At 39.9% G+C, this 84,647-nt stretch carries 83 protein-coding genes, 1 tRNA gene and 2 other annotated features; of the genes, 9 read left to right on the top strand and 75 right to left on the bottom strand.

What is annotated here, in order from left to right; all coding sequences use genetic code 11:
* Positions 1 to 348 precede the first annotated feature (348 nt).
* From dtd to J2Y67_RS19540, 6 genes are all read right to left on the bottom strand, one after another.
* Complete coding sequence (gene dtd / locus J2Y67_RS19565) at positions 349 to 801, bottom strand: D-aminoacyl-tRNA deacylase (RefSeq protein WP_310176683.1); 453 nt, start codon at positions 799 to 801, stop codon at positions 349 to 351.
* A gap of 13 nt (positions 802 to 814) precedes the next feature.
* Positions 815 to 3,010 carry a RelA/SpoT family protein gene (locus J2Y67_RS19560; protein ID WP_310176681.1) on the bottom strand — a complete coding sequence of 732 codons (2,196 nt, stop codon included), beginning with the start codon at positions 3,008 to 3,010 and terminating at the stop codon, positions 815 to 817.
* Between the two features lie 221 nt (positions 3,011 to 3,231).
* Positions 3,232 to 3,744 carry an adenine phosphoribosyltransferase gene (locus J2Y67_RS19555; RefSeq protein WP_310176679.1) on the bottom strand — a complete coding sequence of 171 codons (513 nt, stop codon included), beginning with the start codon at positions 3,742 to 3,744 and terminating at the stop codon, positions 3,232 to 3,234.
* A gap of 4 nt (positions 3,745 to 3,748) precedes the next feature.
* Positions 3,749 to 6,097 carry a single-stranded-DNA-specific exonuclease RecJ gene (gene recJ, locus J2Y67_RS19550; protein ID WP_310176678.1) on the bottom strand — a complete coding sequence of 783 codons (2,349 nt, stop codon included), beginning with the start codon at positions 6,095 to 6,097 and terminating at the stop codon, positions 3,749 to 3,751.
* Positions 6,098 to 6,234: 137 nt separating this feature from the next.
* On the bottom strand, positions 6,235 to 8,499 hold the full coding sequence (gene secDF / locus J2Y67_RS19545) for a protein translocase subunit SecDF (protein ID WP_310176676.1): 2,265 nt from the start codon (positions 8,497 to 8,499) through the stop codon (positions 6,235 to 6,237).
* Between the two features lie 156 nt (positions 8,500 to 8,655).
* Positions 8,656 to 8,952 (bottom strand): post-transcriptional regulator, encoded by a 297-nt coding sequence (locus J2Y67_RS19540; protein ID WP_310176674.1) that lies wholly within the window; start codon positions 8,950 to 8,952, stop codon positions 8,656 to 8,658.
* Between the two features lie 138 nt (positions 8,953 to 9,090).
* On the opposite strand from J2Y67_RS19540, the gene spoVB reads away from it, so the two are divergent.
* Positions 9,091 to 10,644 carry a stage V sporulation protein B gene (gene spoVB, locus J2Y67_RS19535; protein WP_310176672.1) on the top strand — a complete coding sequence of 518 codons (1,554 nt, stop codon included), beginning with the start codon at positions 9,091 to 9,093 and terminating at the stop codon, positions 10,642 to 10,644.
* A 37-nt stretch (positions 10,645 to 10,681) separates the two neighbouring features.
* On the opposite strand, the gene J2Y67_RS19530 is transcribed toward spoVB, so the two are convergent.
* Positions 10,682 to 11,341, bottom strand: a complete 660-nt coding sequence (locus J2Y67_RS19530; protein ID WP_310176670.1) for a DUF421 domain-containing protein — start codon at positions 11,339 to 11,341, stop codon at positions 10,682 to 10,684.
* A gap of 237 nt (positions 11,342 to 11,578) precedes the next feature.
* On the opposite strand from J2Y67_RS19530, the gene J2Y67_RS19525 reads away from it, so the two are divergent.
* The gene (locus tag J2Y67_RS19525; protein WP_310176690.1) at positions 11,579 to 11,971 is read left to right on the top strand and encodes a TIGR04086 family membrane protein; all 393 of its coding nucleotides are present in this window, start codon (positions 11,579 to 11,581) and stop codon (positions 11,969 to 11,971) included.
* Between the two features lie 59 nt (positions 11,972 to 12,030).
* Here the strand turns inward: J2Y67_RS19525 and yajC are convergent, their stop codons facing one another.
* The 13 genes from yajC to nadB all read right to left on the bottom strand — a co-directional run bounded on the left by yajC (position 12,031) and on the right by nadB (position 24,458).
* On the bottom strand, positions 12,031 to 12,327 hold the full coding sequence (yajC, locus tag J2Y67_RS19520; RefSeq protein ID WP_310176668.1) for a preprotein translocase subunit YajC: 297 nt from the start codon (positions 12,325 to 12,327) through the stop codon (positions 12,031 to 12,033).
* Between the two features lie 30 nt (positions 12,328 to 12,357).
* Positions 12,358 to 13,497, bottom strand: coding sequence for a tRNA guanosine(34) transglycosylase Tgt (tgt, locus tag J2Y67_RS19515; RefSeq protein WP_310176667.1), 1,140 nt, complete (start codon positions 13,495 to 13,497; stop codon positions 12,358 to 12,360).
* Between the two features lie 27 nt (positions 13,498 to 13,524).
* The gene (gene queA, locus J2Y67_RS19510; protein ID WP_310176665.1) at positions 13,525 to 14,553 is read right to left on the bottom strand and encodes a tRNA preQ1(34) S-adenosylmethionine ribosyltransferase-isomerase QueA; all 1,029 of its coding nucleotides are present in this window, start codon (positions 14,551 to 14,553) and stop codon (positions 13,525 to 13,527) included.
* Positions 14,554 to 14,615: 62 nt separating this feature from the next.
* Positions 14,616 to 15,617, bottom strand: a complete 1,002-nt coding sequence (ruvB, locus tag J2Y67_RS19505) for a Holliday junction branch migration DNA helicase RuvB (protein WP_310176664.1) — start codon at positions 15,615 to 15,617, stop codon at positions 14,616 to 14,618.
* Positions 15,618 to 15,628: 11 nt separating this feature from the next.
* Positions 15,629 to 16,243, bottom strand: coding sequence for a Holliday junction branch migration protein RuvA (gene ruvA / locus J2Y67_RS19500; RefSeq protein WP_310176662.1), 615 nt, complete (start codon positions 16,241 to 16,243; stop codon positions 15,629 to 15,631).
* 118 nt (positions 16,244 to 16,361) lie between these two features.
* A complete protein-coding gene (locus J2Y67_RS19495; RefSeq protein ID WP_310176661.1) occupies positions 16,362 to 16,520 on the bottom strand; it encodes a hypothetical protein in 159 nt (52 codons plus the stop codon).
* Positions 16,520 to 17,059 (bottom strand): intercompartmental signaling factor BofC, encoded by a 540-nt coding sequence (locus J2Y67_RS19490; RefSeq protein WP_310176660.1) that lies wholly within the window; start codon positions 17,057 to 17,059, stop codon positions 16,520 to 16,522. The genes J2Y67_RS19495 and J2Y67_RS19490 overlap by 1 nt, the downstream gene beginning before the upstream one ends.
* A gap of 108 nt (positions 17,060 to 17,167) precedes the next feature.
* Entirely contained in the window at positions 17,168 to 17,860 is a 693-nt protein-coding gene (locus tag J2Y67_RS19485) for a YhcN/YlaJ family sporulation lipoprotein (RefSeq protein WP_310176657.1), read from the bottom strand.
* A 103-nt stretch (positions 17,861 to 17,963) separates the two neighbouring features.
* Positions 17,964 to 18,944, bottom strand: a complete 981-nt coding sequence (locus tag J2Y67_RS19480; RefSeq protein WP_310176688.1) for a phosphotransferase — start codon at positions 18,942 to 18,944, stop codon at positions 17,964 to 17,966.
* A complete protein-coding gene (gene safA, locus J2Y67_RS28185; protein WP_310176654.1) occupies positions 18,922 to 20,721 on the bottom strand; it encodes a SafA/ExsA family spore coat assembly protein in 1,800 nt (599 codons plus the stop codon). The genes J2Y67_RS19480 and safA overlap by 23 nt, the downstream gene beginning before the upstream one ends.
* 255 nt (positions 20,722 to 20,976) lie before the next feature.
* A complete protein-coding gene (nadA, locus tag J2Y67_RS19470) occupies positions 20,977 to 22,080 on the bottom strand; it encodes a quinolinate synthase NadA (protein ID WP_310176652.1) in 1,104 nt (367 codons plus the stop codon).
* A 13-nt stretch (positions 22,081 to 22,093) separates the two neighbouring features.
* Positions 22,094 to 22,930, bottom strand: a complete 837-nt coding sequence (nadC, locus tag J2Y67_RS19465) for a carboxylating nicotinate-nucleotide diphosphorylase (protein ID WP_310176650.1) — start codon at positions 22,928 to 22,930, stop codon at positions 22,094 to 22,096.
* Complete coding sequence (gene nadB, locus J2Y67_RS19460; RefSeq protein ID WP_310176649.1) at positions 22,899 to 24,458, bottom strand: L-aspartate oxidase; 1,560 nt, start codon at positions 24,456 to 24,458, stop codon at positions 22,899 to 22,901. Before nadB ends, nadC begins: the two co-directional genes overlap by 32 nt.
* A gap of 106 nt (positions 24,459 to 24,564) precedes the next feature.
* On the opposite strand from nadB, the gene J2Y67_RS19455 reads away from it, so the two are divergent.
* Together J2Y67_RS19455 and J2Y67_RS19450 are read left to right on the top strand one after the other, a co-directional pair.
* On the top strand, positions 24,565 to 25,719 hold the full coding sequence (locus tag J2Y67_RS19455; protein ID WP_310176647.1) for an IscS subfamily cysteine desulfurase: 1,155 nt from the start codon (positions 24,565 to 24,567) through the stop codon (positions 25,717 to 25,719).
* A gap of 155 nt (positions 25,720 to 25,874) precedes the next feature.
* The gene (locus J2Y67_RS19450; protein WP_310176644.1) at positions 25,875 to 26,414 is read left to right on the top strand and encodes a transcription repressor NadR; all 540 of its coding nucleotides are present in this window, start codon (positions 25,875 to 25,877) and stop codon (positions 26,412 to 26,414) included.
* A 60-nt stretch (positions 26,415 to 26,474) separates the two neighbouring features.
* On the opposite strand, the gene pheA is transcribed toward J2Y67_RS19450, so the two are convergent.
* The 30 genes from pheA to J2Y67_RS19300 form a co-directional block, all read right to left on the bottom strand.
* Positions 26,475 to 27,332, bottom strand: a complete 858-nt coding sequence (gene pheA, locus J2Y67_RS19445; protein ID WP_310176686.1) for a prephenate dehydratase — start codon at positions 27,330 to 27,332, stop codon at positions 26,475 to 26,477.
* Between the two features lie 78 nt (positions 27,333 to 27,410).
* Entirely contained in the window at positions 27,411 to 27,866 is a 456-nt protein-coding gene (locus J2Y67_RS19440; protein WP_310176642.1) for an ACT domain-containing protein, read from the bottom strand.
* A gap of 27 nt (positions 27,867 to 27,893) precedes the next feature.
* Positions 27,894 to 29,183, bottom strand: coding sequence for a GTPase ObgE (obgE, locus tag J2Y67_RS19435; RefSeq protein WP_310176641.1), 1,290 nt, complete (start codon positions 29,181 to 29,183; stop codon positions 27,894 to 27,896).
* 38 nt (positions 29,184 to 29,221) lie between these two features.
* Positions 29,222 to 29,788 carry a Spo0B C-terminal domain-containing protein gene (locus tag J2Y67_RS19430; RefSeq protein WP_310176639.1) on the bottom strand — a complete coding sequence of 189 codons (567 nt, stop codon included), beginning with the start codon at positions 29,786 to 29,788 and terminating at the stop codon, positions 29,222 to 29,224.
* Between the two features lie 232 nt (positions 29,789 to 30,020).
* Positions 30,021 to 30,311 (bottom strand): 50S ribosomal protein L27, encoded by a 291-nt coding sequence (gene rpmA, locus J2Y67_RS19425; protein ID WP_310176638.1) that lies wholly within the window; start codon positions 30,309 to 30,311, stop codon positions 30,021 to 30,023.
* A 12-nt stretch (positions 30,312 to 30,323) separates the two neighbouring features.
* Complete coding sequence (locus J2Y67_RS19420) at positions 30,324 to 30,653, bottom strand: ribosomal-processing cysteine protease Prp (protein WP_310176637.1); 330 nt, start codon at positions 30,651 to 30,653, stop codon at positions 30,324 to 30,326.
* A 15-nt stretch (positions 30,654 to 30,668) separates the two neighbouring features.
* Positions 30,669 to 30,977, bottom strand: coding sequence for a 50S ribosomal protein L21 (gene rplU / locus J2Y67_RS19415; RefSeq protein WP_310176636.1), 309 nt, complete (start codon positions 30,975 to 30,977; stop codon positions 30,669 to 30,671).
* 13 nt (positions 30,978 to 30,990) lie between these two features.
* Positions 30,991 to 31,073: a sequence feature (ribosomal protein L21 leader region), on the bottom strand.
* A gap of 47 nt (positions 31,074 to 31,120) precedes the next feature.
* Positions 31,121 to 32,575 carry an Rne/Rng family ribonuclease gene (locus J2Y67_RS19410; RefSeq protein WP_310176634.1) on the bottom strand — a complete coding sequence of 485 codons (1,455 nt, stop codon included), beginning with the start codon at positions 32,573 to 32,575 and terminating at the stop codon, positions 31,121 to 31,123.
* Positions 32,576 to 32,608: 33 nt separating this feature from the next.
* Positions 32,609 to 32,740, bottom strand: a complete 132-nt coding sequence (locus J2Y67_RS19405) for a hypothetical protein (protein WP_310176633.1) — start codon at positions 32,738 to 32,740, stop codon at positions 32,609 to 32,611.
* 90 nt (positions 32,741 to 32,830) lie between these two features.
* Positions 32,831 to 33,697, bottom strand: coding sequence for a M50 family metallopeptidase (locus tag J2Y67_RS19400; RefSeq protein ID WP_310176632.1), 867 nt, complete (start codon positions 33,695 to 33,697; stop codon positions 32,831 to 32,833).
* Positions 33,690 to 34,496, bottom strand: a complete 807-nt coding sequence (locus J2Y67_RS19395) for a M23 family metallopeptidase (RefSeq protein WP_310176630.1) — start codon at positions 34,494 to 34,496, stop codon at positions 33,690 to 33,692. Before J2Y67_RS19395 ends, J2Y67_RS19400 begins: the two co-directional genes overlap by 8 nt.
* A 190-nt stretch (positions 34,497 to 34,686) precedes the next feature.
* Complete coding sequence (gene minD, locus J2Y67_RS19390; RefSeq protein ID WP_310176629.1) at positions 34,687 to 35,490, bottom strand: septum site-determining protein MinD; 804 nt, start codon at positions 35,488 to 35,490, stop codon at positions 34,687 to 34,689.
* A 1-nt stretch (position 35,491) separates the two neighbouring features.
* Entirely contained in the window at positions 35,492 to 36,172 is a 681-nt protein-coding gene (minC, locus tag J2Y67_RS19385) for a septum site-determining protein MinC (protein ID WP_310176628.1), read from the bottom strand.
* A gap of 277 nt (positions 36,173 to 36,449) precedes the next feature.
* On the bottom strand, positions 36,450 to 36,968 hold the full coding sequence (gene mreD, locus J2Y67_RS19380; protein ID WP_310176627.1) for a rod shape-determining protein MreD: 519 nt from the start codon (positions 36,966 to 36,968) through the stop codon (positions 36,450 to 36,452).
* Positions 36,965 to 37,843, bottom strand: a complete 879-nt coding sequence (gene mreC / locus J2Y67_RS19375; protein ID WP_310176626.1) for a rod shape-determining protein MreC — start codon at positions 37,841 to 37,843, stop codon at positions 36,965 to 36,967. The genes mreD and mreC overlap by 4 nt, the downstream gene beginning before the upstream one ends.
* 20 nt (positions 37,844 to 37,863) lie before the next feature.
* Complete coding sequence (locus J2Y67_RS19370; RefSeq protein WP_310176625.1) at positions 37,864 to 38,886, bottom strand: rod shape-determining protein; 1,023 nt, start codon at positions 38,884 to 38,886, stop codon at positions 37,864 to 37,866.
* 161 nt (positions 38,887 to 39,047) lie between these two features.
* Positions 39,048 to 39,737: a RadC family protein gene (gene radC / locus J2Y67_RS19365; protein ID WP_310176624.1), complete on the bottom strand. Its 690-nt coding sequence runs from the start codon at positions 39,735 to 39,737 to the stop codon at positions 39,048 to 39,050.
* A 38-nt stretch (positions 39,738 to 39,775) separates the two neighbouring features.
* Complete coding sequence (locus J2Y67_RS19360) at positions 39,776 to 40,348, bottom strand: Maf family protein (RefSeq protein ID WP_310176622.1); 573 nt, start codon at positions 40,346 to 40,348, stop codon at positions 39,776 to 39,778.
* 220 nt (positions 40,349 to 40,568) lie between these two features.
* Entirely contained in the window at positions 40,569 to 41,645 is a 1,077-nt protein-coding gene (locus J2Y67_RS19355; RefSeq protein WP_310176621.1) for an SPOR domain-containing protein, read from the bottom strand.
* A 194-nt stretch (positions 41,646 to 41,839) separates the two neighbouring features.
* Complete coding sequence (locus J2Y67_RS19350; RefSeq protein WP_310176619.1) at positions 41,840 to 42,628, bottom strand: pilus assembly protein PilO; 789 nt, start codon at positions 42,626 to 42,628, stop codon at positions 41,840 to 41,842.
* A complete protein-coding gene (locus tag J2Y67_RS19345; RefSeq protein ID WP_310176616.1) occupies positions 42,625 to 43,275 on the bottom strand; it encodes a fimbrial assembly protein in 651 nt (216 codons plus the stop codon). Before J2Y67_RS19345 ends, J2Y67_RS19350 begins: the two co-directional genes overlap by 4 nt.
* Before the next feature lie 2 nt (positions 43,276 to 43,277).
* A complete protein-coding gene (gene pilM / locus J2Y67_RS19340; protein WP_310176614.1) occupies positions 43,278 to 44,270 on the bottom strand; it encodes a type IV pilus biogenesis protein PilM in 993 nt (330 codons plus the stop codon).
* A 12-nt stretch (positions 44,271 to 44,282) separates the two neighbouring features.
* Positions 44,283 to 45,020, bottom strand: coding sequence for a prepilin peptidase (locus tag J2Y67_RS19335; RefSeq protein ID WP_310176685.1), 738 nt, complete (start codon positions 45,018 to 45,020; stop codon positions 44,283 to 44,285).
* 22 nt (positions 45,021 to 45,042) lie between these two features.
* Positions 45,043 to 45,492: a type II secretion system protein gene (locus J2Y67_RS19330; protein ID WP_310176613.1), complete on the bottom strand. Its 450-nt coding sequence runs from the start codon at positions 45,490 to 45,492 to the stop codon at positions 45,043 to 45,045.
* 105 nt (positions 45,493 to 45,597) lie between these two features.
* A complete protein-coding gene (locus J2Y67_RS19325; protein WP_310176611.1) occupies positions 45,598 to 46,803 on the bottom strand; it encodes a type II secretion system F family protein in 1,206 nt (401 codons plus the stop codon).
* A 1-nt stretch (position 46,804) separates the two neighbouring features.
* A complete protein-coding gene (locus J2Y67_RS19320) occupies positions 46,805 to 47,845 on the bottom strand; it encodes a type IV pilus twitching motility protein PilT (RefSeq protein ID WP_310176610.1) in 1,041 nt (346 codons plus the stop codon).
* A gap of 11 nt (positions 47,846 to 47,856) precedes the next feature.
* The gene (locus J2Y67_RS19315) at positions 47,857 to 49,518 is read right to left on the bottom strand and encodes a GspE/PulE family protein (protein ID WP_310176608.1); all 1,662 of its coding nucleotides are present in this window, start codon (positions 49,516 to 49,518) and stop codon (positions 47,857 to 47,859) included.
* A gap of 21 nt (positions 49,519 to 49,539) precedes the next feature.
* Entirely contained in the window at positions 49,540 to 50,919 is a 1,380-nt protein-coding gene (locus J2Y67_RS19310; RefSeq protein WP_310176605.1) for a G5 domain-containing protein, read from the bottom strand.
* A gap of 18 nt (positions 50,920 to 50,937) precedes the next feature.
* Positions 50,938 to 51,732, bottom strand: a complete 795-nt coding sequence (locus J2Y67_RS19305) for a PRC-barrel domain-containing protein (protein WP_310176603.1) — start codon at positions 51,730 to 51,732, stop codon at positions 50,938 to 50,940.
* A 64-nt stretch (positions 51,733 to 51,796) separates the two neighbouring features.
* The gene (locus J2Y67_RS19300) at positions 51,797 to 52,996 is read right to left on the bottom strand and encodes a hypothetical protein (protein ID WP_310176602.1); all 1,200 of its coding nucleotides are present in this window, start codon (positions 52,994 to 52,996) and stop codon (positions 51,797 to 51,799) included.
* 251 nt (positions 52,997 to 53,247) lie between these two features.
* On the opposite strand from J2Y67_RS19300, the gene J2Y67_RS19295 reads away from it, so the two are divergent.
* Genes J2Y67_RS19295 through J2Y67_RS19285 form a run of 3 tightly spaced genes read left to right on the top strand, consistent with a single transcriptional unit; the run spans position 53,248 to position 55,325 of the window.
* Positions 53,248 to 53,676, top strand: coding sequence for a type IV pilus modification PilV family protein (locus tag J2Y67_RS19295; protein WP_310176601.1), 429 nt, complete (start codon positions 53,248 to 53,250; stop codon positions 53,674 to 53,676).
* A 17-nt stretch (positions 53,677 to 53,693) separates the two neighbouring features.
* Positions 53,694 to 54,131: a PulJ/GspJ family protein gene (locus tag J2Y67_RS19290; protein ID WP_310176600.1), complete on the top strand. Its 438-nt coding sequence runs from the start codon at positions 53,694 to 53,696 to the stop codon at positions 54,129 to 54,131.
* Positions 54,132 to 55,325 carry an autotransporter outer membrane beta-barrel domain-containing protein gene (locus tag J2Y67_RS19285; RefSeq protein WP_310176599.1) on the top strand — a complete coding sequence of 398 codons (1,194 nt, stop codon included), beginning with the start codon at positions 54,132 to 54,134 and terminating at the stop codon, positions 55,323 to 55,325.
* Positions 55,326 to 55,399: 74 nt separating this feature from the next.
* Here J2Y67_RS19285 and J2Y67_RS19280 read toward each other — a convergent pair whose 3' ends face one another.
* Both J2Y67_RS19280 and J2Y67_RS19275 read right to left on the bottom strand, forming a co-directional pair.
* Complete coding sequence (locus J2Y67_RS19280) at positions 55,400 to 56,710, bottom strand: bifunctional folylpolyglutamate synthase/dihydrofolate synthase (RefSeq protein ID WP_310176596.1); 1,311 nt, start codon at positions 56,708 to 56,710, stop codon at positions 55,400 to 55,402.
* Positions 56,711 to 56,770: 60 nt separating this feature from the next.
* Entirely contained in the window at positions 56,771 to 59,416 is a 2,646-nt protein-coding gene (locus tag J2Y67_RS19275; RefSeq protein WP_310176594.1) for a valine--tRNA ligase, read from the bottom strand.
* 62 nt (positions 59,417 to 59,478) lie between these two features.
* Positions 59,479 to 59,711, bottom strand: a binding site (T-box leader).
* Positions 59,712 to 59,900: 189 nt separating this feature from the next.
* On the opposite strand from J2Y67_RS19275, the gene J2Y67_RS19270 reads away from it, so the two are divergent.
* Positions 59,901 to 60,095 (top strand): hypothetical protein, encoded by a 195-nt coding sequence (locus J2Y67_RS19270; protein WP_310176592.1) that lies wholly within the window; start codon positions 59,901 to 59,903, stop codon positions 60,093 to 60,095.
* Between the two features lie 18 nt (positions 60,096 to 60,113).
* Here the strand turns inward: J2Y67_RS19270 and ysxE are convergent, their stop codons facing one another.
* The 8 genes from ysxE to hemA form a co-directional block, all read right to left on the bottom strand.
* Positions 60,114 to 61,163 carry a spore coat protein YsxE gene (ysxE, locus tag J2Y67_RS19265; protein WP_310176590.1) on the bottom strand — a complete coding sequence of 350 codons (1,050 nt, stop codon included), beginning with the start codon at positions 61,161 to 61,163 and terminating at the stop codon, positions 60,114 to 60,116.
* A 77-nt stretch (positions 61,164 to 61,240) separates the two neighbouring features.
* On the bottom strand, positions 61,241 to 62,281 hold the full coding sequence (gene spoVID, locus J2Y67_RS19260) for a stage VI sporulation protein D (protein ID WP_396954107.1): 1,041 nt from the start codon (positions 62,279 to 62,281) through the stop codon (positions 61,241 to 61,243).
* A gap of 356 nt (positions 62,282 to 62,637) precedes the next feature.
* Positions 62,638 to 63,927, bottom strand: a complete 1,290-nt coding sequence (gene hemL / locus J2Y67_RS19255) for a glutamate-1-semialdehyde 2,1-aminomutase (protein ID WP_310176586.1) — start codon at positions 63,925 to 63,927, stop codon at positions 62,638 to 62,640.
* Positions 63,928 to 63,949: 22 nt separating this feature from the next.
* Entirely contained in the window at positions 63,950 to 64,930 is a 981-nt protein-coding gene (gene hemB, locus J2Y67_RS19250) for a porphobilinogen synthase (protein WP_310176583.1), read from the bottom strand.
* Positions 64,931 to 65,707 (bottom strand): uroporphyrinogen-III synthase, encoded by a 777-nt coding sequence (locus J2Y67_RS19245; RefSeq protein WP_310176581.1) that lies wholly within the window; start codon positions 65,705 to 65,707, stop codon positions 64,931 to 64,933. It lies immediately after the preceding gene.
* Positions 65,701 to 66,639, bottom strand: coding sequence for a hydroxymethylbilane synthase (gene hemC, locus J2Y67_RS19240; protein ID WP_310176578.1), 939 nt, complete (start codon positions 66,637 to 66,639; stop codon positions 65,701 to 65,703). The genes J2Y67_RS19245 and hemC overlap by 7 nt, the downstream gene beginning before the upstream one ends.
* 15 nt (positions 66,640 to 66,654) lie before the next feature.
* Positions 66,655 to 67,488 carry a cytochrome c biogenesis protein CcsA gene (gene ccsA, locus J2Y67_RS19235; RefSeq protein ID WP_310176577.1) on the bottom strand — a complete coding sequence of 278 codons (834 nt, stop codon included), beginning with the start codon at positions 67,486 to 67,488 and terminating at the stop codon, positions 66,655 to 66,657.
* Between the two features lie 11 nt (positions 67,489 to 67,499).
* Positions 67,500 to 68,843: a glutamyl-tRNA reductase gene (gene hemA / locus J2Y67_RS19230; RefSeq protein ID WP_310176573.1), complete on the bottom strand. Its 1,344-nt coding sequence runs from the start codon at positions 68,841 to 68,843 to the stop codon at positions 67,500 to 67,502.
* A 215-nt stretch (positions 68,844 to 69,058) separates the two neighbouring features.
* On the opposite strand from hemA, the gene J2Y67_RS19225 reads away from it, so the two are divergent.
* Positions 69,059 to 69,547 carry a LiaI-LiaF-like domain-containing protein gene (locus J2Y67_RS19225; protein ID WP_310176571.1) on the top strand — a complete coding sequence of 163 codons (489 nt, stop codon included), beginning with the start codon at positions 69,059 to 69,061 and terminating at the stop codon, positions 69,545 to 69,547.
* Positions 69,548 to 69,701: 154 nt separating this feature from the next.
* Here the strand turns inward: J2Y67_RS19225 and yihA are convergent, their stop codons facing one another.
* The 15 genes from yihA to J2Y67_RS19150 all read right to left on the bottom strand — a co-directional run bounded on the left by yihA (position 69,702) and on the right by J2Y67_RS19150 (position 84,559).
* Positions 69,702 to 70,286 carry a ribosome biogenesis GTP-binding protein YihA/YsxC gene (yihA, locus tag J2Y67_RS19220; RefSeq protein ID WP_310176569.1) on the bottom strand — a complete coding sequence of 195 codons (585 nt, stop codon included), beginning with the start codon at positions 70,284 to 70,286 and terminating at the stop codon, positions 69,702 to 69,704.
* Positions 70,283 to 72,610, bottom strand: coding sequence for an endopeptidase La (lon, locus tag J2Y67_RS19215; protein WP_310176567.1), 2,328 nt, complete (start codon positions 72,608 to 72,610; stop codon positions 70,283 to 70,285). The genes yihA and lon overlap by 4 nt, the downstream gene beginning before the upstream one ends.
* Before the next feature lie 204 nt (positions 72,611 to 72,814).
* Positions 72,815 to 74,482, bottom strand: coding sequence for an ATP-dependent protease LonB (gene lonB / locus J2Y67_RS19210; protein ID WP_310176566.1), 1,668 nt, complete (start codon positions 74,480 to 74,482; stop codon positions 72,815 to 72,817).
* Between the two features lie 136 nt (positions 74,483 to 74,618).
* Positions 74,619 to 75,875 carry an ATP-dependent protease ATP-binding subunit ClpX gene (gene clpX / locus J2Y67_RS19205; protein ID WP_310176564.1) on the bottom strand — a complete coding sequence of 419 codons (1,257 nt, stop codon included), beginning with the start codon at positions 75,873 to 75,875 and terminating at the stop codon, positions 74,619 to 74,621.
* Positions 75,876 to 76,284: 409 nt separating this feature from the next.
* Complete coding sequence (gene tig / locus J2Y67_RS19200) at positions 76,285 to 77,562, bottom strand: trigger factor (RefSeq protein ID WP_310176562.1); 1,278 nt, start codon at positions 77,560 to 77,562, stop codon at positions 76,285 to 76,287.
* Between the two features lie 164 nt (positions 77,563 to 77,726).
* Positions 77,727 to 78,758, bottom strand: a complete 1,032-nt coding sequence (locus J2Y67_RS19195; RefSeq protein ID WP_310176560.1) for a tetratricopeptide repeat protein — start codon at positions 78,756 to 78,758, stop codon at positions 77,727 to 77,729.
* Positions 78,759 to 78,864: 106 nt separating this feature from the next.
* A tRNA-Arg gene (locus tag J2Y67_RS19190) sits at positions 78,865 to 78,941 on the bottom strand.
* A gap of 95 nt (positions 78,942 to 79,036) precedes the next feature.
* On the bottom strand, positions 79,037 to 79,567 hold the full coding sequence (locus J2Y67_RS19185) for a metallophosphoesterase (RefSeq protein ID WP_310176559.1): 531 nt from the start codon (positions 79,565 to 79,567) through the stop codon (positions 79,037 to 79,039).
* Positions 79,567 to 80,175, bottom strand: a complete 609-nt coding sequence (locus J2Y67_RS19180; protein WP_310176557.1) for an XTP/dITP diphosphatase — start codon at positions 80,173 to 80,175, stop codon at positions 79,567 to 79,569. Before J2Y67_RS19180 ends, J2Y67_RS19185 begins: the two co-directional genes overlap by 1 nt.
* Positions 80,172 to 80,927, bottom strand: a complete 756-nt coding sequence (gene rph / locus J2Y67_RS19175; RefSeq protein WP_310176555.1) for a ribonuclease PH — start codon at positions 80,925 to 80,927, stop codon at positions 80,172 to 80,174. The genes J2Y67_RS19180 and rph overlap by 4 nt, the downstream gene beginning before the upstream one ends.
* Before the next feature lie 171 nt (positions 80,928 to 81,098).
* Positions 81,099 to 82,157, bottom strand: coding sequence for a GerMN domain-containing protein (locus J2Y67_RS19170; RefSeq protein ID WP_310176553.1), 1,059 nt, complete (start codon positions 82,155 to 82,157; stop codon positions 81,099 to 81,101).
* Positions 82,158 to 82,293: 136 nt separating this feature from the next.
* Complete coding sequence (gene racE, locus J2Y67_RS19165) at positions 82,294 to 83,088, bottom strand: glutamate racemase (protein ID WP_310176551.1); 795 nt, start codon at positions 83,086 to 83,088, stop codon at positions 82,294 to 82,296.
* 17 nt (positions 83,089 to 83,105) lie between these two features.
* A complete protein-coding gene (locus J2Y67_RS19160) occupies positions 83,106 to 83,555 on the bottom strand; it encodes a MarR family winged helix-turn-helix transcriptional regulator (RefSeq protein ID WP_310176550.1) in 450 nt (149 codons plus the stop codon).
* A 187-nt stretch (positions 83,556 to 83,742) separates the two neighbouring features.
* Positions 83,743 to 83,967: a spore germination transcription factor GerE gene (gerE, locus tag J2Y67_RS19155; protein ID WP_026572264.1), complete on the bottom strand. Its 225-nt coding sequence runs from the start codon at positions 83,965 to 83,967 to the stop codon at positions 83,743 to 83,745.
* A gap of 130 nt (positions 83,968 to 84,097) precedes the next feature.
* Positions 84,098 to 84,559, bottom strand: coding sequence for an acyl-CoA thioesterase (locus tag J2Y67_RS19150; RefSeq protein WP_310176684.1), 462 nt, complete (start codon positions 84,557 to 84,559; stop codon positions 84,098 to 84,100).
* Positions 84,560 to 84,647 lie beyond the last annotated feature (88 nt).

Raw genomic sequence — 84,647 nt, 5'->3', positions numbered from 1 at the left:
TCAAACTGTCGCCTATAACCTCTATACGCGACAATATCTATTGGATTCTCTCTCACACTGTCGCCTATAACCTTCATAGGCGACAATATCTATTGATTTCTCATTCAAACTGTCGCCTATAACCTCTATACGCGACAATATCCATTGGATTCTCTTTCAAACTGTCGCCTATAACCTCTATACGCGACAATATCTATTGGATTCTCTTTCAAACTGTCGCCTATAACCTTCATACGCGACAATATCCATTGGATTCTCTTTCAAACTGTCGCCTATAACCTTCATAGGCGACAATATCTATTGATTTCTCATTCAAACCGTCGCCTATAATCTCTATACGGACAAAATCTATGCCTTTCGATCCTTGCTATCCACAATTAACGTGACAGGACCGTCGTTTGTCAGTTCTACCTGCATCATCGCCCCGAAGCGGCCTGTTTCAACGTGTACTCCTTTTTCCTGTAAGAAACGATTAAAGGTTTCGTAAAGCTGGGTGGCTTGTTCCGGGCGGGCTGCATTAATAAAGCTTGGTCTTCTGCCATTACGACAATCGCCATATAGGGTGAACTGTGAAACAGATAGTATTTCTCCGCCAACATCCAATAAGGATAAATTCATTTTTTCAGCATCATCCTCAAAAATACGCAGATTTGCAACTTTGTCGGCTAAATAAGCAGCATCTTCTTCCTTGTCGTCATGGGTAACCCCGACAAGTAATACAAGACCACTGTTGATTTGACCTGTAATCTCTCCATTAACCGTCACTTTTGCTTTTTTACTGCGTTGTACAACAACTCGCATATCTTTTACTCCTTTAATTCATCATTCTACGGACGGAATAAATATCAGGAATTTGTTTAATTCGCTCAACGACCTTATGCAGATGATTCACATTGTGAATCGCAATTGACATATTAATCATTGCCATTTTATTGCGGTCAGACCTGCCAGAAACAGCGGAAATATTGGTTTTTGTTTCGTTCACTGCCTGCAAAACTTCGTTTAAGAGACCGCGGCGGTCATAGCCGCTGATTTCAATATCGACATTATATTCTTTCCGGTCATTCAAGGAGGATTCCCATTCGACAGGAATCAACCTTGATTGAGCATCGGTCGAGTCAATGTTCGTACAGTCAGAGCGGTGAACGGAAACCCCGCGCCCTTTTGTGATAAATCCGACAATTTCATCGCCAGGAACAGGATTACAGCATCTTGATAAGCGAATTAACAGATTATCAATCCCTTGAACTCGGACACCGGACTCGCGCTTTTTAGAAGAAGGAAAGGATTTCAAATCGGAAATGGCATTTGCGATGCTCGCCGATTGCTCTTGATCGCGTTTCTTCCGCCATTTTTCTGTTAAACGGTTGGCTACCTGAAGGGCAGTTACCCCATTATAGCCAACAGCTGCATACATATCATCTTCATTCATGAAATTAAACTTTTCGGCAACCTTTTTAAGATTCTCAGGAGTTAAGATTTCCTTGGCATCAAACTCCATTGCCCGAATTTCTTTTTCTACAAGCTCTTTTCCTTTGTCGACATTCTCATCACGGCGCTGCTTCTTAAAAAATGCTCGAATTTTATTTTTTGCCTGTGAGGTTTGTGCCAGCTTTAACCAATCCTGGCTTGGTCCATAGGAATGCTTGGATGTTAAAATTTCGACAATATCGCCTGTCTTAAGGGTATAGTCGAGAGTGACCATTTTGCCGTTTACTTTTGCACCAATCGTTTTATTACCGATCTCTGAGTGGATTCGATAGGCAAAATCAATCGGTACGGAACCGGATGGAAGCTCAATCACATCACCTTTTGGCGTAAACACGAAAACCATGTCAGAGAATAAATCAATTTTTAACGACTCCATAAATTCTTCCGCATTCGCAGTGTCATTTTGAAATTCGAGAATTTCTCTGAACCAGGTTAATTTTTGTTCAAAGGAGGCACTGTCATTTAATGTTTTGCCTTCTTTATATGCCCAGTGGGCCGCAATTCCGAATTCGGCAATTCTGTGCATTTCCGATGTTCGAATTTGCACCTCGAGCGGGTCCCCTTTTGGTCCAATGACCGTTGTGTGGAGGGACTGATACATATTAGGCTTAGGCATAGCAATATAGTCCTTGAAACGGCCAGGCATTGGCTTCCAGCACGTATGAATGATTCCTAATACGGCATAACAGTCTTTAATGCTGTTCACCACAATCCTCACGGCGAGCAAATCATAAATTTCACTAAACTGTTTATTTTGCAGCACCATTTTTCGATAGATACTGTAAATGTGCTTGGGACGCCCTGAAAGTTCTGCCTTAATGGATACTTCATCCAACCGGCCTTTGACTTCATCAATGACATCTTCTAGATATTGCTCGCGTTCCGCACGCTTCTTTTTCATAAGGTTTACAATACGGTAATACTGCTGCGGATTTAAATATCTTAATGCGGTATCCTCAAGCTCCCATTTAATCTTAGAAATTCCAAGTCGATGGGCCAGAGGGGCAAAAATTTCTAATGTTTCATTTGAAATCCGACGCTGTTTTTCAGCAGGAAGATGTTTTAGCGTCCTCATATTATGCAAACGGTCAGCAAGCTTGATTAATATAACCCGGATATCCTGAGCCATCGCCACAAACATTTTTCGATGATTCTCTGCCTGCTGCTCTTCGTGCGATTTATATTTAATTTTCCCCAGCTTTGTTACACCATCGACAAGCATGGCCACTTCGTCATTGAATTCCTGCTCCAAATCTTTTAACGTTACAGGAGTATCTTCAACAACATCGTGGAGAAAACCAGCAGCAACCGTTGCAGGGTCCATCTCAAGGTCAGCTAAGATGCCAGCCACCTGTATGGGATGAATAATATATGGTTCGCCAGATTTTCGATATTGATCACGATGAGCATGTTTGGCATATTCGTATGCCCTTTTGACTAAGTCAACATTCTCATCATTTAAATATGCCCTTGTTTTGTCGATGACTTGTTCGGCGGTTAACACTTGATCGTTCGCCATAAAATCACCTTTTTTTTCTTCTCATTTATTATAAAAATATCATTCATAAACTTGTTCATAAATAAGAATGATTGTTACTATTATCGAAAAAAAACACGAAGATGTAAAGAGATTGTCGTAATTTTTCCGTAAAAGTCGAAACATTTTGGTAATCGGGCGCCAAATTCCTATTTGAATTTATAAGAAGAAGGCACTCATTTGATGAGTGCCCTCTATTCTAATTAATACTCAAGTAATGTTAAAACATCGTATCCATCAAGCTTTTTACGGCCATCCAAATAAGTTAATTCGACTAAAAAGGCAATTCCTGCTACGACACCGCCAAGCTGCTCGACTAATTGAATGGTTGCATCAATCGTTCCGCCTGTTGCAAGTAAATCATCCGTAATCAGGACGCGCTGTCCTGGTTTAATGGCATCTTTATGAATGGTTAGAACATCTTTTCCATATTCCAATCCATAGCTTACCTTAACGGTTTCCCTTGGGAGTTTTCCTTCCTTACGAACGGGCGCAAAGCCTATTCCAAGCGAATAAGCCACCGGGCAGCCGATAATAAACCCGCGCGCTTCCGGTCCAACAATCAAATCGATATCTCTTTCTTTGGCATAAGCTACAATTTGGTCGGTAGCATATTTATACGCTTCGCCATTATTCATTAAAGGTGTGATATCCTTAAATTTAATTCCTGGTTTTGGGTAATCTTGGACAATGCTAATAAATTGTTTTAAGTCCATTCTTCTATTCCTCCTCCGTTTCAACCAACTCATGAATGACCTGGTCGAACCAGTCCTTCAATTGTTGAAAAGACGAAAATAATAAATCCTTTTCAAGTAAAAGTTGTGCCTGTTTAGTTTGATAGGTAATTGAGTCAGTTAATTCACGCTTTTGCGCTTGTTGATTCAATGTGATAAATCCATTTTTGATTGTTACAAATTCCAAATCGGAAAATACCTTTGCCATGAATGTGACCGTTTCCCGCGACCAACCGCGGTGTTTTGCAATTTCATCACCATAGCGTTTCAAATCGATTGGTCCTTTCTTTAAAAGGAAGGCATAAAACCATTTAAAGTGGTCCCTCGTTGGAATAGTGCTTAAAAAATCGCTGGATTCCTTATAAAGATAGGCATAAATCCTTGCAGGCTGTTTACCTCTAAATAAATCAAAGAGGATTTCTCTTGAGGTCGGGAAATCAACTAAAACCGTATTCGTTTCAGAAAGATTTAAACTCCTAGCTGCTTCGGAATTATCAATAATAACAACATCGTCAATGAGTACAGAATCTATTTTCTCATAGAGTTCCTTTTTAAACAAAATAAACTTTCTATTTTCCTTCGGTACGGAACCGGCAAGATGACTTAAGCGCTTTCCACCGCGATGATCAAATAATTGCCATGAAGTGACAGAGATATCTTGGATGAAAATTTGTGGTTTTCGTATATTGTTCCACTCATTGATGGATAATTCTCCAATTAATGAAATTTTGGAAGAGGGAGAAATATGATCCACTAAAGTTCCTAACCCGAATCCAACCCCATCAAGATCCGCCCCATTTTCATTTACCAGAACCTTCAAATGATTCTGATCACTGCCGATTTTCCTCATCGTCGATATTTGTACTTCACTAATTAACACCTTTGGCTTCGGATTGTCCATTCCAAACGGTGATAATAAATTCAGTTCATCTAAAGCCGGTAAGTTTATGTCCTCCAACCTGACTTCGTGATCAAGATACGTAACGGGAATAAAGTCCTCATCAGACAGCTGCTCTACAGCCAATGAATTAAGCCTAGCACGAAGCTGTTCCACATCCTCAAAGGATAGTGTCATCCCTGCTGCCATCGGATGTCCGCCGAAATGAGGCAGAATATCACGGCAGGTCGATAGATTTTTAAATAAATCAAACCCGGAAATGCTCCGTGCAGAGCCTTTTGCCAGCCCCTTTTCCTTGTCAAAACTCAAAACAATCGTCGGACGGTAATATTTTTCGACCAGTCTGGAAGCCACAATCCCAATAACTCCTGCATTCCAGCCTTCCTTGCCAATGACAAGAACATGGTTTGAATCGATAGGATAATTCTTTTCTACCTCTTCAATGGCTTCAGCTGTGATCGTATTGACAATGGTCTGTCTTGATTTATTTAATGAATCCATTTCCTCTGCCAAGCTTTTAGCTTCTTCAGGATCCTGTGTAAGGAGAAGCTCTACAGCCAAATCAGCATTTTCTAAGCGTCCAACAGCGTTAATTCTGGGAGCAAGAGTAAATCCAATGGTTTCTTCGTTTATTGACTTAGTGTCAACTCCAGCTAATTTAAAAATAGCTTTTAATCCCATATTATTTGTCACTTTAAGGTTTTCTAAACCTTTTTTGGCAATAAGACGGTTTTCATCCTTAAGGGATACTAGGTCTGCAATCGTTCCAATCACAGCAATTTCAAATAAATGTTCAGGAAGCCGTCCATAAAGAGCGTGTGCTAGTTTAAAAGCAACTCCAACACCAGCGAGCTCACGGAAAGGGTAAATGCTATCCGGGAGCTTTGGATGGATTATGGCAAGTGCCTCTGGCAGTACAGGCCCCGGTTCATGGTGATCGGTAATAATGAGGTCAAGTTCCAATTCTTTTGCTATATTTGCTTCATGTATGGCTGAAATTCCCGTATCAACCGTTATAATTAATTTAATTCCATTTTCAGCTGCATGTCGGAAGGCATTTTCATTCGGACCATAGCCTTCGGTAAAACGATTTGGAATGTAAAATTGAACATTGGCCCCTAAATCACGAAGGGTGATCATTAATACTGTAGTACTGCTAACACCATCCGCATCATAATCCCCAAAAATTAGAATCGGTTCTTGTTTTTCAATAGCTTCATTTATTCTTTTTACAGCAAGGTCCATGCCTTTTAAAAGGTAAGGGTCATGAAACTGTTCCTTGCCAAATAAAAAAAACCGGGCAGAATCGACGGTATCTAATCCGCGGTTAACAAGCAGTGATGCTACAAGAGGTGTAATTTTTAATTCAGCTGCGATTTCTTTTGTTTTCGCTTGGTCGGACTTTCGAACAATCCATCTCGTTTTTGACTTTAACATGCTAAAACGTCACCTCTCAGACTTTAATATTATACAGGAGTAGCTAATAGCTTTCAATCAGAAAAGCGGATGCCTATATTAACCCATGTCCTTTGAATGTCAAAACAAAAACCGCAGTGAACCTGCGGTTTTCCTGATTAGACCTGTGGCTGGTCTGAATATTTCTTTTTCTCTTTTACCGTTTTGATTACGCCTTTCTTTTTCAATTCCTTCCCTTTCAAGACCACCCATAATGAAGAAGCAACAAAGACCGAAGAATATACTCCTACTAAAAGGCCGACGAGCAATGCAATAGAGAAGTTTTGAATCGCATGACTTCCAAAAATCAACAATGAAATAACCGTAATCAATACCATTAAAACAGTATTTAGAGAGCGGGTTAAGGTTTGGTGAATACTAATATTAACTATATCAACAATATCCTTAAACGTTTTAATTCGTTTTTTCTTATGCATGTTTTCACGCATACGGTCAAATGTAACAATCGTATCATGGATTGAATAACCAACAATAGTTAATACCGCTGCGATAAAGTTTAAGTCCACTTCCAGCCTTGTAATGCTGAAAAAGGCTATCATGAAGAAAGCATCATGCAGCATCCCAGCTATTGCAGCAATTGCCATGCGCATTTCAAAACGGATTGTGACATAAAGTATGATCCCAATTGAAGCTATCAAAACAGCAATGATCGCATTTTTTGCCAGCTCTTTACCGACCGTTGGTGAAACTGTACTAACATTCGGTTCTGAACCGTACTCGGATTTAAAAGTAGATTTTAATTTTGCAATTTCATTTTTTGATAAAACCCCAATCATCCGAGCAGAAGCAATATTATGATTTTTCCCAGAGATAACGGGTTCATCTGTATTTAAATTAAGCTTTTCAAATGAAGTATTTACTTGTTCTGCTGTAACAGGTGTATTGGATAAAACTTCAATTCGTGTCCCACTAGTAAAATCAATCGCAAGATTTAAGCGGAAGACAATGAGTATAATTAAGCCAATTACAATTAGTGATCCTGAAAAAATGAAAAATTTATTTCTATTTTTCACAAAATCAATTTTGTCAAATTTCGTAGGAAGATCCAGCGGGTCATAATTTTCAGAGATATCTTTCATCTCAGATTTTTTGACACCAAACCAGCTGAATTTTTTATTTAAAAATCCACTGTGCACCCATAGTCCAAGTATAAATCTAGACCCATAAACGGCGGTTAAAAAGCTCATTAAAACACTTATGATGAGCATTGTGGCAAATCCTTTGACAGAGCTTGTCCCGTAAATGAATAAAACAGTAGCGGTTAAAATGGTATTCAGGTTGGAATCGAAAATGGAAGAAAATGCATTTTTTTCTCCTGCATTAAATGCTGCTTTTATCGACTTTCCGACCTTAATTTCTTCTTTTATCCGCTCGTAGGTAATGATGTTGGCATCTACGGCCATACCCACACCAAGAATGATCGCGGCAATTCCCGGTAAAGTCAACACGCCGTTCATCCAGTCAAATATCAACATAATTAAATAAATATAGATGCTTAACGATATAACGGCAATAAATCCAGGGAACCGATAGTAAACTAGCATAAACAAGAAGATAATCGCAACACCAAGCACACCTGCAAAAATGGTATCATGTAAGGCTTGTTCACCAAATTTTGCACCGACAGATGTAGAATACACTTCTTTTAGCTTAACAGGAAGTGCACCTGCATTTAATAGTGATGCAAGTGTTTGAGCTTCCTCAACTTTAAAATCACCGACAATGGATACGGTATCCTGATTAAATACTTGGCTTACTCTTGGAGCGGATAAGTATTTAGGATCCTTCTTTGTTACTTCTGTTTTAAAGGAATCCTTCCCTTTTTGATAATCAAGCCAAATAACGAGAACATTGTTTGGTGCCATATCAAGTATTTCTTTTGATACCTTTGCAAACTTCGAAGCACTTTTTAATGTAAGGGAAACGCTTGGCTTTCCATTTTCATCAAAGGTTTGCTTAGCACCACCCTGCTTTAAATCAGAACCATCCATCATTAAGCGGTCATTGGCATCACGGAACGATAAATTTGCCTGTGTGGATAAAATTTCACGCGCCTTATTTTGATCGGTTACACCGGCAAGCTGGACACGAATCCGATCTTTTCCCTCGGTTTGAATACTCGGTTCACTAACCCCCAGAACATTGATCCGTCGGTCGAGGGCTTCAGCTGTATCAGCGAGAACCTTTTTATCAATTACCTGTCCTTTCTTCGCAGGCTGAACTTCATACAAAACTTCAAAACCGCCCTGAAGGTCCAGGCCAAGCTTAATTTTGTGTATTATATTTTTCGTGGTGACTCCCATTGTGCTTCCCAGCAGTACAATGATGAGCAGGAAAGCGACTATTCTACTGCGTTTTACCATTATGTATTTCTTCCTCCTTAGGGCATAGAACAGAGCACTGAAACGTACAAGCCTATTACAATAATGAAAAATCCATTGCCTTCATTATGAAATAATATGGAAAGACTGTCAATTTACAATAATATGAAGACGAAGATGGCTAGTGATGATGGAGTTCTATTTCAGCAATTGCTTCCATTCATTTTCATTCTCTAAAGAGAAAACAGGTGATTTATAGGCTTCAATGGTTGCAAAACTCATGTAATTACTTACTTTAACAGCGAGAATATCCTGGATAATTTCATGTAAATAGATTTCATCCTTCACCTTTTTCCATTTTTTCTTTTGCAAATATTTCCACAAGCTGCTTTCCGAAACCGAATCAATCCCTAGAATCTGAAATTCCGAGAGTTTGCTTGCTAATGCCGGTTTTACCAATGTACGAAAATGATCGTATGCGTGGCTTTTCTCCATCCCAACTGCCTCCTCCATAAAGGTCACCCATTCCAATTGTTTTTCTAAAAAACAATTCTGCTTGTCATGCTTTGTCCACCTTGGTGCATATAGTTAATTGTATATGAATTCTTCTTTTTTGAGAAGGTGGGAAGTTGAATGTCGAAGTTTTTAAAAGGGACTTTCATCCTATTAATAGCGGGCCTGATTACAAGAGTTTTGGGCTTTATTAATCGGATTGTAATAGCGAGAAGTATTGGAGAAGAAGGCGTTGGCCTCTACATGATGGCCTTTCCGACTTTCATCCTGGTGGTAACGATCACTCAATTCGGACTTCCTGTTGCCATATCAAAAAATATTGCTGAAGCAGAAGCAAGGGGCGACCATAAGGAAATAAAAAAAATATTAGTGGTATCACTTGCCACAACTCTATCATTATCACTCATTTTTACTCCTGCGTTAATCATGCTTGCACCGATTCTTTCAACAACTCTTTTCACCGACCCAAGAACCTACTATCCACTCGTAGCAATTGCACCAGTTGTACCGGTTATCGCCGTGTCTTCCGTTTTACGAGGATATTTTCAAGGGAGACAGAACATGCGTCCGTCCGCAAACTCGCAAATATTAGAGCAGCTTGTGAGAATTACCTTAATTGCGGTCATGACTAAAGCGTTTATCCCTTATGGAATTGAATATGCAGCCGCAGCAGCAATGGTTTCGGCAGTTATCGGCGAACTGTTTTCGCTTGTATACTTAATGACCGCATTTAAGCTAAAAAAACGATTTAAGCTTCGTAAAAACTTTTTTAAATTTGCTTATTCCGGAAAAAAAACCTTCAAAGATTTAATGGAGATTGCTGTTCCGACAATGGGAAGCAGGATGATTGGTTCAGTTGCCTGGTTTTTTGAACCGATTGTGGTTGCCAACAGCTTAGCAATAGCCGGTGTGGTGGCAGTGGAAGCGACCAAACAATATGGTTCCTTAACTGGATATGCATTGCCGCTTTTAATGCTCCCTTCCTTTATTACGTTTTCATTGGCAACCTCATTAGTTCCGGCTATCAGTGAAGCGAATTCACAAAACAACCATAAATTGATTGAATACCGTCTGCAGCAGGCATTACGGCTGGCGTTTTTATCCGGAGGTCTTGCGGTTGTGATCTTGTATGTACTAGCTGACCCATTAATGACCATCATGTATGGTAAATCAAATGGTTCTTACTTTATTCGATTAATGGCACCGTTTTTCTTATTTTATTACTATCAGGGTCCGCTTCAAGCCGTTTTGCAGGCATTAAATTTAGCAAGAGCTGCGATGATTAACAGCCTAATCGGAGCAGTTGTCAAAACCGCCGTTATCTTTTTACTTGCTTCCCAGCCATCCTTTGGTATTACTGGGGCAGCATTAGGAATTATCGTCGGATTTGTTTTGGTAACCGTCCTTCATTTTGCCACCGTCTTAAAGAAAATTGCTTTTTCCTTCTATGTTCGCGATTATGCAAAAGCGTTTATCGCTATGGGGATATCAGGCTGGAGTGGCTATTGGATGTTCGGTCATATCCTAAGCAACCAATTTTTAGCCATTCGTGTTTTAATGTCAACTGCGGGGATATCCTTCATCTATATCCTCCTTCTCTTGGTTATGGGGCTAATAAAAAAAGAGGAACTTGAACGAATTCCTATCATTGGCAACTTATTTGCATTTAAATAATTAGACAGAAGACACGCTCTGCCGCGTGTCTTTTTCCTTATTCATCCTGTAAATCGATAAAAAACTTTCCATTTTCATAGCTGCAGAAGGAAATTTTTTTTAAGTCCCGATACCCCTTCTTTTTTAGCTCCTGCCTGAGCCAAAGATTGGTTTTATTAATTCTTTTTAAATTTTCTTCTTCAATCTGCCCATCCATAATTAATGGAATCGTAATATCTCCATTTTTTTGCGGTTTATTGGGATCTTGCAGTTTTTCGATAACCGATAAATTCCCTGATGCTTCTAAAATCGCAAATTCAACATCCGCAATGCTGCGAATATCCTTTTCTCTTAATTGAGCCATTAAATCATCGAAATTGTACCGTTGTTTTTTCATTGCCACCTCATCAATTTTTCCTCTGTTGATGATGATAGTTGGCTGGCCATCAACAAGGTTACGAAATCGTTTGCTCTTTAATGAAACGATAGCCAGCGAAATTTGAATGAGCATTAATATTACCATTGGCAGAGCAGTATGAATCAGTGGTTCCTCTGTATTGTCGATTGAGATCACTGCCATTTCACCTATCATAATAAATACAACTAAATCAAGAATACTTAACTCACCAATTTCCCGTTTACCCATAAGCCGGAAAATAATCAGGATAAGCAAATAGAAAAAAAAGGTCCGAAAGATAATAATCCCGTATACTCCCACAGTATGTCTCCCCTTTTAATACATTCAATTCTATTGTTTGCAAACTGATAGGAATAACAAGTGGAATAATTACCCAAAAACAAATGATTTAAAAAAGAGCGGCGGATTTTTTTGATTCTACTTTTCAACCATCCTGAATAACTTGTACTAAGAAGGTTACTGTATAGCTTCCAAAGACTAAGAAGAGATACAGGAATGATATAGACTGCCTAAAGGCATTGAAGGGGGAGAGTTAAAATCGAATCAAAAAGCTTTGGTACATCAATCTTATACGGGCTCATTTTCATCTTTGCTTTTGCAGCAATTAGCAGCCTTATTGTTTCGTTAATTCTAAAATTTACCTCCACAAAAGAAGTCTCACTCCAATATATTGTCACCGCCTTATCCTTTATCGCATTATTTGGCGGCGGTTTTCTATCCGGAGGGAAAAGAAAGGAAAAAGGATGGTTAATTGGGGGAGTAACAGGGTTAATTTATTCACTGGTAGTTTTCCTGTTTCAATATTTAGGCTATGACAAACTATTTAATTTCGACCAAATCATTTATCATACCTGCTATACACTGATTGCAATGATGGGCGGCATTCTAGGTGTAAATATCGCCACGAACAATAATTCTAGAACCGCTTAAAAATTTTCAATGTAAAAAAGGAAGCCTAATATGGATTCGGCTTCCTTTTTTTGCTGCTATTATTTTTCAAGACTAACTTCTTTTGAAGCTTCTTTGCTCGCTTCCGTTACTTCACGAATCGCTGAGCGATCATAGGTAAGACGGCTGCCGTCTCCACATTTAATGACTGCCTTATTGTCATCGATGGAATCAATGAAACCATGAAGACCGCCAATCGTGACAATCTTATCACCCTTTTTTAAACTACTTTGCATGTTTTGTGTATTTTTTTGACGCTTTTGCTGCGGGCGAATTAATAAGAAATAAAACAACACAAACATTAAAATTAATGGTAAAAGTGTACCAATTCCTTGCATTTACGTTTCCCTCCTTTCAAAAAACATCTATTAGAAATTTTTCGCGTCCGGTTTATTGAAACCATAACGTTCAAAAAATTCTTCTCTGAAATCACCAAGCCTGTCTTCCATAATAGCTTGTCTGACCTTCTCCATTAATCTTAACAGAAAATAGAGATTATGGTAAGAAGTTAATCGAATTCCAAACGTTTCTTCACAGCGAATTAAGTGGCGTATGTAGGCTCTCGAGTAATTTCGGCAGGTATAGCAATCGCAATCTGGATCGAGAGGACCAAAATCTCTTGCATATTTGGCATTTTTTACAACCAATCTGCCTTCACTCGTCATTAATGTCCCATTTCTGGCAATTCTAGTCGGCAAGACACAATCAAACATATCAATTCCGCGAATGGCCCCATCGATTAATGAGTCAGGAGAACCAACTCCCATCAAATAACGCGGTTTATTTGTTGGCAATAACGGTGTCGTGAACTCTAACACCCGGTTCATGACATCCTTCGGTTCACCAACCGATAAACCGCCGACGGCATAACCAGGGAAATCAAGGGAAACAAGGTCTTTCGCACTTAGCTTCCTTAGTTCCTCATATTCTCCCCCTTGAACAATCCCAAACAAACCTTGATCTTCGGGACGTTGATGAGCATTGAGGCAGCGCTCTGCCCATCTTGAAGTTCTTTCTACCGATTTTTTCATATATTCAAATGTCGCCGGGAATGGCGGGCATTCATCAAATGCCATCATGATATCAGAGCCCAGGGCATTTTGGATTTCCATTGCTTTTTCAGGCGACAAAAATAATTTGTCCCCATTTAAATGGTTACGGAAATGAACCCCTTCTTCTTCAATTTTGCGGAATTCACTTAAACTGAAAACCTGGAAGCCGCCTGAGTCCGTTAAAATCGCCCGGTCCCAATTCATAAATTTATGAAGACCGCCAGCTTCCTTGACAATCTCATGGCCGGGGCGAAGCCATAAATGATAGGTATTACTTAAGATGATACCTGCGCCCATTTCCTTTAAATCTTCTGGTGACATCGTCTTTACGGTTGCCAGTGTACCAACAGGCATAAATGCCGGTGTATCAAATGAACCATGGGGTGTATGAACCCTGCCAAGGCGCGCCCCAGTTTGTTTACATGTTTTGATTAATTCATAGCGAATCGCTGTCAAATTTTTTTCTCCTTCCTCTTCCACTGACTAGATAATGAGCATCGCATCTCCAAAGCTAAAGAAACGATAGCGCTCTTCGACGGCTGTATTATAAGCATGCAATATATGTTCCCGCCCTGCCATAGCACTAACAAGCATGATTAAAGTCGATTTTGGCAAATGGAAATTGGTAATCAAGCCATCAATCGCTTTATATTCATATCCAGGGTAAATAAAGATACTCGTCCAGCCGCTGCCTGCAACAAATTTCCCGTCATTTTGAGAGGCAATGGTTTCAAGTGTGCGAGTAGAGGTTGTTCCAACGGTAATAATTCTTCCCCCGTTCTTTCTCACCTCATTCAATAATCCGGCCGTCTCTTCGGTTACCATATAGTATTCGGAATGCATATCATGCTCCAAAATATCCTCCACACTTACCGGACGAAATGTCCCAAGACCAACATGCAGGGTAATAAAGGCAATATGAACTCCTTTTTCCTTAATTTCTTCCAATAATTCCTCAGTAAAATGAAGACCTGCTGTCGGGGCAGCCGCAGATCCCGGTTCACGGGCAAACACAGTTTGATAGCGGTCACGGTCCTCTAACTGCTCCTTAATATATGGAGGAAGCGGCATTTCACCTAGTTGATCCAACACTTCATAAAAAATTCCTTCATACTTGAACTCAAGCACCCGCCCGCCGTGATCCGAAGTATCCGTACACACAGCAGTAAGCAAGCCGTCCCCAAAATCAAGCTCGGTCCCTTCTTTGACTCTTTTCGCAGGTTTTACAAGTGTTTCCCACTTGTTGCCTTCGAGCTGTTTTAACAGGAGGACCTCAATCTTTGCACCGGTATCCTTTTTAACGCCAAAAAGACGTGCGGGAAGGACCTTTGTATCATTTAAGACAAGGCAATCCCCTTCACGCAAATATTCAATCACATTTTTGAAAATTTCATGCTTTATTTCGCCTGTTTCTTTATTTAACACCATCAATCTGCTGTCAGTCCGATTTTGAAGCGGAACCTGAGCAATCAATTCTTCAGGCAAGTGAAAATCAAATAAATCTACTTTCATGGTAATTACATCCTTTTATCGAAATCTTCTTATGAAGTAAAAATCAACGTTGGAGAAAACGGTCACTTCTCGGGAATCTCTAGGCCAAAATGATGATACACTGCCCCAGTCACAACTCTTCCTCTCGGAGTTCTTTGTAAAAAGCCAATCTGCAAGAGATAAGGTTCATACACATCTTCAATCGTTTCCGACTCTTCTCCGATTGACGCTGCAATCGTATCAAGACCAACAGGACCGCCGCGGAATTTTTCAATAATCCCTTTCAGCAATTTATGGTCAATATGGTCAAGCCCAAGCCGGTCAACCTGCAGGAGATCCAATGCTTCCATTGCAAGCGTCAGATTTATGGTACCATTTCCTTTAACCTGGGCGAAGTCTCGAACCCTTCTGAGCAGACGATTGGCAATCCTTGGGGTCCCTCTCGCCCGTCTTGCAATTTCCATCGCCGATTGCTCGTCAATATTGGTTTGGAATAACTCGGCAGTGCGGAGGACAATGTTTTTTAATTGGTCTTCCTTATAATACTCGAGACGGCTTAAAACTCCAAATCTGTCCCTTAATGGCGCGGATAACGAGCCTGCCCTTGTTGTCGCACCTACTAGTGTAAAAGGCGGTAAATCGAGGCGGACGGAACGCGCACTCGGACCTTTGCCTATAACAATATCTAGACAAAAATCTTCCATCGCCGGATAAAGCACCTCTTCAATCGAGCGGGGCAAACGATGGATTTCATCAATAAAAAGCACATCCCCCGGTTCTAGAGCTGTAAGGATGGCAGCTAAATCTCCCGGGCGTTCGATTGCCGGTCCTGAAGTGGTCCGAATGTTTACACCCATTTCATTGGCAATTATGACCGCAAGGGTAGTTTTTCCCAAACCAGGCGGTCCATATAAGAGAACATGATCAAGTGTTTCTTTCCGCAGTCTTGCTGCCTCAATAAAAACCTCCAGATTTTTTTTCACATGTGTTTGGCCGATATATTGCTTTAAATTCTGGGGCCGGAGGCTTTGTTCCAAACTGATTTCGTTCTGATTCGCTTCACTAGAAATAATTCTTTCCTCCATGAATCATCACCTTATTTTAAAAGCCGTTGCAAGGCTTTTTTAATGTATTGGTCTGTTGAAAGTTTTTCCTTTTGCAATTCCGGCGAAATCTTTTTAATTTCTTTTTCAGAATAGCCAAGGGCTTTAAGGGCAAGTATTGCTTCTTCCAAGTCTGCGTTGGCGGACAGTGCCTGCCCGGCCGCGAATTGGTCGGCATTAAATAAATTCGGAAAGTAATCGGGAACAATATCCTGCAATTTCCCTTTTAAATCCAGAATCATCTGTCTCGCGGTTTTTTTTCCGACTCCCGGAAATTTAACAAGAAAGCCTTCGTCTTCATTTTCAATTGCGGAAACAACCTGCTGCACTTCTCCTGAGGCAAGAATCGCAAGCGCCCCTTTAGGTCCAATCCCGGAAACATTTAATAACTTTGTAAAAAGTCTTTTTTCTTCCCTTGTCGTAAAACCGTACAAGGCCATAGTATCTTCACGGACGTAATGGTAGGTATATACCGTTACCATCGTTTCCATTTTACCGGAGTAAATAAACGGATTAGGGGTTGCTATTTGATACCCGATTCCGCCATTTTCGATGACGATATATTCAGGCCCGACAAATTCAACGGTCCCTTTAATAAATTCAAACACTTCTCTTCTCTCCCCAAGTTGGACTAAACTTCATTCTATCATAAAATTTCGGGGGTGTTGAAGAAAATAACCTGTTTTGGTTGGCCAGATTTAGGTTTCGCTGATTGCGTGGTTCGTTTCACTGATTGGGAATGATTTTTCGCTGATTGAATGGTTCGTTTCGCTGATAGAAAGCATTTTTTCGCTGATAGAAACCATTTATAAAACCGAAATTCAATTTTTTACGAAAAAAAACAGGCTGATTAACGACATCAGTCTGATTTTTAGTTCGTTTCATTAATTTTTTGAAGCTTCTCTTGTCGAATAGGGTCTGAAGGTTTCCAAAACCTCTACATAACGATCTTTTGTCTTAATGGGAATCCCTTCAAGCAGCTCTTCCTGCTTTTTACTTTCTAGTTTCTTAATATCTATTTGGAAAAAAGATTGGATAATTCTTGATTGTCCAGGTCTGCCATTAAAAATTGTCAATACCCCTTCATTGGTGATGCCGAAATAACCGTTCGCCTTCAGCAATGGTGAAATATCATCTACTTTTTTACGAAAAACCAAATTTTCTCCATCTGTATTAATCAGCTGCCATTGATCATACTTCGCCCAAAAATTCTCAGGTGACCAGCTTGTTTCATGAAAAACTTCTTCGCTTATTTCACCATCCAAATAAACCCTTTGTAAAGTAACTTTTAATTGCAGAGGCTCCGTCGTTTGCTGTTCAAGATGGCGATCTTGCCCCGCGGCGGATGCTGTCATGTCCATTCCAGGGACCATTCCCAAATTAATAGCAAGAAAACCAGCCATTATCATCCATTTGAACTTCATGCAAATCACCTCTTTGTTATATTCATTCAGTCCTAGTTTAGCCTTATTTTGCCTTTTTATCCTTAATGACAAATAAAAAGGGCAAAGCCCTTGGCTTTACCCTTTGAATTAAGGTATTTGTTTACCTTCAAGAAGTTCATTTGTGGTATTGCGGTCGCGGCTTAATGTTCCTTCATCCGTGATGACCGACACCTTTTTACCGTTCACATATGGCTTAACAGCTTTTTGGACTGCTCTTTTCGTTTCAGCTGCACGGCTATGATCCACTAAGTCAATGGAAATCAATACTGAGTTGCCGTATATAACAGAATGAACATTTTGAACGTTATTTACCGATTCTGCCGTTTGCTTTATCTGATTGGTAATTCTTCCTAGAGTTGCTGAATCATGCGCAGCATCACTGCTGCTGTACTTCACATTTAGGTGATTGTGGTAATTGACATCCCCCGTACTGAATCGATTGTCCCTCATGAAAAAATTATGATCATGGTCTGCAAGCGGTTTGGTCGGATTGGGAGGATTTCCATTCTCATCCCTCGTCTGCAGCAACTGCCTCCGTTGATCCCTTTGATAATTCCCCTCATCCCCAAGCGTATGATCCATCATTTCCGTCAGCGGTCCATCGTTATCGATTAGAAACCCGTTATTATTATTTGGATGTTTTTCATTTGAGTAATACCCCATTGGACGTGCTACGTTGTTATCGTTGTTATTTACACCGGCGCGATCAGAGTTTGCACAACCTGCCAGCCCCATAATACACAAGGCGGAAAGAGGAATCACCCATGGTTTCTTGTTCAAGCGAAAAACCCCCTCGAAGAACATCATGAGCATTTACATTATGCTCATTCTTAGGTTGTTCTTAGAAGGGATTTTCATTCTACCAGAAAGCGGAAGCCTCTAATTAAACCATTTTTTTCAGCTGGTTGAAAAACTTTCTTCGTAAATGAAATTGATTGACTGTCAATTCCATCACATACTTTGTTTTGGAAGGTCTTGTTTGAGAATTCTCTCTGATTATCCGGTTCCATTCACGAAATATATCCGATGGGTAGGCTAACGCATATATAAAAGCTTTTTCCTTTAAAAACTTTTTCATCGGTTCAAATTCGGAAAACCGTTCAAGTGACCAATCCAAGTATGGCAAGATCCGGTTTGCGTATTGTAAATAATCTAAGACTTTAGGTCCAATTTGAATTAAATCAAAATCAATTAAATGTAAATCTCCAGATGCATCGCGCAAGAAATTATGGTGCGCCACATCCCCATGAAGGATTACAAAAGGTTCTTTTTCAAAAAAAGCACTATTTTCCGTAATTCCGTCTAATGACCATTTTGCCCATTCTAACATTTCAGTCAGATATGAGGGGTTAAGGAAATACTCTAAAACAGGGAGATTATTCACAAAGATAGCAGAACGCTCCTGCCATTTTCCAATCTGATCCCCTTTTGAGATTAAAGTCCGGTAGCGTGTCTCAAAGGTTGCGGTGACCTTGTGAAATTCCTCTAAAAGCTTTAAACCCTTGACAATATTTTCTTTCGAATGGTACGAAAAAGCGGTTTTATGTGGTTCGATATATTCGATCACACCGTAATGGATACCTTCAAAAAAAAGTGTTTCTTTGACAGGCTGGACAAACAAGTAAGTTTTGCTAAAGCCTTCATTTTTCAAGGTAGTCGTAAACGTTTCTTGCAGCTTTAGTCTTTTATTGGAACGATAACCTTTAATGATATAGCTATTTTTTTTCGTTTTGACATAATAAACTTTCTTTCGGATGGGAACAAATTGCTTAATTTTTTCTTGGAATTTTGATTGAAAATAAGAGAGGAGACGATCCAAATAAGCATCGTCTCCCTTATTATTAATTCTCGTCATTGCTTTCATCAACAAATCGCGGCATCCCGTAGGCTCCTGCCCCATCTGGTCCAATCCCATAAGGATTCATATACGGTGGCTGTGCGACATTGATTGGTCCAGTATATGGTGCGCTATAGATAGGTGGAGTAGGTGGGACAAAATTTGGTACTGCTCCCTCAGCCGGTCCGCCGCATCCACAGTCCCCTAAAGCTCCCGGTCCGACAGGTAATCCTTGATGCTGCATTTGTGCACCGGGGGGTCCTGTCATTTCCGGCGTTTCAAAAGCGGCGCCCATTGGCGGGTAACCGTAAGGGGTTTGCCCGTATGGTGCCCCCGGTCCATATGGTGCTACTCCTGAAGCAGGATTAACCGGACCCGGCGCGGTCGGATATTCTCCCGGATAGCCCATTTGAGGTCCGCCTTGGAATCCCGCTTGCGGGTAACCTGCTGGCATTCCCCCCGGGTAACTCTCATGATATCCTACCGGTCCTCCTTGGTAGCCTGCCGGCATTCCCCCCGGGTAACTCTCAGGATATCCTGCCGGTCCTCCTGGGTATCCTGCCGGCATTCCTCCTGGGTAACTCTCAGGATATCCTGCCGATCCTCCTTGGTATCCCGCCGGCATTCCTCCTGGGTAGCCTTCAGGATATCTTGCCGGTCCTCCTTGGTATCCCGCCGGCATTCCTCCTGGGTAACTCTCCGGATATCCTACCGATCCTCCTGGGTATCCTGCCGGCATTCCTCCTGGGTAACTCTCCGGATATCCTACCGGTCCTCCTGGGTATCCTGCCGGCGCTACTGGGTATCCTGCCTGTGCTGCTCCTGGATAACCTTCCGGAAAACCTGTTGGAGCAGCTGGTCCTGCAAGCATTTGCGGGTAACCGCCTCCCGGATATTGGGCTGGATTTTGAGCTCCCATCACGCCCGGATTATAAGCCGGGTTCATAACTGGCATTTGCGGCATAAAGGATGAAGATTCATCATCAAAATGCGGTACATAGGATGCTCCTGCAACGGTTGGTGCCATACCGGCTGCTGGGAATGCTCCTGGATAGGCTCCAGGAGCACCAGGGTAAGCTCCTGGATTTACAGGATAACCGCCATGCATTCCCGGATAGCCTCCTCCTTGTGGATAGGGCATCATATATGGCTGCGGGTAATATTCCAATGGCGGGCAAAATCCCGGTCCAGGCATTACAGGTGTTATTGGGACACACGGCTGTTCAACCGGCGCTTCCACCGGCGGAGGTACAGGTACTTCTTTTTTCGGTACTTCCTTTACTTCCGGTAAAATATTGGCCGGTTTTGGAGGAAGTTCTGGTTTTACCGTCATATTCGTCATGTTAGTCATATAATAATTACTAATATCGATTTCTGGGACAACTGGGAGAGGCATTTTTGGAGTATAAGGCACTTTTGGTGCTTCCTTAATAATTGGCTGTTCTTTAATTGGCACTTCCTTAATCGGCATTTCTTTAATTGGCATTTCTTTAATTGGCATTTCTTTAATTGGCATTTCCTTAATTGGCATTTCTTTCACTATAGGCTTTTCCTTGGCAAATGGGTGCTCGACAATCGGCATTTCCTTCTTAGCTCCTAAATTGATGGCAGCTTCCGGTTTCCCTACAGGTGCTTCTTTCTTTACCATTCCTCCTGTTGTCGGGACTTTTACTTTCATACCGGGCATAATCATATCAGGGTTGCTGAGCTGGGAATTCATTTTTTTCAGCTCTTCAAAATTCACGCCGTACTTCTTGGCGATCTTCCAAAGAGTATCCCCTTTCTGTACGATATGGATCTTCACTCTGATTTCCCTCCTATGCATAAGTCCATATAGTCTATGTGGAAATGGGCAAAGTGCTATCATTCTTCACAAAAACATATGCTTTTTTTGGGAAAAATATGAATTGGACCCTGATGAATAATTTTAGAGCTGTTGATATGATGGATGTTTTCAATTCGAGGATAAAGTATGAAAATTCGCGGATAACCCCCTTCAATTCGCTGATAAAACATCAAAAGGGATACATTTTAAAAATGCATCCCTTTTAGCATTTATTTATGAATTTACAAGCATTCTTTCTAAAGCTAATTTAGCATTCTCGGCAATTTCTGCATCAACCTTAATCAGATTATGGGTAGAGTTATCCTCTAAAGTATCCAGACTCCATACCAAGTGCGGCAAATCAATTCGATTCATTGTCATACATGAACACATTTGAGGGTTTAATGAAACAATGTTTTTATCTGGATGATTTTGAATAATTCGATTTACAAGATTCATTTCCGTTCCAATGGCCCAAGATGATCCCGGCTCCGAATTTTCAATTGTTTTAATAATATAACTGGTCGACCCAGCCATATCAGCCAATTTGACTACTTCATGACGGCATTCCGGATGGACAATTATTTTTCTATCAGGGAACTGACTCCTAGTATCCATAACATTTTGAACAGTGAAGCCCATATGAACAGAGCAATGCCCTTTCCAAAGAATGATTTTAATTTTTGAGACATCACCATCATATTCTAACTTATTCGTAATCGGATTCCATACAGCCATTTCATCCAAATCGATGCCTAAATCAACGGCAGTATTGCGGCCTAAATGCTGATCCGGTAAAAAGAGAATTCTTTCCTTCTTTTTGAATGCCCATTTGAGCATCGTATGAGCATTGGAAGAAGTGACAATGGCACCGCCATTTTCCCCAACAAAGGATTTAATGGCAGCAGTTGAGTTGATATAAGTTAAAGGAAGAATGGTTTCTCCAAATATTTCTGTAAGCTTCTCCCAAGCTATATCAGTTTGTTGCTCATCGGCCATATCGGCCATCGAGCAGCCTGCGCGCATATCCGGCAAAATTACCTTTTGCGCATCACTTGTCAAAATATCAGCTGTTTCTGCCATAAAATGAACACCGCAAAAAACAATATAATCTGCTTCCTTATTTTTAGCAGCTAATTGGGCCAGCTTTAATGAATCACCTGTAGCATCGGCAAACTGAATGACTTCATCCTTTTGATAATGATGTCCGGGGATAAACAGTTTTGAACCAAATTTATTTTTTACTTCTTTTACCCGACATTCAAGTTCTTTTCGAGTCAACTGTTTATATTTTTCTGGAATCATTAAGTTTTTTTTCATTGCTGTCAAAATGCTCATTTTATTCCACCCCTTAGTTCCATTTTACTTTTACACTAATATCAAGTGCTTTATACGAATGGGTTAAAAAGCCCAAAGAGATATAATCCACACCAGTGTCCTGATAGGATGCCAGATTACTTAATTGAATTCCGCCGGAAGCCTCGGTAATAATTCCAGCTGGCACTAAATTAATCATTTCCTTAATTTCATCTGGCGTGCGATTATCAAACATAATGACATCCGCCTTAGCATTTACCGCTTCTACCACCTGTTCTTCCGTTTCCACTTCTACCTCAACTTTTACCATATGACCGGCCTTTGCCCTAACAGCTTCAACTGCCTTTGTGATGGAGCCTGCAAAGGAGATATGATTATCTTTGATCATGATTCCGTCGTATAAACCAAAGCGGTGATTGTACCCTCCGCCACAACGAACCGCATATTTTTCAAACATTCTAAGTCCCGGTGTTGTTTTTCTTGTGTCACATAGTTTTGTATGAGTGCTGCCCAGTGTTGTTACTGCGTTCTTTGTTAAGGTGGCAATCCCACTCATCCGCTGCACCAAATTGAGAACAACCCGCTCCCCTTTTAATAGGTCTGCAATTTTTCCAGTGACAGTTGCGAGCTGCTGCCCTTTTTCAATGGCCTCGCCATCCCTTACAAAAACTTGAGTCGTGAGTTGCGAGTTTAATACCTGAAAGCCGGTTCGGATGATTTCTTCTCCGCAAAATATTCCATTATCCTTTGATAAGAAGACAATTTCCCCATTGGTATCATTCGGGAAAATCAAATCAGTTGTAATATCCTGTTCCCCGATATCCTCAATAAAAAATTGTTCAAGTTGCGAGCGCAGTTTCAATGTGTTCATTCTTCTTCTCCACTTCCCGTTTTTGAATGATTGATTTTTTTAGCCAATTGTTATCATCCTCATAAGGGTAATCACTTCGATAGTGACCGCCGCGGCTTTCCGTTCTTTTTAAGGCCGAGTCCGTAATGAGTTTCGCAATGGTCAGCATAAACATTTTGTTCACGTCTTCCATGCTGTATGAGTCAAATCGATCAACCGTTTCCCATTGATTCAGCCAATCTTTTTGTTTTTTTAAATCAAGTTCATTGCGGACAATCCCAACTCGTTCCATCATCCATCCTTTTAAAATCTGGACATCAGGAAGATTTAACATCCTTGGATTCGTTGTTGAATAATGCGTGTAAATTGGTTCAGGCAACTCTATATTTGCCTTATTCAGCCAAGCCGAAAGTTTTTCTCCTTGAAATAAACCTTCTAACAAAGAATTGCTTGCTAAACGGTTCGCCCCATGAAGACCGGTGCAAGCTGCTTCCCCGATTGCATAGAGCCCATCAATAGAGGTACGCCCAATTAAATCCGTTTTGATGCCACCCATTAAAAAATGACTCCCTGGAGCAACCGGAATTCGCCCTTTAGAAATGGCAATTCCATTCTCCTCACAATTAGCCGTTATAGTAGGAAATCTTTTGGAAAAATTTTTGATACCACTAATATCTAAATAAATTTTCATTCCTTTTTTTAAGTAGCTATAAATGGTTTGTGAAACAACATGCCTTGGTGCCAGGTCTTTTAATGGATGGATCCCTTCCATGATGGGGGTCCCATCTTCTGTAACCAAGACGGCACCTTCACCGCGTACGGCTTCAGAAATTAACCCTTTTGTTTCACCATTGATATATAAAAGCGTGGGATGAAACTGGATAAATTCCATATCTACAATTTCAGCACCTGCTAAATACGCCATAGCAATACCATCGCCGCTGACGGTTTCAGCATTCGATGTGTACGGATAAAGCTGACCGCAGCCTCCTGTTGCCAGGATTACATGGCTGGCGTAGTAGTGCTCAATGTATCCATTCAATTTTTTTGCTTTGACACCCATACAACGTTTATTTTTTATGATTAATTCAAAGACGAAGGTATTTTCTTCAATTTGGACATTTTCTTTTACCTTGCTGATGAGATGTTCCATGACGTTTTTTCCTGTTGCATCTCCGCCCCCATGAACGATTCTTTTTTCACTATGGGCCCCTTCCATTCCTAGAAGTAACTCACCATTTTGACCCCTGTCAAAAACATCATTATGACTTGAAAGATTCTGAATGAGCATCGGTGCTGCATTGATGATTTCCTGAACGGTTTCTGGATGATTATGATTTCTCCCCGCTTCAAGGGTATCCATAAAATGCTTGTCAGGATGATCATGTGCACCAAGTGCCACAGCAATCCCCCCTTGAGCCAAATATGAATTCGCCGTTCGCAATTTTGACTTTGTGAGAATTCTCACATTTAATTCCTTATTTAAACGGACAGCCAGTTGTAAAGCAGCTACTCCACTTCCAATAATTAACACATCAGTACTTGTCATGTTTTGACCCTCCTGGTTTTACAGGTGTCTTGACATATATATTTACACAGAATTACACTAATATCAAGTACTAATTCTAAAATTAAAAGCTTAGGAGATTATGATAATGATATATTTTGATTTCGCAGCTACCACTCCTTTAGATCCGGAAGCAGCTGAAGTTTACATTCAGGCAGCCACGGAGTTTTTCGGGAATTCAAGCAGCCTCCATGACATTGGCGGGAACGCTTCTGCACTGCTTGAAAATTGTCGTGATGAGTTAGCTCGTTTGGCGAATATTAACAAAAATGGATTGTTTTTTACGAGCGGTGGTTCAGAAAGCAATTTTTTAGCGATTGAAGCATTATTGTCCGCTCCTAAAAAACATGGAAACCATATTATTTCAGGTGTAGCCGAACATTCATCGATTCATGGGGCTTTAAATCGGCTTAAAGGGGCAGGGTATGAGATTACACTACTCCCTTTAAACTCGTCCGGATTAATCGATATGGAGGATTTAGTGGAGGCAATCAAACCAGAAACAGTTTTAATCACACTACAACATGTTAATTCAGAGATTGGAACAATCCAGCCAATTGAAAAAATTGCACAAATTTGCAAGGAAAATAACATTCATTTTCACAGTGATTTTGTTCAGTCCTTTGGAAAAATCAATCTTTCTACGGTTGCGCCGCTGGTTAGCAGTTTTTCTTTTTCGGGGCATAAAATCTATGGTCCAAAAGGGGTTGGCGGCGTTTATATGGATCCAGGCATTTCTTGGCATCCTTTTTTCCCAGGAGGATCGCATGAAAAAGGGTTCCGGCCTGGAACGGTAAATGTGCCAGGGATTGCTGCAATGACGGCGGCTGCTCAAAAAATATTCCCTTCTGTTACAGAGGCTCTTCATCATTATGTAGAGCTCCGTCAGACATTTTTGGATGCCCTAAGTCCGATTAAGCAATGGGTTCAAGTTTTTGAGGCAGAGGAATTAGGGGATGCCCAGCTGCCTTCGATCATCGGGCTTCGGGTCACAGGTATTGAAGGGCAATGGATGATGCTAGAAAGCAATCGTCTCGGATTTGCGATTTCTACAGGAAGCGCCTGCCAGGTGGGTATGCAAACCCCTTCGAAGGTGATGAAGGCCTTGGGAGTTAGCGATGAGCAGGCAAAGGAATTTATTCGGATATCATTTGGTAGGTCAACGAGCAAGGAGGAAGTTTTGAGGCTCGGGGAGGCGCTCGTTGGAATTGTTAAGGAATATAAAGGCACAGCAGTTATTTAAAAAGGGAAAATTATGTTATGCTAAAATAAAAACCACAGATTAATGGGGTTACTATTGGAGGTTTTAGGGACAAAAAAAGTGGAGGCAAATTGAAACACGAAATTGACCTTCATCCCCCTAATAGTAAACCCTTTGAAATTTCTAGGAGGTTTAATATGGTTGTACAAAAAAAAATCCTGGGAGAGGAGCGGCGAAACCTAATCCTTCAATTGCTCAAAGATAGTCCAGTGCCACTGACAGGCAGTGATTTGGCAAACCGGACAAACGTCAGCAGGCAGGTCATCGTTGGAGATATTACCCTTCTCAAGGCAAAAAATGAACCGATCATCGCCACAAGTCAGGGCTACCTATATTTACATCAAAATGCCGGCGTCCCTACTTTCGAAAGAACAATTGCCTCTTTTCATAAACCGGAAGATACTGAAAAGGAACTCAACCTATTGGTCGACCATGGTGTATTGGTCAAAGATGTAAAAATCGAGCATGCCATATACGGGGATTTAACGGCATCGATAATGGTTTCAAACCGTAAGGAAGTCAAACAATTTATCGAATACTTGAAATCAACGAAAGCAGCATTATTGTCGGAATTAACAGGCGGCATCCATCTTCATACCCTATCAGCTCCCAGTGAAAAAGCTCTTGACGAAGCACAAGCTGCCTTAAAAAGAGAAGGCTTTTTAATGGAATCGTAAAAGGACCCGGAAATATGTTCCCGGATCCTTTTTTTAAAACTCTGAAAATTCACTAGCTATCTAATCCAAATCCACCATCAACGAAGGATAACTTCCTAAAATCTTTACACCGCAGCCGAGTGCCTCTAATTCAGCCATCGCTCCAGGAATCAACACCTCATCAAGCTTCATTTCGATATCTATAATGAAAAAGTAATTGCCGATTCCCGTCTTCATCGGTCTCGATTCAATTTTAGAAAGGTTTATTTTCCTCCAGGCAAAAGCAGATAACACCTGATGAAGTGCCCCGGCATGGTCAGCTGGAAGAGTCACCATGATCGTCGTTTTATAGGTAGCATTCGCCGCTTCCATTAACGGTAAATCCACTTCTTTTTTAGAAAGAATAAAAAAGCTTGTTTGATTAAAGTCAAAATCATGAATGTTTCTTTGGACGATCTCTAAACCATATTCCTTAGCGGCTAACTCATTAGCAATCGCGGCCGCCTGCCATTCCGGATGGTCCATCACCATTTTCGCTGCTGCAGCCGTAGAATTTACACTTTCAAAAGGAACCCCTTTAAACTGCGTATGTAAAAACTTATGGCACTGGGCAATGGCATGCGAGTGGCTGTAAATATGCTTCACATCCCGCCATTGATCCTGATTGGAAGGATGCACCATGAGATGCTGCTTAATCGGGATGGTAATCTCACCGACAATCGGGATATCCACTACCCTTGTCAAATAATCCAAGGTAATATTTACAGAACCTTCAAGGGCATTTTCAATGGGCACAACTGCTAACTCTACTCTTTCATCGGCAACCGCATCCATGCATTCCGGAATCGTCCGGAACGGTTCAAGCTCATCTTCTGTAAAAACACTCATCACCGCAATTTCGGTGAACGTTGCCTTTGGTCCTAAGAAACCGACCTTCACTTTTCTCCACTCCCTCGTTGTCATTTCTGCATATAAAAGAAAGCTGAGAACAGCTTTCACAAGGAACAATCCTGCCCCTTATGCACCTGTTCCCAGCACTTCCACATTCTCTACAAATTCGAGCTTTTTTAATTCAGTTAATAACTCATCAATTTCCATGGTCATATTCCCCGTATTCATGGAAAGCGTCACATTCGCCCGGCCCTGGAGCGGGATGGTTTGGTGAATCGTTAACACGTTACAGCCTGACGAAGCAACAACACTTAGCAATTTCGAAAGGGTACCGGAACGATCTTCTAAATAAAAAAAGAGTGAGACCAATTTTTCTTTTTTAATCGACGAAAAAGGAAAAACCGTATCCCTGTATTTGTAAAACGCACTTCGGCTTAAATCAGTTTGCTGGACAGCTTCCTGGACGGATTCCGCCTTACCGCGTTCAAGCAATTCCTTCGCATCAATCGTTTTTTTCATTGCCTCTGGAAGAACATCCTCACGCACTAAATAGAATTTTTTCTCTGCTCTATTCCTCTTCATCTCTCTACCTCCAACCACCGAGGAAGGCTACTCTATAAATTCAAATTCAAACTCTAATAATTTTACGATATCCCCATCTTTTGCTCCTCTTTGTCTTAAGGCGTCATCCACTCCAAGACCTCGAAGCTGTCGCGAGAAACGGCGGATAGATTCTTCTCGAGAAAAGTCGGTCATCTTAAACAGCCTTTCCACTTTCTCACCGGAAACGACAAATGAACCATCCGGATCTCTCGTAATTTTAAAGTTATCAGGATCCTTCTCATGCTTATATAGTACACGATGTACACCTGTTTGTTCCTCTTCATGTTCAAGAGGGAATTCCGGTGTCTCCTCTATTTTATCGGCAATCGCAAATAATAAATCGCGAAGCCCTTTTCTTGTTAAAGCGGATATTGGAAAAATGGGATAATCTTCTTCCAAGCGCTCTTTAAACGTTTGCAGATTTTCTTCTGCATCCGGCATGTCCATCTTATTGGCGACAATAATTTGCGGGCGCTCAGTCAGCCTCAGATTATATTCTTTTAACTCTTTATTAATCGTCAAATAATCCTCGTACGGGTCCCTGCCTTCTGTCGCTGCCATATCAAGAACATGGACAATGACACGTGTCCGTTCGATATGCCGTAAAAATTGATGACCAAGGCCGACACCTTCATGGGCCCCTTCAATCAATCCGGGCAAATCAGCCATGACAAAGCTGCGGTTATCCTCTGTTTCCACCATTCCCAGGTTAGGAACAATCGTCGTAAAATGGTACTCGGCAATTTTCGGTCTTGCCGCCGAAACGACCGATAATAAAGTGGATTTCCCGACACTTGGGAACCCAACGAGCCCCACGTCTGCGAGCAATTTTAATTCAAGAATAACGTCTCGCTCCTGACCGGGTTCACCATTCTCGGCAATTTCAGGGGCTGGATTGGCTGGTGTGGCAAAGCGATTATTTCCCCTTCCGCCACGGCCGCCTTTGGCAATAACAGCGCGCTGTCCATGTTCAACAAGGTCAGCAATCACTTCCTTTGTTTCTGCATCGGTTACAACCGTTCCAGGTGGTACTTTGACAACCATATCCTTTGCATTTCTACCATGCATGCTTTTGGACATGCCATGCTCCCCGCGAGTTGCCTTAAAATGGCGCTGATAACGGAAATCCATTAAGGTACGCAAACCTTCTTCAACCACGAATACGACGTTTGCACCCTTTCCGCCGTCCCCGCCTGCAGGACCGCCATTCGGAACATATTTTTCACGACGGAATGCGACCATTCCATTGCCGCCATCCCCGCCCTTAACATACACTTTCACTTGATCGACAAACATTTTGTTGTAGACCTCCCGTCTGCATTTAACAAACTGATCTACCGATGAGAATCGCAGTCCTTATCCTTTTTTAAAAAAGGCATAAAAACTTCAAATGCGAGTTCGTTTTTCGAGAATTCCTTTACCTCAAGAACCAGTTCGGATTCTTGCGGCTGTGAAAGGAATTGTTCAATCAGTTCACTTTTTATTATTATCCCGCTAAAATCGAAAAAGAAACGAGCACCATCCATTTGCGGGTCGATTGTAATGGATAAATGGTTTTCGCCAAATACTTCAATTGCTTTATTTAAACTCAAAAACAATGACTTTGTCCAATTTGTAAGCAAATGGTCATCTGTTTTTTTGGAATCCGTATCGGAAAGAACCTCAAATTCAAGCTGAAAATGGTGATTATCCCAATTGGATTTTAAAAGCAGCGAAGCGAACATCGGCATCTGTAAATTGGAGAGCTTTGATTCCTGTTGCGTGTCAATGACGATTTCATCGATGATTTCTTTAGCCCTGTCAATTTTATTTAAATCTAAATTTCCTTTTATCAATTGCAGCCGATTTAACCAATCGTGCCGCGAATGCCGAAGCACTTCAACAATATCTAAATCCTTCATTCCCTGCACTCCCACATTAATTGTCCGATAACCGTTTTCTGATAGTATATCAAAAAAGTAAGCATGAGTAAGCTTTTTTATGCGAATAATGTCCATTTGAGGAAAAAAAGCGGCCTTTTGAAGAAGTACCCAAGGAGTCTCGGATGATTTCTCATCAATCATAATTAGTAATTTTTTCCTGCGTTTGCAAAAATAAAACTCTAACCAATCCGGTTAGAGTTTTATTGAAAGCTTAAGCTTCTTGAGCTACTGGATAAACGCTCACTTTTTTACGGTCGCGACCTAAGCGTTCGAATTTTACAACGCCGTCAACTTTTGCAAAAAGAGTGTCATCTCCGCCACGGCCTACGTTTTCACCTGGATAAATCTTTGTACCGCGTTGACGGTAAAGGATTGAACCACCAGTTACGAATTGACCATCTGCACGCTTAGCACCAAGGCGCTTCGCGATAGAGTCACGTCCGTTCTTTGTAGAACCTACTCCCTTTTTAGAAGCGAAAAACTGAAGATCAAATCTTAACATTTGTTCCACCTCCTACTTTTGAGTAATTTTTATGTGCTTACCGGCAACTTTTTCAATCTCTTGCAATGAGAGTACCATGGCTTCAAGCAGTAATTGCACTTTCTCATCGGTCTCTTCAGAAAGATTTTCAGGAAAGTCACATTTAAGATAGCCTGATTCTCCTTGATCTGCCTCAGGTGCAACACCTGTAAGAGTCTCTATGGCATTTACGGTACCAAGAGTTACAGCAGAAGCTCCTGCACAAACGATATCCTCGCCGTGCTTAGCAAAATTGGCATGTCCGCTCATTGTAAAAGAATAAATTTTCCCGGAATCAGTACGATTAATCAAAATTCGTATCATCTAAATGCCAACACCTTACGCGTTGATTTTTTCGATGATTACTTTAGTGTAAGGTTGACGATGACCTTGTTTCTTACGGTTGTTTTTCTTTGCTTTGTACTTGAAAACAATGATTTTCTTCGCACGGCCTTGTTTTTCAACTTTAGCTGTAACAGTAGCGCCTGCAACAACAGGGCTTCCTACTTTTACATTTTCACCGCCAACGAAAAGAACCTTGTCAAAAGTAACTGTTTCGCCTGCTTCTGCATTTAATTTTTCAATGTAGATAGCTTGACCTTCTTCAACTTTCAATTGCTTACCGCCAGTTTCGATAATTGCGTACATGAACTGCACCTCCTTATAAACTCAGACTCGCCATCCACAGGCGTCTATGCGTAACGCATAAAACTTACTACCTGTTCTGTGCGGTTGTAGCACGGGTGCTACAAACATAACATTAAGATACTAACATATTTAAAACAAAAGTGTCAATAGAAATCGCCAGCTTTTTGGGTAATCTCACCCTTTTCTCCAAATTGTTTTAATAAATAATAATGGCTTATGTTTGATTGCAAGGAAAAGTAAACCTTAAAATGAAGCGATTCTTCTAAAAACTTAAGATGATCGGACATTGCTTCTTTTACTTCTTTCGTCGTTTCCACTAGTACCGCCTCAAAATCCCCATGACGGTGCTCAAATAATTCCCGTTCCAACCTGAAGGCCACCGTTTCCGGACTTAAAATCCTGCCTGTCCCCTCACAAACCGGACATTTTACCGTTAACGCTTCGGACAAGGAAACCTTTGTTTTCTTTCGTGTCAGCTGCAATATGCCTAGTGGCGTATATCCAATCAATTTAATCCGGTTCTCATCTTTATTTTTTTCAAAAACCTCTATTACCGACTGCTTGTCCTGCTCACGATGCATATCGATAAAATCAATCAGGACCATGCCGCCTATGTCTCGGAGACGCAGCTGCCGGCAAATTTCCTGCGCTGCCAACTGATTGGTTTTCAACACGGTTTCTTGATAATCGCTTTTACCGGAAAACTTTCCGGTATTCACATCGATAATCGTTAATGCTTCGGTTGCATCGAAAATAAGGTATGCACCGTTATCAAGCCATACCACCCGTTTAAGCGCTTTGTCAATTTCATGCTCGACTCGGTTTACGGCGAAAATATTCTCTTTCCCGCCATAATAGCTGACCGTAATGTTTTGTTTATGTTCATCCAATATTCTTTTTAATGGGAGATCATCTACAATGACTTCGCCTTCATCCATTTTCGCTATCATCAGGATGAGCCTTTCAACGAACGAATCCTTTTGAAAAATGAGCCCAGGTTTTTTAAAGGCTTCAGCCTGCTTCATTAGTTCAAGATACTGAAGTCTTAGTTTATCAAGCTCTTGATGAATTTCTTCTTCGGCCGCGAATAAACTTGAGGTGCGAAAAATGATTCCTTCTTCCACTGTTTTAAGCTGGTGTCCTATCCGGCGGAGTCTGGATTTCTCGTTTTCATCAGCAATTTTTTTCGATACCGCCACATAGCGGCCCTGCGGCATGTAGATGTGATGATTTCCTTGGATCTCAATTATCCCTGTTACCCTCGGACCTTTTGTTCCTGTCGCATCCTTGTTGACCTGAACGAGCAGTTTTTCACCTTGATGTACAAAAGAGGATACTGTCTTGTTTTCCTTGTTTTTATCTTGTGATAACACATAAGCAGGCAGCAAGTCCCGGTGTAAATAGGCATGTTTTTCTTCGCCGATGTCAATAAATACGGCATTCATTCCGGGGAGCACCTTTGAAACGGTCCCATAATAAATATTACCGACCAGAGAACGCTGCTCTGGCCGGTCAAATTCCATTTTTTCAACCTTATGGTTTCGGATGAAGGCAAATCTCTTTTCTCTTGACTGATAGTTGATGATTAATTGATCCAATCGAGCGGCCCCACTTTATTTATGATTGTTCTATTATACCTCTTTTGGAGGATGAGAGCCAATTGGCGGATAGCGTGCTTCAATTGGCGGATGACATTCTCCAACTGGCGGATAGACTGTTTCAACTAGCGGATGACAGGCTTTTACTAGCGAATTGCTTGCCAACTAGCGGATAACCACCCCCAACTGGCGCTATATACCCTTTCACTGGCGGAAAACAGGTTCCAACTAGTGGAAGGCCCCCTTAACTCTGTCTCAAAACATAAAGAGCAAGTCGCTGACTTTGTCGGTTAAGCGTTTTTCCGTGAAATAGGCGTGCAATAACTCATTTTCATCTAACATCCCTTTTTCCTTGCCGTTCCCTTCAACAATAATCGGATGCTTACAGCCGCGCTGAAATTTTTCAAGGACATGAATTAACAAATCATGTTCGTTCGCTTGAATCGGCTTTAATAATTGCAAATCACTTTTTTTGCCGTAATAGCGTTCAAGCAAAAAGCGCATGAAAATAAAGCGACGCTGCTTCCATTCATGATAAAGCGAGAAATACAAAAACGCGATTACCACCCAGACATTGAGATGATACGGGGCAGTAAAAAGGATAAGCAGCGAGAAAATGGTGAGACTGATAAAGGAAATCTGCAATGTCACCCGGTGGGCGAATGGAAAAGATTTTTTGTACGACATCAATAAAAAAACTAACTTGCCGCCATCAAGCGGCCATACTGGAAAAAGATTGAAAATAAAAATCATTAAATTGTATTGAAAAAATAAATAAAATACGTCCGCAGGGACCAATGAAAAGGAATAGAGCAAAAAGCCTAGACCGACCATCCAAACATGCTGCAAAGGACCGGCGAGGACGACAATTGCCTCCTCCTTTAACGGACGATTGCCGTGCTCATCCATTTCAGCGACCCCGCCAAACGGCAGAAGGGTAATTTTTTTTATTCTCCATGAAAAAAATGAAGCTGCTGCTGCATGCCCCATTTCATGTATAAAAATAATTCCTAACAAAAGACAAACCTCTCGAAAATGTGCTGTTGCAATAGAAATTGCGACGATAATCCATAACAGCGGGTGAATATAAACATGTTGAAGTAAATATCTCACTCTAATCAAAGCGGATCACCTTGACTGGGTCGATAAAATCATCCCCTTTTTTGATGGCAAAATAGTATTTACCCTTCGAATTTTCTTCACTCGATGAAACCGTTCCGACTACTTTTCTTTTTTCCACATAATCATAAAGTTTGACTTTAATATCTGCTAGATTGCCATACCAGGTTTCCGTGCCATCAGAGTGCTGGATGATCACCGTCTTTCCTAAGCCTTCCTTTACACTTGCAAACGTGACATTTCCCCCATTCATCGCTTGAACAGAAGCCCCGTTTGCTGTTTCAATCATGATTCCCTGTCCATTTTTCTGGAAATTTTCTAGAACTTTCCCGGTAGCTGGCATATCAAAAGGTTTTTCAGCTGTTTCGGTTTCCGTTTGTTTTTCTTTTTTCGACTCATTGAAAGGCAGTAAGGCAAGTGGTTTGCCAAACTTCTCTTCATACCACTGGGATACAACGGCGAATTCGAACTCCTTATCCATTGTGGTTCGAACTAAATTCCGGGCATGATCAAATGTTGCGGTTTGGTTCCGAAATAAAATCGCGACCACTAAAAAAAGGCAGGCCGAAGCGAGTATTTTAAAAATAAATACTTCCATACGAAACAACGGGTGCCCTCCATCATCTGGTCCGCCTCCATAGGAGGATACGTTATTGAATCCATACTTTTCTTCATCCCCAGGCCAAGCCAGCTGGCGGTCTGGATTTTTCTCTTGCATTCCAGGATCTTTTTTTCGTTTATTGATTCTTTTCCGTATTTCATCCGGTGTCGACCGCGCCATATTCATCAACCCTTTTCCCACTTTTTGTACAAGTTTATGAAAGAGATGTAAGGAGTATGACTATTCAAAGAAATCCTTAATTTGTTATATGTGCGTGGAGGAGGAAGTCAAAAGCATTTTGGTATCACCGGAAAATAAATTCACTTAAGTGGAAAGTAATCCAAGAATAAAAAAAGCCTGTTCACAAATCATGAACAGACTGCCGTTTAAATTATTTCACACCGAAAAACTTTTTAAGTTTTGTAAACATCCCTTTATTCGGTTCTTCTAAAGACTGAAGCGGAATCGATTCGCCAAGAATTCTTCTGGCAATATTCCTGTAGGCAAGCGATGCTTTACTGTTTGGATTTAAAGCAATCGGTTCACCGTGATTGCTGGCTCTAATAACCTCGTCATCATCCGCCACAATACCAAAAAGCTCAATGGATAAATGCTGGGTAACTTCATCCACATCCAGCATATCACCGTTTTTCATCATATGATTACGAATGCGGTTGATGATTAATTTTGGCGGCTCCATATGGCTTTCTTTTTCAATAAGACCGATGATTCTGTCTGCATCTCGAACAGCAGATACTTCAGGCGTTGTCACGATAAGGGCTTGATCTGCTCCCGCCACGGCATTTTGAAATCCCTGCTCAATACCAGCAGGGCAATCGATAATAATATAATCATAATCTTGTTTTAATTCTGTAATCAGATTTTTCATTTGCTCCGGTTTTACCGCAGATTTATCCACGGTCTGAGCGGCAGGGAGCAAATACAATAAGCCATCAAAGCGTTTGTCCTTTACCAATGCTTGATGAATTTTGCATCTTTTCTCAATGACATCAACAAGGTCATAGATAATGCGATTTTCAAGTCCCATCACGACATCCAAGTTACGAAGACCAATATCTGTATCCACTAAGCAAACCTTTTTTCCTTGAAGGGCCAATGCTGTTCCAATATTAGCAGAAGTCGTTGTTTTGCCGACGCCACCTTTACCAGATGTAACTACTATAGCTTCTCCCACTTTAATGTCCCCCTTCTAATCTAGTTAAATTAGGTCTTAAATGTATTAAAGCTTGTAATCTATCTACGCTGATTTTTCGGTCCTCATCTATGTAAGCACATTCCATTTCATGTTTCTCTTTTTCTTGAACGATGTCGGGTGCTCGGTTTAGGCAATCGCTGATCCTTAACTGTGTTGGCTTCATACTGGATGCCGCAATAATCGCTTCATCATTGCCGAAACGACCTGCATGTGCGATCCCTTTTAAGGCGCCCATTATAAAAATATTCCCACCAGCCATAACCGTTCCCCCAGGGTTTACATCACCAATCAACAGTAAATCTCCCGGAACCTCTAATACTTGGCCTGAACGGATGATTTTTGAAACCGTTACCACTTCATCTATAGCTTTTAAACGTTTTGCTTCCTCTTTCGTGATTACATTTGATTCAATATCATCAACAACCAAATTCTTTTTTTGCCGAATTAGGTTTTTTAGGTCTTCCCTTTGGTCATCGCTTAAAAAACGGTTTCCTACATTCACCTTTACCGCAAGCAATTGGCCTTCTTCCTGCGTTCTAAGGTTCGTGGAAAGCTTTTCGTCCAATTCTTTTTTGAGTTCATCGTAGGAACAATGGTCATCCAGTTGAAGGACCAATCCTTCCTTTGTTCCCTTTATCGTCACATTTTGTCGTTTTTTCATGGAGAATTTTCACCTCAAGTTTAAAGAAAGGGCTGCGCTATTTAATAAATCCACACACCCCAAAGGATTTAAAGAAAACTCGCCGACTGGCGAGCCCCTAAGGGCGAAGACAGAGGCGTAGTTGCACTTATGCGCAGGAAGAAAGTATAAACTTAGAAAAAGTTTATACTTTCTTACCAGCCAAAAAATGCATGAAAATCATGCATTTAATTTAAATCAGAGTACACGCACTATATTAATTCGACATGCCCTGTCTATTCTCCTCTTTTTTAATTCATTATTCGTCCCGCAATACTTGAGAATATTTTTCAAAATACTTTTTGAAGGGAAAGCCGGCCAAAAGTAAAAAGATTGCATTAAAAATTAAAGTCGGGTAAATACGCATTTCGACAAAGCTCATAAAACTAAGCTGCGTTACATGGATTAAGGTATCCATTTCGTATACACCAATCTCTAATAACCCAATTCCGAAAAGAGAAACGATAAAAGCAACAATAATATTGTTTTGCAATACATGCATAATTTTTGCAACGATATAGGCTACAAACGGATACAAGAATAAATTTATTCCAAGGATTTCCGTATAAACAATATCAAATAGGAGCCCAAAAACGGCACCGTAGATAATGCCATATTTTCTGCCGCCATAAATGGTCAGAAAAAGGACGGCAGAAAATAAAAAATGCGGAACCCATACTTTACTGGGTCCAAAAAGGTCTGCAGGGCCTAATTGAACAAAAAGACTTTCTAATATAAATAGAAACAAAAATAAAAGAGGAAGAAGGAATTTTTTCACAATCCCAACCCCTTACTATCAACCAAGCCTACATCAGGTGAGACAATCGTTCTGGTAATGACCAAAACATTTTGAATTTCATAAAAATCCGCACCAGGTTTTACTAATGCTGTTTGATTCAACCCATATTGGTCCGGTTTCACATCAACTACCTTCCCAATTGGCAAATCTTTAGGGAACACACCGCCAAGACCTGAGGTCACTACGGTTTGCCCTTTCTTAATTTTCGCCCCAGAGGGAATAGTTTTTACTTGAAGTAATTTTTTCTCGCTATCAAAGCCTTCAACGAATCCAAAAGAATTTTTATTCCCTTGAACGACAGCTGATATTCGATTCTTCGGATCCATTGCACTTAATAATTGAACAGTGGAACTAAATTGATTAACATTCTTTACTTTTCCAATCAGTCCGTTTGCGGTAACAACCGCCATATTTTGCTTTATTCCATTGATTTTACCTTTGTCGATGATAATCATTTCATGCCAGCGATCAGGGTTTCTGCCAATAACCGTAGCTGGCAGCGGTTTAAAATCTCTCAGGGTCTTTTTCTCACCAAGAATACTGCGTAAATCTCCGTTGTCTTTTTTCAAATCTTGAACCTGTGCTTCAAGACTGACAATCTCTTCGACACGTGATTTTAATTCTTTATTTTCTTGATATGTATTTTCTAAATCCTTGAGATTTTCAAAAAAGCCTGCAACAAGATACGCAGGCTTTGAAACCAGGGATTGAACCCAGCCGACTGAGTCCTTAACAAACTGCTCCGGCCAGGTTAGTTTACTCCTCTCCCTTAAAGAAAACCCAATCAATGCCACGAGAATAATAATGCTGAGAAGCAAAACAATCAGACGTTTATTCAAAAAGAACTGTGGCATGATTTATACACCTCTATTTTTTATCTAGAATCTTTTGCTCTATTTTTAAAGATTTGAATTTGATCCAATGCTTTACCTGTTCCGATTGCCACGCAATCAAGCGGATTTTCAGCAATAAGGACCGGCATTTTCGTTTCTTCACTAATCACCTTGTCCAAATTTCTAAGCAGCGCACCGCCACCTGTTAACACAATTCCACGGTCCATAATATCTGCCGCAAGTTCCGGCGGAGTTTTTTCAAGTGTGTTTTTAACGGCGTCGACGATGGCATATACCGTATCTTTTAAAGCTACCGCAATTTCCTTCGCTGTAATTTCAATTGTTTTTGGAAGACCAGTTAGTAAATCACGGCCACGGATTTCCATATTTTCAATTCCATCCAGGTCACCAGCAGAACCAATTTCCATTTTGATTGTTTCTGCAGTACGATCCCCAATCATCAGATTGTAATTCTTGCGAATAAAAGAAATAATCGAGTCGTCCATATCATTGCCGGCAGTACGGATTGATTGGCTCGTAACAATACCACCAAGGGAAATAATTGCTACCTCAGTAGTTCCGCCCCCGATATCTACTACCATACTTCCTGTTGGCTCCCAAACGGGGAGGTTTGCACCAATCGCGGCTGCAAACGGTTCTTCAATTGTATAGGCATCTTTTGCACCAGCTTGACGTGTTGCATCAATTACGGCTCTTTCTTCAACAGCAGTAATTCCAGATGGTACACAAACCATGACATATGGCTTACCAGCAAAAACACCCTTGTTCTTTTGTGCTTGATTAATATAATGCTTCATCATTTTGGCAGTCGTTTCAAAATCGGCGATGACGCCGTCCTTCATCGGCCTCAGGGCAACAACATTTCCCGGTGTACGGCCAATCATATTCTTTGCGTCATTTCCGACAGCGATAATCGATTTTGTATCGGTTTGTAAAGCCACTACGGATGGCTCTCGTAAAACAATTCCTTTTCCTTTTACAAATACAAGTGTATTTGCAGTACCTAAATCAATTCCTAGGTCTCTTGAACCAATTCCAAACATACGTTGTATCTCCCTTTCTGATACGAAAATGCAATATTCTTAAAGGTAAAGTGTTTACCAATTAATTAAACTTTTTTGTTTCTAAAAAACCTTTAAATTTCAAAACAGTCCTAAAAAATCATACATAATATTATATCCTACAGTCAAATAAAAACCTATTGTTATAAATAACCTTTTTCTTTGAGTGAAACAAATTTGTTTTCCCCAATGATCAAGTGGTCCAAAACTTCAATCCCAATCATTTTTCCGCACTCCACCAGCCGCTTCGTTACCTCAATGTCTTCGCGGCTTGGTGAGGGGTCACCGCTTGGATGGTTATGCAGTGCGATAATAGAAGCGGCTGAACGCTTTAAGGCTTCGCGGAAGACCTCTCGAGGATGTACAATCGAAGCGTTTAAACTGCCAATAAAAATGGTTTGTTTATGAAGCACCTGGTTTTTCGTGTTTAAATATAAACAGACAAAGTGCTCCTGCGACAAAAAGCGCATGTCATTCATGACAAAATTAGCCCCGTCCTCTGGGGAGCGGATCACATAGCGATCATTGTAGTTTAAGTTGGCAATCCTTCTACCGATTTCTATGGCAGCAAGAATTTGAATCGCCTTTGCTGCGCCAATCCCCTTTATTTCAGTAATTTCTTCTAAGGTGGCCGATTTGAGAAAGCGTAACCCTTCAAAATGGGTTAAAAGGCGATTCGATAATTGAAGGACGGATTCATCCTTTGTACCAGTTCTTAACAAAATGGCAATGAGCTCATGATTGGACAAGCTTTGTGGACCATGTTGAATAAACCGTTCTCTCGGACGTTCATCTTGAGGGAAATCCCGAATCATTAATGAATTTGTGGACATTATTTTTTCCTCCCTATTGATTGGGAGTTAATGAACACTTAATACGGCAAAGAATAGCCTAGCCGTTTTAATTCCCGAACCGTTCGTGCAACCGGCAGGCCGACAACCGCAAAATAATCTCCATTTATTTTTTTGACAAGCATGCTCCCTAGTCCTTGGATACCATATGCACCTGCTTTATCTAGCGGTTCCCCACTTTGCACATAAAAGTTAATTTCCTCATCCGTTAACTCCCAAAACCAAACTTCCGTTTTTTCGTAAAATTGGGCCCTGCTTTTTGAAGAAATGATGGCAACTCCTGTGTATACTTCATGCTGTGTTCCTGAAAGTTTTCTTAACATACTGCTAGCTTCTGCTTCATTCGCTGGCTTACCTAAGATTTGACCATTCGCAACTACAATGGTATCGGCACCAATCACAAAAGCATCGGGGTTTTCTTGAAAAACAACCATAGCTTTCCGGCTGGCGAGCTCCATCACGACTTCTTCTGGAGAAAGATGCGGATTAAAGCTTTCATCAACATCACTGCTTGAAATTGCGAAAGATAGGCGGAGATTTTCTAGAAGTTCTTTTCGCCGTGGAGAAGAAGAGGCTAAAATGAGGTTCTGCATTTCATCACCATACCTTTTTGCTTTTTCAAAGGGAGATACAAATCAATCGTATCAGAATATGCCTGCGCAAACAATTTATATATCGTTAAAATTTGAAGAAATTTGTCAAATTATACTATTAAAATATGTTCATGATAAAAAGCCTGTCCATTTTGAACAGGCTTGATTTGTTTTCATTTCCCGGAAAATAGCGATTTATGTTTTCAATGTCGAAATTTGATTACAACGAATTATATATGGAGAGAAAATTCAGTAGATTTTGCTGGGCCTCTACAAGGTTATTCTGATCCTTTGTTTTTTGAAAAGCTTCAACTTTTCCGACTGCGCTTGAGAGAAAGTTTTGCAGACTTTTTACATTGCTATTTTTCAATTCTTTACTATCTGTTTTTCCGATTAATTCAGAAACGGATTTAAACGATTCCTCTGGGATACTTTCAGTCAGCATGGCAGCTGCTGTTACTTCGGAAAGATTCTGATAGATAGCTCCTGCGGTTTCAAGGAAGGTTTTATCAGCGGCATTTACCCCCTTGATGTCCTTTTGGGTGATTGAAAGAGGCTTGGCCCATACATCGGCTATTCCTTGATCTTTTAAATTGCTGCTAAGCTTTTTAGCATCATCAATTGTACTCGCCACTCCTAAAAACAGATACTGGCTGCCACCGATATCGATGGACTGTGATGGCACCCCTTTTTTAGCCAGTTGATTTGCCGTCGCTTCTGCTCCATCCTTTGAGCTGTAAACCCCACCTTGAATAACAAAGGTGTTTAAAGGTTTCACCGCGGCAGATGCGCCCGTAGCTGCTGGTGTATCTGTTTTTTCGCTTCCCTGCCCTTCTGTTAGGACTTGCTCAGTTGTTGGCTTGTTGCTATGTTCATTAAGCACGAGCTTAAGCATCAGAAAACCAAAACCGGTTCCAAGAATGATGGCAAATACCGCAGAAACAGCGATGGATCTGAAGCCATTCCCGTCCTTCTTTTTGGTGTTGGTGGTAAAGGATGCAATCTTAGGCAGTGTGCTTTTCTTGTTTTTTTGGTGATTGACGATCTTATACTCATCAATATCATGCACAGCTGTTTCAGGGATAATCCAATCAAAGCTTTCATCCATCGACTCTTGAGCAGCAGCCGTTTCCAAAAAAACATCCGTTTCTTCATGATCGGACTCTGCATCTATCACATCTGGCTCTTGCTGCCGGATTTCTACCTTCTCCTTCTCTTTTACCTCTTCTTCGAACGTATGTGGTTCACCATTTAATTTAATCGTAATTGTACTGCCATTTTTTTTGGGCTTGTCCACGCTTCGTACCCCTCTCTACCAAACTGCTAATTTGTTCCATCCTATCATAACGACAAAAAAAAATAACAAGACTTTTGTCGTCTTGTTATCGAATGCTTTCGCCAAATTTTTTACTTATTCGGTTTACCGCTAGCCCTCAATCAAAGTGAAACCCTTCTCAGTTAATTTAAAAAGCTTATACATAAAAAACCCTTTTATCGATTTGACTCATCATTGTCCCCGCCATTTCCGGTTGAATCAGAAAATTCACTGATTGGATTATTCTTATTGGAAATCTTCGGCGTATCCAATGGTGGAATTTCTTTTTGTAAGTCTACTAGAGAAGGATAGTAGTAGACTGAAAAAGTAACCTCAAATTCAATTGGTTTATCAGACTGATCGACTGAATAAATTTCTTCTTTACCGGTAAATTTAAATTGATCTATTTTGATAATCCTGTCTAATGTTTCTAATTCTTTCAGAAACTTCTCCATTTCAAAATAATTGTTTGCTTCTCCGGATAAAACAATGGAGGTTTTCTTAATTCCATTTGGCAGCGAATCATTTTGTTGTGATGCTGTTTGTTGCTGATTACTGTTATTAGTTGTTTGATTTTGATTTTGATTTTGATTTAATTTACCAGTCGTTTCGTTAATGAGTTCCTCATCTTTTTCTGTTCCATCTAGCTTTGTTTCCACAATATTGGTTCCGGATACAATTTCCGCCTTTTGAATATCTAGTAAGACTTGATCTAATAAGCGTTTAACCGGAACTTTTCTTTGTAACTCCATCGTACTAAAAACCGTCTGATTACTTGTTTGTGCCAGTTTGTTTTGGACAATTGTAATCTGTTGATTCGACATCTTTAATTCAGATTTCTTCTGGATTAAATCAGTATTAACTGGCAGGACATACAGATAATAGGCACCAAGGGAAAGTAAAACCAACATGAAAAAACTTAGAACAAGGACGAATACATGTTTTTTTGTAAACTCTAGGTTCAAGGGGAAATGCCCCCTTTGTCCATTTTTTCTTCCTTTTGGCTGGTCGCTTTTAATTTTTCAAGATCAATCCGAATCTCATATTCTGCATCATACCTTGGCAATATGTTAGAAGAGTCGACATCGCCATTCATCGTATCTTGACTGCTCGTTTGATTGGTGTTTTTATCAATATTTGCATTTTTCAAATCAGTAACAACAGCCTCATCAATCCAAGGATATTCAAGAATCGAATTAAGATAGTAGGCGGCATCACTTTTAGTGTCGAATTGGACTTGCTGAGTAATAAGATTTTTTTCATCCATATTAAAATCAAGGATAAACCCTCTTTGAGGAAGGCTTTTCGTCAATTGCTGCAAAACATATACCATATTAAACGGTTGATTCTTCGCCCATTTAATTGCATCTTCTAACTGAACAACGGAGTTGGACGTTTTATAGGCAGATAATTTTTGATTTTGTTCGTCCAAAATAGTTTGATTGATAGCTACCTGTTTTTCGATTTGGGCCAAATCTTGTTTTTTTCCGTTTAATAGAATGATGAATGTAACGGTTAGAATGATTAGGAACAGAAGGCATATAGCAGCAATAACGAAAAAGGCAATATTTTTTTCATCCCTTTTTGGCAGTAGATTAATATTTACTTGCATTGCTACACCTCTTTTAAACCTAATCCGATATTTAAATGAAATGGAGGAAGAGTTAAATCAGTATCCACATTTTCATTCATGATGTCGTTCATTTTCGTAATCGAGATTGAAAATCTACTCTTCATCTGATCATAAATAACATCTAACCAAGGATGGTCTCCATCTAAGATGATTCTTTCTACTTGCTGTTTTCCTTGATTTAACGAGTATTGATAAAAGTTAATGACTTTTTCAATTTCTGAAAAAACATCTTCTATCGGGCCCAAGATTTCTTGAGTTTCACCAGAAAAGCTTAGAGAATAAAAATCTCCTTTTAAAATATGATTCCATTTATCACTCGTTGTCTCAATCGTTAAATGGCGATTAAAAACGGGAACATTTTGTTCAAAAATGCTGACATTAACTGTCTGTAGATCCAATTGAATCAACAAATGATTTTTGCTTGGATGATCTGAATCGAAATAAAATAAAAATCGATTTAAAGCGAGTGAAGAAAGATCAGCCACAATCGGCTTCAGCTTTACTTCGTCAAATAAATCCATATATTCTCTTACTACCTCTTCAGGTGCAGCAAATAGCAAGATTTGATTCGTTTCCTGTTCATTTTTATCCAATAGGATGTAATCAAAGACAGGGTCTTCGAAGGGGAGATGGATACTCGTTCCCATTTCCATATATAAGTATCCTTTAATTTCATCCTCTTTAATCTCTTTTGGAAGGGGTACCTTGCGAATCACTACAAACGAATCGGGAACTAAAAATCGAACATTTCTTTTCGCAATTTTCCAATCTGTAACACATTGTTCAAGAATGGTAGACAAAGTTTCAAAATCGGTGATTTTCCCTTCTTTGATCAACCCTGCTGGCAAATATCGCTCGCCCATTCTTTGAATCATAAGAGGCTGAGTCTGTTTTAATTCGACAAAACGGATTGCGTGGTCTTTAATTGTAATGTTAATCGTTTTGTTTTTACCAAACATGAAATTGATCGCCATTTTGAAGACTCCTTACATCATGGAAAGATACCAATGAAAAATTTGATTACCAAAAAAATAGGCGGCTAATGCCCCTAAAGCAATATATGGCCCAAATGGCATTGGCTTCCCTTTATTTACTTTACCTGTCAGTACACCGAGAATACCAAAGAATGCTCCAAAAAAAGTTGCTAGGAAGAAAGTAAGTAAAACCAGCTTAGTCCCAACTGCTAGACCTATGACGGCAAAAAGTTTAATGTCTCCGCCCCCCATTCCACCTTTGCTTAGGACAGCAATGATCAAAAGCAACGTAAAGCCGACCACCGCTCCTAAAACAGAGTCCCACCATGGTGAAAGCGGAAGAAACCCTCTTTCTAGTAAAAATAGAACGGCAAATACGAGGAGAACTTTATCAGGAATGATCATGTAGTGAATATCGGAGACGAAAATAATAACCATTAATGAGATAAATGTCCAGGCAATGATTAACTCATAAGACCAACCCATTATGATTGGTGCAAACATAAAAAGAAGTCCTGTTATCAGTTCGATAATAGGATAGAAGGGCGAAATGGGCGCCTTACAGCGCCGACATTTCCCCCTTAAAAAGACATATGATAAAACTGGAATTAAATCGATCGATGTTAACGTATGATTACAATTCGGACAATGTGATCTTGGTTTTATGATAGATTGATTTAATGGGATTCGTAGGCCGACTACGTTGTAGAAGGAGCCTAGACATAAACCAAACAAAAGAAGGTAAACCATTAAAAGTATTATCACTTAAAATTTAGCTCCCTTTTGTGGTCCCTGTAGCATTTATAGTTCTAGTTCCCTTATCTTTGTCAGCATTAATTGTTTGAATTGTAGCATTAGAAAACGTAATTGTTGTACTACCAGCTGTACCTGAACCGCTTAGTTTATACGTTGTAACCGTACCATCTGTAGCGACAGCAACAGTATATGTTGTTCCCAATTTCGAATCATCTACATATGATTTTAGGTCATCATATGTTAGAGGAGTTTTATCTGTACCATTAGCTGCTACATAGGTTTTTGCTGCATTTAAAATTGAGATGGCATCAGCTTTAATCGCATCTTCTTTCGACTTCTGTATAATCCCACCAATACTAGGAATAGCAATTGCCGCAATAATCCCCAAAATAACGATGACAGCTAAAAGTTCAATCAGTGTAAATCCCTTCTGATTTTTCAATCTTTGACCTAATTTTTGTATCATATTCATTCTCCTTTTTATGTAATTTGTCCTATAACTCTAGTCATTTGATACTATTATACTAGATAAAAATTATAAAAGATATTGTAGTTTTTTGCGTTTTTTTGTCTATTGAACATGGTTGAAAATATCAAACATTGGGACGATAATGGCGGTAACGATGGTCCCTACCAATCCTGCTAGAAATACAATCATGAGCGGTTCAATCAATGCTTTAAGACGATCAGTTGCACTTTCTACTTCTTTTTCATAGAAATCCGCCACTTTTGAAAGCATCGCATCAAGGGAACCAGATTGCTCACCAATAACAATCATTTGGGTCACAAGGGGTGGAAAGGCCCAGTGTTTTTTCATTGGATCGGTCAGCGATTTCCCTTGCTCTAATGAACGACGGGATTTTTCAATGACTCTCGCAATGACCTCATTCTCGACAATATTTTCAACGATCGATAAAGCCTGAAGAATCGGAACAGAACTGGCAAACAAGGAACTTAATGTCCTCGTCATCCTTGCTAAGGCGGCTTTTTGCAGCATTTTTCCGAAAATCGGCATTCTCAACATAAAATAATCCAGATAGTATTTGGTGTTTTTATTATTTCGCAGCATCATGATCGTTACAAAAATCGCCACAATCAGCAAAACCACCAACCACCAAAACGTTTGCATAAAACTGCTGGCATGCAAAACAAATTGAGTAATCGCCGGTAATTCACCGCCAAAATCCTTAAACATATCAACAAACGTCGGAACCACTTTCACAAGGAGGAAAATAACTACCCCTATGGCAACCAATGCAACAACAATCGGATAAGCAAGCGCAGAAACAATTTTCTGTTTTGTGTAATGCTGCTTTTCAAAATGGACAGCCAGTTTTTCCAGCGTCTCGTCCATATTTCCTCCTGCTTCGCCGGCCTTGATCATATTGACAAACATACTGGAAAAAACCTTTTTATGTTTTGCTGCTGCTGCAGATAATGGATTCCCATCCCGTAAATCTTGTTCCACCATTAATAACACTTTTTTTAGTGTCTTACTCTCTGTTTGCTGTGATAAAATAGCCGTTGCTTCGACAATCGGAACCCCAGCCCTTATTAAGGTTGAAAATTGTCGAAGATAAATCACAAAATCCTGCAATTTAACCGGGTTTCCTATTGATAGTTCTTTTGTCAGAAAGGTTTCAGGGACCTCATTGATTTCTAGTACTCTGATCCCTTTTTCTTTCAGCTGAAGCACGGCCTCCCGCTTAGAAGAAGCATTGATGACCCCTGACTTTTTCCCTTTTTTATCACGCCCATTGTATTTAAAACGTGCCATTTTATTGCACCTTTTCCTGTAAAAATGGTAAAACAGAATCTTTTGCGATTACACCTGAGTCCACCAATTCTTTAATATTTGTTTCAAGTGTGTGCATCCCTTGTGCCTTAGAGGTTTGCAATACATTTTCGATTTGGTGAATTTTTTCATTGCGAATCAGATTCGCGATTGCCGAGTTATTCACTAAAATTTCAGTTGCTGCTTTTCTTCCCTTTCGATCTGCCGTAGGAAATAGCCTTTGTGAAATAATTGATACCAAAACAGAGGCAAGCTGGATTCTTACTTGTGGCTGCTGTGATGGCGGAAAAACATCCAAAATACGATGAATCGTCGCCGGAGCACTGGACGTATGTAAGGTTCCTAGCACTAAATGACCAGTTTCAGCAGCCGTTATCGCCGTTTGAATTGTTTCTAAATCTCTCATTTCTCCAACAAGAATCACATCAGGATCTTGCCTTAGAGCTGCCCTTAAGCCGTTCGCAAAATTATTCGTATCAAAGCCCACTTCACGCTGGTCAATAATGCAGCTTCCGTGTTTATGCAAATATTCAATCGGATCTTCAAGGGTAATGACATGCTTTCTTTGTGTTTGATTCAAATAATGAATCAAAGATGCCAGTGTTGTTGACTTTCCGCTTCCGGTTGGACCGGTTACTAGGACTAAGCCATGTGGTCTTTCAGCCATTCTTTTGACAATAACCGGGAGCTCCAATTCTTCAATCGTTGGGATTCTTGTCGGAACCACTCTTATCGCCAAAGCAATACAATTTCGCTGAAAGTAGGCATTCACCCGAAATCTGGAAACTCCGGGAAGACTGTACGAAAAATCAAGTTCCCCTTTTCCCTTAAACTTTTCCCACATCTTTTCAGGTATAATGGCTTTTGCCATTCCTTCTGTATCAAGGGGGGCTAAAGGTTCCTTGCCATACCTCTTTAACTCTCCATTGATTCTCATGATTGGCGGAACCCCAACGGTCAAATGGAGATCGGATGCTTTTAATTCAAAACCGGCCTGAAGCAAAAGATCAATTTTATTGTTCATGATTTTATCTCCTAATCAGGAATTGCCACTCTTAATACTTCTTCTGTCGTAGTAATACCTTGCTTTACCTTTAGAAGACCATCATCAATTAAAAAGATTGTTTTGTTTTTCATTGCTAATTCCCTTAACTTTGAAAAAGTCTCGCCGTTCATGATGACTCGTTTCATCCTATCGTTCATGACCAATACTTCATGAATCGCAATCCGTCCTTTATATCCTGTCATATTACACGATGAACAGCCTCTTCCCCGCGTTACTTTTTCAATTTTCAAGCCTCTCTTAGCAAAAATTTCAATCTCTCTTTTTGTAGGCACTTGACTTTCCGCACAGTCGCGGCAAACCCGTCTCACCAGTCTTTGTGCGACAATCCCACTGATGGAGGATGCAACAAGAAATGGTTCAACTCCCATATCAATGAGACGAGTTATCGAGCCGAGGGAATCATTTGTATGCAATGTACTTAATACAAGATGTCCCGTTAAGGAAGCCCGAATCGCTACCTCGGCCGTTTCCTTATCTCGTATTTCTCCGACCATAATGATATTGGGATCTTGCCTTAGAATGGCCCTTAATCCTGCTGCAAATGTCATTCCCACATTGGAATTAACTTGTATCTGATTAATTCCTTCAAGCTGATATTCTACTGGATCTTCCACGGTGATGATATTTACTTCTTCATTATTTAACCGATTAAGTGCAGCATATAAGGTAGAGGATTTCCCAGATCCTGTTGGACCTGTAATCAGAAGAATTCCAGTTGGTTTTTCAATTAACTCTGTGAATCTATTCAAATTGAGTTTATTAAATCCAAGATTATTAATATCGTTTAATGCGAGACCTAAATCTAATAAACGCAAAACAATCTTCTCACCGTAAACAGTTGGTAATGTGGAAACACGCAAATCAACCGGATGGAAATCAAGATTTATTTTAAATCGGCCGTCTTGAGGGATACGATGTTCAGTGATATCCAAGCTCGCCATAATTTTAATTCTTGCGATAAGCACACTTTGCATATGCTTCGGCAGAGACCTTTCCGTTCTAAGAACACCATCAATTCGATAGCGAATAACTACTTTTGTATCCTGTGGATCGATATGGACATCACTTGCCTTCATGGTGACAGCATTGGTAAGGATTTGATTCACTAGCTTTACAATCGGAGAATCTTGGTCGATAATTTTTTCTTCTTCATCCTCATTTGAGGATCCCCTATCATGTAAAAGCTCCTTAAAGCCTTCATCCATATCATAGTATTTATTAATAGCACGAAGAATATCATCCTTTGTAGCAATGGCCGTTTCAATATGAAATCCAGTAGATAATCGCAAATCATCAACCGTGTAGAAATCCATTGGGTCAGCCATTGCAACCAGCAGCTTTTCACCATCTTTTTTTAATGGGATGATTAAATTTCGTTTGGCAACCTCTTTTGGAATTAGAGAAAAAAGGTTGGGATCAAAGGGATATCGATACAAACTAACATGCGGGATCCCTAGTTGAAACTCCAAAACCTCAATTAACTGCTGCTCTGTAATAAATCCTCTTTGAAGCAGAGCATCACCTAATTTTTGATTAGGATTTTTATCTTTTAACGCAGATTGAAGCTGTTCATCTGAAAGCAATCCTGCTTCAATCAATAAATCTCCAAGTCTTTTCCTTGTTGGAACCATGAAAATCCCTGCTTTTCTTTCTTATTTTGAAACTTCATTTTGATTTCCCCATAAATCACTTGAATTTGAGTTCGTTTCATTTTCATTATTTACTTTCGAAGATACTGTTTTGTCATTATTGCTTGTATCGTTCGGCGTCGATGATGAATCACTGGTAGTTTCATTTTCATTATTCGATGAAGTTCCACTTGAATTACTTCCATCTTGTTGATTCGCATCCGCTTCATTTGTTGTGGAATTAGAATCCTTCATCAATAAACTATGAATAATAACTTTATTTATAGGAGAATAGAAGTCTTCTGATAAGAGAGTATTCTTAATTGGTTCCCCGGTCTCGTCCAATTGTTCGCAGTAGGTTTTAATAATCAGTCCTTCTTTTCCATCCGTAACAACTTGTTCACTGTTAAATGGTAGTTTTGCATCAAATTGAATAATCGTCTTAGGCTGAAAAGTTTCCTTATCCTTTTGAACAATTTTATAGGTATATTCAAACTTTGGTCCATTTAAAGACACATAGAAAGTTTGGTCCATGATTTTGAAATTTAAAAAGAACTTCTCGTCATTAGAATTGGTGAAAACCAAATCCATATTTTTATTCGGGTCCACTTTTGCCTCAAAACCAGGTTCAGCATAACTAGGCAATTCTCTACTAATATGCCTTTCTGTAAATAGAAAATTAGTAGGCAAAATAACCTGATAAACAGCCGTTGCAATCCTACTTAATGTTTTAGCAGAATAAGTGGTGATTTTTCGATCCTCTAGTGTTTTTGTTAATGAAAAAGATGATCCGGGTTTAATCTCAAGCTGTGGAAATTGTTTTACCCAATTAGCCAATTCATCACCATTATTGCCGAGTGAAATGCTTGTCTCAGAAAGCAGATCATTTTTTTCTTTTTTAAGCAGATATTGATCCATTTGAATCGTGTGATTCCCTGATTCAAGTAGAGATGCATAGCTCAATAAATTCTTTTTAACGGCTTTCGTATCAATCGCATGATTCTTTACAAGATTCGAAGAAAGTTCGCTTAGAAAAGTATTTAATTTATCCTCATCTATTTGAACAAGCAATTCAGTCTGTTTCGCTGATTTTGCTGATTCAACCGATTGTTCCAATTGAAAATCAAAAATATCCAAATTTAATTTTATTGTTTTCTCTCTGTATGCAACTTTAATAGATGTACTTTTTTCCCAATTCTTTTGTTTACTCTTTAACAACGATATTGCCTTATCTTGGGTTAGCCCGGAGATATCAATAGAGGCAATCCTTGTATTCGTATCAAAGGAACTGGAATTCGCCAAAAAATGAGTAAAGGCCAATGCCCCGAAGTTGGAAAAAGAAAACATATAGCCCGTGCAAAGGATCATGGCAAAAAAAAGCTTTATTTCTTTAGGATATCTCATTTTGAGCTCTCCTCAAATTTAAGCTTCCACATTGATCGATAATTCAACAAGAAAACTAGGGCCAGCTTCTTGAGCCTTCATGATATCCTCTGATGTTAATACCGTACCTTCTTTTATTAATATATTTCCATCTGCATCAAGGATATCTTTTAAAAGCGTTTTGCCCTTTAAAATTTCGATTTGTTTTTCCTTTAGAGCCTGCATTTCTAATTCTTCATCTTGGTGGTTGAAGGAAATGGCAACCTCGTCTAATAAATCATTGCCAGTCTTTGTTTCTGGCTCTATTTTTTCAGGAATGATAGACGCATTCTGCGGATCTAATTCGGAAGTACTTTGAAGAAAATGAGAAGCGGATTCCTCTTTTACAATAATAATATCTTTTCCGTACGTAAGAACAAATTCAGCAGGCAGTGCAACTTGTTTTCCATCGACTGCAAGTTCCATCCCAAGGATATCTCCGGTATTTTCATCCACAAAATACTCCTTAACTTCCCCGAGAAGTTCTCCCTTTCGTGTCATCACTTTTGTATTCATAATTTTTATCTTTTTATTCACAAGTTGACTGGTAATCGGGATTTCATTCAAGTCAATGATGGCATTTTCATGATCGACCGTTACAGCATATTCTCCAATACCAATTACCTTCTTAAAAGGGATTGCTTTAATGCTGACTTGCCAATCTTCATTGTCAATCGTTAAAAAGTCTATGGAGCCTTTCTCCGGGTTAATGACTAATGATTTTACTTTTCCTATTTGTACACCATCTGCAATACTGATAATTGGTAACCCTGTAATCTGAGAACTATTCTTCATTCGATTCACCACACCTAAAGTTTAATTTTCATGTTTTCCATTATAGAGTAAACTCCACAAATTTTTATAACAAATTTCGATATTTTTCTTCCTTGATGGATTTTAAAAATTGTATCTCCTGTAATAAAACTGGATGATTTGTAACTTTTTCCTCAAGTTGAGTTAAAAAAGCAGCTAATTTTTCAAACTGTCTTTTCGAAATATAATGATGGACTAAAAGAGTCGCAAACGTGTAATATTCGTAAATGGGCAATTCAGGATGTAAATATTCTTTCAGGAGCTGCTCATACTTCTTAGAATCGATGAGTTTTCTTGTCAGTTGAATCTGTGAAATCATCGTATTAAATAATTGCTTTTGCAGTTGTTCCTTCTCAATATCATGTTTTAATTGTTTATTAGTTTCTGAAATTTCCTCATCTATATTTTCCCAATGATCACATAAATTATGTGCATCGTCCTCTGGTACTATCCCTATTTCTTCTAACTTCTCCAATTCATTATCATTATTTAAATCTGATTGTTCAAGTGGATCATGCAAAAGGATTTCTTCCATCATAACAGGCTGCTCTGTAGCAAATAGGGTTTCATTTTCGTCATCAGATTTACTCGAAACATCATCGCCTAAAATCATTTGTTCGAGATCAGCCAAATAATGATTTTCCAGCGCCTCTTCTTCCTCTATTGGTTCATCGATCAGCTTGTTTTCATTCTGATTTTCAAAAAAAGTGAGGTTCATTCCATCTAATGTTAAATCCTCCATAACCTCCTGGATTTCCTCGTTTTGTTCTTCTTCCTCAAGCATTTCAATGGTCTCATCCAGGATATAGTCCTCGTCGTTTAATGGATCATCCATTTTCTCATACGGTGTAAGCTCCTCAATCATTTCCTCATGTTGAGCTTGTATGAATAACTCCTTTTTCTCTACTTCTTCATCCCTTTGTTCTGATAGTATGTTTTCCTCTTCCACATGTAACGATTGGTATTCATTTTCTCCCGTTATGGAAATACTTTCTCCATCAGCAAAAAACAAATCAAACCATTTTCTTTTTGAAATCATTAATGTCGAGAGGATTACCAACAAAAATAAAATTAAAATGATCTGCCAAGTTTCAAAGATCGCTTTGCAAAGCAACCCGACAAAGGAAAAAACACAAGAAAATCCTAGTATATATAATTTACCTTTCTTGGTGATTCCCAAGTCTAATAAGAAAAAAACCGGGGCAAATATGAGAATAGATAATAGTACAAAAATATATGAATTCATAGATTCACCCCTTTTAATAGTACAAAAGAATTATATATCCAACAAGATTTTATTTTTTTCATTGTTTTTTGTCAATTTTCGCTATAACTAGACAATTATTGATTCTAAAGTATTGTATAATATAATTAATTTTTTTGAAAGAAGAGAGACAAAGTGTACATAAAAAAAATTATAAATAGTTCAAACGGTCTAACTCCACTTGAATTATTATAAATTCCGTAAATTTTGTTCCTGAAGGGAATGAATAGAATATGTGTTTTGATAAAAATCAAAAGGGTTTAACTTTAGTTGAGGTTTTAGTTTCTGTTGTCATTTTATCGATTATTTTATTATCAATTATGAAGCTTTTTCCACAAATGGTTTTCATGAATATACAAAACTTAAATAAATCTCAAGCAATTAATACAGCTAAACAAGTGTTGGTAACATGGCAAAATTCGAATGATGTTAAAAATTATCTTGATGATAATACAACTGGGAGTTTACCTGGCTTATATAATGATGACGGTACCTATTACTATTGTGAAACTAGTGAAGGAAGCTTTTCAGCGAATATTAAAATTAAGAAAGCATCTGATCTTTCTACAGGGCCTATTGAAGAACATTTTATTCAAGTAAGCCTTATAAATGATAAAGGTATAAAAGTTTCGGAAACTTTTGGATATATCAAAGTTGATTAGGTAGGGGGGATGATTCTTTGATTCGCGATGAACGTGGTTTAACACTTATTGAACTTTTAGCTACCATTACCATCCTTTCTATTATTGGAATAGTAATTTGGAATGTTTTTATTCAAGGAAATAAAGTCTCCCAAAAATCTATGTCAAAGAATTCAATGGTGCAAGAGGCAAATCTAGTAATCACCAATTTGACGAGGATATTCCAAACATCTAAACAATTTCAATTAACTTCTTTAAATTGTCAATTAAGTGTGACTTTTACTAATCAAGACAATACAGTACATACTCAAGTGTTTGAGAATGATCAAATGTGTTTTTCAGCAACTAACATCAGTTCAATAAATCCAGGGGAGACAGATGTAAATTTTAGTATTACAGTATCAGGCCGAAAAGACATAAATAACCAAGTGACAATATCATCATTACTCTATCGATTAAAGGATGGTGATGTTTAGGTGAAGAATGAGAAAGGATATGCACTCGTTACTGTACTTCTGATTATTTCTATTTTCATGGTTCTTTTTCTATCATTTATGGGCCAATCTTTTAATACAGTAAAACAAACACAAGTTGTTGAGAAGAAATCAAAATCAGTTGCTTTAGCTGAAATGGGCATCTCCTATTATCAAACTGCTGTTCAAAATATTTATGAAGCAAATAAACAAAATGTTTACAATCAAGTAAAGGCAAAAATTGATTCGGATCGCCAAAATAATAATTTACAATCTGCCGATTCCTATGCTATGCAAGGTGTTAATTTGATGAAAACGGCAATTAGTTCTGAATTAAATACTTTACAAAATTCCGTTACCATTGATGGAAATCCTAATGATTCATTTACTTTGACTAATAAAAATTTCTATACAGATACAACCAATAAAAAAATCCAACTTACTGTAAGTGGAAATGATAATGGCAAAATTACGACACTTAGTACCGAATTGAGCTTTGAACTAACTATAAGTGGTTTAAATTTTGGAGGCAGCGGGACAACAAACACAAATACACTTCCCACTTTTAACTTAATTCAAGAGCCAACTAATATTTCCACTACTTGTAAGAATCCTGTTTCTATTGTCTCGATTAAAGATTCATGCTCACAAATATTAATTGATACAGCTAAAACTTATAATGAAAATATCAATGGAATTTCAAATAATACGATTTTTTCATCAGCTGCAACAGGTATATTATTTATAGATGGAAATGCGAACAACATGAATAAAATGAAAATCCATGCTGAAAAAGATTTTCGGTTAGGAAAAAATGCAAATAATGCTTCTGCTTTAACCTTGGAATCAAAAGGCTCCGCAACTTTTGATAGCCAGTATCGAGTAGATACAGGGTCAAAAATCTATGTACAGGGGGACTTAACTGTATATGGACATTTCGAACTTGCTGGTAATTCTATTGCCTATATTGGAGGTAATGCTTATATTGGAGGAAAATTAAAAATAAATAGCGGTTCCACATTATGTGTTGTAGGAAGTTTAACAGTTGCAAAAAAACAAACAATTACCGGAGAATTAATTCAAAAAAGCAAAGTTTCAGATGAAGTATTTAAACAAAAATGTGGAATCCCTTCAATACCGCCTGTAACCATTTTCTGGGGAGACAAGTTAGAAAGTAATGTAAATTACAATTATTAAACATTAATTAAAAATTGTCCTTCAAGCTTTCATTTTGAAGGACAATTTTTTGTACTAGATATTATTTTAAAGATTTAAATATTTATCAGGTGATTGATTAAAATCGGTTTTGCCTCTGAAATAAAATACAGTGAGCCAGTTACCACTAACATGCCGTTTGGTTCAAGCTGTTGGATAACATCTTTTAAATAAGCCCTCCAATTTTCCACTATTTCCTTATTTTCGGATTGGCTTTTTTCATATAAATCATGGGCAGTTGCTGCACGCGGATAATCGAAGGAAACGAAGGAAATCTGGTTTGCCACTTGGTCAAGCTGTTCAATCATTTTATCAAATTTCTTATCCTTTAAGGCAGCAAAGACAATGTGTATATTTCGGTCACTATAACGGTTTTTGAGCTCGCTAACAAGTGTGGCGATTCCTTCATCATTATGTGCACCGTCAATGATTACCAGCGGCTTTTCTGAAACAATTTCAAATCTCCCCGGCCAGTAGGCGTTTTTTAGCCCCTCTCTGATGGACTGTTCTGAGATTGATAATGTGCCTGTTTGATTTAAAAATTGGATTGCTGTAATGGCAACTGCCGCATTTTCCGTTTGGTGTTTGCCAATCAAACTAATTTCAAGCTGCTCTAATGAACCAAAGGAATTTTTCAAAGAAAAAATTTCTCCATTTGAAACCGGCTCATGACCGCTGATGGTAAATTCCTGACCGAAACGGTAAATGTGCGCATCCTTTTGATTCGCCTGTTCGTTTATTACTTTTAATGCTCCTGGATGTTGAACAGCAGTAAAAATAGGTGTTTGCTTTTTAATAATACCAGCCTTTTCAAAAGCAATTTTTTCATAAGTATCGCCTAAAATATTGGTATGGTCGAGCCCGATATTTGTAATAATTGATGCAATTGGCTTAATGATATTTGTTGAATCAAAACGACCGCCCAACCCTACTTCATAAAGAACAATATCTACAGGATTCATTTCAGCAAAATAATAGAAAGACATTGCCGTAATCACTTCAAACTCTGTAGGACCGCCAAGCTCAGTTTCTTCTAATTCATCGGCAAGCGGGCGGATTACATTCGCAAGCTGCAATAATTCATCATCGCTGATTGCTTTTCCATTGATGCTGATCCGTTCATTAAACTGCTCAATATAAGGAGATGTAAAAGTTCCCACTTTGTACCCCTGTTCTTGCAGCATGGAACGCAAAAAGGTGACCGTCGAGCCTTTACCGTTCGTCCCGCCAATATGAATCGCTTTTAATTTATTTTCTGGAGACCTTAGCTTGTCCATCATCCATTCCATTCTTTTTAAACCGGGCTTGATTCCCAGTCTTAACCTTGCATGGATCCAGTCAAGGGCTTCTTGATAGGTTACAAACATTTTAGACACCCCGTTTTTGTTATATAAAAGACGAATCCAGGGACGGATTCGTCTTATCTATTATAATCCTTTTAGTTCATTTAATCTCGCTTCGACAACTGCTCTCTTTTCAAGATAATCCTGTTCTTTTGCTTTTTCTTCGGCAATGACATTTTCAGGAGCTTTTTTGATAAAGCCTTCATTGCTTAATTTCTTTTGAACTCGTTCCACTTCTTTTGTAAATTTGTCGAATTCTTTTTGTAGGCGGGCAATTTCTTCCTCGATATTGATTAAGCCTTCAAGCGGAAGAATGATTTCTAAACCAGTAATAACCGCTGTCATCGCTTTATCCGGTGTTTCGATGTCAATTCCCATTTGCAGTTCTTCAGGATTACAGAACCGTTCAATGTAAGCACGATTTTTTTCAAGCGCTTTAAGAATTGAATCGTCCTTTGCTTTTACGAGCATTTTAATCTTTTTGCTCATTGGAGTATTCACTTCAGCGCGAATATTCCGTACTGAGCGGATCATTTCCACTAACATTTTCATCTCTTGGGCAGCTTCCTCGTCTGTAAACGCAGGGTTTACCTCCGGCCATTGAGCAGTTGTAATCGAATCACCACTGTGAGGAAGGTTCTGCCAAATCTCTTCCGTGATAAATGGCATAAACGGATGTAGTAAACGCATCGTTTGGTCCAATACATAAGCAAGAATGGAGCGAGTTGTTTTCTTTGCCGCTTCGTCTTCCCCATATAAAGGAAGCTTCGCCATTTCAATATACCAATCACAGAAGTCATCCCAAATGAAATTGTATAGGGCACGGCCTACTTCACCAAATTCATAACGGGCAGAAAGTCTAGTTACCGTCTCAATTGTTTCATTTAATCTGGTTAAAATCCATTTGTCTGCAACTGATTTTTCCCCGCTAAAATCAATTTCCTCGTATTTGAGACCATCCATGTTCATTAATGCAAAGCGGGAAGCATTCCAAATTTTATTGGCAAAGTTCCAGGTCGCTTCCACTTTTTCGGTGCTATAACGTAAGTCCTGACCTGGTGAGCTTCCCGTTGATAGGAAATAACGAAGTGAATCGGCACCATATTGGTCAATGACATCCATCGGGTCAACGCCGTTTCCTAGAGACTTACTCATCTTGCGTCCTTGCGCATCACGAACGAGCCCGTGAATTAATACATCTTTAAATGGACGCTCGCCTGTGAATTCAATGCTTTGGAAAATCATTCTGGATACCCAGAAGAAAATAATATCATAGCCGGTTACCAATACGTCTGTCGGGAAATAACGTTTAAAATCCGCGGCTTCTAAATCAGGCCAGCCCATTGTTGAGAAAGGCCATAGTGCGGAACTAAACCAGGTATCAAGAACATCATTATCCTGTTCCCAATTCTCAATATCAGCTGGCGGCTCATGGTCAACGTAAACTTCACCTGTTTCCTTATGGTACCAAGCAGGAATGCGGTGACCCCACCAAAGCTGTCTGGAGATACACCAGTCCCGAATGTTTTCCATCCAGTTCATATACGTTTTTTCAAAACGGTCTGGAACAAAGTTAACTTTGTTTTCCTTGCTTTGAAGCGCAATTGCCTCATCCGCAAGTGGCTGCATTTTTACAAACCATTGGGTTGAAAGATAGGGTTCAACAACTGCACCGCTTCGTTCTGAATGGCCAACAGAATGAAGATGGTCTTCAATTTTGAAAAGAACGCCCTGTTCTTGAAGATCCTTAACAATCTGCTTACGACATTCAAAGCGGTCTTGACCTTGATACTTGCCTGCATTAGCATTCATTGTACCATCTTCGTTCATTACAAGAATTCGTTCAAGATTATGACGGTTGCCAATTTCAAAGTCGTTCGGATCATGTGCAGGGGTAATTTTTACAGCCCCTGAACCGAATTCCATCTCAACATAGTCATCGCCAACGATTGGAATCTCACGACCGGTGATTGGCAGGATGACCGTTTTACCGATTAAATGCTTGTAACGGTCATCTTTCGGATGAACGGCAACCGCTGTATCTCCAAGCATGGTTTCCGGGCGGGTAGTTGCGATTTCGATATGTCCAGAGCCATCGGCTAGTGGATATCTCATATGATAAAATGCACCTTGAACATCTTTATAAATAACTTCAATATCGGAAAGTGCCGTTTTTGTGGACGGATCCCAGTTGATAATATATTCACCGCGATAAATTAAGCCTTTTTTATAAAGGGTTACGAAAACTTCACGAACCGCAGCAGATAAACCTTCATCAAGGGTAAAACGTTCCCGGCTGTAATCTAAACCCAGGCCTAATTTTGACCATTGCTGACGGATATGAGAAGCATATTCTTCCTTCCACTTCCAAGTTTCTTCGACAAAAGCTTCACGGCCTAAATCATAACGGCTTTTGCCTTCTTCACGAAGTTTTGCTTCTACCTTCGCTTGAGTGGCAATCCCAGCATGGTCCATTCCCGGTAACCAGAGAACATCGTAGCCTTGCATCCGTTTCATCCGGGTAAGGATATCTTGCAGGGTTGTATCCCACGCATGACCTAAATGAAGCTTTCCTGTTACGTTTGGTGGAGGAATAACGATCGTATACGGTTGTTTCCCTTCATCGTCCTTCGCTTCAAAAAATTTACCTTTCAGCCACCAATCATAACGACCTTGTTCAATCGATTGCGGTTCGTATTTGGTCGGCATCGTAATTTCTTTCGTTTCCATCTAAATTTGCCTCCTTTGTTTATCTGCATTGTACCGAAAAAAATAAAAAACTCCATTCGTCATAAAAGGACGAATGGAGTTTGCTTCGCGGTACCACCTTTTTTCCAATCAAAAGATGATTGGCTCTTCATCAGATAACGGATTTCATCCGTCTTCCACTAATAGGATATAGCTATCCTTTCGCAGAAGAAGCTCAAGGGCGACCTTCCGAAGTGCTGCTTAGGAAATCTTCCAGCTACTGATTTCCCTCTCTAAAAGCAGGATGCATCGTACTCTTCCCTGTCAATGCTAATGCATTTTAAATTATATTGTTATACTACCCAAAATAGGGTGATGACGTCAATAATGATTGCCTATTTTTTAAAATTTTATACTTCCTTGAACTTTTTCAGGCTTTAGAAGAATTTTAGTGTTTTTTTGGGGAATTTGAACGGGGGCAAGAATATACATAAAGAAATGTCATTTAAAAAGGGAGGCCTACTCGTTGCGAAGGAGAAGATTCAACAAATTCACTTACCATCCCTGGTTTCGAACTTGCCGTAGAATCGCTGCGCAATTTATTGTTCCGTTTATTATTTTTCAATTTATTCGTACGTTGTTTTTACCGACAGTCTTTGATGTTTTGCTCTTGTCATTTTTTATCGTTATCGGTCTTTCATTACTCTTTGAAGTTATTTAAGGAGCCCTTGTAGCATGATTATTGCTGCTGGGCTCCTTCTTTTGCTTGTTGCTGTTGCTGCTGTTTCTGATTATCTATTTCCACCATTCTTGAAACGACATACTCAGAGTTTTTCAAATGCCAGTAGCGGCGCTGAAGCTGCCGGACAAACTTTAATTCACTTTTTGCACCCTGTCTTCGGTAATAGCCTTCCACACACTGGATCATCGGAATCGGATAAGCTAAATAGCTATAAAATAATAATTTCTCATCCTGCTTAAAAGGAAAATATTTAAAATAATGCTGAACCAACTCAATTGAATCATCATTTCGTTTTGGGAGGGTATCTAATGACCTTGATAGGTATGGCAGCATGTCATGGATGGGTGAGCCATAACGGGCATTTTCAAAATTGATAAAATGACCGTATCCCCTGTCATCATACAGAAAATGTTCTGATGATAATTTCCCATGAGTAATGACCATCCTGGCTTTTTCACTGTCCTTCGTATTTTCATACCATTCCTCAAATTTATCCTTTGAAAAACGTAATGCCATGCTAATTTCGTTGTAATACAGGCAATACAATAATTCAAACGGCGACATATACGTCTTATTTTCGCACTCTTCAATGAATCCTTCGAGAAATTCCTGATGTTTTTCCAGTTGCTGAACGGTCTTTTCGTAATGCTCAGTTCGTTCTTCCTTGCTCACATCTGTTTCTTTTGCCGATAATGTGTGAAGCCTGGCAAGTTCACGGAATAATTGCTGACTCCGATGCTGCCGGTCCTCTTTTAGTTCATTCGGCATCCATGGCATCAAATAGTACAGCTCATTGTCATGAAGGACAGCATACCTGCCATCCATGGTTGGATAAATGGGAACGATACGGTTAAAGCCTTTTTGGTATAAAAGATGGACATGGCGGATAAAATCTGTTCCTGTTGTAGGAGTGATTTTTTTAAGGGCAAACGTTCCTTTATTTGAATAGACTTTCAGGACACTGCCGAAATCTTCTACAAAATAAGGCTTAACCTGATAATTTTCAAGAATGGGAGAAAGCCTCTCAAACCAATTCGAGTCATTCATGGTACTCAACTCTCTTTGTTTTACGGATTTTACAACAAGGTGAGCGGGTATAAAACCCGCTCATCTGTTTAATTTATCTAATATTTTTGGGCCAATCCAACCGGAATATATAATACCTGCCCTTCGTATACATCCTGACTCACTTCAAGGTGGTTGACACGCAAGAGATTTTGAACGGTTACATCATAACGATCCGCAAGGCTTTCGATTGTCTCTCCCTTTTGAACAATACAAACCTTGAGTTTGGCTTGTTCTGCCCCATCTTCCTTACGTGCAAAAAACTCTGTTAAAGTCATACTTTTCTTTTTGGCAGCTTTTTTCTTCTTCACCTGCTTTGGAGCTTGCTCTGACGAAGAGGAGCTTTCCTCGATGATGGTTGCATCTTCTTCAACATAAACATTTTCCGCCTGAACTTCCGCGATTTCTTCGACCACTTCAAACGGATGGTTCCCTTCACTGCGCGACTCTTGGATGCTCCAGGATGGCTGATATTGCTCTACCGACTCGAATTCCTGCGCCTGGTAAGAGAAGTTCGGGAACTGTGGAAATACATCCTGTTTCTCTTCTTCTTCACGAGGCTTTCTAGCTTCTGTTTCGAATAAGAAGGATTCTGCATATGGATTTGCCTGAACCGGCTGTTGGTACACTTCTTCTTCATTCTCGTTCTCATGTTGAGATCGGTGAAGAACTTCTAACTCAGACTGCTGCTCTTCGATTTGCACTTCAAGCTGTTCTTCATTGCCATATAAGCCGCTAATCGTCAGCTCGGCTGATAGTTTAAGACAGCTTCGCTCTGGCAGGGAATAGTCGAAGGATTCGACAAGGACGTCAATGTCATAGATGCTTTGAATCCGATTGTTTGGAATGGTTATGTCCACCGGAAAACGGTGCGAAAATTGGCAAACACCTTCGTCCTGTTCATCTACCCTTTCCACATACTTTTGGCTGGCAGCTTGATCTGATTCACTTGCATCACTCTCTTCAAAACTTTTATATTCGCCGGTTAATTCCAACGAACCACGGATGGTTACGTATTGATCATTTTCCTGGATGGTAATATCCGGGTCTAGGGAAATCGATACAAGTTCTGCGACTTCCTGTCCCTTTCTAAACCACAAAGATTCCTCCAAGGAAAATCGTAGGCTCGATTGATTCTCCTGAGACAAAGCGACTCCTCCTTTCGTTTCCTTCACGCAAAATCACTATGTCACTTACACTCTATGAGGGATGATTTTTAAATATGATAAAAAGCTGTTGCTGCTCGGGAAAAGTTTGTTGTTTTTTAATTTAAATGCAAGATTGATTTTTTTCGATTCGCGGATAAATGGCTTAGATTCGCGGATAAACTTCAATAAGTCGGTAAAAAAGGGTAACTTTACACTCCACTATATTTTTTAGACCATTCATTTGATTAAATAATTATTGTAAAACCAAAAAACACCCACCAATGAAAAAGGTGAGTGTTCTCAAATAACTATTTTCTAAGCTTCGAAAAAGCATTTTCCGCTGCTTGGATGGTCTTTTGAATATCTTCATCAGAATGTTCTGTGGATAGGAATAATCCTTCAAACTGAGACGGTGGGACGAAGATCCCTTGATCCGCCATTTGACGGAAATATTCCGCAAAGAATTCAAGATTCGAATGTTTAGCTGTTTCATAATTGATCACATCTTCATTCGTAAAGAAGAAGCCAATCATGGAACCGGCGCGGTTAAAGGTAATTGGAATATCATATTTTTCTGCAGCTGCTTTAAAACCTTTTTCAAGCAGGTCGCCTTTGCGGATAAACTCTTCATAGTGCTCTGGCGTTAACTGGTTCAATGTTGCAAAGCCGGCTGTCATTGCAAGCGGATTTCCGGACAATGTTCCAGCTTGATAAATCGAACCGCTTGGCGCAATCCGTTCCATGATCTCCGCTTTACCGCCATAAGCCCCAACCGGAAGCCCGCCACCAATTACTTTACCAAGAGTCGTTAAATCAGGAGTAATATTAAAGTAACCTTGCGCACAATTATAGCCCACACGGAAGCCTGTCATAACTTCATCAAAAATTAATAGTGCACCGTATTGAGTGGTAATCTCGCGGAGCCCTTCTAAGAACCCTGGCTGAGGCGGTACAAGTCCCATATTTCCGGCAACAGGCTCAACAATAATACAAGCAATATCCTCGCCAAATTGCTCAAATGCGTAGCGTACGCCTTCAAGGTCATTATACTGAACCGTCACCGTATTTTTGGCAATGCCCTCAGGTACCCCTGGGCTGTCAGGCAAACCAAGAGTAGCAACACCGGAGCCGGCTTTAATCAATAAAGAATCTCCGTGGCCATGATAGCAACCCTCAAATTTTAAAATCTTGTCACGACCAGTATAGCCGCGAGCTAATCGTAAAGCACTCATCGTTGCTTCTGTTCCAGAATTAACCATCCGGACGATTTCAATCGAAGGTACACGTTCTTTCACAAGCTGAGCTAATTGATTTTCCAATAATGTTGGAGCGCCAAAGCTTGTACCCATTTCTGCTTGTTTTTTCAAAGACTCGACCACTTGATCGTTTGAGTGGCCAAGAATGAGCGGCCCCCATGATAACACATAATCAATGTACTCATTTCCATCAATATCATATACTTTTGAACCCTTGCCCCGCTCCATAAAGATTGGGTCCATATTGACCGATTTAAAGGCGCGCACAGGGCTGTTTACGCCTCCGGGCATGAGCGTTTGGGCTTCTTTAAAGGCTTCAACCGATTTTGTATACGAACGCATTGCAATCCCTCATTTCAAGTGATTATTCTTCTTCTTTTAACCAGCGAATCGCGTCTTTTGCTGCATAAGTAATAATTAAGTCAGCGCCTGCACGCTTCATGCCGTATAACATTTCAAGAACAGTCTTTTTCTCGTCAATCCAGCCGTTTAATGCTGCTGCTTTAATCATCGAATACTCGCCGCTGACATTGTAAACCACAACAGGCAGATTGAAATTATTTTTTATATCACGAACAATATCAAGGTATGGCATACCAGGCTTCACAATTAAGAAATCGGCGCCTTCAGCCACATCGGATTCTGCTTCTCTAAACGCTTCCATGCGGTTTGCCGGATCCATTTGATAGGTTTTACGGTCGCCAAATTGCGGTGCACCCTCCGCCGCTTCACGGAAAGGTCCGTAGAATGCTGAAGCGTACTTAACCGCATAAGACATGATTGGAATCTCAGTAAAACCTGCTTCATCCAAACCGACACGAATCGCTGCCACAAATCCGTCCATCATGTTGGAAGGTGCAATAATGTCCGCTCCGGCCTTAGCTTGGGCTACCGCTGTTTTCACAAGTAAGTCGAGCGATTGATCATTAAGGATTTTTTCCCCTTCGACTACACCACAGTGACCGTGGCTGGTGTATTCGCACAAGCATGTATCTGCAACAACGAGGACATCAGGGTACTTTTCTTTAATAAAGCGAGTTGCTTCTTGCACAATTCCATGATCATGGAATGCTTGCGTACCGCACTCATCTTTTTCAGCCGGAATCCCGAACAATAGAACCGCTTTTATGCCATGAGCTACAATGTCTTCCATTTCCGCTTGAAGATTATCCATTGACACCTGGAATACACCTGGCATCGAAGAAACCTCTTTGCGAATGTTTTCCCCTTCATAAATAAACAGCGGATAAATAAAGTCCTCCGCTTTTAAGTGATTTTCTCTCACAAGCGCGCGCATGCTCGCATTTGAACGCAGGCGGCGGTGACGTGAAAATTGTAAATCCATTTATAACTCCTCCCTCTCTAAAAACAAAATTGTCTTATTAATCATTTCCTGTACCGTATACTCTACCGGAGAGACATGGACCGTCAATCCATACGAAAGCAATTTTTTCTCGGTAACAGGGCCAATACAGCCAATTATGCAGCCCGTTAAATTCGATCTCAACCCAAAGTCATTAACGACACTCATAAAATTGTCCACGGTTGAGGGACTGGTAAATAATAATATATCCAGTTGTTTTTCCGAAAGTATCTTCGCTAATTTTGTTCGGTTCACTTCCGGCATGTACGTTTCATAAATGACAACTTCATCGACTAACGCACCCGCATTACTTAATGAGGCAGCAATATACTCTCTTGCCAGATTCCCTTTAGGAATCAGCACCTTCACACCTGGATGAATAACCGGCAAAAATTCTTCTACAAATTTTTCCGCTACAAAAGCTGTTGGGACAAACTCTGCCCTTAATCCTCTAGCCGCCAATCCCTCAGCGGTTTTTTTCCCAATCACCGCAATTTTCGGCAGGCTCCGCTTGACCGGCAAAAACGAGAAGAATGTTTCCACCGTCACATTGCTCGTAAAAATAATCCAGTCATATGTATCAAGCGCCTCCAAGCATTCTTGAAGGCGTTGATTGCTTTCTATCGGTTGAAAAGCAATCAGAGGGATTTCAACGGGAATCCCTCCATAGGTTTCGACAAGCTGTGAAAAAGATTTTGCTTGATTTTCACCCCTGGGAACAAGAACTTTTTTATCAAGCAAAGGGGATGATTTTAGCATTGACCCTCAAGCTCTCGTTTTACCCGGTCAATCAGGTCTTTTGCTCCTTTTTGAGTTAATAGGTCAGCAGCTTGAACCCCAAGCTCTTCCGGATTTTGCCCGCGGAGCTCTTCTTTGTATACTTCCCTTCCTTCAGGAGAAGCAACTAATACATTTAACACGATTTCATCTTGATCATATACTGTCGCAAAGCCGGCAATCGGCACCTGGCAGCCGCCCTCCATTTTTTGCAGGAAGGCACGCTCTGCGCGAACGGCAAGCTCTGTTTTTTTACAAGTAAATTTTTCAAATAATTCGAGTAGCTCATGATCATCTTCACGGCATTCGATTGATAAAGCTCCCTGACCAACAGCCGGGATGCATTTATCGGCATCTAAAAATTCCGTAACGGTCTCACTTGCCCAGCCAAGACGAGAAAGACCGGCTGCCGCTAAAATAATCGCGTCATATTCTTCTTCCTTCAGCTTGTTTAATCTTGTATCGACATTGCCGCGAATCCATTTAATTTCTAAATCAGGACGCTGGACTAAAAGCTGTGCACTGCGTCTTAAACTGCTCGTCCCAATAATCGCACCTGGTTTTAAATCGTTTAACTTAATATGGTCCCTGGAAATGAGCGCATCGCGATGGTCCTCACGGAAAGGAATGCAGCCAATCGTAAGACCTTCCGGCAGCACGGCAGGCATATCCTTCATGCTGTGTACGGCCATATCAATCTCTTTGTTTAGCATGGCCTGCTCGATTTCTTTTACAAATAACCCTTTTCCGCCAACCTTGGAAAGGGTAACATCCTGAATTTTATCACCCTTGGTCACGATCTCTTTTACCTCAAATTCAAAGGGTGCACCTAGCTTTTTAAGCTGGTCGATGACCCAATTGGTTTGAGTTAACGCCAGTTTGCTTCGTCTGGAACCTACGATAATTTTTCTCATGATTGCCTCCTAAAATTACGAGTACCACAAATGAAATGATGATAATCGACCAAATAAGAAAAAGTTTATTAACACGATTAAAAAGGATGCGACATTCCACAAGGCTAAATTTTTCCCATGGATGTTTTTTACAGTCCGTAAATATAAAAAGATGCTATAGGCTGTCAGCAATAAAAACGACCCGATGATTTTCATATCATACCAATCCATCCCCGGAAGCTTAAGAAACGCCCACTGCAGCCCTAAAATCAAACCTAATAAAAGCATTGGAACACCAATAATCGCAAATATGTATGACAGTCTTTCCAGTTTTTCCAAATCTGCAAGCCTTAATAATCTCTTGCCCCATTTCTTTCGTTTCAATAAATCATATTGAAGCAAATATAACAAAGAGAAGACGAATGATAATGAAAAGGCCCCATATGAGAGGATCGCCATCGTGATATGAATCAGCAGCAATTCAGAAACCAGCCGATTTGCCATGACATGAGAATGATACTGCATCGGGGCAAAAGTATGAATCGCCATGACGATAAAGCCAAGGATATTGGTAAAAAAGACAATAAAGTCAATCCGTAAAAAACGATTGATCCCAAGTGATAATGTGACTAATACCCAGGCATAAAAATAAAGCCCCTCAAAGATCGTGAGTACAGGGAACCTTCCTGTTTTAATCATATAGAAAAATAAAAAGATGGTTTGCAAAACCCATACAAACGCAAGTAACCAGAAGGCAATACGGTTTGCCTTCCGGTTATGGTGAATGAAGTCGAAAAAATATAACAACACACTGAAGGCATATAGAACAACGGTAAATTCGTGCAGCCTTGTCATAAAGACACTAAACATCGAACGGCCCCTTAGACTTCAAAGGCAGCCCGCATTTTAGAAACAGGTGAAGGATTCGACTCGGCTGCTTTCAATTGTTGTTCCATTGCAAGCTCTTCAATATTAAATATTTGTTTAAATAACGCCATCGCCTGTTCCGCATCTGGTCTTGCAGCCAATTCTTTTGCCTGTAAAATTGGATCTTTTAAGAGCTGATTAATAATGCTCTTTGTATGCTTATTTAATACTTTTATTTCACGGTCGGTTAAGTTTGGAAGCTTTCGTTCCAAGCTAACCATTGTTTCTGCCTGAATCGCAAGGGCCTTTTCCCTAAGAGCTGAAATGACCGGTACTACACCAAGCGTGCCAAGCCACTGCTTGAATTCAACAATTTCTTTTTCAATCATCAGCATGATTTTTTCAGCAGCTTTTTTGCGTTCCTGCAGGTTCGCTTCCACAATGCCCTCTAAATCATCGATATCGTATAAGAAGACATTTTCAAGCTCAGCAATTTGCGGGTCCAAATCACGCGGCACGGCAATATCGACCATAAATAACGGCTTGCCCTTCCGTGCTTTTTCGACCTTGGCCATCATCGATTTTGTAATCACAAAATCTTTTGCCCCTGTTGAGCTGATTAAAATATCTGCTTCGATTAGTGCTTTTTGAAGTTCTTCAAGTGCTCTTGCCTCACCGCCGAATCGTGTCGCAAGCTCTTGTGCTTTTTCAAATGTACGGTTAATGACCGTTACTTTTTTAACACCATTTCCGTGAAGGTTCTGGGCTGCTAATTCACCCATTTTCCCCGCACCAAAAATTAAAATATGCTTCCCTGATAGAGAACCAAAGATTTTCTTCGCTAACTCTACTGCTGCATAACTGACCGATACAGCATTTGCCCCAATATCGGTTTCAGAATGCCCTCGTTTTGCAACCGTGACTGCTTGTTTAAATAAGTGGTTGAACACAGTGCCTGTAATGTTTTCTTCTTGTGCCAGCTTAAAGCTTGTGCGTACCTGTCCAAGAATCTGGGTTTCCCCTAAAACCATGGAATTCAATCCGCATGTTACATTAAATAGATGTTCCACTGCACCATCTTCTTCATACACAAATAAATACGGAGAAAACTCCGTTTGATCAAGTCCGAACCATTCTGATAGAAATTCCTTTATATAGTAGCGGCCTGTATGTAATTGATCGACAACCGCATAAATTTCCGTTCGATTACATGTAGAAAGGATGATGTTTTCCAGGATGCTTTTCTTTGCGTTTAATTTTTTCATGGCATCCACAAGATCGGATGGATTAAAGGTCAACCGCTCACGGATTTCTACAGGGGCAGTTTTATAATTTACACCGATCACTAATATATGCATTGATTAAGACACCCCCAAGTAGGATTGCAAATTTGTCTAGTATGATTATACCACGAGTAAATTGTTTATTTACCCAAAAATGTGAACAGAAAATGAAACTATATGATATGATTATGAATTGAATAAGGAGTCTTTTTCGACAAATTCCTTCCTTATGTACAGTATCAAAAAAATGAACGATATTCAAGTGAACCTTTCTGGAAGAGGTGGTTTAAATGAAAAATCAACGAATTTTTCCTGGAATTATTCTGATTGGCTTTGGAGCCTATTTCTTACTACAGCAATCCCATATCACTCTTTTTAAACAATTCTACACGTGGCCAACCCTTCTCCTTATTATTGGTGCTGCCTTTCTTGGTCAGGGCTATACCGCAAAAGACCATGAAGGAATTCTTCCCGGGGTCATTATGTTTGGATTTGGATTGCATTTTCATTTTGTCGGCCATGTTTCCTTTTGGCCGAATAACACAATTGGAATGTTAATGCTAATCATTTCGTTAGGGTTTTTCCTTCGGTTTCAAAAAGCGAATACAGGATTATTTCAAGCCTTTTTATTTTTATTTTTAGCTGTTTTACTTTTGTTCTATGATAAAATTGCCGGATATCTTGGATTTGTGCAAAACGGTTTAACGTTTGTAGGGAAATTTTGGCCCGTCCTATTAATGATTGTTGGTATTTATTTTATACTGAAACGAAAAAAATAAACGCCTGGCATCGACGCCTGGCGTTTATTTTTTTGTCTAGCTCCAGCGCCTAGCCCCTCTAGGTTGCTTCGGCCCTGGCGATGAAGTCAAAGAACAACTTCACCACCAGGGCCTCCAGCACTTGTCGGGGCTGAACAAGGCGCTTCCGCTTTTCTTATCCCATATAGCTTTGCAGCAGTGTCCAGACCTGATCTTTTCCTAAACCAGTTTCTGATGAAAAAAGCACAATATGGTCATTTGGATCAAGATCCAAGGTTTCACGAGTTACCTTTAAATGCTTTTGCCATTTCCCTTTTGGGATTTTATCCGCCTTCGTGGCAATAATGATACACGGGATTTCATAATGCTTTAAAAAATCATACATCATCATATCGTCCTGTGTCGGCGGATGCCTTAGGTCTACAATTAACACAACAGCTTTTAATTGCTCCCGAGAGGTTAAATAGGTTTCAATCATTTTCCCCCAGGCAGCCCGCTCCGTTTTCGAAACCTTGGCATAGCCATAACCAGGAACATCAACGAAATGGAGCACCTCGTTTATTATGAAAAAGTTTAAGGTTTGTGTTTTTCCAGGCTTGGAAGAAATTCTTGCTAAAGCTTTTCGCCCTAGCATTCGATTAATAAAAGATGATTTTCCTACATTGGAACGCCCCGCTAAGGCGAATTCCGGTATATCTGTTTCAGGATATTGTTCCGGCTTTACAGCACTGATCACAATATCCGCACTTGTTACTTTCATTTTACGACTCCTTCAAGCAAAGCATGTTTCAATACTTCATCCACATGGGATACAAGTACAAACTCAATATCATTTCGAATACTTTCCGGTATTTCATCAATATCCTTTTCATTATCCTTCGGTAGAATAACCTTTGTTAAACCGGCTCTGTGGGCGCTTAAGGTTTTCTCTTTCAATCCGCCAATTGGGAGGACTCGTCCTCGTAACGTGATTTCTCCTGTCATCCCGACTTCACGGCGAATGGGTCTGCCGGATAAGGCTGACACAAGAGCAGTGGCAATGGTAATCCCTGCTGATGGCCCGTCTTTCGGAACGGCACCTTCCGGAACATGGATATGGATATCATATTTTTCATGGAAATCTTCCTCGATGCCTAGTTCCTTCGCCTTCGAACGAACATAACTGAATGCAGCCTGCGCCGACTCCTTCATAACATCACCGAGTTTACCTGTTAAAACTAGCTTGCCTTTCCCCGGTGCCAAGGAAACTTCAATTTGCAGCGTATCTCCGCCGACGGTTGTATACGCTAATCCGGTTGCAACGCCCACCTGGTCTTCCGCTTCCGCTTGCCCATAACGGAATCTTGGTTTGCCTAAAAATTCCTCGACGTTTTTCTCCGTAATAATGACTCGTTTTTTCTCACCGGAAACAACGATTTTAGCTGTTTTCCGGCAAAGGGTTGCCATTTGCCGTTCAAGACTCCGTACCCCTGCTTCACGTGTATAATAACGGACGACTTTTAAAATCGCATCATCACGTACCTGGAGAATTCCCTTGGAAAGTCCATTTTCTTTAATCTGCTTTGGTAACAGATGGTCTCTTGTAATATGAACCTTTTCAAGTTCCGTATAGCCTGCGATCGTAATGATTTCCATCCTGTCTAAAAGCGGACCTGGAATGGTCGATAGATTATTGGCAGTAGCAATAAACATGACTTTTGATAAATTATAAGTCTCTTCAATATAATGGTCGCTAAAATTATGGTTTTGCTCAGGATCCAGCACTTCAAGCATCGCCGCAGAAGGATCACCGCGGAAGTCGCTTGACATTTTGTCGATTTCATCAAGTAAAAAGACCGGATTAATCGTGCCTGCCTTTTTCATTCCTTGAATGATTCTTCCCGGCATAGCCCCGACATATGTTCTTCTATGACCGCGGATTTCCGATTCATCACGGACACCGCCAAGGGAAATCCGGACAAAATTACGATTTAGCGAAGTGGCAATCGATCTTGCCAGACTGGTTTTCCCTACTCCTGGAGGTCCAGCTAAACAGAGAATCGGACCTTTTAACGAATTGGTCAGTTTTTGAACAGCTAAATACTCGAGCACCCGCTCTTTTACTTTTTCAAGGCCATAATGATCTTCATTTAAAATTCGTTCGGCACGATTGATATCAATATCATCATCCGTTTTCTTCGACCATGGAATCGAAATTAACCATTCGATATAATTGCGAATAACAGCACTTTCAGCAGAGCTGGACGGAACTTTTTCGTAGCGGTCTAATTCTTTAAATGCCGTTTGTTTGACATGATCCGGCATTCCAATCTTTTCAATTTTTTCGGTAAGCTCGGCAACCTCTCCGGTTTTACCTTCTTTATCGCCCAACTCTTTTTGAATGGCCTTCATCTGTTCACGTAAATAATACTCTTTTTGCGTTCTCTCCATTGAGCGTTTTACCCGCTGGCCAATTTTCTTTTCAAGATTAAGGACTTCTTTTTCATTATGGATGATATCGACAACAAGGTTCATCCGTTCCTTTACCTCAATTGTTTCAAGGATCGTCTGCTTATCTTTCAATTTAATTGGCAAATGAGAGGCGATAATATCTGCCATTCTTCCCGGTTCTTCAATATCGGTTACAGATGCAAAAGTTTCAGCAGAGATTTTTTTCGATAACTTTATGTATTGCTCGAAATAATCAAGCATGGTTCTCATCAAGGCCTGATCTTCCACATCTTTTGTCTCGGGATCATCGTATGTTTGGATGGTTACTGCATAATAATCATCTTCATCATGAAAAGTTACGATTTCAGCCCTGTTCAGCCCTTCCACCAATACGCGGATAGTCCCATTTGGAAGCTTCAGCATTTGCTTCACCTTTGTCAAAGTTCCAATCTTATATATGTCCTCTTCCAAAGGCTCATCTATTGACACATCTTTTTGGGTTGTTAAAAAAATTAAGTGGTCATCTACCATCGCTTTTTCAAGGGCTTGAACCGATCTTTCCCGTCCTACATCTAAGTGAAGGACCATTGTCGGATAAACAAGCAGCCCCCGAAGCGGCAGGAGGGGGACGATTATTTCATTATTTTTCGCCAAAATACTGCACCTCCAAAAATCAATATCTCCATTTGTGAATTAGAATTCATCTTTGTACAATTCTATCCTATTTAAAAAAAAGTGTCTAATATAAGCTAAGGAAAGTCTGAATTCAATAGTTCTATTTTCCCCAATCATTTCGATTTCTTCCATACCAATAAAAAACTTCGGTTTGTTTTTCGTTTACAAACCGAAGTTTATTTTTCATATAGATTCTTTCTTTGAAAGTTCAATCGATGCAGGAATTACCTTGTTTCGGGCAATGCCATTTACTAAGGCAATCTCAAACACTTCATGTAAATGAGTGACCGGAACGATATTGATTCCATCAATTTCATTTAAAATCGACTGCATGTTTTCTTCCGGTATAATGACCGTTTCCGCACCGGCCTTTTTCGCGGCCTTCACCTTTGGATAGACACCGCCAATTGGTTTGACATTTCCATGAATGCTAATTTCCCCGGTCATAGCTACCTTATTGTCGATTGGAATTTTATAAATGGCGGAATAAATCCCGGTTGCCATCGCAATACCCGCCGACGGACCGTCAATTGGAACTCCTCCTGGGAAATTCACATGAATATCAAAGTCATCTGCAGGAACTCCCATCGATCGTAATACGGTAATTACATTTTCAATCGAACCGCGGGCCATACTTTTGCGGCGAATCGATTTGCCTTGACCACCAATACTTTCCTCTTCTACAATCCCAGTAATATTAATCGAACCCTTATCCTTTGCCGGAATGACCGTAACTTCTATTTCCAGTAATGCTCCTGAATTAGGTCCATAAACAGCAAGTCCATTTACAAGACCAATATGGGAAATCTCATTAATTTTTCTTTCCATACGCGGTGACATTTGACTGGAATGAATCACCCATTCAATATCCTCATCTTTTAAAAAGTCTCGATCCTCTTGTATGGCGAGACCGGCTGCAATTTGAACTAAATTAACCGCTTCGCGTCCGTTTCTTGCATAGTTGGAAAGTGTTTCAACACCGTTTTCACTTATCGAGAGCTTCACTTTATCTGCAGCTTTTTTTGAAACTAAACTAATTTCCTCCTGACTTAATTCACGGAAGAACACTTCCATACAGCGTGATCGAATTGCCGGAGGAATTTCATTCGGTGTCCGTGTTGTTGCTCCAATTAAGCGGAAATCGGCAGGAAGTCCATTTTTAAAAATATCATGGATGTGAGTCGGGATTTGATTATTTTCCTCATGATAATAGGCACTTTCCAGAAAAACCTTCCGATCCTCTAACACCTTTAACAATTTATTCATTTGGATCGGATGCAATTCACCAATTTCATCAATAAATAATACACCGCCATGTGCATTTGTTACTGCGCCTTGTTTTGGCTGTGGAATTCCGGCCTGTCCCATCGCCCCAGCCCCTTGATATATCGGGTCATGAACAGAACCAATTAACGGGTCGGCAATTCCTCGTTCATCAAAACGAGCGGTTGTCGCATCCAGTTCAATAAAAACAGATGCAGGTTTGAATGGTGATTTGCTATTTTTTTTCGCTTCTTCAAGAACTAAGCGGGCGGCAGCTGTTTTACCTACTCCCGGCGGTCCGTAAATAATGACATGCTGTGGATTGGGACCGCATAATGCCGCTTTTAATGATTTAATTCCATCCTCCTGCCCAACAATATCTTTAAAGCTGGTAGGACGTACTTTTTCAGATAATGGTTCCGTTAAAGAAATGGACCTCATTTTGCGAAGCTGTTCCATTTCCTTTCTTGATTCTCTATCGATGGAGACCTTCTGTGTTCGCTGATTTCTAAGCAAATTCCAAAAATATAGTCCAATAATGATTCCAAAAAAGAGCTGTATAAATAAGGCTATCCCCGTCCAACTCATACTATCCCCTCCTGCAGATTAATTCTGATAGATATCTTCAGTATTTCCTGCGATTGAGTGGAATAAACCACAAAATGTATGGTTTGGTAAGAAAAAAAGAACCTGACTTCTGCCAGGTCCTTTGTTTCTTTTTTAATTAAGCTGATTTTTCGTTCGCAACTGTACCGTCCTCTAGGATCAATTTCGGTTCGCTGTTATCTATAACTGTTTCCTTCGTAATGATGCACTTGGTGATATCATCCCTTGATGGAAGATCAAACATGACATCAAGCATGATTCCTTCAATAATAGAACGTAAGCCGCGGGCACCTGTTTTTCGTTCAATCGCTTTTTTCGCAATTTCTACTAGGGCGCCTTCTTCGAATTCAAGATTTACATCATCAATCTCAAGCATTTTTTGGTATTGTTTCACCAAAGCATTCTTCGGCTTCGTTAAAATTTCAATTAATGCCCCTTCATCTAATTGCTCAAGGCTTGCGATAACAGGCAAACGTCCGATAAATTCCGGAATTAAGCCAAAGCGAAGCAAGTCCTCAGGCAATACTTTAGAAAGAAGCTCTTTTTGTCCAATTTCTTGGGTCTTCACATCTGAGCCGAATCCAATGACTTTTTGCCCTAAACGGCGTTTAATGATTGGTTCGATACCATCAAAGGCACCACCACAAATAAAGAGAATATTCGTTGTATCAATTTGGATAAATTCTTGGTGCGGATGTTTTCTGCCGCCTTGTGGAGGAACACTTGCAACCGTACCTTCAAGAATTTTTAATAATGCTTGCTGAACGCCTTCACCGGAAACATCTCTTGTAATCGATGGGTTTTCCGATTTACGGGCAATTTTGTCGATTTCGTCGATATAAATGATGCCTTTTTCTGCTTTTTCAACATCATAATCTGCAGCCTGGATTAGTTTAAGCAAAATATTTTCAACGTCTTCACCGACATATCCAGCTTCGGTCAAAGAAGTCGCATCTGCAATCGCAAATGGTACGTTAAGAATGCGCGCTAATGTTTGTGCTAAAAGCGTTTTCCCGCTACCAGTTGGTCCAATCATACAAATATTACTTTTTGCAAGCTCAACATCATCAATTTTACTATTGGAATTAATCCGCTTATAGTGATTATAAACGGCTACCGACAATGATTTCTTGGCCTGATCCTGACCGATGACATATTCATCAAGAATTTCACAGATTTCTTTTGGCTTTGGAACATCTTTAAATTCTACTTCTTCTTCTGTTCCAAGTTCTTCCTCCACAATCTCTGTACAAAGCTCGATACACTCATCACATATATAAACTCCTGGACCCGCAACCAGCTTTCGAACTTGATCCTGTGTTTTACCACAGAAGGAACATTTTAATTGCCCTTTTTCATCATTAAATTTAAACAATCTTTTCACCCCTTGATACTTGTTGTCAACCATTTTTTAAAGCTGCGAATCCCAAATAAATCCGAATCTTTTTTCTTCTATTTTTAGTGGTATGTATTGCATTGTAACACATGAAGCCGATGGACTGGAAATAAAAAGCCTTATGTTTTCTACTGATAAATTTACTGGGATCCGCCATCAAAACAGAAACTTATGTACCCATTAAGCATAACCATAATTTTAAAAAATCAACCTTAAATCTGTTTGGTTTAATTTAATTCGCTATGTAATTCCTTTTTTCCTGCCCATCTGCAAAAATGTTTAAAGCTTTTAGGGAGTTAATAAAAAGGTTTCCCTACCCCCATTATAATATGTAATGGATAAAATGTATAAAACAAGGCACGATGGAATCGTGCCTTGCCGAAATTAATTATTTTTTGTTTTCAACAAGAAAGTCAACTGCTTTTTTAAGCTGAAGATCCGCTTGAATTCCTTCAACGCCGCCAAGTGCTGCTTTGATGTTGTCAACTGTCATGTTGTACATGCCAGCCATTTTTTCAAGCTCAGCATTAACGTCCTCATCAGTTGCTTCAAGATTTTCTGCCTTTGCGATGGCTTCAAGCGTTAAGTTTACACGTACACGCTTTTCAGCTTCTTCTTTCATTTGCTCGCGAAGGGCATTTTCATCTTGACCTGAGAATTGGAAGTAAAGCTCAAGGTTCATACCTTGCATTTGCAGACGTTGCTCAAATTCTTGAAGCATACGGTTTACTTCGTTGTCGACCATAACAGCCGGAATTTCGACTTCAGCATTTTCAGCCGCTTTTTCCACTACTGTATCACGTAGGTGATGTTCAGCTTCATGCTTTTTGCTGTCTTCTAAACGAGTTTTGATTTTTTCTTTTAATGCATCCAATGTTTCAACTTCTTCATCTACATCTTTTGCAAACTCGTCATCTAATGCTGGAAGTTCTTTTCCTTTAATTTCGTGAACAGTTACTTTGAATACTGCTGGCTTACCTGCAAGCTCTGCAGCGTGGTATTCTTCAGGGAAAGACACTTCTACGTCTTTTGATTCGCCGGCAGCAACTCCTACAAGCTGCTCTTCAAAGCCAGGAATGAAAGAGTCTGAACCTAACTCAAGTGAGTGGTTTTCAGCTTTTCCGCCTTCAAATGCTTCACCATCAACGAATCCTTCAAAGTCAATGACAACAGTATCGCCGTTTTCAGCTTTACCTTCTTCTTTAACCACAAGCTCAGCTTGACGGTTTTGAAGTGTTTCTAATTCTTTTTGTACGTCTTCATCTGTTACATTTGTGTCAAGTTCTTCTACTTCTAAGCCTTTGTACTCGCCTAATTTTACTTCAGGCTTTACTGTAACAGTAGCTTTGAAGATAAGTTCTTTTCCCTTTTCCATTTGTTCGATATCGATATCAGGACGATCAACTGGCTCGATGCCTGTTTCATCGATTGCACTTCCATATGCTTCTGGAAGAATGATATCTAAAGCATCTTGATAAAGTGCTTCAACGCCAAAGCGCTTTTCAAACATTCCACGAGGCATTTTCCCTTTACGGAATCCTGGAACATTTACTTGTTTAACGACTTTTTGGAATGCTGCGTCTAATCCTTTGCTAACCTCTTCGGCACTTACTTCAACTGTAAGAACACCGCGGTTTCCTTCTAATTTTTCCCACTTAGCTGTCATACCGTTTTTTCCCTCCAACATCTATTCTCATTTCATTCGTAACGAATTGTATGAATATGTCTTGTTCTATCAAGTCATTATCCACTTTTGTTGTAAAATATCAATTTTTACAGAATGCGACCCCTACATTATAACATAGGATCTATTTCTTTCAACAGCACAGCCTAAAAATTGGGGTAAGAAATTTCTTCTATTTCCCGTATTTTAACGATTGCTAGACTGATCTCTTTGCTAGAAACACCGTAATCTTCCGCTCTATCAATTATTTCTGCATCGTTTCCCATATATTCCTCTGCCAGAATATGAAAAGCAGCCGCCCATGCACCAGGGTTTTCCGGCTCCAGCTCGAAAGGATAGCTGATAAAAAAGATTCGTTCTACCATACCTCTTATATCTGCCAATAAAACCGGATTGTTATTTTCTAAACGATCTTCTAAATGTTCTATTATTTTTTTCATCTTGGGTTGAGTATGGACTTCAGGTAAATGTGTTGGAATAATCTTTATGACTTGATGAAATTTTTGAATCTCCATTTCCTTGTCATATTCCTGCTCTTTTAAAAGAGTTAGTAATGTTGTTTTAAAAAAGGACTGCCCTGTTTCGGCAATTAAATAGTCTTTAATTTCCTCTATATAGGGTCTAATGTTTCTCTCCGCCAGTTTGGATAGGAGCAGCATTTGTTCGGTTGTGTTTTGCAAGGAAAAAAGGTTCAGACTTTTGTTCATCGGGCCGTTTTCTTCCGGATCGACATTTTCCACATCTGCTTGATTCTGTTCAGCCATCCTTCTGCTAAATTGCAGGATGGTAAGAAAATGATCATGTTTGTCAGGTGGTATTTCTTTTTCATCCATTAGGGCTTCAATTGTCGAAACGATTTCTTGATATTCGTGAAGCTGGATAAGTATAGTCAAATATAAATCGACCATCTGAAAATAATCGCCGATGCCTTTTAGTAAAAGTTCGCTCGCAAGTTTTTTTGCTTTGCGGAAGGCACCTGCTTCAAAATAAGCCAGGACTAATCCCATTAGTACATCGCTATTCTCGGGGTCAAGTTCCTTCGCCTCTTCTAAAAGACCGATGGCGTCTTCATACTTTTTCAATTGCAGGCTTTCTAGGCCCTTTTCCGTTAATCGCTGTTCAAGTCCGGGAAAGAAGATCACATTCTCTTTTCTTTTAACTCGTTCCCGTTTTTTCATAGGCTTACCGTCCTTAAGGTTGATGAAAATTAGTTTAGCACGAATGAGGCAAAAAACAAAAAAACTCACCTTTTTCTGGGTGAGTAAAGTTCATTTGGTATGTAGATGGCGTCCCAGGAGAGATTCGAACTCCCGACCGTACGCTTAGAAGGCGTATGCTCTATCCGGCTGAGCTACTGGGACGTAGTCAATTATCAAAGACAAGATTTATTATATAGTTCTAAAATATAAAAGTCAATAATAAATTTACTGTTTTTTTAAAGCAAGAAATGGGGAGATCATACTCCCCATTCTCTCTTCGGCAATGTAAATTCATAAGCTAAATCGGCTAGTTCACGCCCGTTCAATTCAAAAACAGTCATCTTAATTTTTTCAGCAGCTAGTTCAAGAATAACGTACGTTTTTTCAAAGCGCTCCCGGGGCAGGCGAAGACTCCCAGGGTTCACAAACAGCGTTCCGCCAACGACTTCCGCCCCTAATATATGGGAATGTCCAAAACAAACAATATCGGCGTTTACCTCTTGGGCCTTATACTTTAAATTCATTAAAGAAGACTTTACCGAATACTTATGCCCGTGGGTCACGAAAATTTTCCGGTCATTCATCTCTTCCATCACTTCTAAAGGATAACCGCCAAAATCACAATTCCCTAATACGGTGACAAACCCTGAAATCGCTTGGTCATCCGGCATTAACTGCGAATCCCCGCAATGGATCATTAAATCGACATCCTTCATATGTCTGTCCCGAACCATTTCAAGCTCTTTACCCATTCCATGGCTATCACTGACAATCAAAATTTTGCTCATTATTGATCCGCTCTTTTTAAAATGGAATCAAGTACCGTATCAAGTTTCTTTAAAGCGTTGGCGCGGTGGCTGATTTTATTTTTCGCCTCTGAAGGCAGCTCGGCCATAGCAAGTCCCAAATCCGGAACATAGAAAATTGGATCATAACCAAAGCCATGAGTCCCTTTTCTTTCCGTTAAAATCCGTCCCTCACACGTTCCCGAAACGGTCATGGTTTCTTGATTCGGCACCGCTACAGCGAGTGCACAATAAAATCTTGCCGTCCTCTCTTCCTCAGGAACACCATTTAACTCAGAAAGAACTTTATCAATATTGTCTTGATCGTTTTTATGTTCTCCAGCGTATCGGGCTGAATAGATTCCAGGTTTGCCTTCCAGTGCGTCTACAATCAAACCGGAATCGTCCCCAATGACCATTTTATTCAATGCATTTGAGATCGCTTCCGCTTTTAGGATGGCATTGGCTTCAAAAGTCGTTCCCGTTTCTTCAACATCAGGGATTTCGGAAAAATCTAATAAGGTTTTAACTTCGATTCCCCTTTTGGCAAAAATACTCTCAAACTCTCTTGCTTTTCCGGGGTTTTTAGTAGCAATAATAACTTCTCTCATTTTTTCTTTCTTCTTTCTTCAATTTTTTCTGTTATATCTCCGCCAAGTGCGATTTTTTGGTACTCAAACAGCTCGCTCAAACCGGCTTGTGCTGCACTTAGTAATTCTTGAAGCTGGTTATAGGAGAAGGTAGATTCCTCTCCAGTACCTTGCAATTCTACAAACTCGCCGCTTCCGGTCATAACCACATTCATGTCAACCATTGCACTGGAATCCTCCGGATAATTTAAATCCAGGATGGTTGTGTTATCTTCTAAAATTCCCACACTAGTTGCGGCTAAGAAATCAGTAATGGGGAATTTTATCGCTCTTTTTTCGGCTAATGCATTTAAGGCAAGTGTCATCGCGACAAACGCCCCTGTGATGGAAGCGGTACGGGTGCCGCCATCAGCCTGAATGACATCACAATCGATCCATACTGTTTTTTCACCCAAAGCCGGTAAATCAACGATTGCCCTTAAGGCACGGCCAATCAGCCGCTGAATTTCCATTGTCCGCCCAGAGACTTTCCCTTTCGAAGATTCTCTGATGTTCCTTGATTCCGTTGCCCTTGGAAGCATTGAATATTCCGCTGTGATCCAGCCCTTGCCTTCTCCTCTCATAAAGTGCGGAACCCTGTCTTCGATTGTAGCAGTACAAATCACCTTTGTATCTCCTACAGAAATGAGCACCGAGCCTTCCGGATGCTTTAAATAGTTTGTTTCAATATGTATGGGTCTTAACTGTATTGGTTCACGTCCATCTACACGCACTAAACCTTCCTCCTTCATGATCAAGCTTTCCCCAGTAGCCAACCAAAGTATCTGACAAATAGAAAAGCGGAAGCGCCTTGGCTAAGGACGCTGGAGCCAGCCAAATAAAGAAGAGGCGGCGGGAAGCCAACCTCTTTTATGGTCACTATATAGTATAACAAATTTTTTTTTTTAAAAACTACCTGTATTTACTTTTTGCGGACGGGTTACCGGTTCAGCTATTTTTTTACCCTGGTCATTTTTGAGCTCTGTTTTCCCTTTTACCTCGATAGCCACTTTTTCAATTCCCGGCTGTTCTGTTAATGATAATACAAGACAGTTTAACAGCGACTGCGAAATCTCCTTTTCTTCAAAGCTTCCATAAATATTCTCATTAAAGTTCAATGTCACCTGTCCATTTTCTACCTTCGGTGCTTCAAGAAGTTTTGCATCAGACATAAATTCTGAAAGTAGGTTAGACTTCTGGCTTGGTCCTTCAATTAATTCATTTACAGCCGCGGTAATATTGTCGGTTATATTATTGCTAACGCGGCGTGTTACCGGCACGTAGTAGTATGAGCCTACTTTTTCACCGCCGATATAGTAAACGGTTACCGGTTTTGTATTGGTGATGTCCGTTACATCCGTTGTATCAATATTAATTCCAATGGATCTTGTTAAGTTTTCACTGATTGGCGTTCCGTTTACCGGCATTTCGGTTAATGGATGCCCGCTCATGGATAACTGCACAGACTTAACGGAGTCGAATTGGGTTAATGTCCAAGTGATGGACTGAAGAATTTTCAGCTCATCCTCAGGCTGATAGTTTTTAAATTCCTTAGAAAAGTCAACTTGGGCTACTCCGTCCTTAATGTTAACAGAGAGTGTGGTTTCTGCCGGGATGACTGCTCTAAATCCATTTGGAAGCATATCTTCAACTGGTCCGTTATCTACTAAGTATTCCATAGCCTGCGTTGCGGTAGAGGTCTTTTTCGGCAGAGCGATTGTTTGCGGCACTACATAGCCATTTTTATCGATGAGATATAGCTCTGTTTTAATGGTGTTTTGTGCATCTTCTGTTTTAGCCACCGTTTCTTTACTTTCCTTTTTGGAGTTGTCCATCGAAACGGATTTCGGCGGGTCGATTTTCTTTTCTGTTTCTGTACTAAACAAGCCACATCCAGATAAAAGAACGCTTGATGCAAACATAGCCGAAACAAGGATGACTGCTTTATTTGTATTTTTAGACATAAAATTCCCTCCCAAGACAGTTTGTACTACCATGTATACGAGCCTTCTGGGAATTTAGACCGTCTTCGAAAAAAAATTTGGACATTCTTTTAAAAAATCTTTAAAAAACAAAAGAGCCCCGAGAAGGAGCTCCATCTTATAATTTGATTTTTTGTACATTGTCCACCTGCATCGCCAGCCATTCAGAGGCGATTTTTGAAAAGATACCTCTTGAACCGGTTGTAAAAAACTCATGCTCCGGCTCGTCCTCAGATTCTTCGAGCAGGCTATTGTATTGAAGGATAGCGCTGATCTCTCTTGCAGTCTCATCACCGGAACTAATCACATTGACCTCAGGACCCATTACTTTTTTAATAAGCGGACCTAGCAGTGGATAATGAGTACATCCTAAAATTAATGTATCTAAATTTAAATTTAACATCGGCTGTAGGGATTGCGTAACTAGTTTTTCAGCAATCTCCCCATCGTATTCGCCGCTTTCCACCAACGGAACAAATTTGGGACAGGCATGGGCCTTTACAAACAGTCTGCTGTTTAACGATTTTAATGCCTTTTCGTAAGCACCGCTTTCTACGGTAACCTGGGTGCCGATAATGCCAACCCGATAGTTTTTCGTTCGCTTTATCGCGGCCCGTGCTCCTGGATAAATGACGCCAAGCACCGGAATTTTTAATTCCCTCCGTATTTCATCAAGGGCAACCGCTGTAGCCGTGTTGCAGGCAATCACCAGCATCTTAATCTGCTTTTCTAATAAAAAGGTTGTTAATTCCCAAGTGAATTTTTTAACTTCCTTTGTTGGTCTTGGTCCATAAGGACATCGTGCCGTATCTCCCAAATAAATGATTTTTTCATTTGGCAGCTGGCGCATGATCTCCTTTGCAACTGTTAAGCCGCCAACGCCGGAATCAATTACACCTATTGGTTGTTTCAAACTTCTCGCCTCATTTTTTACCGCATATCCTGATGCAATTTACTTAAATTGTTTTGGAGCACAAGAATCTCATCTGTTGTGAAATTTTTTAAGATTTCCTCCAAATACACTTGACGCTTTTTTATCACTTCATCAATAATTCTTTCGCCTTCCTCGAGCAGATGAATTCTCACTACTCGGCGATCATTCGGGTCTTTAACCCGGACAAGGAGTTGATTTTTCTCCATGCGATCAACTAAATCAGTAGTGGTGCTGCAGGCAAGAAACATTTTATTTGATAACTCACCAATTGTCATATCTCCATCTTCAAAAAGCCACTGCAGGGCAACAAACTGGGGAGGAGTAATTTTATAATTACTTAACATTTCTCTTCCTTTTTGTTTAATAATCCCGGATATGTACCGTAAATCTTTTTCGATATTCGCCACAATTTCCCCGTTCACTTTTTGTGAATTTTCGAGTTCCATGTATCATACACTCCTATAATATGCTTTCCCCTCAACTTAAAGCGCGCTTAACGATTTTGTTTCTTTAATACATTTAAGCTTGTATTTATTTTCTACTTTTTTCGAGGAAATTTCAAGCCGAAACATGAACCAATCATTTCCCTTTCAAAATATGAACCGGCCTCCTAAAAAAGGATGCCGGTCATAATTAAAGTTCTAGCTCTCCCATTCGAAGGAGCTCTACAACCGCTTGTGAACGCCCCTTAACACCAAGCTTTTGCATGGCATTGGAAATATGATTTCGAACCGTTTTTTCGCTTATAAATAATTCACCAGCGATTTCCTTCGTTGTTTTGTCCTGTACTAACAGTTCGAATACTTCTCGTTCGCGTTTGGTGAGTAATGGCTTGTGAGTATAATCATTCTCCTTCAAGTATTGTGACCCTCCTTGCCTTCGCCAGTTATGAACCGTGGGGTGGGTATATATTTAGTCACCATATCATATGTGAACTCCACAAATGTAGTGACTACAATTACTATCCGGAAATGATTTTGTTTCGCTATTATTTAACAATTATATGTTGAAGGAGCAGATTTCTCATCTCCTCTGTCCAGGGAACACCCTTTCCGATAGTTTTTGAGACTTGAACCAAGGTTCCTCTCCCTACAAATCCAACTGAACCATCCTCTTTCTTTCCCATATAATGAAGATCAACTGAGGAATTTCCCACTGAAGCGGCTTTTACATAAACTTTTAAATTTTCACCGAAAAAAATTTGCTGTAAAAAATCACATTGGAGATCGGCAACCACCGGGATCGTCTTACTTTCAGGGTTTACCCACTGATCCATAAATCCAATTGATTTCAAATATTCAGTCCGGGCCTCCTCAAAATAGACGAATGGGACCGTATTATTTAAATGTCCAAACATATCCGTTTCAGAAAACCTCACCCTGACGGGGAGATGATATTCAAATTCACCCTCCCATATATGAAAATCGTCAATGTAATTCGCTTTTGATATGCTCCCTCTAAAGTGGACAGATGAAAAAACAAAAATCTGTCGTTACTTTAGGGGGATTTTTTATGTCAAAGAGAAGTAAATATTCTGC

The sequence above is a fragment of the Neobacillus niacini genome (assembly GCF_031456445.1).
GTDB classification, from domain to species: domain Bacteria; phylum Bacillota; class Bacilli; order Bacillales; family Cytobacillaceae; genus Neobacillus; species Neobacillus niacini_I.
The sequence above is the reverse complement of the archived record's forward strand: the minus strand, read 5'-3'. Positions and strand labels throughout refer to the sequence as shown.

Coding starts and splice junctions, on each gene's coding strand:
- spoVB (WP_310176672.1), top strand. CDS start 9,091: ATGTCGAAGTTTTTAAAAGGGACTTTCATCCTATTAATAGCGGGCCTG.
- J2Y67_RS19560 (WP_310176681.1), bottom strand. CDS start 3,010: ATGGCGAACGATCAAGTGTTAACCGCCGAACAAGTCATCGACAAAACA.
- J2Y67_RS19300 (WP_310176602.1), bottom strand. CDS start 52,996: ATGAATTCATATATTTTTGTACTATTATCTATTCTCATATTTGCCCCG.
- queA (WP_310176665.1), bottom strand. CDS start 14,553: ATGAAAGTAGATTTATTTGATTTTCACTTGCCTGAAGAATTGATTGCT.
- ysxE (WP_310176590.1), bottom strand. CDS start 61,163: ATGAATGACTCGAATTGGTTTGAGAGGCTTTCTCCCATTCTTGAAAAT.
- J2Y67_RS19430 (WP_310176639.1), bottom strand. CDS start 29,788: ATGAAGGATTTAGATATTGTTGAAGTGCTTCGGCATTCGCGGCACGAT.
- nadA (WP_310176652.1), bottom strand. CDS start 22,080: ATGAGCATTTTGACAGCAATGAAAAAAAACTTAATGATTCCAGAAAAA.
- nadC (WP_310176650.1), bottom strand. CDS start 22,930: ATGAACACATTGAAACTGCGCTCGCAACTTGAACAATTTTTTATTGAG.
- obgE (WP_310176641.1), bottom strand. CDS start 29,183: ATGTTTGTCGATCAAGTGAAAGTGTATGTTAAGGGCGGGGATGGCGGC.
- J2Y67_RS19540 (WP_310176674.1), bottom strand. CDS start 8,952: ATGGAGAAAAGCCACGCATACGATCATTTTCGTACATTGGTAAAACCG.
- hemB (WP_310176583.1), bottom strand. CDS start 64,930: ATGGATTTACAATTTTCACGTCACCGCCGCCTGCGTTCAAATGCGAGC.
- secDF (WP_310176676.1), bottom strand. CDS start 8,499: ATGGTAAAACGCAGTAGAATAGTCGCTTTCCTGCTCATCATTGTACTG.
- hemL (WP_310176586.1), bottom strand. CDS start 63,927: ATGCGTTCGTATACAAAATCGGTTGAAGCCTTTAAAGAAGCCCAAACG.
- ccsA (WP_310176577.1), bottom strand. CDS start 67,488: ATGTTTAGTGTCTTTATGACAAGGCTGCACGAATTTACCGTTGTTCTA.
- rplU (WP_310176636.1), bottom strand. CDS start 30,977: ATGTACGCAATTATCGAAACTGGCGGTAAGCAATTGAAAGTTGAAGAA.
- J2Y67_RS19305 (WP_310176603.1), bottom strand. CDS start 51,732: ATGAAGAATAGTTCTCAGATTACAGGGTTACCAATTATCAGTATTGCA.
- tig (WP_310176562.1), bottom strand. CDS start 77,562: ATGACAGCTAAGTGGGAAAAATTAGAAGGAAACCGCGGTGTTCTTACA.
- dtd (WP_310176683.1), bottom strand. CDS start 801: ATGCGAGTTGTTGTACAACGCAGTAAAAAAGCAAAAGTGACGGTTAAT.
- J2Y67_RS19185 (WP_310176559.1), bottom strand. CDS start 79,567: ATGAGCAAAATTTTGATTGTCAGTGATAGCCATGGAATGGGTAAAGAG.
- recJ (WP_310176678.1), bottom strand. CDS start 6,097: ATGTTAAAGTCAAAAACGAGATGGATTGTTCGAAAGTCCGACCAAGCG.
- radC (WP_310176624.1), bottom strand. CDS start 39,737: ATGTCCACAAATTCATTAATGATTCGGGATTTCCCTCAAGATGAACGT.
- yajC (WP_310176668.1), bottom strand. CDS start 12,327: ATGCAAGGAATTGGTACACTTTTACCATTAATTTTAATGTTTGTGTTG.
- J2Y67_RS19320 (WP_310176610.1), bottom strand. CDS start 47,845: ATGAACAATAAAATTGATCTTTTGCTTCAGGCCGGTTTTGAATTAAAA.
- J2Y67_RS19310 (WP_310176605.1), bottom strand. CDS start 50,919: ATGAGATATCCTAAAGAAATAAAGCTTTTTTTTGCCATGATCCTTTGC.
- J2Y67_RS19315 (WP_310176608.1), bottom strand. CDS start 49,518: ATGGTTCCAACAAGGAAAAGACTTGGAGATTTATTGATTGAAGCAGGA.
- J2Y67_RS19480 (WP_310176688.1), bottom strand. CDS start 18,944: ATGAAAGCAATGACGAGAATTAATAATAAGGGAGACGATGCTTATTTG.
- ruvB (WP_310176664.1), bottom strand. CDS start 15,617: ATGGAGGAAAGAATTATTTCTAGTGAAGCGAATCAGAACGAAATCAGT.
- J2Y67_RS19275 (WP_310176594.1), bottom strand. CDS start 59,416: ATGGAAACGAAAGAAATTACGATGCCGACCAAATACGAACCGCAATCG.
- J2Y67_RS19455 (WP_310176647.1), top strand. CDS start 24,565: ATGATATATTTTGATTTCGCAGCTACCACTCCTTTAGATCCGGAAGCA.
- J2Y67_RS19180 (WP_310176557.1), bottom strand. CDS start 80,175: ATGAGAGAAGTTATTATTGCTACTAAAAACCCCGGAAAAGCAAGAGAG.
- J2Y67_RS19335 (WP_310176685.1), bottom strand. CDS start 45,020: ATGGTTTACCTTCTTTTGTTTGGTTTATGTCTAGGCTCCTTCTACAAC.
- J2Y67_RS19440 (WP_310176642.1), bottom strand. CDS start 27,866: ATGAAGAGGAATAGAGCAGAGAAAAAATTCTATTTAGTGCGTGAGGAT.
- J2Y67_RS19295 (WP_310176601.1), top strand. CDS start 53,248: ATGTGTTTTGATAAAAATCAAAAGGGTTTAACTTTAGTTGAGGTTTTA.
- J2Y67_RS19195 (WP_310176560.1), bottom strand. CDS start 78,758: ATGAAAAAACGGGAACGAGTTAAAAGAAAAGAGAATGTGATCTTCTTT.
- J2Y67_RS19490 (WP_310176660.1), bottom strand. CDS start 17,059: ATGAAGTTCAAATGGATGATAATGGCTGGTTTTCTTGCTATTAATTTG.
- J2Y67_RS19450 (WP_310176644.1), top strand. CDS start 25,875: ATGGTTGTACAAAAAAAAATCCTGGGAGAGGAGCGGCGAAACCTAATC.
- hemA (WP_310176573.1), bottom strand. CDS start 68,843: ATGCATATATTAGTGATCGGTGTAAATTATAAAACTGCCCCTGTAGAA.
- J2Y67_RS19345 (WP_310176616.1), bottom strand. CDS start 43,275: ATGCAAGTAAATATTAATCTACTGCCAAAAAGGGATGAAAAAAATATT.
- yihA (WP_310176569.1), bottom strand. CDS start 70,286: ATGAAAGTAACAAGTGCGGATATTGTGATCAGTGCTGTAAAGCCGGAA.
- pilM (WP_310176614.1), bottom strand. CDS start 44,270: ATGGCGATCAATTTCATGTTTGGTAAAAACAAAACGATTAACATTACA.
- J2Y67_RS19170 (WP_310176553.1), bottom strand. CDS start 82,157: ATGTCTAAAAATACAAATAAAGCAGTCATCCTTGTTTCGGCTATGTTT.
- J2Y67_RS19495 (WP_310176661.1), bottom strand. CDS start 16,520: ATGAAACGAACTAAAAATCAGACTGATGTCGTTAATCAGCCTGTTTTT.
- J2Y67_RS19280 (WP_310176596.1), bottom strand. CDS start 56,710: ATGTTTGTAACCTATCAAGAAGCCCTTGACTGGATCCATGCAAGGTTA.
- J2Y67_RS19360 (WP_310176622.1), bottom strand. CDS start 40,348: ATGCAGAACCTCATTTTAGCCTCTTCTTCTCCACGGCGAAAAGAACTT.
- J2Y67_RS19225 (WP_310176571.1), top strand. CDS start 69,059: ATGAAAAATCAACGAATTTTTCCTGGAATTATTCTGATTGGCTTTGGA.
- J2Y67_RS19330 (WP_310176613.1), bottom strand. CDS start 45,492: ATGATACAAAAATTAGGTCAAAGATTGAAAAATCAGAAGGGATTTACA.
- nadB (WP_310176649.1), bottom strand. CDS start 24,458: ATGACAAGTACTGATGTGTTAATTATTGGAAGTGGAGTAGCTGCTTTA.
- J2Y67_RS19160 (WP_310176550.1), bottom strand. CDS start 83,555: ATGGAACTCGAAAATTCACAAAAAGTGAACGGGGAAATTGTGGCGAAT.
- lonB (WP_310176566.1), bottom strand. CDS start 74,482: ATGAGTTGGACGGGGATAGCCTTATTTATACAGCTCTTTTTTGGAATC.
- J2Y67_RS19555 (WP_310176679.1), bottom strand. CDS start 3,744: ATGGACTTAAAACAATTTATTAGCATTGTCCAAGATTACCCAAAACCA.
- J2Y67_RS19325 (WP_310176611.1), bottom strand. CDS start 46,803: ATGGCACGTTTTAAATACAATGGGCGTGATAAAAAAGGGAAAAAGTCA.
- rpmA (WP_310176638.1), bottom strand. CDS start 30,311: ATGTTAAGATTTGATCTTCAGTTTTTCGCTTCTAAAAAGGGAGTAGGT.
- J2Y67_RS19245 (WP_310176581.1), bottom strand. CDS start 65,707: ATGCTAAAATCATCCCCTTTGCTTGATAAAAAAGTTCTTGTTCCCAGG.
- mreC (WP_310176626.1), bottom strand. CDS start 37,843: ATGCCACAGTTCTTTTTGAATAAACGTCTGATTGTTTTGCTTCTCAGC.
- J2Y67_RS19370 (WP_310176625.1), bottom strand. CDS start 38,886: ATGTTTGGAATTGGTTCAAGAGACCTAGGAATTGATTTAGGTACTGCA.
- J2Y67_RS19420 (WP_310176637.1), bottom strand. CDS start 30,653: ATGATACGAATTTTGATTAATCGTACTGATTCCGGGAAAATTTATTCT.
- hemC (WP_310176578.1), bottom strand. CDS start 66,639: ATGAGAAAAATTATCGTAGGTTCCAGACGAAGCAAACTGGCGTTAACT.
- minC (WP_310176628.1), bottom strand. CDS start 36,172: ATGAAAAAACGACAAAATGTGACGATAAAGGGAACAAAGGAAGGATTG.